This is a genomic window from Nocardioides sp. Soil774, assembly GCF_001428125.1.
Lineage (GTDB): Bacteria > Actinomycetota > Actinomycetes > Propionibacteriales > Nocardioidaceae > Nocardioides.
Window position 1 is genome coordinate 1 of the sequence record NZ_LMSM01000012.1, and the last position, 112124, is coordinate 112124.

Here is a 112124-nt window from a genome sequence, read left to right on the forward strand (position 1 = left end):
ATGCCGCCCAAGCCACCCCAAGAGTCACCGAAGTCCTGAGACACCAACTGTTACCGATGTCCTGATGCAGAACTGTCACCGATGTCCTGAGACATCACAGGCGAGGCCCGTTGTCGGTGGGTACAACTAGAATCAAACGCATGATCGATGACCTGTCGGACCTCGATGCAGCCGGGCTCCTGGCCCGCGCGTCCGAGTCTGTGCGGGCACGCCGGCTGGCGGAGATCGACGACCTCGAGGTCCTCGCGCAGTGGGCCGCGGTGCACTTCGCCGATCCGACCGAGGGCCCCGACGGAGCCGCGGCACGCCGGCTCGGCAACGTGCTGGTCCAGGTCGGCGGCGACGGCACCCCGGGCGTGCAGGACTTCTGCCTCGGCGAGATCGCCCTGGCCCGCGGCACCGGCGTGATGGCCTCGCGCCACGCGCTCGCCGACGTGCTCGACCTGCAGCACCGGCTCCCGCTGACCTGGGCGGTGTGCCGGCGCGGCGAGTGCGAGGTCTGGCTCGCGCGCCGCGTCGCGAAGCTTTCGCGCCACCTGGGCGCCGACCGTGTCGGGCTGGTCGACTCCGCGATCTCGCGGATGATCGTCAGCGAGGGTGCCGGACGGGTGCTGGAGGTCGCCGAGGCCAAGATCATCGAGGCCGACCCCGCCCTGCACGAGGACACGTGCGAGGCCGAGCGCCGGAGCAGGTTTGCCCGGCTGGGTCGCACCGACGAGCACGGCCTGCGGATGCTCTTCGCCCGCCTCGACGCCGGCGACGCGGTCGCCGTGGACGCGACGGTGTCCCGGGTCGCGGAGATCATCGCGCCCCGCCATGCCGACGCCACCACCCCCGACGAGCTCCGCGCCCTGGCCTTCGCGTGGCTGGCCCGGCCGGCCGAGCTGTTCACCCTGCTGCTCGAGCACACCACCCCCGAGCCGGAGCGGGAGCCCGACCTCGACCTCGACCTCGACCCGGAGGAGCCGGACCAGTCCGGACCGACGCGTGCGCTGGCCTTCCCCGCCGACCTCCTCGACGCCCTGCGCGACGTCGACCTCGCTCCGCTCGCGCCGCGCGGAGTGCTGCACGTCCACCTCCACGAAGCGGCGCTCCACGGCACCGACGGGGTGGCTCGCGTCGAGGGGTTCGGGCCGGTCACGCTGGGCCGGCTGGCCGAACTGTTGGCGCGGGTCGACCTCAAGATCCAGCCCGTCAAGGACCTCTCCGACCGCGTCCGCCACACCGCCTACGAACACCCCGAGTCACTGCGCGACCAGGTCCACCTCATCACCGGCGGCGACTACTGGCCCTACGCCACCTCCACCAGCCGCCACGTCGACCTCGACCACCCGGTCCCCTACGACCACGGCGACGACGGTCGAGAACCCCCGCCGGACCAGACCGGCTCCCACAACTCCGGCCCCCTCGGCCGACGACACCACCGCTGGAAGACCCACGCGGGCTACCAGTCACGCCAGTGCGGCGAACCGGACCAGACCGGCTCCCACAACTCCGGCCCCCTCGGCCGACGACACCACCGCTGGAAGACCCACGCGGGCTACCAGTCACGCCAGTGCGGCGAAGGCCGCTACGTCTGGCTCACACCCCACGGCCTGGGCTTCCTCGTCGACCACACCGGCACCCACCGCATCCACCCCGAGAAGGCACGGATGATCCTCGAAGCCCCGGCCGGGGTGGACATCTACCCGAGCTGAGCAGGCGACGTGCCGCTGAGGCTCCGCGCGGCACGCGCAGTTGCGGCAGCATGGGCGCCTTCGTGCGGCGGATGCGGACGACTACGCGGGATCTTGTAAGCAGGGGTGTGTCGGCGCGCTCCGCGTCACTCCATACTGAGCCCGTGAGTGAGGCGACCCAGCGGCTGAGCGAGTTCGAACAGCTTGCTCGAGCGTTTCGGTGGGCAACGGACGAGGACGCACGTCTCCAGATCGCGGTGGACGCGGCAGTGAGGCTCGTCGCTAGGTGTGCCCATGCCGGCATCACGATCAATGAGAAGGGCGGCCTCCTCACGCGGGTGAGCAGCGACGACTTCGTCCGGCGCGCCAACGAGCTGCAGTACGAGCTGGGCGAAGGACCGTGCCTCAGCGTGCGCAAGGACCAGGACACGATGATCGTCCACGACCTCGAGACCGAGGAACGGTGGCCGGTGTGGGCGCCGAAGGTCCACCATGAGTTCGGCGCCAGTTCCATGATGTCGCTGCTCGTGTTCACCAACGACGACTGCTACGGCGCGCTGAGTCTGTATGCCGTGGACGGCCAGCACTTCGACGTCGACGACGTCGCCGTCGCCCAGGCCCTCGCGGGACACCTGGCCCTCTCGATGTCTGCCGAGCGGGAGATCGACCAGCTGGGGATGGCGATCATCAGCCGCTTGGTCATCGGGCGGGCAGAGGGGATCTTGATGGAGCGGCTCGACCTCAGTGCCGATCAGGCCTTCGACTATCTGCGTCGGATCTCAAGCACCACGAACCGCAAGCTGGTGGCCATCGCGAGCGACATCGCGCGCACCCGCACGCTCCCTGGCGACGACTGAGTCCGCAGCCCCGGAGGGGGCCCGGGTGCCCACTGTCTTGAGCACCCGGCCCTGGCCGCACAACAACCATGGCTGCGGCAGCGACTTGGACTCTCCGTACCCCGCATCAAGCGACGGATTCGCCGTGTGCGGGTTGTCACCGCTTCTTGAGAGTTGTCCAACGTGTGGCTGACGTTGGTGAAGACGGACGGCCCAGGGATCAGGACGATCCGGCTGGGGGTAGGAGGTGAATTTCCACCGGCCCCGGGGTGCCGGATCCGTAGCGGGAGGTGTGAGTGGTTTGCTGCGGGCGTGACCTTCGGCGGGGTGGATGACGGAAACGTAGGCCGGCGCTCGGCGTCAGGGGAGAACAGGCTTCCGCCGGCTGCCGGGGTGGTTCTTGCCATCGCGGTCTATGCGCTTCTTCCGAGCTCGTTGCTGTTCACCAACCGGTTGATCACACCGATGGTGGAAGTGCTCCTGCTGGTGGCGTTGGTGGTGACCAATCCTCGGCGAATGACCCGAGAGACGCGTTGGTCGCGATGGGCCTCGATCGGATTGGCGAGCATCATGATCCTCTCCAACTTGGGCTCCCTCGGGCTGCTCGTGTCCACTCTGTCCGGCAACGTCGCGAGCGGAGGCCACCTGCTCGTTGGCGCGATGCAGATCTGGGTCACGAACGTCATCGGCTTCGGTCTGCTCTTCTGGGAACTCGACCGAGGTGGACCAGTGTGTCGGCGACGTGAGGAACGCTCGAACCTGCCGTCCGCGGACTGGCGCTTCTCCCAAGATGAGAACGACGACGCCGTGATCGAGGTGAGCCGCACATCCAGCGAGTCTGGAGGATGGATTCCAAACTATGTCGACTACCTGTATCTGTCCTTGACCAACTCCTCCGCCTTCAGCCCGACCGACACCATGCCCCTGACCAGCCGAGCGAAAATTCTGATGGGCATCGAGGCCACCGCTGCACTGCTCGTCTCACTGATCGTGGTGTCGTTCGCGGTCGGTGTTCTCGGCCAGTAGAGACAAGGTGAACAGGCAAGTCCAACGTAGTTCTCAGCCGCGCTCCTCGTCCCTCGTCAGCGCATGGGGTCCGGCGCTCTGTATGTGATTCCGCCAACGCACATGGGGGCGCGGTGGGCTACTCCGCGGTGGCGCAGTCGCGGCAGTGCCTGTGACCCGAGGGTGCCTGACCAGCCATTCAGGGCCGGCGGGATTGCCGGGCGGTCGCGTAGGAGGGCTCTCTGAGCCGGCGGACCCAGTCGTAGGGCTCGAGGCCGGGCAGTACGTTTCTGACGGGGTCGAATGACACGGGCATGTCTGCATGGTCGGACGGGCCCGTAGGGAGCGACAGGTCGGCAAATGTGTGCCACCCGCCTGAGGGGGTGGCCCAGGCCAGCTCGACCCTACTCTCGTCTCGGAACACCGCGGAGAGAAGCACCGCTCCGACGGGTGCGCGATATGGCAACAACGTGGTCATCGATCTCCTGTACGGCGACCGGGCAGCGGTGAGCGTGAAGCGGGTGAGCCGTCCGAGCCCCGTGGAAGCGAACAACAAGTCGCCGTGCTGGCCCCCCTCGGTCGGCACGCGGATGGCGAGGCCATGGATGTCCGGGACGGGCGGCGGTAGTCCGATTGCTCGGGACTGCCGGACCAGCACGAGGTCCTCGCCCGCGTGGTCCAGCCAGCCTGCGCCGGTCAGGCCCTGTGTACCGACCCGGTGCAGGGTGCCCTGAACGACAGAGCCCCGCGGGTGCAGTGGCTTGGTAGCCGGCCGGGCGGCGATCGTCCGAGTTGCAACGCCGAGCATCTGACCACCGATGTACGAGGCGGCGCGGGCCGCCGAATCAAGAGCGCTCATGTGGCATCGGTACCCGCTCACGGCTGGGCGCACACGCGACGAGACCCCCACGCCACATGTGAGGCTGCGCTGCGCAAGGTCGGTCACTCGGCGAACTGCCCTACCTCCGCCTCTCGATCGTGGTCACCACGCTCGTCACCGACGGCCGCCGCGGCGTTGAGGAGAACCCGAACCGGCACGGCGGATCCACCGGCGCCAGCGCAGCCAGGTCGCTCCCCCGCCACTGACCGGACAGAGCGGCAACAGCAGACACCGACGTCGCGCCGTACCACTCCCGGCGGTCGTTGCCGGCGGTCCCGCGCGTCCGCACGCCCCGCATCACCACCCGCGCCACTGGGTCGACGAGAGAGCACCAGGCAGGTGACGTCGCGACACGGGCGGGCACGAGACCGAGGGCGGCACCCAGCGGCGTACGACCGCCCACCACGAGTCGCAGCATCAGCGACGGTGTCGACACCTGCCAGCCGTCGGCGGTGTCCGTGACCTCCACCGGCTCGAGGACGTGCTCGTCGAAGGAGTAGGTCGCGGCGACGAAGTCGCGCACCCGCTCGTCGGGGGCCAGGAGCACGCGGTGTCCGACCGCGTCCTCGACCATCACGTCGGCAAAGGCTCCCCACGGCGACGCGTCCCACCGTCCGACGACGACGCGGGTGCCGCTCGTGCTGCCGACGCCGGCGATCCGTCCGGTGAAGCGCTCGCGCACCCGGCTCACGGAGCGACCAGGCCGGACGGGTCGGCCCCGTCAGCGGCCAGGCCTGCGGCGACGCCGGCACGGTCCTCGTCGGACCGGTTCTGGCTGAGCTTGGCCTTGGCCTCCACCGACTCCACGAGCACCTCGACGCCGACGATCGGACGGAGGTTCTTCTCGACGTAGTCCTCGGGCGCGTCCGAGACCGCCCACGGCTCCTCGCGCTGCTGCTCGTGCCGGTCGGTGAGGCGCGTGACCAGCGCGCGCACCCACTGCGGGTCGTCGTGGACGACCACGCGGCCGCGGAGGTGCACGACGGAGTAGTTCCACGTCGGCACGACCTTGCCGTGCTCGGCCTTCGAGGCATACCAGGACGGGCTCACGTAGGTGTCCGGCCCCGTCACGACCGCCAGCGCCGGCGAGCCGTCGACGATGCGGCGCCAGTGCCCGTTGGCGCGTGCGAGGTGGCCGACGAGCCGGTCGCCCTCCCACAGCACGGGCAGGAAGGTCGCGTCGGGCATCCCGTCGTCACCCACGGTCACCAGCTGCGCGGTGGCGACCGCGTCGACGAAGGGACGTACGTCGTCGGCGTCCATCGCGTTGAAGCGCGGGACGTAGAGGTGGGACTCGGGCACGGGCCCATCCTGCCTCTTCGGGTGGCCTCGCTGTCGGTGGCGCCCGGCAGGATGGACGCATGCTGCTCGCCGAGCTCGTCTCCACCTCCGCCGAGGTCGCCGCGACCCGCTCGCGCAAGGCCAAGGTGGCCACGCTCGCCTCGACGTTGGCGCGTGTGGAGCCCGGGGAGCTCGAGGTCGTCGTGTCCTACCTCGGCGGCGCCCTGCGGCAGCGGCGTACGGGGTTGGGATGGCGCGGCGTCAGCGACCTCCCGCCGCCCGCAGCCGAGCCGTCGCTGACGGTGCTGGAGGTGCACGAGGCCTTCGAGGCCATGTCGGCCCTGTCCGGGGCGGGCTCCCAGCTCGCCCGCAAGGCGGCGGTCGACACGCTCTTCGGGCGCGCGACCGCCGACGAGCAGGCGTGGCTGCGCGCGATCGTGACGGGCAACCTCCGCCAGGGTGCGCTCGACGCCGTCACCCAGGAGGCGGTCGCGCAGGTGGCAGGCGTCCCCCTCGCCGCCGTACGCCGTGCCGCGATGCTCGCCGGCTCGACCGTCGCCGCTGCGGGCGCGGCCTTCGAGGGCGAGGAGGCGCTCGCCGCGATCGGCCTCGAGGTCGGTCGCCCGGTCCTGCCGATGCTGGCCTCCAGCGCGCCCGACGTGGCCGCCGCGATGGCCGGGCTGTCCGACGGCGGTGCGACCGAGGTCGCGATCGACGCCAAGCTCGACGGCATCCGGATCCAGGTGCACCGCGACGGCGACGACGTCCTCGTCGTGACGCGCAGCCTCGACGACATCACCGGGCGGCTGCCCGAGGTGGTCGAGGTGGCCCGCTCCCTGCGGGCCGAGCGGTTCGTGCTCGACGGCGAGGCGCTCGCGCTCACCGACGACGGACGTCCGATGGCGTTCCAGGACACCGCCAGCCGGACCGCGCAGGACACCGCCAGAGATGGGCAGAGCGCGGTGACGCCGCACTTCTTCGACCTGCTCCACCTCGACGGGCACGACCTGCTCGACTCCCCCGGTCACGAGCGGCTCGCCGCCCTCGACGCGCTGGTGCCCGAGCGCCACCGCGTGCGGCGCCTCGTCACCGCCGATCCCGGTGCGGCCGACGCCTTCGCGAGGGAGACCGTGTCGGCCGGGCACGAGGGCGTCGTGCTCAAGGACCTCTCCGCGCCCTACGCGGCCGGTCGTCGGGGCGCGGCCTGGGTGAAGGTGAAGCCGGTCCACACCCTCGACCTCGTCGTGCTCGCGGTCGAGTGGGGCTCGGGCCGGCGCCAGGGATGGCTCTCCAACATCCACCTCGGCGCCCGCGACGAGTCCTCGGAGAGCGGCTTCGTCATGCTCGGCAAGACGTTCAAGGGCATGACCGACGAGATGCTCGCCTGGCAGACCGAGCGGTTCCTCGCGCTCGAGACCGGCCGCGAGGGCCACGTCGTGCACGTGCGCCCCGAGCAGGTCGTCGAGATCGCCTTCGACGGCCTCCAGCGCTCCACCCGCTACCCCGGCGGCGTCGCGCTGCGCTTCGCCCGGGTCATCCGCTACCGCGACGACAAGGCGCCCGGCGAGGCCGACACCGTCGAGCAGGTGCGCACCCACCTCCCGGCGTGACGACATCCCTAGACTGAGCCCCATGAGTGCCGAGCCCTCCACCCCGGCCGCCGGGCGCGGCGGCACCGCGGCCGCACGGCGACGGGTCCGCGAGGCGGAGATCATCTCGGCGACGCGACGGCTCTTCGACGAGCGCGGCGTGCGCGACGCCCAGATCGAGGACATCGCCAAGGCCGTCGGCATCAACCGGGCGATCATCTACCGCCACTTCACCGGCAAGGAGGAGCTCTTCAGCCTCACGCTGGTGGAGTACCTCGACGAGCTGCGTCAGTCACTCGACGAGGCCGCCGGGTCCGCGACCGAGCCGCGCGACCAGCTCGTCGCCCTGGTGGAGGCCTTCGTGGCCTACGGCCTGGCCCACCCGGCGTTCATCGACTGCGCCCAGGCGATCATGCGACGCCCGGGCGGTGACCTGCTCGAAGAGGTCAGCGAGAGCGCGATGTTCCGCCTCGGCCAGGCGATCAACGGGTGCCTGTCCGTGCTGACCCGCACGATCGAGGCCGGTGCTGCGAGCGGGGAGTTCCGCGTGCAGGACCCGCGGCTGCTCGCCAACATGCTCTACGCCAGCGGCCTCGGCACGCTCCAGCTCGGCCGGGTGGCGATGCTCGTCTCCGAGGACGCGCCGGGCGTGCCCCGCATCAGTCGTGTCACTCCCCAGCAGGTCCGCGACCACATGGTCGCCACCGCGCTCGCCGTCGCCGCGGGTCCGCCCGCCTGAGCGAGCGGCACCCCGAGCCGGTCGTCAGCGCGAGAGGTGCTTGGCGCGCGCGAAGCAGAACAGGCCGTACGCCGCGATGCCGAGCGCGATCGCGGTCAGCAGCACCTGGCCGAAGGGCTGCTCGCGCAAGGTCTCGAGCGCCTGGTCGAGGCCACCGGACTTCTTGGCGTTGTGGGTGATCGCGGCGTAGCCGAAGAGGCCGCCGACGAGCGCGATGGCGACACCCTTGGCGATGTAGCCCACCTTGCCGAGCATGACGTAGGCCGAGCCGTCCTCGCCCGACTGCCCCTGGGCGTCGAGGTTCTCGCGGAACTTCTCGGTCCAGCCGCGCACGACGAGCGAGATGCCGTAGCCGATGATCGCCAGACCGACCAGGCCCACGATCAGCTGGCCACCGGGCAGCTGCATGATCTTCGCCGTCGTGGTGTCGGTGCCGCCCTTGCTGCCGCCGCCGGAACCGGTCGCGGTCTTGAAGGCGCTCCAGGCGAGCGCGCCGTAGATGATCGCCTTGCCCAGGGAGGTCGCGCGCTTGCGCCACCGCTTGGCGTCGTCGGACTCCTCGGGATAGCCGAAGGCGAACTCCAGCAGGCGCCAGATCACGAGCAGCGTCATCCCGATCGCGATCATCCACACCAGCACACCGCCCATCGGCTGCTGGGCGAGGTAGTGCATGGCGCCCTGGTTGGAGGCCTTGTCCTCCTTCTCGCCGAAGGCGAGCTGGAGGGCCAGCCACCCGACGAGCAGGTGGACGATGCCGTAGGCGATGAGGCCGACGCGGATCGCGTGGTCGAGCCACTTGCTGCGGTGGACGGATTCTGCGGTCTCCACGGGGGCGTTCATGGGGTCAACCTAGGACCTCCGGGCCCCCGTGCGCGAGTGCGTCCGACCCCTCCGGGTGAACCGGCTCAGACCAGGGTGGCGCGGTCGCGCTGGATCGATCCCAGGAGACCGTTGACGAAGGCCGGCGAGTCGTCGGTCGAGAGGTCCTGCACCAGGCGCAGGGCCTCGCTCACCGCGACCGTGTCGGGCACGTCGGAGTCACCCCAGAGCAGCTCGTAGACACCGATGCGCAGCACGTTGCGGTCCACTGCCGGCATCCGGCCGAGCGTCCAGCCCTTGCTGTAGGTCGTGAGCACCTCGTCGATGCGCTCGAGGTGCTCGACCACGCCGCGCACCAGGGTCGCGGTGTAGTCGTTGGTCGGGCCCTCGCCGTCGGCGATCGCGCGGTCGAGGGCCACGACGGGGTCCTCCGAGCGCAGCTCGGAGGCGAACAGGATGTCCAGCGCGCGCTTGCGCGCCTTCGAACGGGCAGCCACGTGGTGTCAGGCCTTGACGCGGCCGAGGTAGGACGAGTCGCGCGTGTCGACCTTGACCTTCTCGCCCGTGGTGATGAAGAGCGGCACCGCGATGGTGTGGCCGGTCTCGAGGGTCGCGGGCTTGGTGCCGCCGGTGGAGCGGTCGCCCTGCAGGCCCGGCTCGGTCTCGGCGATCAGCAGCTCGACGGAGGCGGGCAGCTCGATGAAGAGCACGCGGCCGTCGTTGGTGGCGACGATCGCCTCCTGGTTCTCCAGCATGAAGTTCTTCGCGTCGCCCACGACCTCGGGGGCCACCTCGAGCTGCTCGTAGGTGCTGGTGTCCATGAAGACGTAGGACGAGCCGTCGTTGTAGAGGTACTGCATGGTGCGCTTGTCGACGTTGGCCGTCTCGACCTTGGTGCCGGCGTTGAAGGTCTTGTCGACGTTCTTGCCCGACTCGACGTTGCGGAGCTTGGTGCGCACGAAGGCCGGGCCCTTGCCGGGCTTGACGTGCTGGAACTCGACGACGGCCCAGAGCTGCCCCTCGATCCGGAGGACCATGCCGTTCTTGAGGTCGTTGGTGGTTGCCATGTGCTCTCTGTCCGCCTTCGTCGCTGTGTCTGATGTCAAGGAGTGTCAAGGATGAGCGGACGCCGCCCTACGGAGCCTGCGCCGACAGGCGAGTCTAGTCGCGGGCCACGAGAGCCATGAAATGCTCGCCGGACAGCGCCACGGCGAGGCCCTCACCGTAGCCGCGCTAGCGTCGCCGGCATGCGCACCACCATCTTCGGCGGACACGGCAAGATCGCCCTCCTCCTCGCTCCCCTGCTCGTCGAGGCGGGTCACGAGGTCACCTCGGTCATCCGCAACCCCGACCACGTCCGGGACGTGGAGGCGACCGGGGCCACGGCCCTCGTCTCCTCGCTCGAGGACGCCGACACCGCGGCGCTGACCGAGCTGCTCTCCGGCCAGGACGCCGTGGTCTGGTCGGCCGGGGCCGGCGGCGGCGACCCCGCGCGCACCGACGCCGTGGACCGCGACGCGGCGATCCGCTCGATGGACGCGGCCGTGGCCGCGGGCGTCCAGCGCTACGTGATGGTGTCGTTCGCCGGTGCGTCCGCGGACCACCTCGTGCCCGAGGACGACCCGTTCCGTCGCTACCAGGACGCCAAGATCGCCGCCGACGAGCACCTGCGCGGCACCAGCCTCGGCTGGACGATCCTCGGGCCCGGTGCACTGACCACCGATCCCTCCCACGGCACGGTCAACCCCGCCGCCACCTCCCGCGACGGCGACGAGTCACCGCGCGAGCTCGTGGCGCAGGTCGCCGCGGCCGTGCTCGCCGACGACCGGGCGGTGCGTCGCACGCTGGTCTTCGGCAAGGGTGACGTCGCGATCGACGACTGGCTGTCGCGGCTCCCCGACTAGGACGCGAGCCCGCGCAGCACCGCCGGCACCTCCGGCGCGAGCTCGCGGGCGAGGTAGCCGACAGGCCCGACGCGCCCGGCGAGCCGGTCCCCCGCCACTGCGTGGACGTAGGCGCCCCAGACGGCAGCCTGCGCGGGCTCGGCACCGCGACCGAGCAGCCCGCTGACGATGCCCGCCTGCACGTCACCCGACCCGGCCGTGCCCAGACCCGGGTTGCCGGCCTCGACGCGCCACAGGTCGCCGGGGTGGGCGACGTACTTGGTGGGACCACCGCACACCACGGTCGCCCCCGTGCGGTGGGCCAGCGCCGCCGTGTGCCGCGCGAGGTCGGAGGCCACCTCGTCCTCGTCCAGGTGCAGGCAGTGGGCCAGCTCAGTGGGGTTGACCGTGAGCAGCACCGTCGCGGCCAGGTCGGCGATCCGCTCGGGGTCCTCGGTGACGTACGCCGTGCCGAGCGCGTCGAGCACGACCGTCCCCGACACCCGGTCGAGCACCTCCCCCACGAGCGCGGCGGCGGCCTCGGGATCGGTGAACCCGGGCCCCAGCAGCACCACGTCGACACCCTCGGCGAGCTCCACGACGCGGTCGGCGTCGCGGACCTCCGTCACCATCAGCTCCGGGACCGCCACGGCGAGTGCGGACACGCACGCCCCGGCGGTCGCGAGCTGCACCTTGCCGGCTCCGGTGCGCAGGGCGGCCTCGGCCGCGAGGAGCCCCGCGCCGGGAGTCTCGTCGGTCCCGGCGACGACGAGCAACCGCCCCCGCGCCTCCTTGTCCGAGCCGGGCTCGGGCAGCGGCCACCCACGCAGGAGCTCCTCGTCGACGAGCCTGCCCTCAGGCACCGGGAGCCTTCTCGGTCCGGTCCGGCTCCTCGGTCGGTCGCGCGGGGCCCGACGCCAGGTGGCTGTCGTCGGCGAACTCCTCGAGCGCGAGGCCGTCATCGGTCCTGGTGTAGCGCGTGACGGAGGCGTTGGAGATGCGGGTGGTGCGGTCGATCTCGAGTAGGTCGACCTCGTCGAGGCCCTCGAGGGCGTAGCGGAACGACATGATCACGGCCTGGTGCGTGAACAGCCACACCCGGGCGCCGTCGTAGCCCTCGCGCAGGTCCGCGAGCAGGCTCCGCACCCGCAGCACCACGTCGGCCCAGCTCTCGCCGGACGGCGGTTGGTAGTAGAACTTCCCCACGTGCGAACGCCGCTCGGCCTCCTCGGGCCAGCGCGACCGGATGCCCTTGCCGGTGAAGCCGTCGAAGAGCCCGAGGTCCCGCTCGCGCAGCCGCTCGTCGAGCACCACCTCGAGACCGAGCTCCTGCGCGGCGACCCGAGCCGTGTCGGCCGCGCGCCGGTAGGGCGAGGCGAGGACGAGATCGGGCCTTCGGTCGTCAGGCAGCCCGCTGGCCCACCGGCCGAGGGTCCGCGCCTGCTCCTCGCCGCTGGGCGAGAGCTCGACGTCGGCGTCGCGGGCGGAGAGGTCCAGGTGTTCGGCATCGGCATCGCGCGCCTCGGTGTCGGCCAGGTTGCCGACGCTCTCACCGTGGCGCACCAGCACCAGGTCCTGCGGCCCGCGACGCGCGTGCAGCACGCTCGTCAGGCCCACGTCAGGGACGGTAGGGCTGGTCGTCGTGGCGCGGGTCCAGCCGGGGGTAGCCCGCCTTCGGGACGACGCCCTCGGGCGACGGCTCCTCCCCGCCGGGGCTCTGCTCCGGCGGTGCGTCCGCGGGGGCGTCGGTCTCCGAGGTGTCACGGAGTCCGTCCGTGCCCACCTGTCCCGGGCCGACGTGGCCCACGCGCTCGCTGCTCGAGCCCATGCCCCCTGCCGCGGCGTCGGGTCCCGACGCGTTCGGCGTGGACTCACGCTCCTCGTCCGCGATGGCCCGTGTGGTGTCGTCGTGGTCGGTCATGAGATCTGCGTACCCCGCCCGGGGGGCGGCCATGTGCCCAGCGCTGGGATCGGGCTCTAGAGGTCGACCTCGCCCACGATGCGCGTCACCGCGTCGCCGGAGACCCACACGTGATCGCCGTCCGCCTCGATGCGCACCCGTCCCTCCCTGCCGATCACGCTGCCCTGGCGCGAGGTGTACGCCAACGGCAGGGCGCCCGTGCCGATGAGCCACTGCCCCAGGCCGGCGTTGGCACTGCCGGTCACGGGGTCCTCGGCGAACTCGCGGCCGTCGGCGAAGAACGCCCGGACCTCCACGTCGGCCCCGTGCTCCGCGGCGCTCACCTCGTCCCAGCGGCCCAGGACGGTGACCTTGAGGTCGGTGAAGGCGGCCACGTCGGGCACCACGGCAAGCACGGCGTCGGCGGTCCCGAGGTCGACGCCGACCCAGCCCGGGCCGTTGTCGATCCACGCCATGTCCTCGACGGCGGCGTCGGCGACGCCGAGCGCACGCACGATCCGGGCGCGGAGGTCGGCCTCGACCGGACCGGAGCGCTGCAGGGGCGGCGCCGCGAAGCCGAGCCGCGGCTCACGGCGTACGTCGACGAGGCCGGCGCCGCACTCCTGCACGACCGTGTCGCCCTGCGGCGCTCCCCCGGCCTCCAGCCAGGCGTGCGCGCTGCCGATGGTCGGGTGGCCCGCGAAGGGCAGCTCGCCGCTCGTGGTCCAGATGCGCACGCGGTAGTCGGCCCGCGGGTCGGTCGGCGCGCACAGGAAGGTGGTCTCGGACAGGTTGGTCCACCGCGCGAAGCGGGCCATCTGCGCGTCGCTGAGGTCGTCGGCGTCGTGCACGACGGCGAGCGGGTTGCCGAGCCACGGCTCGGCACTGAAGACGTCGACCTGGCGGAAGGGCAGCATCCGCCGATCCAATCAGAGGTGATGGGCGAGGTGCTCCAGCGCCTGCCGGTATCCGTCGATGCCCTGGCCGGCGACCGTCAGCGCCGCGTGCGGCTCGACGACGGAGGTGTGCCGGAACTCCTCAGCGCGCTGCTTGGGGTCGGAGATGTGCACCTCGACCAGCGGTGCGGTCAGCTGCGCGCAGGCGTCCCACAGCGCGAGCGAGTAGTGGGTCCAGGCGCCGGCGTTGAGCACGACCGGCGTGCCGTCGTCGGCGGCGGTGTTGAGCCAGTCGAGCAGCTCACCCTCGTGGTTGGTCTGACGGACCTCGACGTCGAGCCCGAGGTCTGCGCCCCACTCCACGCACTGGTGCGCGAGCTCGGCGTGGGTGGTCGAGCCGTAGATCTCCGGCTGCCGGCGACCGAGGCGGCCGAGGTTGGGACCGTTGAGGACGAGGACCTTCGTCATGACGGCAGCGTAGTGGCGCGCGCGGCCCGGACCTCGTCGCTGTCCGGCAGCGCAGGCACGGTCCAGTCGGCCGGCGGCTGCCACGTGGCCCACTCGTCGTCGAGCGGCCAGTCACGCCCCTCGATCAGCTCAGCGCGCGCCCACTCGGCCGCGGCGTGGATCTCGGCCGCGAGCTCGGCCGAGCCGTGGCCGGCCGCGACGGCGGCCTCGAGCTCGTCGGCGTCCTTGAGCCACAGCTCGCCGGAGGCCTCGAGCCAGAGGTCGAGCACCAGGTCACGCGTCGCGCTCTGGGTCGCGCGACGCCGGTGCGGCAGCTCGAGGTTGACGTAGTGGCCGGCGAGGCTGCCGTCGTCCTCGCGGAACACCCACACGGACCACGGGCGGCCGGTCGGCGCGATCCGGAGCACCCCGCTGCCCTGCCAGCGGCGTACGACCGCGACCCGCTCGTGCCCGAAGCGTTCGTCGAGCGGAACCTCGCGCAGCGAGCGGCCGTCGACGGCCGCCGTCCCCACCACCTCGGTGTCCTCCGCCAGCCAGGCGACCAGGCCTCGCTCGTCGTCGCGCACGACGCGCATCGGGTCGATGCCGAGCCCGTAGCGCCACAGCACGGTCGCTCCGGGCGCGAGGAACGGCCGGCTCCCGGCAGTCGTCCAGCCGGGCTCCGTGCCCAGCAGGCGATGGGGCTCGAGCAGCGCCAGGTCGACGTCGCGAGGCGACGCGGTCCCTGACATCCGCTGCATGGTCCCGCCGGACTCGCTGACCGTCGTGTCGTCCCCCGAGGTGTCGTTCACCCGGCGGAGGCTACCGCGGCGTACGCCGCCCGCAGGTCGTCCTCGCTCGGCCCGGCGAGGATCCGCGGCGAGGCGAGGTCGTCGAGCACGACGAAGCGCAGCTGCGAGCCGCGGGCTTTCTTGTCGACCTTCATCGCTGCGTGCAGTTCGTCGAAGGAGGCGTCGCCCATCGACGCCGGGTCGTACGCCGTCGGCAGCCCGACGCGCGACAGCACGGTGCGGTGCCGGTCGACGACCGCGGGATCGAGCGTGCCCGCGCGTGCGGCGAGCTCGGCGACGAAGACGCACCCGATGGCGACGGCCTCGCCGTGACGGACCGAGTAGTCGCTGGTGCGCTCGATGGCGTGCGCGAGCGTGTGGCCGTAGTTGAGGACCTCGCGGCCGGGGTGGCCGTCGGCGCCGCCGGTCTCCCTGAGGTCGTCGACCACGACGTCGACCTTGACCCGGATCGCGCGCTCGACCAGTTCGCGCAGCTCGGCGGAGCCGGCGGTGAGTGCGGCGGGATCGGTGCGCTCGACGAGCTCGAGGATGGCCGGGTCGGCGATGAAGCCGCACTTGACGACCTCGCCCAGCCCGGCGACGAGCTCCTCGCGCGGGAGCGTGGCCAGCAGGGACAGGTCGCACAGGACGCCCGCCGGCTCGTGGAAGGCGCCGACCAGGTTCTTGCCGGCCCCGGTGTTGATGCCGGTCTTGCCGCCGACCGCGGCGTCGACCATGGCGAGCAGCGTGGTCGGCACGTGGACGACCCGCACGCCGCGCAGCCACGACGCGGCGACGAAGCCACCGAGGTCGGTGGTCGCGCCCCCGCCGATGGTCACCACGGCGTCGGAGCGGGTGAAGCCTGCCTCGCCCAGCGCCTCCCAGCAGTCAGAAGCGACCGGCGCGGTCTTGGCCCGCTCCCCGTCGGGCAGGCCCAGCGCGAGCACGTCGTAGTGCTCGACGAGGGCGTCGACGACCGGGTCGGCCAGCGCCCCGAGCGAGCCGGCATAGAGCACCGCGACCCGCTCGACGGAGTCGCCCAGCATCCCCGGCAGCCGGCCGGCGAGGCCGTGGCCCACGACGACGTCGTAGGGCGAGGCGCCCCCGACGTGGATGACGGTGTCGTCGCTCACGGGAGCAGCCCCCGGATCTCGTCGGCCACCTCTTCGGGCGTCCGGTCGTCGGTCTCCACCACGTGCGTAGCCACGGACTCGTAGACCGGCGTGCGCTCGTCGAGGAGCGCCTTGATGCGCGAGCGCACGTTGCCGAGCAGCAACGGGCGTCCGACCCCCAGGCCGACGCGCTTGACGGCGTCGGAGAGCCCGACGCGCAAGAACACCACCGGCACGTCCGCGAGCAGCGCGCGGGTCTCGGGCCGGAGCACGGCACCGCCGCCAAGCGCCAGCACGCCGTCGTGCTCGGCGAGCGCGGTCGCGACCGCAGCGACCTCCAGCTCGCGGAACACGTCCTCGCCGGACTCGACGAAGATGTCGGAGATCTCGCGACCGGTGGTCGTCTCGATGTCGGCGTCGGTGTCGCGCACCGCGACGCCCCACGCCTGCGCGAGCAGCCCGGCCACGGTCGTCTTGCCGGCGCCCATCGGGCCGACCAGCACCACGCGCGGGGCCATCAGCGGGCCCTCATCGGAACCGGAGCGTGTCGAGGTAGGACTCGACGTTGCGGCGCGTCTCCTGCACCGAGTCGCCGCCGAACTTCTCCACGACCGCGTCGGCGAGCACGAGCGCGACCATGGCCTCCGCGACGATGCCCGCGGCAGGCACGGCGCAGACGTCGGAGCGCTGGTGGTGCGCGACCGTCGCCTCGCCGGTGGCCACGTCGACGGTGCGCAGCGCCTTCGGCACCGTCGCGATGGGCTTCATCGCCGCACGCACGCGCAGCACCTCGCCGGTCGACATGCCGCCCTCGGTGCCGCCGGAACGACCCGACGTACGCCGCAGGCCGTCGTCGGTCGGCACGATCTCGTCGTGCGCGAGCGAGCCGGGGGTGTCGGCGAGCTCGAAGCCGTCGCCGACCTCGACGCCCTTGATCGCCTGGATGCCCATGAGGGCGCCAGCCAGCTTCGAGTCGAGGCGACGGTCCCAGTGCACGTGCGAGCCGAGGCCCGGCGGCAGTCCGTGGACGACGACCTCGACGACGCCGCCGAGGGTGTCGCCGTCCTTGTGGGCCTGGTCGATGCGCGCCACCATCGCCGCGCTGGCCTCGGCGTCGAGGCAGCGGACCTCGTCGGCGTCGAGGCGCGCGACGTCGTCGGGAGCAGGTACGACGCCGGCGGGCGCCTTGACGCCGCCGAGCGAGACGACGTGCGACACGATGCGCGCGCCCGTGGCCTGCTCGAGGAAGTTGGACGCCACCCGGCCGAGCGCGACACGCGCCGCGGTCTCACGGGCGGACGCCCGCTCGAGGATCGGGCGCGCCTCGTCGAAGGCGTACTTCTGCATGCCGACGAGGTCGGCGTGGCCGGGGCGCGGGCGGGTGAGCGGGGCGTTGCGGGCGAGTGCCTCGAGCTCCACGGGGTCGACCGGGTCGGCCGACATGACCTTCTCCCACTTGGGCCACTCGGTGTTGCCGACCTCGATGGCGACCGGGCCACCCTGGGTCTCGCCGTGCCGGACGCCGCCCAGCACGCGGATGGCGTCCTGCTCGAACTTCATCCTGGCGCCGCGGCCGTAGCCGAGGCGCCGGCGGGCGAGCGAGTCGGCGAGGTCGTCGGTCGTGACGCGGACGTGGGCGGGCAGCCCCTCGAGGATCGCCACCAGAGAGGGACCGTGGGACTCGCCTGCTGTGAGCCATCGGAGCATGGCCGAAGTCTCTCAGCCCCAGATGCGACCTGCGACCGCAGTCCCCCAGACGAGACCTACGAGCGCACCGATCACCATGAACGGGCCGAACGGGAACGACTTCTTGAGCATCGCGCGGTCGCGACGCACCACCACCAGGACGAGCGCGGGCAGGGCGAAGACGATGAAGGCGGCCCAGACGCCGATCGCCACGGCACCCCAGCCGGCCCAGCCGAGCACGAGCCCCACGGGGGCAGCCAGCCGGACGTCGCCGAAGCCCATCCCGGCCGAGCGCACGAACCACAGCACCCAGAAGAACGACCGGACCGCGACCATCGCCACCAACGCGCGCACGAGCGCCTCGCGCTGGTCGGTCGCGAGGCCCACGGCCGTCACGACGAGGATCGCGGCCAGGGTCGCCGGCAGCACGACGACCCGCGGCAGCAGCTTGGTGTGCCAGTCGACGACCGACAGCGCGACGCCGACCGGGACCAGCGGCACCAGCCACAGCAGCGGCCAGTCGATCCCCGTGGCCGCACCGAGGAGACCTCCGGCGACCGCCGAGACCACGGCGCTGCGCCGCGCCAGGCCGGGCCGTGCGGCGATGTCGGCATAGCGCAGCTTCGGGGGCTCGTCCTCGGCCTCCTTCGGCGCCGGCTCCGGCACCCGCGCGATCAGCCTCGGCACGAGCAGACCGCCGAGCCCGGCGACCAGGGCGGCCACGAGGGCAGCCAGCACGGTGGTGTTCACGCCGAGCATTCAACCGGTACGACGCGCCGCGAGGGCGCGTTCGCCGGCATCCCGCATGACCGCGAGCGGTGCCGGCATCCCGGTGAACAGCTCGAGCTGGAGCGCAGCCTGGTGGACGAGCAGGTCGAGCCCGCCGACGAGGGTCCGGCCTGACTCGAGGGCCGAGGCCGCCAGCGGCGTCGGCCACGGGTCGTAGAGCACCTCGAAGACGACCGGCGCCGCAGCGCAGCTCGCGACCAAGTCGGAGGTCTGCGCCGAGGCCGGGATGGTCGAGACGACGACGTCGACGGTGGCGCGCTCGGCCCCTAGGTCGGGCCCGAGGCTCCACTGTCGCCCGGCCAGGTCGGTCACCGTCACCCGCGGCGCGGCGGGGTGCGCCCGCAGCGCCGCCAGGGTCTCCGCCGCCCTCGCCTCCTCACGCACCGCGAGGAAGATCGACGTCACGCCGAGGTCGGCCAGCGCCAGCCCGACGGACGTGGCCGTCGCCCCGCCGCCGAGGACCACCGCGGACGCCAGCGGCGTCGTCGTACGCTCGCGGATCGCCGCGGCGGCTCCGGGCAGGTCGGTGTTGTCACCGGTCCGGGTGCCGTCGTCCTCGAGGACCAGGGTGTTGACAGCCCCGGCCAGCCGGGCGCGGTCGGTGAGCCGGTCCACCAGCGGCAGCGCCTCGCGCTTGAGGGGCATCGTCAGCGACAGCCCGCGCCACTCGGGTCCGAGCCCGGCGACGTACGACGCGAGCCCGCCCGCCGGCACCCGGTGGGCGTCGTAGGACCAGTCAAGCCCGAGCACGGCGTACGCCGCCCGGTGCAGCACCGGCGACAGCGAGTGGGCGACCGGGTCGCCCAGCACGCCGCAGCGCCGGGTCAGCAACGGTCCGAGGTCTCGCAGTAGGCCTTGTACTCGTCGCGACCCTCGAGGAAGCCGTCGTAGTCCTCGTAGAACTTCGTCTCGCCGGTCGAGAGGTCGACGGTGACGTAGTAGTACCAGTCGCCGTCCTCGGGGTTGGCCGCCGCGGCGATGGCGTCGTCGCCCGGTGCCTCGATCGGCGTCGGCGGGAGGCCGGCGTTGAGGCGCGTGTTGTAGGGCGTGTCCTCGGCCAGCTGGTCCGGCGTGAGCTCGGTCGAGCCGGGCGAGAGCCCGAGCCCGTAGGCGATGGCGGCGTCGATGCCGAGCGTGCCGTTGGTGCCGCCCTTGTCCCCCGGACCGTCGAGTCGGTTGTAGATGACCCGCGAGATCTTCGGCATGTCGGAGCCTCGACCCTCGGCCTGGACGAGGGAGGCGATGATCATCAGCTCGGCCGGCGTGTGGCCGAGCTCGGCTGCCTTGTCCTCAAGGCCGGCGGCGTCCGCGGCCTCGCGCCAGCGGTCGACCATCATCGCCAGGACCTTGACCGGCTTCATGCCCGGCTTGATCTCGTAGGTCGCCGGGAAGAGGTAGCCCTCGGCGTTGCCCTCGGCATAGTCGGGCAGGCCGATCTTCCCGGACTCGAGCGCCTTGTTCCACGCGGCCTCGGGGAAGTCGGTGTTCTTGGCGAGCGTCGACACGATCTCGGTCAGGCGCAGGCCCTCGGGGATGGTGACCGTCGGGAAGCCGATCAGGTTGCCCGGGTCGACGAGCACCTCCTTGGCGTCGGCGGCCTTCATCTCCTTCTGGAGCTCGTAGTCGCCGACCTGGATGCCGCTGCACTCGTCCTGGCAGGCGTCGAGGAACGCCTGGACCGACGCCGTGACGCCGGCCGCCTTGAGGTTGCGGCCGATCTCGGCGGTCAGGTCACCCTCGTTGACGGTGAACTCGACCTTGCCGGTGCCGGGGCCGGGGTAGTCCTCCGGGCCCTGGAACTGGTCGGCCACCCAGCCGACGCCCTTGGTGAGCCCGAAGTAGAAACCGCCGGCCAGCACCGCGAGTGCCAGGAGCACCGCGATGCAGCCCTTCGCGCCGCGGCCCTTGCGCCGCCGACCGCCCGGGACGTAGTCGTAGTCGTCCTCGCGCGCGTCGTCCGCGTGCTCACTCATCTGCCACCTCGACGATCTCTCCCGGCGCCTGCCCGCTCGCGCGCTCGGTGTCGAGCGCGGTCTGCAGGATCAGCACCGCGGCTGTCTGGTCCACCACGGCACGTCGCTTGGCGCCACGCCGGCCCTGCTCGCGCAGGATCGACTCGGCGGAGACCGTGGTCAAGCGCTCATCACACAGCCTCACAGGAACGGGTGCAACTCGGCGCGCCAGCCGGCCGGCCAGCGTCCGCGCCTTCGCGGCCGCCGGGCCCTCCGAGCCGTCGAGCGACCTCGGCAGGCCCACGACGACCTCGACCGCCTCGAGCTCGGCGACCAGCTGCGCGATGCGGCGTACGTCGCCCCCGCCCGCGCGCACCGTCTCGACGGGTGTCGCGAGGAAGCCGGAGGGGTCGCTGGTGGCCACCCCGATCCGGGCGTCGCCCGGGTCGATGCCCACCCGCACGCCGAACCGCATGCTCAGCCCTGCGCCCGCGCCGCGACCTCGCGGGAGACCAGCTCCAGCGCCTCGTCGATGCGCGAGGCATCGGTGCCTCCGCCCTGGGCCACGTCGTCCTTGCCGCCGCCCTTGCCGCCGAGCAACGGACCCACGGCCCGCACGAGCTCACCGGCGGAGAGGCCGCGCGAACGCGCCTCGTCGTTGGTCGCGGCCACGACCGAGACCTTGCCGTCGGCCTGCCCGATGACCACGACGACGCCCGGCTCGCCCTGCGGGAGCCGGCCGCGCACGTCCATCGCGAGGTTGCGGACGTCGCCGCCGGACGCGCCGTCGGCGCGGTGGGCCACGAGCTTGACGGGGCCGACCTGCGCGGCACCGGCCGCGAGCTCGGCACTGGCGCCGAGGAGCTGGGCCAGGCGCGCCTTCTCCAGCTCCTTCTCGGCCGCCTTGAGGCGCTCGGTGAGGCCCTGGACGCGGCTCACCAGGTCGTCGGGCTGGGTCTTGAGCAGGCCGGTGAGCTGCGCGACGACGTCACGCTCGCGGGCGAGGTAGCCGAAGCCCTCGACACCGGTGAGCGCCTCGATGCGCCGGTTGCCCGAGCCCACGCTGGTCTCGCCGGTCACCACGACGGTGCCGATCTGGGAGGAGTGGTCGACGTGCGTGCCACCGCAGAGCTCACGCGACCAGGGGCCGCCGATCTCGACGACGCGGACCTTGGTGTTGTCGTAGGTCTCGCCGAAGAGCGCGATCGCGCCCCACTCCTTGGCCTGGTCGAGCGTCATGTAGTCCCACGCGACGGCGAGGTCGGCGCGCAGCGCCTGCTGCGAGACCAGCTCCACGTCGCGCACCTGCTCGGGCGTGAGGGCCTGCGTCCAGCCGAAGTCGAGGCGGAGGTAGCCGGGCCGGTTGTAGGACCCGGACTGCAGCGCGGTGGGTCCGAGCACCTCGCGCAGGGCGGCGTGCACGACGTGGGTGCCGGAGTGGGCCTGTCGTGCACCCGTGCGCCACTCGGGATCGACGCGCGCGTGCACCTCGCGGGCGGCGTCGAGCTCGCCCTCGACCACCCGCACCTGGTGCACGACCAGGCCCTTGATCGGGCGCTGCACGTCGAGCACCTCGAGCCGACCGCCGTCGAAGAGGATCGTGCCGGCGTCGGCCGCCTGGCCGCCCGACTCGGCGTAGAAGGGCGTCCGGTCGAGCACCAGCTCGCCGATCTCGCCCTCGGCCAGGCGCGGCACGGGCGACCCGCCGCTGAGCAGCGCCAGCGGGCGCGACTCGGTCTCGAGGGTCTCGTAGGCCAGCCACTCGGTGGGGCCGTGCTCGTCGAAGACGCTGCGGTAGACGCCGGTGTCACCGTGCGCGCCCTTCTTGGCGCGCGCGTCGGCCTTCGCCCGCTCGCGCTGCTCGGCCATGAGTCCGCGGAAGCCCTGCTCGTCGACCTGCAGGCCCTGCTCGGCCGCCATCTCCAGCGTGAGGTCGATCGGGAAGCCGTAGGTGTCGTGCAGCGCGAAGGCGCGCTCGCCCGACAGGGTCGTGCCGCCGGAGCCCTTCACGTCGCCGGCCGCGAGGTCGAAGATCTGGGTGCCCGCCTGCAGCGTCTTGCGGAAGGCGTCCTCCTCGGCGAAGGCCACCTGGGAGATGCGCGGCCAGTCGGAGACGAGGTTGTCGTAGGTCAGCCCCATGCGGTCGCGCGAGACGGGCATGAGCTCGGGCAGCACCCGGTCCTCGCAGCCGAGCAGGCGCATCGAGCGCACGGCGCGGCGCAGCAGGCGGCGCAGGACGTAGCCGCGACCGTCGTTGCCGGGCGTGACGCCGTCGCCGATGAGCATCATCGAGGAGCGGACGTGGTCGGCGACGACCCGCAGGCGTACGTCGTCCTCGCGCGAGGCGCCGTACTTCTTGCCGGTGAGCTCCTCGGCCCGCTCGATCACGGGGTACATCACGTCGATCTCGTACATGTTCTGCTTGCCCTGCAGCAGGAACGCGACGCGGTCCAGGCCCATGCCGGTGTCGATGTTGCGCTTCGGCAGCGAGCCGGAGATGTCGAAGTCGGACTTGGAGCGCACGGCGCTGAGCTCGTCCTGCATGAAGACCAGGTTCCAGAACTCCAGCAGCCGGTCCTCGAGCTCGACCGGCATGTCGGGACCGAGCGTCGCCGGGTCGAAGTCCGGGCCCCACTCCGGCCCGCGGTCGTAGAGGATCTCCGAGCACGGCCCGCCCGGTCCGGGCACGCCCATGGACCAGTAGTTCTCCTTCGGGCCGAGCTGGACGATGCGCTCGCGCGGCAGGCCGGTGGCCTTCATCCAGAGGCCGATGGCCTCCTCGTCGCCCACCAGGACCGAGGGGTAGAGCCGCGCCTCGTCCAGGCCGAAGCCGCCGTCGGCGACCGGCTTGGTGATCAGCTCCCACGCCAGGTCGATGGCGCCTTCCTTGAAGTAGTCGCCGAAGGAGAAGTTGCCGCACATCTCGAAGAAGGTGCCGTGGCGCGTGGTCTTGCCGACGTCCTCGATGTCGGGGGTGCGCACGCACTTCTGGATGCTCGTGGCGCGCGCCCACGGCGGCGTCTCCTGGCCGAGGAAGTAGGGCTTGAACGGCACCATGCCAGCGTTGACGAACATCAGGTTGGGGTCGTCGACCAGCAGCGAGGCGGAGGGCACCACGGCGTGTCCGGCGGCCTCGAAGTGCGCGAGGAAGCGGCGGCGGATCTCGGCGGTCTCCATCAGTGGGGGCCCTTCGTGTCGATGCTTCGGGGGGTGCTGCGCGTGGTGCTCGTGGTCAGCCCCGGGGGGCCAGTGGGCCTGAGACCGAGCTGCTCGCGCAACTCGGTCTCGCGCTCGACCCGGCCCTGGTGGACCTCGTCGGCGAACAGGCGGGCGCCGACCTGCAGGCCGCGCACCCGGTCGCGCAGGCCGTCGGCGGTGAGGGACTCCGCGACCCGACGGGCGCGGGCAGCGGCGTAGACACCGACCCCCGCCCCGGCGACGAACCAGAGTGGACGACCCATCAGGCGACGTCCTCCCCGACCGCGTCGGCAACGTGGGCGGCGCGCTCACGCGCGCGGAACTCGCGCAGCGCCTGCTTGGCCTCGGCGCGGCGGTCGCGGCCCACGCGCCTGGTCTCGCGGCGCACCTCGAAGCGGATCCGGTTGCGGCTCTCTGCCGACAGGGCGCGACGCAGGCCGTGGGTCCACGACGCCGCCTTGACGACGCTCTCGCGCGCCACGATGTCGGCGAAGAGCCGGCCGTCGATCGGCCGGGCGACAGGCACGGCGACCTCGTCCTGCGGAGTGCCTGCTGCGTGCATCCCGGTGATGACGTAGGTGCCCACGGTCTCGTCCTCGACCACCGGACGGGGCGCCGCGACGGCGGGCGACTCGAGCGTGTCGACGCGAACGGCCAGCGCCGCGAGTCGCGACTCGGCGCGCCGGGCGCGGCGCAGGGCGAGCAGCGCCAGCGTCAGGGCCACCAGCACAGCAAGGACGAGGAGGCCCAGCACCACGGCTGCGCCCGTCCACACCTGCTCCGTCGTCACCGGGACACCCTATAAGCCGCCCCGAGCCGTGCGTGTCACCGCACGACGTAGAGGTCCTTGTAGTCGGGCGTGCCCGTCGAGCCGTCACCCGCGGGGTTGCCGACGTGGTCGCCGAAGACGAACAGGCGGTTGACGTAGCCGGTGGGGATGATCGGGAACCAGGTCTTCATGATCCTCTCGTCGAGCTCGCCCCACGCGCCGGGCTGCTCCTTCGCCGGGAGCGTGGCGATGCGCTCCATCTCCTCGGTCACCGCCGGCTCGTCGAAGTGGGCGGTGTTGTAGGCCGCGCCCGGCTTGAGCAGCGGCGGCAGCATCGCCGCGCCGGTGGGCCAGGGCGGGCACCAGTTGGAGCCGCGGATGTCGAGCGTCTGGTTGACCTCGTCGTCGGGGTCGAGCCACACGTCGTAGGGCGACTCCTGGAGCGGGATCGCCTTCACGCTGAACCCGCCGGCCTCGAAGCCCGTGGTGATCTGGTCCTGCGCGTCCCGGGCCCGCTGGTCGAGGTCGTAGTAGGCCATCGTGATCGGGTAGGGCTCGTCACCGTGGCCCGCCTCGGCGAGGAGGGCGCGCGACCTCGCCGGGTCGTAGGTGATCTGCTCACCGTCGACCTGGTAGTCCCGACGCCCGGCCACCCCGGGTGGCAGGAGGGAGCTGGCGGGCACGCGGGTCACGTCCGGGACGTCGCCGCCGGCGAGCCACGCGTCCTCGTAGGGGTAGGCGTAGGCGAGGGCCTTGCGGACCCGGATGTCGGTGATCCTGGTGTAGTCGGGGGCGATGGAGGCCACGCACGGCGACGACTGCTGCACCAAGCGCTCGCCGAGCCGGCTGCTCGCGTCGGTGAAGCGACCTGCGCCCAGCGAGGTCGACACGGCCCTCCGGCCGGCGGTGCTGCCCGAGAGCATGATCTCGTCGACCACGTCCTGGTCCTGGTTGAACTTGAACACCCACTCGTCGGCGTACTGGTGGCGCGCGGGGTCGGAGCTCGCCGACCACTCCTCGTTGCGCACCAGCACGAGCTGCTCGCCGGGCGACCACCTCTTCACTTCGTAGGGCCCGCTGGCGAGCGGCGCGTGGCCGTACGCCGACGGGTCGGACGCCTCGCCAAGCGGCGCCGGCCCCATCGCCATGGACGCGCCCCAGAAGTCCATGTCGGGGAACGGCCTGGACATGGAGATCGTGATGTCCTGGCCGTGGACCTCGATGCCGGACCAGTCGTCGCAGCCGGGGTCGTCGTCCGTGTAGGGGCCGAGGTAGTCCTCGGATCCAGCGAAGTAGGTCCGGGAGTACTCCGCGCCGGGGCCGCCCGGGAAGGCCTCGGCGTCGAGCGAGCGGCAGATGCCGAACGCGACCTCCTCGGCGGTGACCGGGCTCCCGTCCTCCCAGGTGGCGTCGGTGCGGATGGTGAACGTCCACCGGGTGAAGTCGTCGTTGTGATGTCCGAGGTCGGTCGCGAGGTCGGGGACGAGCACGGGCTGGCCGTCCTCGCCGCGGGCGTACTGGGTCAGCGACCGGCTCACGAGGCCCTGGAGGATCGCGTTGCCCGTGACCGACCACCCGCCGGTCGGGTCGAGCGTGTCGGGGCCGGGCGCACCGGGGAGGTAGACAGTGATCGTGCCGCCGGGGGTCGCGCCCTCGACCTGCGGGGCCGGGCCGTCCCGTCCGGGGTCCTTGGTGACCACGGGCTGAGGGACAAAGCTGCCGGTGAGGTCCTGGTGCTTCACGATGCCGTCATCGGGCGGCCTGCCGTCGCAGGCGGCGAGCAGGAGGAGCACTGCGCCGGCCGCGAGGGCTCGGACGTGTCGGCGCGCCACTAGCGGCCCCGGACGATGCGACGTACGCGCTCCCACCGCTCCTTGACGCCGGCCTCGGCGCCCAGGGAGGTGGGGCGGTAGTAGGCCGCATCGACCAGCTGGTCGGGGAGGTACTGCTGCTCGGCGACCCCGTAGGGCTCGTCGTGGGGGTAGGCGTAGCCCTTGCCGTGCCCCAGGTCCTTCGCGCCGCCGTAGTGCGCGTCTCGCAGGTGCGGCGGCACCTGGCCGATCTTGCCCGCCTTCACGTCGGCGATCGCGCCGTCGATCGCGGCGATCACGGCGTTGGACTTCGGTGCCACCGCGAGGTGGATGGTCGCCTGCGCGAGGTTGATGCGTGCCTCGGGCATGCCGATCAGCTGCACCGCCTGCGCAGCCGCCACCGCGGCCTGCAACGCGGTCGGGTCGGCGAGACCGATGTCCTCGCTCGCGTGCACCACGAGGCGGCGGGCGATGAAGCGCGGGTCCTCCCCCGCCTCGATCATCCGCGCCAGGTAGTGCAGGGCCGCGTCGGGGTCCGAGCCGCGGATCGACTTGATGAAGGCCGAGACGACGTCGTAGTGCTGGTCGCCCTGGCGGTCGTAGCGCACCGCGGCCTGGTCGACGGCGGTCTCGGCGGTCGCGAGGTCGATGACCTCCAGCCCGTTGCTCGTCGCCGCACCGGCGGCGGCCTCGAGGTAGGTCAGCGCGCGACGCGCGTCACCCCCGGCGAGGCGTACGAGGTGGTCGCGGGCGTCCTCGTCGAGCGAGGTGGCCCCGGCCAGGCCACGCTCGTCGGCGAGCGCCAGGTCGATCACCTCCGCCACGTCGTCGTCCGTCAACGACTGCAGCCGCAGCAGCAGGCTGCGCGAGAGCAGCGGCGAGATGACGGAGAAGAAGGGGTTCTCGGTGGTGGCCGCGATCAGCGTCACCCACCGGTTCTCCACCCCGGGGAGCAGGGCGTCCTGCTGGGCCTTGGTGAAGCGGTGCACCTCGTCGACGAAGAGCACCGTCTCCTGCCCGCCACGAGCAAGCTCGGCGCGGGCGCCGTCGATGGCGGCGCGGACCTCCTTGACCCCGGCGGCGACCGCGGACACCTCCACGAAGCGTCGCCGCGTCTGCTGGCTGACGATCGCCGCGATGGTCGTCTTGCCCGTGCCGGGCGGGCCCCACAGGAGCAGCGACATCGACTGGTCGCCCTCGACCAGCCGGCGCAGCGGGGAGCCCGCGGCCCGCAGCTGCTGCTGCCCGACGAGCTCGTCGATGGTGCGCGGACGCATCCGCACCGCCAGCGGCGCCGAGGCGTGGGTGTTGGTGCCGAGCGACCCGGCCCCGGGCGCGGACGTGCTTCCGGGCGCGGGTTGCCCCGCGCCCGGAATCTCGAACAGGCTGTCCACGTCGGTGAGTATCCCCCGCGCCACCGACGGCGCGGGCACCGGGCTCAGACGCCGGTCGTCTGCTTGGTGCCGAGGTCGTACCACGTCTTCTCGTAGCCGGGGATCGTCAGCTGCGTGTTGGTGGGCGTGGCACCCGGGACCGTGCTGCCCTGGTCGTCGACGCCGAGCAGCTCGGTCGTGACGGGGGTGGCCGGGTGGGCACCGAGCTCGCCGGCGAAGTGGCAGGCGACCTTGTGGCGCTTGCCGATCTGCAGCAGCGGCGGCTCGACCTTCGCGCAGATCTCCTGCGCGAACTGGCACCGCGTGCGGAAGCGGCAGCCGGACGGCGGGTTGATCGGGCTCGGGACGTCGCCCTCGAGGCGGATGCGCTCGCGACGACCACCGATCGCCGCCTGCTTCACGTCGGGCACCGCGGAGAGCAGCGCCTGCGTGTAGGGGTGGTGAGGCCGGCCGTAGATCGTCTCGCGGTCACCGATCTCCACGATCTTGCCGAGGTACATCACGGCGATCTCGGGGCAGAAGTGACGCACGATGGCGAGGTCGTGGGCGATGAAGAGGAACGCCACGTCGAACTCGCGCTGGATGTCCTGGAGCAGGTTGACGACCTGCGCCTGGATGGACACGTCGAGCGCGGACACCGGCTCGTCGGCCACGAGCATCTTGGGGTTGAGCGTCAGCGCCCGGGCGATGCCGATGCGCTGGCGCTGGCCGCCTGAGAACTCGTTGGGGTAGCGGTTGTAGTGCTCGGGGTTGAGGCCCACGACCTCGAGGAGCTCCTGGACACGCGGGAGCACCTTGTTCTTCGGCACGATGTTGTGCACCTCGAGCGGCGCACCCACGATCGTGCCCACCGTGTGGCGGGGGTTGAGCGAGGTGTAGGGGTCCTGGAAGATCATCTGCACGTCGCGGCGCAGCGGCTTCATCTCCCGGTTGGACAGCTTCGCCAGGTCGTGGCCCTCGAACATCATCGAGCCGCCGGTGGGCTTGTAGAGCCGGGTGATCAGGCGACCGGTCGTCGACTTGCCGCAGCCGGACTCGCCGACCAGGCCGATCGAGCCGCCCTGGGGCACCTCGAACGAGATCCCGTCCACGGCCTGCACGTGGCCGATGGTGCGGCGCACGAGGCCCGAGGACTTCACCGGGAAGTACATCTTCAGGTTGTCGACCGTCAGCACGGCCGGCGCGTCGGGGTCGAGCTCTGACGCCGTGTGGCCGAGGTCGGCCAGGCTCGAGAAGTCGAGGCCGTCGACACCACGCTCGTGCGAGCCGTAGGCGTCGCTGACGTCGGAGTCGAGCTGCCGCTCGCCGCTCTCGGCGGCGTTGGCGCCGACCTCGGTCGGCTCGATCTGGGCCTCGGCGTTGGGGTCCTGGGTCATCGGGTCTCCTCGACCAGGTCGGGGGCGATCTCGGGCAGCACCTCGTTCTGGTAGACCCCGACGGGGTCGGCCAGGTGGCAGCGCTTGAGATGGGCCGTACCGGTGCTGGCCGGCAGCAGCGCGGGAAGCTCGGTCCGGCACAGGTCGCCGCGGACCTTGTCAGAGTGCAGGCACCGGGGGTGGAAGGAACATCCCGACGGGGGCCGCAGCAGGCTGGGCGGGTTGCCGGGGATGGGGATCAGCCGTGCATCGGTGGATGCCGTGACGTCGGGCACGCTGGACAGCAGGCCCCACGTGTAGGGCATCTCGGGCGCGACGAGGATCTGCTTCGCCGTGCCGTACTCCACGCAGCGACCGGCGTACATCACGAGGACGTCGTCGGCCATCTCGGCGATGACGCCGAGGTCGTGGGTGATGATGATGACGGCCGAGTTGAACTCGCGCTGCAGGTCCTGGAGCAGGTCGAGGATCTGGGCCTGCACGGTCACGTCGAGGGCCGTGGTGGGCTCGTCGGCGATCAGCAGCGAGGGGTCGTTGATCAGGCCCATCGCGATCATTGCGCGCTGGCGCATGCCGCCGGAGAACTGGTGGGGGTAGTCGTCCACGCGCCGGTCGGGCTGCGGGATGCCGACGCGGTCGAGCATCTCGATCGCCTTGCGACGCGCGTCGCGCTTGGAGGCGCTCGAGTGGTGGACCAGGTAGGCCTCCTCGAGCTGCTTGCCGATCTTGTAGAACGGGTGCAGCGCGGCGAGGGCGTCCTGGAAGATCATCGCCATCGAGTTGCCGCGCAGGGCCCGCATGCGCGACTCGCCGAGGCCGACGACCTCGGTGCCACCGACACGGATCGAACCCGAGATCTTGGCGGACTTGGCGTCGTGCAGGCCCATCACGGCCATGCTCGAGACCGACTTGCCCGATCCGGACTCGCCGACGATGCCCAGGGTCTTGCCCCGCTCGACGGAGTAGGTCAGACCGCTCACCGCGGTCACCGGTCCGTCCTCCGTCGGGAAGGTGACCGTGAGGTCCTCGACCTCCAGGAAGGGACCCTCGCTGGACGTCCGTTCGGACGCGGACGACTGGGTCATGGGAACGCTGGTCACGAAAGCCTCACCCTCGGGTCGAGCACGCTGTAGACGATGTCCACGAGCAGGTTGGAGATGATCAGCACCACGGCGCTGAAGAGCGCGGTTGCCTGGACGACCGGCAGGTCACGGCCCTGGACGGCCTGGAGGCTCCACCACCCGATGCCCTGGATCTCGAAGATCCGCTCGGTGAAGATGGTGCCGGCGAGCAGGGTGCCGAAGTCGATGCCGAAGATCGTCACGACCGGCACCAGGGCGGCGCGCAGTCCGTGCTTGTAGACGATGGTCCGTGTCGGGAGTCCCTTGGACTTCGCCGTGCGGATGTAGTCCTCGCTCAGCGCCTCGACCATCGCGCCGCGGGTGAATCGCGTGTACTGCGTGCACCCGAAGATGCCGAGCGCGACCCACGCGAGGAACAGCCCGCTGAACCAGGCCCACGGCCCGTCCTTGATCGGTGAGAAGTACCCGGTCTCGCTGAAGAGCGGTATCTCGAACGTGATCGTGAGGTAGAGCCAGGTCAGCAGGGCGAAGAGGTAGTAGGGGATCGAGCTGATGAACAAGAAGCTCGAGACCAGTGCCTTGTCGGTGATGCTGCCGCGCCGGCGTGCTGCCGCGACGCCGATCGGCACACCGAAGAGCAGGTAGAGGAACGCACCGCCGATGGCCACGGAGAAGGTCGCCGGGATGCGCTTGACCAGCTCCTCCTTGACCGGCTGCTTCGTGCGGTAGCTCACGCCCAGGCACGGGGCGGAGCACTCGTAGTCGTTCGAGGCGATGGTCAGCGTGCGCCCGACGAAGACGCCCTTGACGTACTTGCCGTACTCCTCGTAGACGGGGTTGTCGTAACCGAGCGTCTTCTCGTAGAGCTCGATCTTGTTGCCGCAGCGGTTGCTGGTCTCACGGTCACAGATCGGTTGGGCCGGACTCGAGGGTCCGTACCAGAACAGCAGGAAGATCGCCATCGAGACCAACGTCACGACGAGGACTCCCGAGATCAGCCGCTTCACGACATACGCGAACATCGCAGGTCACTCTCCGGGGATGGTGGATGAGTCGGACCCCCGAGGCAGGACAGCCTACCGGGTCCGGGCTGGCGAGTGGGGGCTCCCGGTCCGGGAGCCCCCACCCGTCAGTGGTTGCTACATGGTGCTGGTTGGTGCTGGGTGGCGCTCTCAGGTGAGGACGAGAGCACCAGGATCACTGCATGACGTACAGGTCCTTGTAGTTCGGCGCACCGATCGAGCCATCGCCCGTCGGGTTGCCGATCTTCGAGCCGAACACGAACAGGTCGTTGCGGAACGCGGTCGGGATGATCGGGAAGTAGTCCGTCATGATCTTCTCGTCGAGGTCACCCCAGGCGCCGGCCTGGTCCTCGAGCGGGAGGGTCGCGATGTTGTCCATCTCGTCGTCCACGGAGGACTCGGAGAAGAACGCGGTGTTGTAGACAGCGTCGGTCTTCAGCAGCGGCGGGAGCATGGTCGAACCGGCGGGCCAGTCCGAGCACCAGTTGACGCCACGGAGGTTCAGCTTCTTGTTGACCTTGTTGTCGGGGTCGAGCCAGATGTTGTAGGGCGACTCCTGGACCGGGATGGCCTTGACGGAGAAGCCACCGGCCTCGAAGCCCTTGGTGATCTGGTCCTGTGCGTCCTTGGCCAGCGGGTCGACCTCGTAGTAGACCATGGTGATCGGGTACGGCTTGTCACCGTAGCCGGCCTCCGCCAGGAGCTCCTTGGACTTCTCGGGGTCGTACTTGATCTGCTCGCCGTCGACGAAGAAGTCCTTCTTGCCCGCCATGCCGGGAGGCATGATCGAGTTGGCGTAGTCGCGGGTCACGCCCGGGACCTCGCCGCCGGAGATCCACACGTCCTCGTAGGGGTACGCGTAGGCGAGCGCCTTGCGGACGTTGATGTCGGTGATCTTGGTGTAGTCCGGGGTCAGCGTGGACACGCACTGCGACGTCTGCTGCACCAGGCGGTCGCCCAGCTGCGCGTTGGCGTCGTTGTAGTTGCCCGAACCGAGGCCGGTGGAGACGGCGGTCTGGCTGTCGGAGTTGTCCGAGAGCATGATCTCGTCGACCTTGGCCTGGTCCTGGTTGAACTTGAACACGAACTCGTCGGCGTACTGGTGACGGGCCGGGTCGGAGTCAGCGGACCACTGGTCGTTCTTGACGAGGACGAGCTCCTCGTTGGGCTTGTAGCTGTCGACCTTGTAGGGGCCGTTGGAGAGCGGCTTGGTGCCGTAGTTCGGCGGCTTGGAGGCGTTGCCGAGCGGGGCCGGGCCCATCGCCATGAAGGCGCCCCAGTAGTCCATGTCCGGGAAGGGCTTCTCCATCTTGATGGTGATGTCCTGGCCGTCGACGGAGATGCCGTCGTACTTCTCGCAGTTGGGGTCCTTGCCGGTGTAGGGACCCTTGTAGTCAGCGGCGCCGGCGAAGTACGTCTTGGAGTACTCGGTGCCGGGGCCCGACGGGAACGCCTCCGAGTCCAGCGAGCGGCAGATGCCGAACGCGACCTCTTCGGCGGTGACGGGCTTGCCGTCCTCCCACGTGGCGTCGTCACGGATGGTGAAGGTCCACTCCGTGTAGTCGTCGTTCGGGGTGCCCAGGTCGGTGGCGAGGTCGGGAACCAGCACGGGCTGGCCGTTCTCGTCACGCGAGTACTGGGTCAGCGAACGGCTCGTGAGGGCCTGCTGGATGGAGTTGCCGGTGACCGACCAGCCACCGGTCGGGTCGAGCGAGTCGGGACCCGGGTCGCCGGGGAGGTACACCGTGATGGTGCCACCGGCGGCCGCGCCGTCGACCTCAGGAGCGGGGCCCTGACGCTCCGCGTCCTTGGACCCTCCTTCCTGCGCGCCGATCTTCCTGTCCGTGCCTCCATCGCCGTTGCCGTTGTCCGACGAACCGCCACCACAGGCAGCGAGGGTCAGAAGAGCGGCGCCAGCGACGAGCGCGAGCGGCTTGTTCCGCTTCATGCTGTCCAGCCTTTCCTTTTTGTTCTCACCGAGGACGGCGTCTCCGGCGACGTGCAGTGACCTTGGCCGAGCTGGGCTCAGCGGCGGGTCTTGGGGTCGAGGGCGTCGCGGATCGCGTCACCCAGGAGGTTGAGGGACAGCACCAGGGCGACCACGCCGACCATCGGCTGCCACAGGTACTGCGGGTAGTCCCGGAAGTAGACCGGGGTGGCGGCGTCGAGGATCATCTGGCCCCACGACACGCCGTCGGTGACGCCGATGCCGAGGAACGCCAGTCCGGCCTCGAGGGCCACGAAGGCGGGCAGCATCAGCGAGATGCTGATGATGATGGGCGCCGCCAGGTTGGGCAGCAGCTCCTTGAACAGGATGCGCGAGGTGGGCATGCCCATCACCCGGGCCGCCTGGACGAACTCGCGCTCGCGCAGCGAGAGCACCTCACCGCGGATCAGGCGCGCGGTGCCCATCCACCCGAAGACCGCCAGCACGCAGATGAGGCTGATCTTCTGGATCGTGGAGTAGTTGTCGGAGGTGTTGAAGCGCTCGTTGAGGATCGGCGCCAGCGTCAGCGCGGCGAGCAGGAACGGGATGGTGAGGAACATGTCGATGAAGAACGACAGCACCTTGTCGACCGCTCCGCCGAGGAAGCCGCTCACCAGGCCGATGACGACGCCGACGGTGGAGGCGAAGATGGCGGCCGAGGTCGCGATCGTCAGCGAGACCCGGCAGCCGTAGAGCCAGTAGGCCAGGTTGTCCTGGCCGGTGCGCGGCGCCACGCCCATCGGGTGGTCCCACGTGAACGGGCCGTTGGGCGGGCCCATCTCCGGCTTGGGCAGGCCGTTGTTGAGACCGTCGACGTACTCGCTGGCCAGGCCCGTGTCGAGCGAGACCCCGAAGAGCTTGCTGATGGGGCCGGCGAAGACGGCGCAGATGATGAAGAAGAGGACGACGAGTGCACACAGCACCGCGACCTTGTCGCGGGCCAGTCGACCCAGCGCGATCCGCAGCGGTGACTTGCCGGAGATCTCCTTCGCCTGCTGGCTGTTGGGATCCTGGTGCTCGGGCTCGTTGCTCAACGAGCCCAGCGTCTCCGGTCCTGCGGTCTCTGCCGACATGCTCTCCCCATCTGGTTCGGGAACTGTCACGACGCGCTCCGGGGGTCCCCCGGGGCCTGCGCCGAGACGGGACTCTATGTGACCCGCGCCGCACGAACGATCACTGACGCGTAACGATCCCGTTACGACGAGTCGGCCGGGCGGTCACGGCAAACGTCCGCGGGATCGGCCCACGGACGCAACTTCCTTCGACCTCGAGCGCGCACGGGCGCCGGTCCTCCACGAGGACCGGCGCCCGGCGAGTCGGCCCGATCAGGCCTTCTGCTCGTCCTTCTGATCGTCCTTCTGCGCGTCCTTCTCGGGCGTGGCGTCCACGCCCGCCTCCTTGCGCTGCTCGGGCGTGATCGGCGCCGGCGCCGCCGTGAGCGGGTCGTAGCCGCCGCCGGACTTCGGGAAGGCGATCACGTCGCGGATCGAGTCGGTGCCCGCGAGGAGCGCGACGATGCGGTCCATGCCCACGGCGATGCCGCCGTGCGGGGGGGCGCCGAACTTGAAGGCGTCGAGGAGGAAGCCGAACTTCTCCTGCGCCTCCTCCTCCCCCAGCCCCATCACGGAGAAGACACGCTTCTGGATGTCGCCGCGGTGGATACGGATGGACCCCCCGCCCAGCTCGTTGCCGTTGCAGACGATGTCGTAGGCGTAGGCCAGCGCGCTGCCGGGGTCGGTGTCGAAGGTGTCGACGAACTCGGGCTTGGGGCTGGTGAACGCGTGGTGCACCGCGGTCCAGGCACCCGCGCCCACAGCGACGTCGCCACTGGCGACCGCGTCGGAGCTCGGCTCGAAGAGCGGGGCGTCGACGACCCACGTGAAGGCGAACGTCGAGTCGTCGAGCATGTCGCCGCGACGGCCGATCTCCAGGCGCGCGGCTCCCAGCAGCGCGCGGCTGCTCTTCGCCGGGCCGGCGGCGAAGAAGATGCAGTCACCGGGCTGGGCGCCGACGTGGGCAGCGAGGCCCGCGCGCTCGGAGTCGCTGAGGTTCTTGGCCACGGGGCCACCGAGCTCACCGTCCTCGGCGATGGTGACGTAGGCCAGGCCCTTGGCGCCGCGCTGCTTGGCCCAGTCCTGCCAGGCGTCGAACTGCCGGCGCGGCTGGCTGCCGCCGCCGGGCATGACGACGGCGCCGACGTAGTCGGCCTGGAAGACGCGGAAGGTGGTGTCCGCGAAGTAGTCGGTGCACTCGACGAGCTCGAGGCCCATGCGGAGGTCGGGCTTGTCGGAGCCGTACTTCGCCATCGCCTCGGCGTACGTCATCCGCGGCAGCGGCCGCTGGATGGTGTGGCCGGCCTGGGCCCACATCGCCTCGAGGACGTCCTCCATCAGCTCGATGACGTCCTCCTGGTCCACGAAGCTCATCTCGATGTCGAGCTGGGTGAACTCGGGCTGGCGGTCGGCGCGGAAGTCCTCGTCGCGGTAGCACCGCGCGATCTGGTAGTAGCGCTCCATGCCACCGACCATGAGCAGCTGCTTGAACAGCTGCGGGCTCTGCGGCAGGGCGTACCAGCTGCCCGGCGCGAGGCGCGCCGGCACCAGGAAGTCGCGGGCGCCCTCGGGCGTGGACCGGGTGAGCGTGGGGGTCTCCACCTCGACGAAGTCGCGGGCGTCGAGCACGTCGCGCGCGGCCTTGTTGATCTTCGAGCGCAGGCGCAGCGCGGCGTTGGGGCCGGATCGGCGCAGGTCGAGGTAGCGGTGCTTGAGGCGCGCCTCCTCGCCGACCTCACCGCCCTTGTGGCCGGACGCGTCGTCGATGGGGAACGGCAGGGGGTCGGAGGCGGAGAGCACCTCGACCTCGCTGGCCACGACCTCGATGTCGCCGGTGGCCAGGTTGGGGTTCTCATTTCCGGCCTTGCGGGCGACGACCTCGCCGGTGACCTTGAGGCAGAACTCGCTGCGCAGGGTGTGGGCGACGGCCTCGTCGCGCACGACGACCTGGACGACGCCGCTGGCCTCGCGCAGGTCCAGGAACGCCACGCCGCCGTGATCGCGTCGCCGCGCCACCCACCCGGCGAGCGTGACGGTCTGGCCGACGTCCTCGGCGCGCAGGGCGCCGGCGTCATGGGTGCGGATCACTGGTTCTCCTCTGGATGACTGGTGGTGCTGGCTGTGCTGATGATGGTGGGCCTCAGATCGGCCTCGGGCGGGGTCCAGGTGGCGGGGTCCGCGTCGACCTGCTCGCCGGTGCGGATGTCCTTGACCTGGTGGGTGGAGTCGTCCTGGACGAACCAGACGAAGGGGATGCCCCGCCGCTCGGCGAGGCGGATCTGCTTGCCGAACTTCGCTGGTGCCGGTGCCACTTCGCAAGCGATTTCGCGCGATCGGAGGGCGGCGGCGACCCGGGTGCTCGCCTCACGGTCGTCCTCGGTGTTGAGGGCGACGAGCACGGCGCTCGGCACGGCGCGGCTGCCGGCGAGGACGCCGTCGGCGATCAGCGGGACGATCGTGCGCGAGACCCCGAAGGACACCCCGACGCCGGGGTAGGTCGTACGACCGTCGCTGGCGAGCGCGTCGTAGCGCCCTCCACCGCCGACCGACTTGAGGCGCTCATAGCCCTCCATGAAGATCTCGACGACGGTCCCGGTGTAGTAGTCCAGGCCGCGCGCGATGCGGAGGTTGGCCTCGACCCCGACCCGGTCGCCGGCGACGGCACGGCAGCCCTCGACGACGGCGGCGAGCTCCTCGAGTCCCTGGTCGAGCAGCTCGTCGGTGACCCCGAGGGCGCGGACCTGCTCCACGAAGGAGGCGTCCTCGACGCGGATGGTGGCCAGCTCGAGGCACCGCTGCGCCTGCTCGGACGTGGCGCCGACCCGCTCGACGAGCATCCGCGCGACCTCGTCGGCAGGCAGCTTGTCGAGCTTGTCGATCACCCGGATGGCCTCGGTGACGTCGGCGATGCCCAGGCCGCGGTAGAAGCCCTGGATGAGCTTGCGGTTGTTGAACTGGAACGACACCCGCGGGATGGGCAGCCGCGCGAGGGCGTCGACCATCACCGACATCACCTCGACGTCGTGGTGGAACGGCAGCTCGTCGCGACCCACGACGTCGACATCGGCCTGCGTGAACTGGCGGTAACGGCCCTCTTGGGGCCTCTCACCGCGCCACGCGGGCTGCACCTGGAAGCGGCGGAACGGGAACTCGAGGTGGCCGGCGTGCTCGAGGACGTAGCGCGCGAACGGCACGGTGAGGTCGAAGTGCAGCCCAAGCTCGGCCTTCGCATCTGCGTCGGCGGCGATGCGCTGGAGGACGTAGATCTCCTTGTCGATCTCGCCCCCCTTGGCCAGGCGCTCGATCGGCTCCACGACGCGGGTCTCGATGTTGGCGAAGCCGTGCAGCTCGAAGGTGCGTGACAGCGACGCGATGACCTCGCGCTCGACCGCGCGCTGGGCAGGCAGCAGCTCGGGGAACCCGCTGAGCGGGCGGATCTTGCTCATGACAGGTCCTGGAGATAGGGGTTGGTGGCGCGCTCGCGGCCGATGGAGGTCTGCTCGCCGTGGCCCGGCAGCACGACGACGTCGTCGGCCAGGGGCAGCACCTTCTCGGCGAGGCTGCGCAGCATCTTCGCGTGGTCGCCGCCCGGCAGGTCGGTGCGACCGATGGAGCCGGCGAAGAGCAGGTCGCCGGAGAACATCAGCTCGGAGACCTCGTGCTCGGCGTACGGCGTGCGGAAGGTGACCGAGCCCTCGGTGTGCCCGGGTGCGTGGTCGACGACGAACCGCAGCCCCGCCAGCTCGAGCTCGGCGAGGTCGGTCAGCTCGCGCACGTCGTCGGGCTCGGCCCAGGAGTGGTCGCCGCCGAGCAGCATCCGGGTCGTCTCCGGGCTCATGCCGGCCATCGGGTCGGCGAGCAGGTGCCGGTCGGCAGGGTGGATCCACGCCGTGGCGTCGTAGGTGCCCGCGACCGGGGCGACGCACCACATGTGGTCGACGTGGCCGTGGGTGACCAGCACGCTCACGGGCTTGAGCTTGTGCTCGCGGACGACCTGGGCGACGCCTTCGGCGGCGTCCTTGCCGGGGTCGATGACGACGCACTCGGTCCCGGGACCGGTCGCCACGACGTAGCAGTTGGTGCCCCAGGGCCCGGCGGGGAAGCCGGCGATGAACACGGGCGTCAGTCCTTGCTTGTCTGGTGGGGAGGTCGGGCTCAGGTGGGAAGCCTACCGAGGGCGCTCCGGGCCATGACTACGATGGGCGACCATGAGCGCCGACAAGCAGTCCGCAGACGACTCGGCCCGGGCAGCGATGCCGTGGGGCCGGGTGGCCGAGGACGGCACCGTCTACGTCCGCACCGCCGATGGGGAGCGATCCGTCGGGTCCTACGAGGCCGGCACGCCGGCCGAGGCCCTGGAGTTCTTCACCAAACGGTTCGAGGAGCTGGAGGGCAAGGTTCGCCTGCTCGAGCAGCGCGTCGCCTCGGGCCGGCTGGCCCCTGAGGAGGCGGCCTCGTCGAGCAAGGCGCTGCGTGAGCAGGTCGTCGACGCGCACGCCGTCGGTGACCTGGTGTCCCTCGCCGCGCGCCTCGACGCGCTGGCCCCGGTGATCGCCACCCAGCGCGCGGCCCGCCGCGAGGAGCGCGCCCAGAAGAGCGCCGAGACGAAGGCGGAGAAGGAGAAGCTGGTCGTCGAGGCCGAGCGCCTCGCCGCCGGCACCGACTGGCGCAACGGTGCCAACCGGCTGCGCGACCTGCTCGCGGCGTGGAAGGAGCTGCCGCGGCTCGACCGCGCCACCGACGACTCCCTGTGGCGCCGCTTCTCCACCGCGCGCACGACGTACACCCGCCACCGCAAGGCGCACTTCGCCGAGGAGCACGAGCGCCGCGACTCCGCGCGCGTCATCAAGGAGCGCCTGGTCAAGGAGGCCGAGGCGCTCTCGTCCTCCACCGAGTGGGGTCCCACCGCCGGCAAGTACCGCGACCTGATGCGCGAGTGGAAGGCCGCCGGCCCCGCTCCCCGCGACGTCGACGACCAGCTGTGGCAGCAGTTCCGTGGCGCCCAGGACACGTTCTTCGGCGCCCGCGACGCCACCAACGCGGCGCTCGACCAGGAGTTCGCCGCCAACGCCGAGGTCAAGGAGCAGATCCTGCTCGAGGCCGAGAAGCTGGTGCCGGTCCAGGACCTCGAGGCCACCAAGAAGACCTTCCGCGACCTCGCCGACCGCTGGGACGCGGCCGGCAAGGTGCCGCGCGACCGCATGAAGGACCTCGAGGGCCGCATGCGCAAGGTGGAGCAGGCCATCCGCGCCGTCGAGGACGAGCAGTGGAGCCGCAGCGACCCCGAGAAGTCCGCTCGCGCCGACGACATGATCGGCAAGCTCGAGGCCGGCATCGCCGAGACGCAGGCCAAGCTCGACAAGGCGTCCGCCGCGGGAGACGACCGCAAGGTCAAGGACCTCGAGTCCGAGCTCGCCAACAAGCAGGCCTTCCTCGACATGGCCCGCAAGGCCGCGGCCGACTTCGGCTGATCGCCCTGCCGCGTCCCGCCCGGATCAGGCGGTGACGCGGTAGGCGTCGAAGACGCCCGGCACCGCGCGCACGGCGCGCAGCACGCCGTCGAGGTGGGCCGCGTCGGCCATCTCGAAGGAGAACCGGCTCTTGGCCACGCGGTCGCGCGTGGTGGAGAGCGTCGCGCTGAGGATGTTCACGTGGGCGTCCGAGAGCGCCATCGTGATGTCGGAGAGCAGTCGCGCACGGTCGAGCGCCTCCACCTGGATGTTGACCAGGAAGGTCGACTGCGACGTCGGCGCCCACTCGACCTCGAGCACGCGCTCGGGCTGGCCGAGCAGGCTGGAGGCGTTGGTGCAGTCGCGGCGGTGCACCGAGACTCCGCCGCCCTTGGTGACGAAGCCCAGGATCGGGTCGGGGGGCACGGGCGTGCAGCACTTGGCGAGCTTGACCCACAGGTCGTCGACGCCCGGCACGATGACGCCCGAGTCGGTCGGTGAGGCGCGCTTGGCGCGCGAGCGCCCGGTGATGGTGACGGCCTCGGACATGTCCTCGGCTGCGCCGTCGTTGCCGCCGTGCAGGTCGATGACACGGCGTACGACGGCCTGGGCGCTGAGGTTGCCCTCGCCGACGGCTGCGTAGAGCGCGGACACGTCGGCGTGGTGGAAGTGCTCGGCGACCAGCGACAGCACGTCGTGGGTCATCAGGCGGGTGAGGGGAAGGCCCTCCTTGCGCATGAGCTTGGCGATCTGGTCCTTGCCGTGCTCGATCGCCTCCTCGCGCCGCTCCTTGGTGAACCACTGGCGGATCTTGGAACGGGCGCGTGGCGACTGGACGAAGTTGAGCCAGTCGCGTGAGGGGCCGGCCGTGGGCGCCTTGGAGGTGAAGACCTCCACCACGTCGCCGTTGTCGAGGGTGGACTCCAGCGGCACGAGGCGGCCGTTGACCCGCGAGCCGATCGTGTGGTGGCCCACCTCGGTGTGGACGGCGTAGGCGAAGTCGACCGGTGTCGCGCCCGACGGCAGCGGGATGACGTCGCCACGCGGGGTGAAGACGTAGACCTGCGCCTGGTTCATCTCGAAGCGCAGGGACTCCAGGAACTCCCCCGGGTCCTCGACCTCGCTCTGCCAGTCGAGCAGCTGGCGCAGCCAGGTGAGGTCGTCCTTGTCGCCGAGGCGGTCGGTGTCCACGCCGGCCTTGGAGTTCTCCTTGTACTTCCAGTGCGCCGCGACGCCGTACTCCGCGCGCCGGTGCTGGGCGAAGGTGCGGATCTGCACCTCGACCGGCTTGCCCTGCGGCCCGATGACGGTGGTGTGGAGCGACTGGTACATGTTGAACTTCGGCATCGCGACGTAGTCCTTGAACCGCCCCAGCACCGGGTTCCACCGCGAGTGGATGACGCCGAGCGCGCTGTAGCAGTCACGGTCCTCGTCGACGAGGATCCGGATCCCGACCAGGTCGTAGATGTCGGAGAAGTCGCGACCGCCCACGATCATCTTCTGGTAGATCGAGTAGTAGTGCTTCGGGCGACCGGTGACCTTGGCGTTGATCCGCGCGGACTTGAGGTCCTCCTCGATGTCCTGGACGACCTCGGCGAGGAACTGGTCGCGCGAAGGGGCGCGCTCGGCGACCATCCGCACGATCTCGTCGTAGATCTTGGGGTGCAGCGTGGCGAACGCGAGGTCCTCCAGCTCCCACTTCAGCGTGTTCATGCCGAGCCGGTGCGCCAGCGGTGCGTAGATGTCGAGGGTCTCGCGCGAGGAGCGCTCCTGCGAGGCGGCCGGGACGTAGCGCAGGGTGCGCATGTTGTGCAGCCGGTCGGCGAGCTTGATGACCAGCACCCGGATGTCGCGCGACATCGCCACGATCATCTTGCGGATGGTCTCGGCCTGCGCCGAGGCGCCGTACTGCACCTTGTCGAGCTTGGTGACGCCGTCGACGAGGAGCGCGACCTCGTCACCGAAGTCGGCGCGCAGCGCCTCCAGCGTGTAGGGCGTGTCCTCGACCGTGTCGTGCAGCAGCGCCGCGACGAGCGTGGGCTCGGTCATGCCGATGTCGGCGAGGATCGTGGTGACCGCGAGCGGGTGGGTGATGTAGGGGTCGCCGCTCTTGCGCATCTGGCCGGTGTGCCACTTGTCGGCGACGGCGTAGGCCCGCTCGAGCAGGGCCAGGTCGGCCTTGGGGTGGTTGGCGCGCACCGCGCGGAAGAGCGGCTCCAGGACCGGGTTGGACGACGGCGGCCGGGTGCCGACGCGGGCGAGCCGAGCACGCATGCCGCGCGCGGTCAGGGGCGCCTTGGCCTCCTGCGCGGGCACCGTGTCCTCTGCCATTGGCTCAGTCTAGTGACGCACCGTCTGGTGGCCCGCCTCGCGGGGTCACGGAATGGGGTGGGCTCAGATGGTGAGCAGGGTGGCGACGGGGAGGTCGCCGGTGAGCGATCGCGGGTCGAGGAAGCCGAGCTCCATCAGCACCGAGACGCCCGAGGCGATCCCGCCGCAGGCCTCGACGAGCTGGCGCGTGGCGGCGACGGTCCCGCCGGTGGCGAGCACGTCGTCGACCAGGAGCACGCGCTCCCCCGCGCCGATCGCGTCGCGGTGCACCTCGAGCGTGGCCTCGCCGTACTCCAGGCTGTAGCTGACCGCGTGGGCCTCGCGCGGCAGCTTGCCGGCCTTGCGCACCGGGACGAAGCCGATGCCGAGGGCGAGCGCGACCGGCGCGGCCAGGATGAAGCCGCGCGCCTCCATGCCGACGACCTTGTCGACCACGACGTTGCCGTGGTCGTCGCGGCCGGCCGCCGCGAGGGCGGTGATGATCGCCGAGAACGCGTGGTGGTCGGCCAGGACGGGCGTGATGTCCTTGAAGGTCACGCCCGCCTGGGGCCAGTCCGGCACGTCGATGGTGAGGCGCTCCAGCGCCTCCTGGGCCGTACGCCGGTCAGGCACCGTCGACCGGCCCGTCGGCCACGCCGTCAGCCTGGTCGTGCATCGGGGAGTCGACCTTGGCGATCGCGGCGCGGGCGATCTCGATGACGGTGCCGGGCGCGACCTCGAGGTGCGCGGTGTCGTCAGTGATCGAGGTGACGGTGCCGTAGATGCCCGACGACATCATCACGCGCTGGCCGACCTGGATGCTGTTCTGCAGCGCGGAGACCTCGCGCTGGCGGCGCTGCTGCGGGCGGATCACCATGAACCAGAACAGGGCCAGGATGGCCACCAGGGGCAGGAGTGCTGCGAGGTCGTTCACGGCCGGGTTGCTCCTCGGAGAGGTGGGGGTCTGAGCGCGTGGAGTCTACGCGTCGGACTCCCAGCCCTCACATCTCGTCGAAGAGGCTGGAGTCGGCCGTCGGGAGCGCGGGCGGCGTCAGGCCGAGGTGGTGCCACGCGGCGGGCGTCGCGACGCGCCCCCGGGGCGTACGGGCGAGCAGGCCGGAGCGGACCAGGAAGGGCTCGGCGACCTCCTCGACGGTCTCGCGCTCCTCCCCGACCGCGACGGCCAGCGTCGAGATGCCCACCGGGCCCCCGCCGAAGCGGCGGCACAGCACGTCGAGCACGGCGCGGTCGAGGCGGTCGAGCCCGGACTCGTCGACCTCGAAGAGCTCGAGCGCCGCCTGGGCCACGGTCAGGCTCAGCACCCCGTCGGCGCGCACCTGCGCGTAGTCGCGCACCCGGCGCAGCAGCCGGTTGGCGATGCGGGGCGTGCCGCGCGAACGCGACGCGATCTCGCCGGAGCCCTCGGTGGTGAGGTGCACGCCGAGCAGCCCGGCGGAGCGGTGCACGATCTGGTCGAGCTCGTGGGGCTCGTAGAACTCGAGGTGGGCCGTGAAGCCGAACCGGTCGCGCAGGGGCCCGGGCAGCAGGCCGGCGCGCGTGGTGGCGCCCACGAGGGTGAAGGGCGGGATCTCGAGCGGGATCGCAGTGGCGCCGGGCCCCTTGCCGATGATCACGTCGACCCGGAAGTCCTCCATGGCCATGTAGAGCATCTCCTCGGCCGGGCGCGACATCCGGTGGATCTCGTCGACGAAGAGCACGTCGCCCTCGTTGAGCCCCGAGAGGATGGCGGCCAGGTCGCCGGCGTGGGTGATGGCCGGGCCGCTGGTCAGGCGCAGCGGGGTGCTCATCTCGGCGGCGATGATCATCGCCAGCGTCGTCTTGCCGAGCCCGGGCGGACCGGAGAGCAGCACGTGGTCGGGCGCGCGCCCGCGCCGGCGGGCGGCCTCGAGCACCAGTCCGAGCTGGTCGCGCACGCGGGCCTGCCCGACGACCTCGTCGAGGGTCTTGGGGCGCAGCGCCGCCTCGACGGCACGCTCGTCGCCGTCGGCCTCGGCGTCGGTGAGCCGCTGCAGGTGGCCGAGCTCGGCCGCGGTGAGCTCGACGTCGTCGTAGGCGTCGACGTCGGTGTCGTCGTCCCAGTTCACGCGCTCACGCCCTGCTCAGCGTGCGGAGCGCGGCACGCAGCAACGCCCCGACGTCGGGCACGTCACCGGCCTCGGGCGCCACGGCCTCGACCGCCTTCTCCGACTCCTTCGCCGACCAGCCCAGGCCGATGAGACCCTGCTGCACCTGGTCGCGCCACGGCGCACCGGTGGGCTGCGCGGCGGTGCCGGGGTGGGTGCCGACCGGGGGGCCGATGCGGTCCTTGAGCTCGAGGATGATGCGCTGGGCGCCCTTCTGGCCGATGCCCGGCACGCGGGTCAGCGCCTTGACGTCCTCGGTGGTGATGGCCCTGCGCACGTCGTCGGGGCTCATCACCGCGACGATCGCCTGGGCGACCTTGGGGCCGACGCCCGAGGCGGTCTGCACGATCTCGAAGACCTGCTTCTCGTCCTCGTCGAGGAAGCCGAAGACGGTGAGGCTGTCCTCGCGGACCACCATGCTGGTGGGGAGCATCGCCTGACGGCCGACGCGCAGCGTGGCGAGGGTGCCGGGGGTGCACATCAGCTCGAGGCCGACCCCGCCGACCTCGAGGACGGCGCTGGTCAGGGTGACGGCGGCGACCTCGCCGCGGACGAAGGCGATCATCGGGTCCTCACGTAGGTGGTGCGTCGGGGGCCGGCCTGGGCGACGGCGGCGTCGAGGCGTGACTGCGCGGACCCTCGCCACACGTGGGTGATGGCCAGGGCGAGCGCGTCGGCGGCGTCAGCGGGCTTGGGCAGCTCCGGGAGGCGCAGGATGCGCACGACCATCGCTCCGACCTGCGCCTTGTCGGCGCGGCCGTTGCCGGAGACCGCCGCTTTGACCTCGCTCGGGGTGTGCATGGCGATGGGCAGCCCCCGGCGTGCGGCGACGACGAGCGCGATGCCGCTGGCCTGGGCGGTGCCCATGATCGTGCTCACGTCGGAGCGGGCGAAGACCCGCTCGACGGCGACCGCGTCGGGCCGGTGCTCCTCGATCCAGGCCTCGAGGCCCTTCTCGATGGTGACCAGCCGCTCGGCGACCGGCAGCGACGAGCTGGTGCGCACCACGCCGACGTCGACCATGGTCAGCGGGCGTCCGACGCTGCCGTCGACGACGCCCACGCCACAGCGCGTCAGGCCGGGGTCGATGCCGAGCACCCGCACGCACGCACCTCCCAGCAGACCGGATCCGTCCGAACACATGTTCGTGCGGACACGCTAACCCGCGGCGGGTGCGCGACGGCGTACGACACGCGGCGCGGCGCCGCTTCCGGGCGCGCCCGCTGTAACGCCGGGTTGGTGCTTGTAGGCACCCCTCCAGAGCACTAGTAGAACAAGCGTCAACCCGGCGTTACAACCGGGCGTCGCGACCGAGCTCGGGCACCGGCCGGGGCGTGCCGGGCCACGAGGCCTGCACAGGCAGCGGGAGTCGGCCGTTGCCCACAGGCGCTCGGCGGACTGGTGGCCGTGTGCACGACATCCGGACGAGCCTCGGACGCATGTACCTCCCCGCCTTCGCCCTCCTCCGGCGCCAGCACGGTCTGATCACCCATGCGCAGGCGCTGGAGCTGGTGTCGCACCGGGGCGACGTATGCCGCCTCGTCCGCGCCGGGAGGCTGGTGCCGGTGCGCCGCGGGGTGCTCGCCGACGCCGACGTGTGGGACGCCGCGGAGCCCTACCGGGAGAAGCCCCTCCTGCGCATCCGCGCTGCCACCCTCAGCCTGCAGGCGACGTCGTACGCGTTCAGCCACGACTCCTCCTCCATCGCGCTCGAGATGGGCGCCCCCTCGCCGGAGTCGGCGCTGGTCCACATCAGCCGCGCCAAGGTGCACGGCGACGCGGTACGGGCCGGCATCAAGCACCACCGAGCGCCGTACGTCCGCGCCGAGGTGGTCGAGGTCGGCGGCCTGCGCGTGCTCGACCCCGCGCGGACCGCCCTCGACATGGCGCGCGAGCACGGGCGGGCCGCCGGCCTCGCAGCGTGCGACGCCGCGCTCCGGCTCGGCGTGACACGGGATGAGCTCGCGGACGCGTTCGCACGCATGCACTGCTGGCCGGGAAGCACCGTGATGCGCTGGTGCATCGAGCACGCCGACGCGGGCGCCGAGAGCTACCTCGAGTCCGTGGGTCGCGAGCTCGTGCTCGAGCTGGGTGTCGGCGTGCCGCACACCCAGTTCGGCATCTCGGACGGGCGCCGCGAGGCCTGGTGCGACATCCGCGTGGGCAGGCACGTCTTCGAGGTCGACGGCTTGCTGAAGTACCCCGACGACCCAGCTGCGGCCCGGCAGGTGCTGCGCAAGGAGAAGGAGCGGCAGGACTTCCTGGGCGGATTCAAGCTCGGCGTCTCCCGCATCACCGCGTACGACTGCGGAGCGGGTCGGCAGGCGGCACTGGCGCGGCTGCACCGCGAGCAGTCCGACACCTGCCGCCGGTTCGGGACGTCGATCGACGACCTGGCGCCGTACGTCCTCCCCGCCTCGCGGCGGCGCCGGAGCGGCTGAGCCGTGGGAAGGCTGGCCTCCGGCGACTCCCGATGTAACGCCGGGTTGATGCTTGTAGGCCACCCCGTAGAACATGGGTAGAACAAGCATCAACCCGGCGTTACAGCGGCTGGCGGATCAGCTGGCCGACCCGGCTCAGGCGTCGGCGGCCTCGAGCTCGGCGAGGACGTCGGCGGGGATGTCCACGTTGGTGAAGACGTCCTGCACGTCGTCGAGGTCCTCGAGGACGTCGACGAGGTGCATCACCTTGCCGGCGCCGTCGGCGTCGACCGGGATCTCGAGGCTGGCGACGAACTCCACGTCGGCGGAGTCGTAGTCGATGCCCGCGTCCTGGAGCGCCGTGCGGACGGCGACCACGTCGGTGGCCTCGCTCTGCACCTGGAAGGCCTCGTCGAGGTCGTTGACCTCCTCGGCGCCGGCGTCGAGGGTCGCCTCGAGCACGTCGTCCTCGGTGACCTCACGGTCCTCCTGGACCTTGGGCACCATGACGACGCCCTTGCGGGCGAACAGGCGCGAGACCGAGCCGGGGTCGGCCATGGTGCCGCCGTTGCGGGTGACGGCGGTGCGGACCTCCATCGCGGCACGGTTGGTGTTGTCGGTGAGGCACTCGACGAGGATCGCGACGCCCTGGGGGCCGTAGACCTCGTAGGAGATCGACTTGTAGTCGACCCCACCCGACTCGGCGCCGGAGCCGCGCTTGAGCGCGGAGTCGATGTTCTTGTTGGGGACCGAGCTCTTCTTGGCCTTCTGGATCGCGTCGTAGAGCGTGGGGTTGCCGGCGGGGTCGCCGCCACCCTGCTTGGCCGCCACCTCGATGTTCTTGATGAGCTTCGCGAAGAGCTTGCCGCGCTTGGCGTCGATCGCGGCCTTCTTGTGCTTGGTCGTTGCCCACTTGGAGTGGCCTGACATGAGTCCCTCTATCTGTCGCGTGGATCTGTCGCGGGTGGTGTCGGTGCGTCAGCGGGCCGAGCGGACCAGGTCCACGAACATGCCGTGGACGCGGTCGTCGCTGCCGACCTCGGGATGGAACGAGGTCGCCATCAGGGGGCCTTGACGGACCGCCACGATCCTACCCGTGGCCGGACCGGTCTCCACGCGCGCGAGCACCTCGACGTCGTCGTCCACGGCCTCCACCCACGGCGCCCGGATGAAGACCGCGCGCACCGGGTCGACCAGCCCGTCGAGGTGGAGGTCCTCCTCGAAGGAGTCGACCTGGCGGCCGAACGCGTTGCGCCGCACGGTGATGTGCAGGCCGCCGATCGTCTCCTGGCCGGCGGCGCCGTCCTCGATCCGGTCGGCCAGCAGGATCATCCCGGCGCAGGTGCCGAAGGCCGGCAGGCCGTCGCGCACGGCCTCGCGCAGCGGCTCGAGCAGGTCGAAGATGCGGGCCAGCTTGACCATGGTGGTGGACTCCCCGCCCGGGAGGACCAGGCCGTCGCACGCGGCGAGCTCGGCGGGGCGACGTACGGGGACGGGGTCGGCGCCCAGCGACCGCAGGGCTGCGAGGTGCTCGCGGACGTCTCCCTGGAGGGCGAGGACGCCGATGACGGGCTGGGCGGCAGGCACACAGGGAGGGTAGGACCGCCGGGTCGCCGCACGTCAGGCGGGTCGCGGCAGCCCTATCCTCGACCCATGCGCACCCGCCGCCTCGCAGCCCTGCTGGCGCTGGCCGCCGTCCTCGCCTCGACGGCGTACGCCACCCCGGCCGCGCCGGCGTCCTACGCCTCGTCGCCAGCGCCGGCCCGGGTCGACGGCTGGCCCACCGCCTCCCCCTCCTCGCTCGGCCTGCGAGGCAGCGCCCTGCGTGAGGGCGCAGCCGAGGCCAGGCGCCTGGGGTCGACCTGCTTCGCGGTGCTGCGCCGCGGCCGGCTGGCGCGCGACTGGAACTTCGGCACCGGCCGCGACGTGCCGCGCGAGGTCTTCTCGATCACCAAGTCCGTCACCAGCACCTTGGTGGGCATCGCGGTGCGCGACGGCGACCTGCGTCTCGACGACCGGGTCTCGCGCTACGTCCCGCAGTGGCGCGGCACCGCCTCGGAGACGGTGACGGTGCGCAACCTGCTGTCCAACGACAGCGGCCGGTTCTGGTCGCTGGAGACCGACTACGGCGGGCTGCTGCGCGCGCGGAGCCGGACGAGGTACGCCGTCGGCCTCCCCCAGCAGTACGCCCCCGGCAGCGCCTGGGCGTACAACAACGCCGCCATCCAGGTGCTCGAGCCGGTGCTCGAGGAGGCGACCGGGATGCCGGTCGAGAGGTTCGCCCGCGAGCGCCTCTTCGAGCCGCTCGGGATGAGGCACTCGACCTTCATCACCGACCGCGCCGACGACGCCGCGGTCTTCTACGGCCTGCACACCACGTGCCTCGACCTGGCGCGGCTGGGCTCGCTCTACCTCGGGCGCGGCGAGGTGGGTGGCGCCCGCCTGCTGGACAAGGGCTACGTCGAGCGGGCCGTCGGTCGCTCCTCCACCGTGCACAACGCCGCCTACGGCTACCTGTGGTGGCTCAACCGGCCCGGGCCGATCCGCGGGGCGACCGACCCGGTGGACGCGCAGGGCCAACCCCTGCGCCCGGTCACGGGGCAGCTCGCGGACTTCGCACCGGACGACCTCTACGCAGCGCTGGGCTTCGGCGGCCAGGTGCTGCTGGTGGACCCGTCGACACGGACCATGGTGATACGCCTCGGCCTCCCCGCCCAGCCGGGCGAGGAGGCCTACGGGTTCACCCACGCCGCCGGTGTGCTGACCGACGCCGTGCGATGAGGACTACCAGCCGCGCTCGGCGAGGCGGTGCGGCTGCGGGATCTCGTCGACGTTGATGCCGACCATGGCCTCGCCGAGGCCGCGCGACACCTTGGCGACCACGTCGGGGTCGTCGAAGAACGTCGTGGCCTTGACGATCGCCTCGGCACGCTCGGCCGGGTTGCCGGACTTGAAGATGCCCGAGCCGACGAAGACGCCCTCGGCGCCGAGCTGCATCATCATCGCCGCGTCGGCGGGGGTGGCGATGCCGCCCGCGGTGAAGAGCACGACCGGGAGCTTGCCCGCGGCGGCGACCTCCTTGACCAGCTCGTAGGGGGCCTGCAGCTCCTTGGCCGCGACGTAGAGCTCGTCCTCGCTCATGCCGTGCAGGCGGCGCAGCTCGCCGCCGATCGTGCGCATGTGCATGACGGCGTTGGACACGTCGCCGGTGCCTGCCTCGCCCTTGGAGCGGATCATCGCCGCGCCCTCGGTGATGCGGCGCAGCGCCTCGCCGAGGTTGGTCGCACCGCACACGAACGGGACGGTAAACTTCCACTTGTCGATGTGGTTGGCGTAGTCGGCCGGGGTCAGCACCTCGGACTCGTCGATGTAGTCGACGCCGAGGGACTGCAGGACCTGCGCCTCGGCGAAGTGGCCGATGCGGGCCTTGGCCATCACCGGGATCGACACGGCCTCGATGATCGAGTCGATCATGTCCGGGTCGCTCATGCGCGACACGCCGCCCTGGGCGCGGATGTCGGCGGGGACACGCTCCAGCGCCATCACGGCGACGGCGCCGGCGTCCTCGGCGATCTTGGCCTGCTCGGCGGTGACGACGTCCATGATGACGCCGCCCTTGAGCATCTCGGCCATGCCGCGCTTGACGCGGCTCGTGCCGTGCTCGACGGGGGTCTCGGGAGACGTCTGGGAGGGCGTCTGGGGGGTGTGCTCAGCCATGGCCCAATCGTAGTGCGGGCTCATCCCAAAGGATGCACCGGGCCGGGCCCTCGACCAGGCCCTCGATCAGGCCACCGCTCAGGCCTGCGCGGCCGCCCGCGCGAGCGCCTGACGGCGTACGACCCAGACGCGCTGCACGACCGTCACGGTGGCGGCCACGGCCAGCGCCCACAGCGCGACGTCGAGCAGGATCCAGAGGTCGAGCACGTCGGCGAAGAAGGCCGGGACGAGCATGCCGACGAGGCGGTCTGGCCGCTCGGCGATGCCGACCTTGGCGTCGTAGTGGAGGTGGTCGGCCTTGGCGCGGGCGTACGACGTCACCGCGCCCATGACCAGGATGACCAGGCACAGCACGAGGTAGAGGTGGCTCTCGCGCTGCCAGGCGAAGAAGAGCGCCAGGCCGGCGAACAGCGCGCCGTCGGCGATGCGGTCGAGCGTGGAGTCGAGGAAGGCGCCGAAGTCGTCGGTGCGACCGGTCTTGCGGGCCATGGCGCCGTCGATGAGGTCGCTGAAGACGAACGCGGTGATGAACAGCACGCCCTCCCACACCATCCCGCGCGGGAAGAAGAACAGCGCCCCGAAGCTCACCCCGAGGGTGCCGACCAGCGTCACCACGTCGGGACTGATGCCCAGTCGGACGAAGAGGTTGACGAAGGGGGCGAGCATGACGCCCTGCCAGAACTGCTTGAACCTGTCGAGCACGGCCGCAGGCTACCGGTCGCGCTGCTCGACCGGACGCGCACGGAAGGCGAAGGCCATGTAGGACAGGTCGCCGATGACCCGCGCCACGACCCGGGAGGTGCGGGGGAACCGGGCGTTGCCCATCGCCACGACGGGCACGAAGGTGTCGACCTCGTAGCCCGCGGAGGCGAAGAGGTCGTGCGCGCTGGAGCGCGTGAAGAACCGCAGGTGGGTGCGGTCGAGGAGCCCGGAGTCGACGTAGTCGAAGCGCCCGCGCAGGGCGAGGTCGACGAGGAACGGCAGGTGCCGGACGTTGGGCAGCTCGCCCACGATGACGCCACCCGGGGCGAGGCGCTCCCGCGTGACCCGCAGCGCCTGCCACGGGTCGACCATGTGCTCGAGGACGTGGTTGAAGCTGACGCAGTCGAACGTGCCCGGCACGTCGTCCAGCGCGTCGGGGTAGAAGCCCTGCGCGACGCCGGTCAGCCGGGTCGCCGCGGTCTGGGCGTCGAGGTCGTGCGGCTCGACCCCCCAGACCTCGCGACCCTCGCGCCGGGCCATCAGGGCCGCCCCGAAGGAGCCGTCGTTGCAGCCCACGTCGAGGACGCGCGCGGCAGTGGGCGGGACGAGGTCGGCGACGTGGGTGCGCGACTCGGACCAGTACGGCGAGTCCACGCCCTGGAAGGCCTCGGTCACCGGCCGGTCGGGATCGGGACGGGCCGCTCGATCGGTCATGGCCCGAACCCTAGTGTGCCGGCGGCCGGGTCCCGAGCAGCGCTGCCCGGACGTCGTCGACCGCCTCGGCCGCACCCGTGACGGTCCAGTCGACGCCGGCCGCGCGGACGACGACCGAGTGGCCCCCCGCGCCCCGGACGATCGCCGCGCCCGGGAGCCGGTCCCAGTCGGCGACCGAGTGCTGGAACAGCACGTCCCACTGACCCGACGCGATCGCCATGCAGTCCATCGTCCCCGAGCCGAGCATCCGCAGCGTGCCGACCTCACCGAGGGCGCGCGCGAACGCCTCGCCCACCTCGCTGGCGTAGAACGGCGGGTGCAGGTAGGTCACGGCGCAACGTGCCTCGCGAGGGGTCGCGGGCAGGGGCGCGAGCGGCGTACGGTCGCAGGTGCTGGGCAGGTCGGGGCCACCCACCCACGTGCGCAGGGACGCGGGGTGGTGCACCGCGCCGAGCAGCACGTCGGCCTCGTCGTGGAGCGCGATCGCGCTGCACCACCAGTCGCTGCCGCGGGAGAAGTTGTAGGTGCCGTCGACGGGGTCGATCACCCAGGTGCGACCCGAGGTGCCGGGTCGCGAGGTGCCCTCCTCCCCCACGATCGCGTCGTCGGGACGCTCCGCGGCGAGCTGCTGGACGATGAGCCGCTCGGCCGCGGTGTCGGCCTGGGTGACGATGTCTGAGGCGCTGGTCTTCTGCTCGATGTCCAGGCCCTCGGCGCGGATGCGCGCCGCGAGGAGACCGGCCTCGCGCACCAGGTCGGCTGCGAGGGCGGCGTCGGCGGCCAGGCGGGCGTCATCCATGCCCGCCACGGTAGTGCGCAGGCGTAGTGTGGCAAGACGGAGCCAACCAGGCTTCCGATGCAGGGAGCGCCCGATGAGCGACAAGTCGCCACGGCAGGGAATGTCCAAGAAGTCAGGCAAGTCGATCAAGGAGAAGCGTGCCGACAAGCACGCGAAGGCCGACGCAGCCAAGCAGGTGGTCCCGGAAGCGCACCCGCAGCGCAAGAAGTGAGTCTCAGGCGTCGGCCCAGGCCGCCGCGATCAGCGCGCGGGTGTCCTCCAGGAGCTGGGGCAGCATCTTGGTGCCGCCGACGACGGTGATGAAGTTGGCGTCGCCGGTCCACCGCGGCACCACGTGCTGGTGCAGGTGCTCGGACAGCGAGCCGCCCGCCGACCGACCGAGGTTGAGCCCGACGTTGAAGGAGTGCGGCCGGCTCACGGCGCGGATGGCGCGCAGCGCGTGCTGGGTCATCGTCATCACCTCCGACGCCTCCGCCTCGGTCAGGTCGGTGAGGTCGGCGACGTGGCGGTAGGGCAGCACCATGAGGTGTCCGGGGTTGTAGGGGTGGAGGTTGAGCACGACGTAGGTCGACTCGCCCCGTGCCACGACCAGCGACTCCTCGTCCGGGTGGTGCGGGATCGCGCAGAAGGGGCAGCCCTCGTCGTCGACCGCAGTGCGGACGTAGGCCATCCGGTGGGGGGTCCAGATCCGCTCGAGGCCGTCGTCACTCATGCCAGCGATCCTAGGGTGGCCCCATGACCTCGATCCGACCGGCCACGGACGCCGACATGGGCCCCGTCGCCGACCTGTGGCACCAGGGCTGGCACGACGGCCACGCCGGACACGTGCCGGAGGGCCTGACCGCGGCGCGGACGCTGACGGCGTTCCACGAGCGCACGCCGTCGAGGGTGGCCGACACGAGCGTCGCGGTGGACGACGCGGGCGAGCTGCTGGGCTTCGTGATGGTCGTGGGCGACGAGGTGGAGCAGGTCTTCGTCACGCCGGGCGCCAGGGGCACCGCGACCGCGGCCGACCTGCTGGCCGAGGCGGAGCGCCAGGTGTTCGCGGCGGGTCACGAGGAGGCGTGGCTCGCGGTCGTCGCCGGCAACGCCCGGGCGCGCCGGTTCTACGACAAGCACGGCTGGCGCGACACCGGCGACCTCCCCTACGAGGTCGTGGCGGGCGGGGCGACGTACGTGTCGCCGTGCCGGAGGTACGTCAAGCGGCGGGCGGCGTCGTGACCGGGATCGTCGAGCACGTCCGGCCCGCGTCTCGAGTCGTCGCGGGGGCGGTGTCTGCATCCCTGCTCCTCGTGCTCGCCGGGTGCTCCAGCGCAGACCCCCTCGCCGGCCCGGACTGCGTGAGCCCGTTCCACTTCGACGGTCGCGAGTACCGCATCGGGCCCGGCCCTCCGGACGTCGACCGCGTGAAGCCGGGCGCGCGGCTGGGCGAGGGCGCGAGCGAGTCGTGCGACCAGTACTTGCCGGGAGTCCGCAGTGGTGGCGACGAGCTGACCGAGAGCGTGCCGGTCTTCCGCTTCCCTCGCGTGCCGCCCGAGCAGGCGATCGTGCTGAAGCGCATCCACGGCCCGGCCGCGGTCCTGCTCGCGTGGGAGAAGCCGGCCGGTGGGTGGGACCCGCACCTGAGGGCGTGGCTGGGCAAGGGCCGGCGCTAGCGTCCCCTCGACGGCCGCGAGACCTTGTGCGGTGTCCTTGGTGCGGCAGCCGCACCGCCATCACCGCACTGTGGTTGCGATCCCCGGATATCCGGGGATCGCGACGAGGCGGACCCTCAGGTCCAGGCGTGCGCGAGGCGTCGTACGGCCTCGGTCAGCCGCTCGGGAGACGTGGCGATGTTGAGCCGGACGTGGCCGGTGGTGCCGGGGGCGTAGGACTCCCCCGGGCTGACCATGACCCGCCCGCGCTGGAGCGCGACGCCGGCGGCGTCGTCGTGGCCGTAGGCCGAGGCGTCGAGCCAGGCGAGGTAGGTCGCCTCGAGGGGGCGCATGCGCACCTCGGGCAGTTGGGCGGCGAGCAGGTCGGTGAGCAGGGCGCGCTGCTGGTCGAGGCGCTCGACGAGGGAGGCGAGCCAGCCGTCGCCCCGGTCGTACGCCGCCCGCGCGGCGACCATGCCCAGGGGCGAGTAGGAGTCGTTGCGCGACATGGGCTGGTCGACCAGGCGCAGCTGGTCGGCCGGGTCGGGGACGACCACCTGCGCGCAGCGCAGCCCGGCCGTGTTGAAGGCCTTGGACGCCGCGACCACCGCCACGGCGTGGTCGTGGGTGCCCTCGATGGCGAGGTAGGAGACGTGCTCTGCACCGGGGAGCACGAGGGGCGCGTGGATCTCGTCGCTGACCACCCGCGCGCCGTGGCGCAGCACCACGTCGCGGATGCCCTCGAGCTCGGCGCGCGTGAACACCCGGCCCCACGGGTTGTGCGGCTGGGTCAGCAGCAGCGTCTGCGCGCCCTCGGCGAAGAGCCGGTCGAGGCGGTCGAGGTCGATCTCCGCGCGCTCGGCCGACGCTGGCACCTCGAGGAGGTGCTCGGCGCGACCGGTGACGCGGGCCAGGCCGTGCTGGGCGTTGTAGCCCGGCGTCGGGAAGACCACGCCGCCCGGGCCGCTGAACACGTCGATCGCGAGGCGTACGCCGGCGGTGACGTCGACCACCGGGTGCACCGCGCGGGGGTCGGGCGCCCACCCGAAGTGCCGCGCCGACCACGCGGCGTAGGACTCCGCGAGGCCCGCGTCCCAGCCGAACGGCGGGTAGCCGGTGATGCCGTCGGCCAGGACCTGCTGCACCGCACCGAGGACCTCGGGGTCGACGGCGTAGTCCATCTCGGCCACCCACGCCGGCAGCACGCCCTCGGGCACGCCCCACTTCAGGGGCAGCTTGAGGCGTGCCTCCTCGTCGGTGAGGTCGACGATCGGTCGGCGGTCGGCGTCCACCTGCAGGTCAGACCTGCTCGCGCGAGGCCACCGCACGCGTGACGCGCTCGATCGCCTCGTCGAGGGGCACGCCGTTGTCCTGGCGCCCGTCGCGGTAGCGGAAGGAGACCGCGCCGGCCTCGATGTCGTCGTTGCCGGCGATCATCATGAACGGCACCTTCTGCAGCTGCGCGTTGCGGATCTTCTTCTGCATCCGGTCGTCGGAGTCGTCCACCTCCACGCGCAGGCCCTGCGCCTTCATCCGGCGCGCGACGTCGTGGAGGTAGTCGGCCGCGAAGTCGGCGACCGGGATCGCCTGCACCTGGACCGGGGCGAGCCAGGGCGGGAAGGCGCCGGCGTAGTGCTCGACCAGGACCCCGAGGAAGCGCTCGATCGACCCGAACTTGGCCGAGTGGATCATCACCGGCTGCTTCCGGGTGCCGTCGGCGGCCTGGTAGGTCAGGTCGAAGCCCTGCGGCTGGTTGAAGTCGTACTGGATGGTCGACATCTGCCAGGTGCGCCCGATCGCGTCCTTGGCCTGCACCGAGACCTTGGGGCCGTAGAACGCGGCGCCGCCCGGGTCGGGCACGAGCTCGAGGCCGGACTCCTCGCAGGCGACCCGCAGCACCTCGGTCGCGGTGTCCCACTGCTCCTGCGAGCCGACGAACTTGTCGGGCTTGGAGTCGTCGCGCGTCGACAGCTCGAGGTAGAAGTCGTCGAGGCCGAAGTCGCGCAGCAGCCCCAGCACGAAGTCGAGCAGGTGCTTGATCTCGCCGGGCGCCTGCTCCTCGGTGACGTAGGAGTGGGAGTCGTCCTGGGCGAAGCCGCGCACGCGGGTCAGGCCGTGGATCACGCCGGACTTCTCGTAGCGGTAGACGTGCCCGAACTCGAAGAGCCGCAGCGGCAGCTCGCGGTAGGACCTGCCGCGCGAGCGGTAGATCAGGTTGTGCATCGGGCAGTTCATGGCCTTGAGGTAGTAGTCCGCGCCCTCGAACTCCATCGGCGGGAACATCGTGTCCTTGTAGTAGGGCAGGTGTCCCGAGAGGTGGAAGGTCCCCTCCTTGGAGATGTGGGGGGTGCCGACGTAGTCGAAGCCCTCCTCGATGTGCCGGCGGCGGACGTAGTCCTCCATCTCGCGCTTGATGACGCCACCCTTGGGGTGGAAGACCGGCAGGCCGGAGCCGATCTCGTCGGGGAAGGAGAACAGGTCGAGGTCGCGCCCGAGCTTGCGGTGGTCACGCTTCTCGGCCTCGGCGATCCGCTCGAGGTGGGCCTCGAGCGCCTCCTTGGACTCCCACGCGGTGCCGTAGATGCGCTGGAGCTGCTTGTTCTTCTCGTCGCCGCGCCAGTAGGCCGCGGCGCTGCGCATAAGCTTGAAGGCCGGGATGCGCTTGGTCGTGGGCAGGTGGGGACCGCGGCACAGGTCGGACCACTTGGCCTCGCCGCTGCGGCCGATGTTGTCGTAGATCGTCAGCTCGCCGGCACCGACCTCGACGCTCGCGCCCTCGGTGTCGGCCGCGCCCGAGCCGCCCTTGAGGCCGATCAGCTCGATCTTGTAGGGCTCGTCCTTGAGCTCGTCGAGCGCGTCGGCGTCGGTGGTGACGCGGCGCTCGAACCGCTGGTTCTCCTTGATGATCTTGCGCATCGCGGACTCGATCTTGACCAGGTCCTCCGGCACGAACGGGGTCTCCACGTCGAAGTCGTAGTAGAACCCGTTGTCGATCGGGGGTCCGATGCCGAGCTTGGCCTCGGGCCAGATCTGCTGCACCGCCTGCGCCATCACGTGGGCGGTCGAGTGCCGCAGGATGTCGCGGCCGTCGGCGCTGTCGATGGCCACGGCCTCGACCTCGTCGCCGTCGGCGAGCTCGTAGGCGAGGTCCTTGAGCTGGCCGGCGACGCGCGCTGCCACCACGTCGGTGTCGTCGCGGAAGAGCTCCCACGCCTTGGTGCCCGTCGTGACCGTGGTCTCCGCACGCTGACCGGCGTGGATGCGGACGACCTGGATGTCGGGCACGGGAGTCTCCTTCAGGAGGTGGGGAACGGTGCGACGGATGTCCCCGCGATGCTATCGGCCGCCAGACTGGTCCCTCACCCCGGTTTCGCTCGAGGACCCCGGCGACAGATGAGGACTCAGAGGGCTTCGACCAGGGTGACGAGCTCGGAGAGCCGCCCGCCCTTCTGGACGTAGTGGTCGGCACCCGCCCGCATCGCGTCCTCGGCCATGGTGGAGTCGCCGAAACCGGACAGGATGACGACGCGAGCTCCGGGTGAGGCTTCGCGAATCAGCGGCAGGGCCTGCAGCCCGTCCATCCGGGGCATGGCGATGTCAAGGATCACGACGTCGGGCTGCAGGTCGCGGGCCTTCTCCACCCCGTCCAGGCCGTCGACGGCCTCGCCCACGACCTCCAGGCCTTCGGCTCGTTCCATGAAGAGCGTGAGCACTTCCCGCAGCTCTTCCGCGTCGTCGACGATCAGCACGCGACGGGTGCTCGTGTCCCTCACTGTCACCGGATCGCCTTCGCGTCGGGCGGTGGGGCGACGTCGGAGGACAGGCCAGCAGGTGAGCTCCGGACCAGGTCGCCCGGCCTCAGCGGGCCCCCACCGATCGGTTGCAGCAGGTCACCCATCATGTCTCGCGCCGCAGCCATGGTGCGCGCGAGGTGGCTGGCAGCGCGCTCGACGTCGCCCAGCTCCAACGCGTACGTCGCCGCCGCGAGCCCCTGCACGACACTGTCGTTCAGCTCGAGGGCCTGCCTCCGGTTCATCCGGGTCTCGACCATCTGCGTGGCGAGTCGCTCCCGCTCGTCCTCGGCACGCACCCTCTCGGTGATGTCGATGCACGTCCCGCGAAGACGGAGGGGTGTCCCCGACGCGTCCATGAGGACCTGGCCGTTGGAGGCGAGATGGCGGATCTCGCCGTCGGGTCGGACGATCCGTTCGACCATCTGGTAGGGCTCACCCGTGCGGTAGGCCTCTTGGTGGACCGCCATGATCCGCTCCCGGTCGTCGGGGTGCACCATCTCGAGAAAGCGCTCGTAGCTGGCGTTGAACGACTGCGGCTCGTATCCGTAGATCCGGTAGAGCTGGTCGGACCAGCGGTTGGTGTTGCTCGCGATGTGCCAGTCGTAGTCCCCCATGTCGGCAAGGTGTTGGGCGTTGCCCACGCGCGCCACCAGGTCGTCGTAGGCCTCCTGGACCTGGTGGCGCACCAGGGCGATGTCCAGGGCGGCGAGCGCCGGCTCGAGCGCGTCACTGCTCACCGGCCCGTCATCCCAGGCGAAGACCAGCGTTCCGGCGTCCCCTGGGAGATCGTGGTGGGTGACCCACTCGCGACGGTGGTCATGCCACGAGGCTGGGAGCGTCAGGCTGCCGTCCTGCTGGCGTGGCAGCAGCGCCACCTCTGCAGCACTGCCGAAGGCACGCAGCGCGGCGTCGAGGACCTCGCCCTGATCCGCTGCACGCCAGAAGTCGGCGATGATGCGGGCCAAGTCGTTCACATCGTTCGGCGGCATGCTGGAACTTTCTCGGAGGTCCTTCCACACCGTCGCACAGCCAAAGGCCGTGCGCCGGTGGCCCCCACTTCCGGCGACAAGGTCTCATGCCCGAGCCCCCGCGGTCCAGCACCTCCAGACCACGCTGCGCCACGGCTCCCACACCCGGCAGGGTGGGGGGCGCGGTGCTCCGCACGTCTTCGGGGTACTGCGCGCGCATGACGCTTGCCCAACGTCGGCACTCGCCGACCTCCGCCGCACCGCTCACCATCGCGTCGGTGCCCTCCGGTCACGTCTACGTACGCCACCTCGCGCCCCTCGTCGGCACCGGCTCGCGACGCCTGCCCGACCCGCAGCCGGGCCGCCCCGACCGCCCCGCCGGCGCCACCTGGTGGCCCCCGGTCATGCTCGACCCCGACTGGGCGCGCGAGGCGGACTTCGACGTGTTCCACCTGCACTTCGGCTTCGACGCGTGCCCGCCCGAGCAGCTCGACCTGCTCACCCGCGTGCTGCGCGGACGGGGCAAGCCGTTCGTGTTCACCGTGCACGACCTGCGCAACCCCCACCACCGCGACCGCAGCCTGCACGACGCGCAGCTCGAGGTGCTGGTGGGCGCCGCCGACGCCGTGCTCACGCTGACGCCCGGTGCGGCGCGCGAGATCGACGAGCGTTGGGGCCGCACCGCGACCGTCGTCCCGCACCCGCACGTCGTGGACTTCGCGACGATGACCCGTGCGCTCGAGGTGCGCCCGCTGTGGCGCAACCGGCCGTTCCGGGTCGGCCTGCACCTCAAGAGCCTGCGCGCCAACATGGACCCGATGCGGATCCTGCCCACCTTGGTGGACACCGTCGCGGGGCTCGACGAGGCGGTGCTGCAGGTCAACTGCCACCGCGACATCCTCGACACCGACGGTGCCAAGCACGACGCGGAGCTGTCCGCCTGGTTGCGCGGCCAGGCAGACGCCGGCCGCCTCGAGCTCGAGGTGCACGACTACTTCTCCGACGACGACCTCTGGGCCTACCTGGCCTCGCTGGACCTCTCCGTGCTGCCCTACACCTTCGGCACGCACTCGGGCTGGCTGGAGGCGTGCCGCGACCTGCAGACGACGGTGCTGGCGCCCACCTGCGGCTTCTACGCCGAGCAGGGGCCGATCCTGAGCTACACCAACGACGGCGACACCTTCGACGCCGACTCGCTGCGCGACGCGGTCGTGCGCGCGCACACCGAGCGCCCCCGCTGGGGCGCGAGCATCGACGAGCGCACCGAGCAGCGGCGCGAGGTGGCCCGGCAGCACGAGGAGCTCTACGCGGGGCTGTCCAGGTGAGAGCCGAGCAGGTGACGCCCGGCCACGCCCGCGACGCACTGCGGATCTGCCTGGTCGCCAACAGCCGCTTCCCGATCGTCGAGCCCTTCACCGGCGGCCTGGAGTCGATGACCTGGCACCTGGCTCGCGAGCTGACCCGCCGTGGCCACGAGGTCGCCGTCTTCGCCGCCCCCGGCTCCGACCCGGCGCTCGGCGTCGTGGAGCTGGAGGTCGACGCGCTGCCGGAGCACCCGGGTCGCCGCGACGTCGACGCGCCGCCGTCCGTCGAGCTGGCCGAGCACCACGCCTACCTCTCCCTCATGCTCGACCTCGCCGGTCGACCGGGCGAGCGGTTCGACGTGCTGCACAACAACAGCCTCCACTACCTCCCCGTCGCGATGGCGCGCGCGCTGCCGATGCCGGTGCTCACCACGCTGCACACGCCGCCCCTGTGGTGGCTGGAGTCCGCGGTGCGCCTCGACCGCGGCTCGAGCTCTTTCGCTGCGGTGTCGCAGCACACCGCCGAGGCGTGGTCGCCGATCACCCGCAGCACCTGCGTGCTCAACGGCATCGACGTCGGCCGGTGGCCCGCGGGCCCCGGCGGCAGCGCCGCGGTGTGGTCGGGCCGGATGGTCGCGGAGAAGGCGCCGCACCACGCGGTGCTGGCCGCGCGCCGTGCCGGCATCCCGATCGTGCTGGCCGGGCCGGTCCTCGACACGGACTACTTCCGCGCGGAGGTCGAGCCGCTGCTCGGCCACGGAGCGACGTACGCCGGCCACCTCGGGCAGGCCGACCTGGCCGCGCTGGTCGGCGGCTCGGCGGTCGCCGTGGTGACCCCCGCCTGGGACGAGCCCTACGGCCTGGTCGCCGCCGAGGCGCTCGCGTGCGGCACGCCGGTGGCCGCCTACGCACGCGGCGGCCTCCCGGAGGTGCTGTCGCGCGACACCGGCCGGCTCGCACCCGGCGGGGACCTCGACGCGCTCGCCCGCGCGATCGGCGAGGCCGCCACCCTCGACCGCGGTCGCTGCCGCGCCCGCGCCGTGGAGGCGCTGTCGCTCACACGCATGGTCGACGACTACGAGGACGCCTACGTCCGGCTGCTGGGGCGCAGGCTCGCGGCGTGATCGGCCACTACGTCCACCACCACGGCAGCGGGCACCTGCAGCGCGCCAGGACCCTCGCGCCACACCTGCCCGGACCGGTCACCGGCCTGTCCTCGCTGCCACGCCCCGACGGCTGGCAGGGGCCCTGGGTGCAGCTGCCGCGTGACGACTCCGCGCCGTCCTACGCCGGCGCCGACACCACCGCCGGGGGCCTCCTGCACTGGGTGCCGCGCGGCGACCGCGGACTGCGCGACCGGATGGCCGTGGTGGCGGCGTGGATCCGCGAGCACGAGCCGGCCGCCCTCGTGGTCGACCAGTCGGTGGAGGTGGGCGTGCTCGCCCGGCTGCACGGAGTGCCGGTGGTCGCGTTCACCGCACCGGGACGGCGTACGGACCCGCCCCACCTGCTCGGCTTCGGCGCCGCGGAGGCCGTGGTCGGCGCGTGGCCGCAGGGATGGACGCCGCGGCTGCTGCCCGGCGACCCGGTGCCCGCTGACCGGGTGCACGCCGTGGGCGCCGTGTCGCGGCTCCCGGTCGCGTCCGGGACCGCTCCGCGCCCGGCCGCAGGGCGGCGCCGGCACGCCGTGCTGCTCGCCGGGACCGGTGGCGACGGCTTCACGCCCGCCTCCGTGGCCCTGGCACAGGAACAGACGCCTGACTGGGAGTGGACGGTGCTGAGCCGCACCCTCGGCACCTGGCACCCCGACCCCGCCGCCGTCATCGCCTCGGCCGACGTCGTGGTGCTCCACCCCGGCCAGAACGCCCTCGCCGAGGTCGCCGCGCTGCGTCGCCCCGCAGTCGTCGTGCCGGCGCCGCGACCCTTCGACGAGCAGCACGTCACCGCCGCCGCCCTCTCCGACGGCTGGCCCGCGGTCGTGGCCGAGCCGGTCCCCGAGCGCGGCTGGGCAGGCGTCCTCGACGAGGCCGCCCGCCTCGACGGCCGTGAGTGGGCCCGCTGGTGCGACGGCGGTGCGCCCCAGCGCGTGGCCGAGGTCGTCGCGTCGGTCGTCGGGCGGGACCGGGCGGCATGACCGCGCGCCCCGGCACCGCTGTCGTGACCGTCGCCCACGGGCGGCACGACCACCTCGACCGCCAGCGCGAGTCGCTCGCTGCGTCGACCACCCGCTTCGACCACGTCGTCGTCGCGATGGACGACCTCGTGCTCGCGGCTGCCGAGTGGTGCAGCGCGGCCCTGCCCGCCACTCCGCTCGGGCTGCCGCTGGCAGCGGCGCGCAACCGCGGCGCCGAGGTCGCGCTCGCCCGGGGCGCGACGACGCTCGTGTTCCTCGACGTGGACTGCCTCGTCTCCCCCACCCTGCTCGAGGGCTACGCCGCCGCGGTCGCCGACGAGCCCGCGACCGTCTGGTCCGGGCCGGTCACCTACCTCGACCCGCCCCCGGCCGAGGGCTACGACCTCACCGACCTGCCGCGGCTCGACGACCCACACCCCGCACGCCCGGCTCCGGAGCCCGGCGTCCGCGTGCACGACGCCGACCCCGACCTGTTCTGGTCGCTGTCGTTCGCGTGCTCGGCCGACGCGTGGCGGCGCACGGGTGGCTTCTGCGAGGACTACGTCGGCTACGGGGGCGAGGACACCGACTTCGCGCGGGTCGTCGTCGGTGCCGGCCTCGACCTGGGATGGGTCGGTGCGGCGCGCGCCTTCCACCAGTGGCACCCGGTCTCACGGCCGCCGGTCGAGCACGTCGCCGACATCGTGCGCAACGCCGAGGTGTTCCGCGGTCGCTGGGGAGCCACCCCGATGCTCGGCTGGCTGCAGGCGTTCGAGGAGCGCGGGCTGGTGCGCCGCGAGGGCGGGCGCTGGGTCGTCGCCTGAGCGGTGCGGCTCAGCCGCGCCGCCGCCTCAGCACCTCGGCGACGTTGGCGCGCATCGCCCCCACCGGGTTGCGGTGCCCGCCTCGCAGCCGGTTGTGCTCCTGGCGCGACGCCAGCACGTTGCCGGGCCCGCGGACCACCGGGGCCACGAGGTCCTGCGCCACGACCTGGAACAGCGGCCCCACGAGCCGGTCGTAGACCCAGGGCAGGGCGGTGAAGCCGAAGCGGATCACGTCGTTGGACAGGCCCACCTGGCCGCCGCGCCACGGGCGGTCGGCGACGGTCAGCACCCGCCTCGCCACCCGCTCGGGGCCGTCGACCGGGATCGGCGGCATGCCCACCGAGTCGCCGTACGTCGCTGCCTGCCGGTAGATCGGGGTGTCCACGCCGCCGGGGGCGACGTAGCCGAAGCGCACGCCGGGGCGGTCGCGGTTGTCGACGCGCAGCTGGCGCACCAGCGCGCGCACGCCCCACTTGCTCAGCACGTACGCCGCCATGTCCGGCACGCTGATGTGGCCGATCAGCGACCCGACGAGCACCAGGGCGCCGTCGTCCTGGTCGCGCAGGACGGGCAGCACGTGGCGGGCCAGGTTGACCGACCCGAGCAGGTTGGTCGCGACCACCTGGTCGAAGACGTCGACCGGGACCTCGTCGATGCGACCGTAGGCCACCACCCCGGCTGAGCCGACGACCACGTCGAGCCTTCCCAGCGCGGCCAGCGCGGCGGCCACGGCGGCCGCGACCTGGTCGTCGTCGCTCATGTCGGCGGGGGCGACGAGGGTGGACCCGGCGCCGGCCCGTTCACAGTCGGCGGCGACCCGCTCGAGGGCCTCCCGGCCGCGCGCGACCAGCACGACGTGGTCGCCGCGCGCTGCGGCCTGCAGCGCGACGGCCTCGCCGATGCCGCTGGAGGCGCCGGTCACCAGGACGACGCGGGGGCCTGCGCTCACCGGGCGTCCCTGTCGTCGTCGTGGTGGTCGAGGGAGCCGTCGGTGTCGCTGTCCGCACCCGCGGTCTCGCGCAGGCGCCGTCCGCGCAGCACGTCGGCGCGGTCCTTCTTCGCTGCCTTGTCGATGGTGCGGGTGTCGCGCGGCGGGAGCTGGATCTCCTCCTCGGCCGGCATCCCGGCCTGCAGCTCGCGGCCACGCTCCAGCTCGGCGTCGAGCTCGGCGCCGAAGAGCAGCGCGAGGTTGGTGATCCAGAGCCACAGCAGGAAGACGACGACGCCGGCCAGCGAGCCGTAGGTCTTGTCGTAGGAGCTGAAGTTGGCCACGTAGAGGCCGAAGGCCGCCGAGGCGGCGATCCACACCACGATGGCGACGCCGGCGCCGACGCTGATCCAGCGGAACTTCGGCTGCTTGACGTTGGGCGTGGCGTAGTAGAGCAGGGCCACGATGAAGACCACCACGAGCAGCATCACGGGCCACTTGGCGATGTTCCACACGGTGACGACGCTCGAGCCGAGCCCGATGGCGTTGCCGACCGCGTCCGCGGCCGGCCCGGTGACGACGAGTCCGAGCGCCACCACGGCGACCAGCACGACCGTCACCAGCGTGATGAGCAGCATCAGCGGGCGCAGCTTCCAGAAGGGGCGGCCCTCGTCGATCTCGTAGACCCGGTTCATGCCGCGACCGAAGGCGCCGACGTAGCCGGACGCGGACCACAGCGCGGCGGCCAGCCCCAGCACGAGCCCGAGGCCGGCGCCCTGGCTGGCGCTCAGCTGGAGCAGGGTCGGCTCGAGGGTGTTGGCGGCGCTGCCCGCGCCGATGTCGCGCAGGATGCCGAGCAGGGTGGTGACGGTCTGGCGGCCGTCGCCGACCAGCCCGATGATCGACAGCATCGCCAGGGCGGCGGGGAACATCGCCAGGACGGCGTAGTAGGTCAGCGCGGCGGCCAGGTCGGTGCACTGGTCGTCGGAGAACTCGCGCACCGTCTTGCGCAGGACGTAGGTCCAGGACGGCTTGGTGAGGTCCTTCGGCGAGTCGGGCTTGTCGGCGCGTTCATGGGTCGTGGTCGAGGCTCGGTCCATGCGCCCCCGTACCCACCCGCGCGCGGTTCACCGGCGTGACGGGACCTTGGACCCCCGGACTGGGTGGCCATCGCCCCATCCGGTGCCCCTGCGCGCGTCCATAGCCTCTGGAGCGAGGCGGGAGACGACCCAGACTCCCCCAGACGGAAGGCACATCATGCGCGTGGTACTCGACAAGCTGATCTCCTGGACGGGGCTGGCGCTCGCCGTCGTGCTCCTCATCGCAGGCGGGCTCCTCACCTGGGCCAACGTCTTCATCGGTGACCAGGTCAAGGACCAGCTCACGATGCAGGACATCACGATGCCCGAGGGTGACGCCCTCGGCAGCGTCCCGAAGGCGGATGCCAGCGCCCTGGAGAAGTACGCCGGCAGCGCGCTCGACACCGGCCCCGAGGCCCGCGCCTACGCCGACCACTACATCCTCGCCCACATGAACGCCGCCAGCGACGGTCGCACCTACGAGGAGGTCAGCGGCGAGTTCCTCGCGCTGGACGACCAGGCCAAGGCGAGCGAGGAGGGCCAGGCCCTGGCCGGCCTGCGCCAGACGCTCTTCATGGGCAACACGCTGCGTGGCCTGCTGCTCTACGGGTACGCCTTCGCCACCGTCGGCACGATCGCCGGCTACGCCGCCCTCGCCGCCTTCATCGGCGGCCTGGTCCTGCTGGCCCTGGTGCAGCTCGGCCTCCGGCACGCACGCCGGGTCGAGAAGACCCCCGCCCTGCAGGCCCAGGCGGTCCCCGCCTGAGGCGAGGACACACTGCAGGCGGGGCGGGCCCGGCCGGTCACTGACCGGCCGAGGAGGCCGCGGGCGCGGCAGCCAGGTCGGCCGGCAGCTGCGCGACCTGCTCGCGGCACCACACCGACACCTCGCGCGTGCCCGAGAGGACGTCGCCGCGGAACGCCGCCCACGGCTCCCACCGCACCTCGGCCACCTCGTCGGGGTGCGGCGCGACGTCGCCGTCCACCGAGCCGACGTACACCGGGCACATCTCGTTCTCCACGACCCCGTCCTGCTCGGCGCGGTAGCGGAAGCGCGGCAGCACCAGGCGCAGGTCGACGACCTCGGCGCCGAGCTCGTGCGCCACGCGACGGCGTACGGCGTCGTCGAGGGGCTCGTCCGGGGCCGGGTGGCCGCAGCAGCTGTTGGTCCACACGCCCGGGAAGGTGCGCTTGTGCAGGGCGCGCCGGGTGACGAGCACCGCGCCGTCTGCGTCGAGGAGGTAGCAGGAGAACGCGAGGTGGAGCGGGGTGTCGCCGTGGTGCACCTCCGCCTTGTCGGCGGTGCCGATCGCGCGGCCCGCCTCGTCGAGCAGCACCACGGACTCCGCCGGCGTCATGCGGGCACCTCGATCGGCCGGGCGAGCTGGTTGACCGCAGTGGAGAACACCCACGGCAGCCGCTCGGCGGCGGGCACCAGCAGGCGGCGCACCACCGGACGGCCCGTGGCCGCGAGCAGGGCGTGGGTCAGGGCCTCCTGGCGCCGGCCGATCCGGCGGGCCTGCTGCTCGTAGTGGTCGGGCCTGCCCGCGGCCAGGCACGCCACGGCGGCACGCGCCTGCGCGAGCCCGAGGGCGATGCCCTCCCCCGTCAGCGCGTCGACGTAGCCCGCGGCGTCGCCCACCAGCAGCACCCGGCCGCTCGCGCGGGCGCGCACGCGCTGGCGCAGCGGCCCCGCGCCGCGGACCCGCGTGCGCTCGCCCACCAGGCGCTCGCGCAGCACCGGGAAGCCGGCCAGGGCGTCGTCGAAGTCCTGGCCTGCGTCGGTGAGGATCGCGACGCCGACGAGGTCGTCGTCGACGGGTGTCACGTAGGCCTCGGCGTGCGCCGACCAGTGCACCTCGACGAACGGCGACCACGGCTGCTGCCGCACGTGGCACCGCAGCCCGAAGCGGCGACGGCCACCACGGGCGTCGTCGTCGAGCCCGAGCAGGCGACGCGTGGGCGAGTGGAGGCCGTCGGCGGCCACGAGGTAGCGGGCCCGCTCGCCGTCGACCTCGACGTGGTCGGCGCGCGGGCGGACGTCGCGGACCGGCCGGGCCTCCACGGGGACGCCGGCCGCGGCCAGCTGATCGGCGAGCGCGGCGTGCAGCACGGTGCGTCGTACGCCGCGCCCGGGGCCGGCGTCGAAGCGGGCCGACACACCGGGGCCGGCACCGTCGGCGCTGAGGTAGCGGATCCCGGCGATGTCGTGCCCGCGCGGTGCCACCCCCAGTGCCGCGAGCTCGGCCACGGCGCCGGGCATCAGGCCCTCGCCGCACGCCTTGTCGATGGGGCCCGGCCGGGGCTCGCGCACCACCACGTCGAGCCCGGCCCGGTGCGCGTGCAGGGCCGCGGCCATCCCGACGGGGCCGCCGCCGGCCACCACGAGGTCACGCACGCGCGGCCTCCGTGGTCGGGGGCAGCGTGGCCAGGGCGGCGTCCTCGGCGCGGATCCGCACCGCCAGCAGGCCGGCGTTGAGGACGGTGAAGACCGCTGCGGTGATCCAGCCGGCGTGCACGAGCGGCAGGGCGCAGCCCTCGACGACGACCGCGACGTAGTTGGGGTGCTTGAACAGCGCGTAGGGGCCGCTGGCGACCGGGGCCAGGCCGGGCACGACGATCACGCGGGTGTTCCAGCGCGGGCCGAGCGTCGTGATGCACCACCAGCGCAGCGCCTGCGAGGCCACGACCAGGGCGAGCATCGACCACGCCAGCAGCGACGGCACGTCGGGCCGGCGCAGCCACGCCTCGGCCAGAGCTCCGGCGAGCAGGCCGGTGTGCAGGACGACCATGAAGGGGTAGTGGCCGCGGCCGGACTCCACTCCGCCGCGCTCCATGCTCCAGTCCGCGTTGCGCTTCGACACGACCAGCTCGGCGAGGCGCTCCAGCCCGACCAGGGCCACCAGCACCGTGAAGGCGACCAGCGTCGTCACGACGCGGCCTTCAGCAGCACCAGCTCGGAGCAGAAGCCGGGACCCATCGCCAGGAGCATGCCGTAGGAGCCGGGCGTCGGCGGACGCTCAGCCAGGGTCTTCTCGAGCACGTGGAGCACCGAGACCGACGAGAGGTTGCCGACGTCCGCCAGCGACTCCCACGTGAGGGCGACCGCGTCGCGGGGCACCTCGAGCGCCGCCTCCAGGGCCTCGATGACCTTGGGACCGCCCGGGTGGCACACCCACCACCCGATGTCGTCGCGGGTGAGGTCGTGGTCGGCGAGGAAGACGTCGACGTCGGCGCGCAGGTAGCGCTCGACCAGGCTCGGCACGGCCGCGTCCAGCACGATCCGCAGGCCGGTCGCGGCGACGTCGAAGCCCATCGTGCGCTCGCTGTCGGGGTAGAGCCGGCTGCGCGAGTCGAGCACGTGCACGGCGCCGTCCGGGCCACCTTGCTGGGCCTGACCCACCGCCACGACGGCCGCGGCACCGTCGCCGAACAGGCCGCTCGCGACGAGGTTGGGCACCGACACGTCGTCGCGCTGGAGCGTGAGAGAGCACAGCTCGGCGGCCACGAGGACCGCGGTCTGGCCGGGGCGCCCCAGCAGGTAGTCGTGGACGCGCGCGATGCCCGCCGCCCCCGCGACGCAGCCGAGACCGACGAGCGGGACGCGTCGCACGTCCTCGCGCAGGCCCACCACCCCGGCGATGCGGGCGTCGAGCGACGGCACGGCCAGACCGGTGACCGTGGCGGTGACGATGAGGTCGACGTCCGACGGCGTCATGTCGGCGGCCTTCAGCGCGTCGACCAGCGCGCGCGAGCCGAGCTCGACGGCGTGCTCGATGAACAGGTCGTTGGTCTGCCCGAAGTCGCGCAGGTCGGCGTAGTCCTCGAGCGGCAGCACGGTGTGGCGGCGCTCGACGCCGGCGTTGCGGTGGAACCGCCTCAGCAGGGCGTGGTCGACGCTGCGCTGGGAGATGACCTCGGAGAACGCCTCGGTGATCTCGTGCTGGGGGTGGGAGTGGGTCGGCAGCGCGCTGCGGACGGTGCGGATCTTCATGGTGTCTCCATCATGGGCGGATCGAGGGTGGCCGGGCCACGTCGGTGCCGCGGACCAGGCTGCGCGCCAGGCCCGTCGCGAGGCGGGTGTCGATGCGGCCGTCCCCCAGGCCGAGCTCGACGAGGGTGTCGAAGACCCGCTGGTCGCGGGCGGCCGCGCGGATGCCCGCGTCGACGACGGCAGGTGAGCGGGACAGCCGGGAGGCGGTCCAGGTGTGCTTGAGGTGCGTGCCGAGCACGCGTCGTACGCCGCGGCGGTGCAGGTCGCCGGCCGCCTCGGGGCGGCCCTCGGCCAGGCAGCGTGCCGCCGTGCGGCCGGCCGCGATGCCGGTGGCGACGGCGTAGTAGATGCCCTCGCCGGTCAGCGGGTTGACCAGCCCGGCGGCGTCGCCGACCAGCAGCACCCGGCCCGACGGCTGGTGCCAGCGCCAGCCGCTGAGCGGGAGGTGGTGGCCGAGCCAGCCGGTGCCGCCTGTCGCGGCGCCGGGGATGAGGGCCTCGAGCTGGTCGAGGAGGAGCTGCCGGCTCGGCGCCCCGCCCCGGCCGGGACCCGGCAGCAGCTCGCCGTAGCCCACGTTGGCGTAGCCGTCGCCGCGGTCGAAGGCCCAGGCGTACGACGGCTGGCTCCGCTCGCCGTAGCGGATCACCTGGCGACCGCGCAGCTCCGGCGGGGTGGGGGCGTAGCCGCGCAGCGCGATGGCGCGATCCTGGCGGCGCCGACCGAGCAGGGCGGCGCGCACGAGCGAGTGGGCGCCGTCGGCACCGACGACGACGTGCCCGGCGATCGTGCCCGACACCAGGGCCGGCGTGCCGGGCGGGCCGTCGCCGGTGACGGACGTCGCGCGGTGGCGGCGCAGGACTGCGCCCGCGGCGACGGCGCGCTCGACGAGGCGCGCGTCGAAGACCTGGCGCGGCACGACCCGCACGTCACGGCGCATGGTGCCCTCGACGCGGGCGTCGCCGCGGGCGAGCTCGAGGCGGCGCAGCGGCGCCCAGTCGTCGACCACGTCGCCGGCCCCCACCTCGGCGAGCGCGTCCAGCACGTGGGGAGCGATCCCGTCGCCGCACGACTTGTCACGGGGGAAGTCGCGCCGGTCGAGCAGGAGCACGCGCAGGGCCGGGTCCGCGGTGAGCGCGCCCAGCGCAGCGGCCGACCCGGCCGGACCGGCGCCGACGACCACGAGGTCCCACTGCTCCGGCGTCGTCACCGGACCGCCACCAGCACCGTCGCGTCGACCAGCGCGATCGCGACGGCCGCAACGAACGGCACGCGGCCGCGGGCGGCGACCACGAGGACGACCAGCACCGTGACGAGCACCGCGACGCCGACGGCAGTCGCGCCGGACGCGGACGACCCGACCAGCGCGACCGCCGAGGCGAGCGCCAGCACGACGCCGGCGACAGGCGCGATCCGGCGCGGCCCGAGCCGGTGCGGCAGGCCCCGCACGCCGGTGGCGAGGTCGTCGTCGACGTCGGGCAGCACGTTGACGAGGTGGGCACCGACGCCCAGCAGCGCGGCCCCCACCGGCCACCACCACGGCGGCAACGCTCCGTCGGCCAGGGCGACGAACACGGTGAGGCCGCCGAACGCGCCGGCGTAGGGCACCCACGACCACAGGGTCGACTTCAGGCCGAGGTTGTAGGCCCACCCGCAGGCCACGCAGCCCAGGTGCACGAGACCGGCGAGGAGGCCGACCGCGAGGGAGAGCACCACGGCGAGGAGCACCGCGAGGCCGCAGGCCACCTTCACGGCCCCCACCGGGGCGGCGTCCGCGGCCAGGGGCTTGTCGACCCGCGCGCTGGCGCGGTCGCGGTCCCGGTCGACGAGGTCGTTGCTCCACCCGATCGAGAGCTGTCCGGCGAGGACGGCCAGCACGACGTGCGTCGCGCGGCCGGGGGCCAGGCCCTGCGCCCCGGCCAGCAGCGCGGCCAGCACGGTCACCGCCACGGTCGGCCCGAGGTGCGCGGCGCCCAGGAGGTCACCCACCGCACCGCGCGCGACGGCACGCCGCGCCGCCAGTCCTGTGGTCATACCGATCCCTTCGTCCCGAGCGCACCTGCCGCGACGCTACCCCCGGGCTGGTACCCACCCACGGCCCGAGCCGCGTGCTGGTCCAGCCCCCCGCGGATTTCACCTCCGGCCTGCCCGCACCTGTGACAGGCTGCGCCCTGTGCCTCGAGACGGTCGGGCACACCCGCCTGCGGAGGACGTACTGGTGCACGACGACGCCCTGCAGGTCGAGATGCCGGTCCCCCGACATCGCGCGCCGATGGACGCCGAGACCGACCGCGTCGCGTGGCGTCTGGCGGTCGACGCAGCCGGGGTCGGCGCCTTCGTGTGGGACCTCGTCAGCGGCTCGCTGCGCTGGGACGGGCGCCTGCTCGAGCTCTTCGGCCTCGACGAGACCACCTTCGGGGGCACCATCGAGGCGTTCAACCGGTCCGTGCACCCTGACGACCTCGCTCGCGTGACCCACGCGCTCGAGCACGCGATCTCGACCTGCGGCGACTTCGAGGTCGAGTACCGGATGGTCCTCCCCGGCGGCGCCCTGCGCTGGATCGAGGCGCGCGGGCGGGCCCTCGCCGACCGGCCCGGAGGCCGGGCGGTGCGCATCGTCGGCGCCGCGCACGACACGACGACGGCCCGCGAGGGCGACGCGCGCATCGGCCGCGTGCTGGAGTCGATGTCGTCGGCCTTCTTCCAGCTCGACGACGAGTGGCGCTTCACCTACGTCAACTCCGAGGCCGAGCGGCTGCTCGGGCAGGTGCGTGCCCGACTGTTCGGGCAGAGCATCTGGGACGCCTTCCCCGCAGCCGTGGGCAGCACCTTCGAGACGCACTACCGCGAGGCCGCGTCCACCGGGAGGCCGGTGTCGTTCGAGGCGCACTACCCCGCGCCCCTCGACGCGTGGTACGAGGTCCGCGCCTGGCCCTCCCCCGAGGGCCTGGCGGTCTACTTCGTCGACATCACGGCCCGCCGGGCCGCCCAGGACGCCCTGGACCGCTCGGCGCACCGCCTGGCGTTGCTCGCCCGGGTCTCCGAGGTGCTCACCGACACGCTCGACCCCGCCGAAGGGGTCAGCCGGCTCGCGACCCTCCTGGTCCCCGAGCTCGGCGACTGGTGCCTGGTCACCCTGGCGGAGGACCCGCAGGCCTCGAGCTGGCGCCGCGGGCTGCGCGACGTCGCGTGGGCGCACGCCGACGAGGCGATGTCCGAGGTGCTCCACGACTACGCCACGCACCGCCTCGGTGCCATGACGGACACCTCCTACCTGGCCCGCGCCGTCGGCGAGATGACCTCGGTCCGCGTGGAGTCCGGCGCGACGGAGAAGGTCGCCGCGGTGCTGGAGCCGGGCATCGCGCGCGACCGGCTGCACGACCTCGCCCCGGTCTCCGCGATGGCCGTCCCGCTGCGAGCGCGGGGGCGCATCGTCGGGGTCGTCAGCATCTTCAGCGCCGACGGCCGACGGCCCTTCTCCGACGCCGACCAGTCGCTGCTCGAGGACATCGGGGCCCGGGCGGCGCTCGCCCTCGACAACGCCCGCCTCTACGCCGCCCAGCGCGACGTGTCCGAGGCCCTGCAGCGCAGCATGCTGACCGCCCCGCCCCCCTCGGAGCACCTCGAGATCGTCACCCGCTACTCCCCCGCGGGCGACGCCGCCCGCGTCGGCGGCGACTGGTACGACGCGTTCCTCCAGGAGGGTCGCGGGCCCGGCGGGCACGACATGGTGGTCGTCGTGGGTGACGTGGTCGGCCACGACGTGGAGGCGGCGGCCGCGATGGGGCAGGTGCGCGGGCTGCTGCGCGGACTCGCGGTGCACAGCGGATACGCGCCGGGGGCGATCCTGTCGGGCGTGGACGCGGTGATGGAGTCGCTGCAGCTCGAGACCACCGCCACCGCCGTGGTCGCGCGCATCGAGCGGCACCCGCGCCCGGGAGCCGGTGCCGGCGAGGAGGTGGTGCTGCGCTGGGCGCACGCCGGGCACCCACCCGCGCTGCTGCTGCGCCCCGACGGCACCGTTACCCGGCTCGCCGACGTCGAGGACAACGACCTGCTGCTCGGCCTGGACCCGCACACGCCCCGCGCCGAACGCGTCGCGTTCCTCGAGCCCGGATCCGTGCTGCTGCTCTACACCGACGGTCTCGTCGAGCGGCGCGACCGCGACGTCGACGACGGCGTCGAGGCCCTCGCCGGGCTGTTGCACGACCTGGCACCCGGGACGCCGGACCTGCACGACCTCTCCGACCGGCTCGTCGAGGGCATGACCGGCCAGCGGCCCGAGGACGACGTCGCCCTCCTCCTCGTCCGCCTCAGCTGAGCGCGGCGAGCTCGTACGCCGTTCAGCCGGCGTGGGCGGCTCCCTCAGGTCCCGCGAGCAGCTGTGCGCGCAGCGCGACCAGCTCGGACACGGCGGCCAGGAAGCGCGTCGTGCTCTCGCCCACGTGCAGTTCGTCGAAGTAGTGGTGCCGCATCGCCATCCGGGCCAGCTGGTGCTCGTCGCGCTCCAGGCGCAGCCGAAGCAGGTCAGTGAGCCCGCCGATGCCCGTGTGGTCGACGACGTCGGCGCAGCGGCTGATCGGGATCTGCTCGCGCAGGGCGTCGAGGTCGCCGTGGCGGTCGGTGAGGAAGACCGGCCGGTCGGTGTGGAGGTAGAGCCAGTCGAGACCGACCGACGAGACGTCGGTGATGATCGCATCGCAGGCGGGCATGACGGCGAGGATGTCGCCCTCGAGGACGGCCACGTGACCGGCCCCGGGGTCGGCCTGCGCAGCCTCCTCCAGCAGCCGGAGGACGTCCTGGTGCCCGGCCGACACCACCGGCGTACGACTGGTGGTGACCTTGGGGTGCGGCTTGTAGACGAGACGGACGTCGGGCAGGGCGAGCACGGCCTCGACGATCGACGCGCCGAGCGTGTCCACGGAGGTGTAGTCGTTGTAGTCGGCGTCGCCCTCCCAGGTCGGCGCGTAGAGCACCGTGCGCCGCGGGCTGGGCTCGACGAGGGGCGTGCGGCTCAGGTCGAGCTGCGGGCGGCCGACGCGCACCAGCCGCCTCGCGTCGAACTCCAGCAGGCCGGTGACGTAGCGCTGGACGGCAGCCTCGCCCGCCACGAAGACCCGGTCGTAGGCCTTGGCGTTGTTGCTCGCCATCGACTGCTTGTCGCTCTCGCCGTGGTTGACGTGCACGTGCAGGCGCCGGCCGTCGAGCAGGGAGTCGAAGTTCTGCGGTGAGTTGTTGCAGTAGAGCACGACCTGGGGGTCGAGCCCGGCGTAGAGCTCGGTGAGCGCCGGCAGGGTCTCGGCGACGTGCACGGGCAGGTGGGTGCGTGCGGCCACCACCGGTGCCGGGGTGGGGTCGCGCAGCACGATGCAGACCGGGTGGACCTCGTCGAGGACGTGGAGGACCTCCAGCCACTGCACGAGCTGGTAGGTCCTGCTGGGGTCGCCCGCGAAGTAGGCGGCGACGGCGGGCGTGTTCACCACCGAAGTCTAGTGCGACTCAGCCGTCGCGCAGCGAGTGGTGACGCAGCGGGTGGCGGGCCAGCGGCGCCTCGTAGGTGCGGCGCGACGGGTCGGCCGCCTCCAGGACCAGGCGCCACTCCGCCTCGGCGATCGTGGCGCGCACCGCGTCGACCGCGTCGGGGTTGACCGAGATCGACGTGATGCCCCGGCGCACCAGGTGCTCGGCGAAGGCCGGACGGTTCGAGGGCGCCTGCCCGCACAGCGAGGAGGTGATGCCTGAGGCGTGGCTCGCCGCGACGATGCGGTCGATGGCGTCGAGCACGGCCGGGTCGGCCTCGTCGAACACCTCCGCGCACACCTCGGAGTCGCGGTCGACGCCGAGCACGAGCTGGGTGAGGTCGTTGCTGCCGATCGACACGCCCTCGATGCCCATGCGGGCATAGGTGGGGATCCAGAACGCCACCGACGGCACCTCGGCCATCACCCACGTCGGCAGGCCGGCAGCCGTGGGGTGCTCTGCCACGACGTCCAGGCAGGCCTCGAGCTCCCACGCGGTGCGCACGAACGGCAGCATCAGGCGCAGGTGCGGCGCCTCGGCGCGCACCCGCCCCAGCACGTCGAGCTCGAGTCCGAACAGGTCGGGCTCGTGGACGTAGCGGTAGCAGCCCCGGTAGCCGATCATCGGGTTCTCCTCGCGGGGCTCGAACTCCTCACCGCCCTCGAGGTTGCGGAACTCGTTGGTGCGGAAGTCGATGCTGCGGTAGACGACCGGGCGCGGCGCGAACGCGCGGGTGATCACGAGCAGCGACTCGGTCATCGCGTCGACGAAGCGTTGCTGCTGGCCGCGCTGCAGGAGCAGCCGCGGGTGCACACCGTCCAGCGCGTCGGCCACCATGAGCTCCGCCCGCAGCAGGCCGACTCCGTCGACGGGCATCGCGGCCACCTCGGCGGCGTGCTCGGGCAGCGCGAGGTTGACGTAGAGGCGCGTCGCGGTCGGGGGCGGTGCCGCGACGACCCCGGCCGCGCCCGCCGCGGTGGCTCCGGACGGCGTACGGCTCCCGGCGGCGACCGCCGTGGTGTCCGCGCCCTCGAGCACCAGGCCCAGCGCGCCGTCGACGGTGACGACCTCCCCGTCGCGCAGGCGGGTCGTGGCGTCCCGGGTGCCGACCACGCAGGGCACGCCGACCTCGCGCGCGACGATCGCGGCGTGGCAGGTCATGCCGCCACCGTCGGTGACCAGGCCGGAGGCGCGGCGGATGGCCGACATCCAGTCGGGGCTGGTCATCGGGGCGACCAGCACCTCGCCGGGCAGCAGCAGGTCACGCTGGGACGGGTCTGTCAGCACCCGTACGACGCCCACCGCGCGCCCGCTCGACGCGGCCAGGCCCCGCACGAGCACGCGCTGCTCCCCCGCCGGCTCCTCCGCACCACCTGACCGCCGGCCCGCCAGCGTCGTGATGGGGCGGGACTGCACCAGCCAGGTGCGCCCACCCGCGATCGCCCACTCGACGTCCTGGGGAGCGCCGTAGTGGTCCTCGACGGCCAGGGCGAGCGTGGCGATCTCGAGCACCCGGTCGTCGTCGAGGATCCGCGCCCCGCCCTCCTCGGCCGACAGCTCGACCACCTCGTCGGCGCCGTCGGACCCCCGGACGACCTTGCGGTCCTGGTGTCCCAGCCGCACGCTCGCGATCCGCGGGCCGCTGCGCTGCACGACGTAGGTGTCGGGCTCGACCATGCCGCTGACGATGGCCTCGCCCTGGCCGAGCACCGCCTCGACGACCAGACGGTCGGCGCCGGGGTTGGTGGGGTCGGTGGTGAAGACGACGCCGGAGACCTCCGAGGCGACCATCACCTGCACGACCACCGCGATCGCGGGCTCGTCGGTGAGGTGGCCGTTGGCGCGGTAGGCCACGACCCGCTCGCCGTAGAGCGAGACCCAGCAGTCGCGCACGCGCTCGACCAGGGCGGCCGCGCCGACGACGTTGGTGAAGGTGGCGTTCATCCCGGCGAACGACGTGTCGCCGGCGTCCTCGGAGGTGCCCGACGAGCGCACCGCGACGCTGACCTCGTCGCCCAGGAGGAGGTAGGCCTCCACGAGGGCGCCCTCGACCTCCGGCGGGACGGCGCTCGCGCGGACCAGGTCCTGCGCGTGGGCCGCGGCGCCGGCCAACGCGACCGGGTCGCCGGGCGCGACGCCGGACATGAGGTCCACGAGCTGTCGGCGCGCACCGGACTCCTCGACAGCCGACAGGTAGGCCGAGCTCGTCACCACGAACCCACGCGGCACGGGGAAGCCGGCCCGGGTCAGCTCGCCCAGGTTGGCGCCCTTCCCCCCGGCGGCGTCGACGTCGGCGAGGGACAGGTCCTCGAACCAGCGGATGGTGTCCATCTGCGCTCCTGGCGGTCAGTGTGCGGGCACGTGCCCCGTGCCTCCCACGCTCGTCGCCGCGACGGGCGCGGCACAGGGCCGAAGGTCATCGGCGACCCGCGACCCGTCCCGCCCGGGACGTTCGACCCTGCCGGTCGGCGACACCTTGGGTGAGCGTGGTGCGGTGGACGACCGCGGGCTGACCGGCGAGGAGGCCGCACGGCGGCTGTCGCGCGACGGTCCCAACGTGCTGCCCGCCGCCACCCGCCCGAGGCCGTGGCTCGAGCTGGCACGCCAGCTCACGCACCTGCTGGCCCTGTTGCTCTGGGTGGCGGCCGGGCTGGCGCTGCTCGCCAGGATGCCGTCGCTGGCGGCCGCGATCGTGGTCATCGTGGTGCTGAACGGAGTGTTCGCGTTCTGGCAGGAGCACCGGGCGGACCGCTCCACCGAGCGCCTCAAGGACCTGCTGCCGGCAGGCACCCGGGTGGTCCGTGACGGAGCGGCCGTCGTCGTCGACGTCGCGGACCTGGTCGTCGGCGACCTCGTGGTCCTGCGGGCCGGTGACCGGATCGGGGCGGACGCCCGGCTCGTCGACGCGCACCACCTCACGCAGGACGAGTCGATGGTCACGGGCGAGAGCCGGGCGGTGCCGCACGAGGCCGGCGACCTGCTGGCAGCCGGGACGTTCGTCATCAGCGGCGAGGGCAGGGCCGTCGTGGAGGCGACCGGCGCCCGGACCAGCCTCGCCGGCATCTCCCGGCTGGCCGAGTCCGCGACCCGGCCGCGGAGCCCGCTCACCGCCCAGCTCGACCGGGTGGTGCGCATCGTCGCCGTGATCGCGGCCCTCACCGGCGTGGGGCTGGGAGGGATCGCGCTGGCCCTGGGCTTCGACCTCACCCAGGCGTTCCTGTTCGGGGTCGGCGTGTCGGTCGCCCTCGTGCCCGAGGGGCTGCTCCCCACCGTGACCCTCTCGCTCGCACGCGGGGCGCAGACGATGGCCGACCAGCACGCGTTGGTCCGGCGGCTCGACGCGGTGGAGACCCTCGGGTCGACCACCTTCATCTGCACCGACAAGACCGGGACGCTCACCCAGAACCGCATGAACGCCGTCGACGTGGTGACGACGGCGGGCACGGTGGTGGTCGAGGGTGACGGCTACGAGCCCGTGGCGCGCCTGAGCGGCGACGACCGGGCGCTGGCCCTGGTCGCGGCGATCGCCCGCGCCGCCACCGCGTGCGTCGCCGGCCGCGTGGTGGACCGCGACGGTCGATGGCGCGCGGACGGTGACCCGATGGAGGCCGCGCTGCACTGCCTGTCGCTCAGGTCGGGCCTCGACCCGGGTGCGGGCGACCCGGCTCGCCGCCACCCCTACGACAGCGAGCGGATGATGAGCTCGGCGGTGCTCGGCGACGAGCTCGCGGTCCTGGGGGCGCCGGAGTCGGTGTTCGGCGTCTGCACGTCGGTCCCCGAGACCGTGTCCGCGGAGCTCACCCGGCTCACCGGCGTGGGTCGCCGGGTCCTCGCCGTCGCCCAGAGTCGGTGCACCGATGAGGCCGACGAGGTGCCGCACGACCTCGAGCTGCTCGGCCTCGTGGGGCTCGAGGACCCACCTCGTGTCGACGTCGGCCAGGCCCTGCAGGCCTGCCGCGACGCGGGCATCCGGGTGGCGATGGTCACCGGGGACCACCCCGCGACCGCAGCCGCGATCGCCCGCGAGGTGGGGCTGCTGCGCGACGGCGGCGCGGTCGTCGACGGCAGCCGGCTCCCGGAGGACGACGCCGAGCTCGCCGAGCTCCTCGACACCGCCGGCGGTGCGGTGGTCGCCCGGGTCACGCCCGCGGGCAAGCTGCGCATCGCCTCCGCGCTGCGCGGACGCGGACACGTGGTCGCCATGACCGGTGATGGTGTCAACGACGCCCCGGCGCTGCGCGAGGCCGACGTCGGTGTCGCGATGGGCGCGAGCGGCAGCGACGTGGCGCGCGAGAGCGCGGACCTGATCCTGCTGGACGACCACTTCGGGACGATCGTCCGTGCGATCGAGCTCGGGCGGGCGACCTTCGCCAACGTCAGGCGGTTCCTCACCTACCACCTCACCGACAACGTGGCCGAGCTGAGTCCCTTCGCGCTGTGGGCCATCAGCGGCGGGCACTTCCCCCTCGCGATCACGGTGCTCCAGGTGCTGGCCCTGGACATCGGGACCGACATGCTCCCGGCGCTCGCGCTCGGAGCCGAGCCGCCGCGTCGCGGCATCATGACGGGCCGGGCGGCACGCACGATCGTGGACCGCGGCCTCCTGCTCCGCGCCTTCGCGGTGCTGGGACCGGTCGAGGCGGTCATGTCCATGGGCGCCTTCACGTGGGTCCTCGTGGACGCCGGCTGGTCCTGGGGGGAGACGCCGTCGGCGGGCCTGCTGGCCATCGCCTCGGGGACGGCCTTCGCCTCCATCGCCCTCGGCCAGATGGCCAACGCGTTCGCCTGCCGCAGCACGGCCACGCCGGTGTGGCGGAGGAATCCCGCCGGCAACCGCCTCGTGCTGGCGGCCGTGGCCTTCGAGATGCTGCTCCTCGCAGCCTTCCTCGGCATTCCCCCACTCGCCGACCTGCTGGGTGGGTCGTGGCCGACGCCCGTCGGCTGGCTGGCCGCGGCGGCGGGCCCGGCCGGCGTGGTGGCGGTCGACGGACTGGTCAAGACGGTGCGCGGCCGCGCCCGCCCGTCGGGACCAAGTGCCCCTGACGTCGGGTCGCGGGTCCCTGCCCGTACGCCGCCCGAGGCGGCACGGTGGACCACGACGGACGCGCCGGGAGGAGTGGGATGACCGCAGGCACGCAGGTGGCGACGAGCCCGCACCACGACGTACGCACCTGCCTGGTCGCGGTCGACGGCACCGACGCCAGCGTGGACGCGCTGGTGTGGGGCCTGAGGCATGCGGCCGCGCACCACATGGACGTGGAGGTGCTGACCGTGTGGCCGCCCCAGCACGCGCCCCTGGTCCACGAGGTGCCGGGACACTTCTGCGCGCCGCGCTGGAGCGCCCGGGCCGCGCAGGCCGAGGCCGTGCGCCGTGCCGTCGACTCCGTGCCCGACGCCCCGCGCGTCGCGACCACCCTGGAGAACGCCGACGCCGCGGCTGCGATCGTGCGCGCATCGGCCCACCACGACCTCGTGGTCCTCGGCGCCGGCGCGCCGGGTGGGCGCCGCCGCCTCATCGACCGGGTGCTCGCCGACGCGGCGTGCGACGTGGTCGTGGTGGACCCGGACGCAGGTCCGGACATGGAAAGAGGCCCTCGCAAGGGCCTCTGACCGGTCGGGGTGGTGGGCGATACTGGGTTCGAACCAGTGACCTCTTCGGTGTGAACGAAGCGCGCTACCACTGCGCCAATCGCCCGCGACGCCAGAACGTTATCCCATGGACCGAGCCGTCCTGCAATCGGGTCAGTCCTTGCTGCTGAGCTCGTCGACCCTCTCCTTGAGGGCGCGGACCTCCTCGTCGTTGCCGTGGTAGCGCCGGTAGCTGTAGGCGATGAACCCGAGCGCGAAGATCGCCGACGCGACCTGGGTGATCCCGGTCCAGATGCCACCGGGCAGCCACAGCAGGTCGGGCAACGGCCACCACGACGGCTGCTCCGGGCCGAGGATCCACAGCACGCCGCACGCGGCCAGCACGAGGGCGGCCAGGACGGACAGGAGGATCTTGGGCCAGCTCTCCACTCCCTGGGCCGCCCCGAGCAGCGCCTTCATCTTCACCGGCTCGACGCGCTTGTCGGCCCACTCGTACTGCTGGCTCAGCAGGTAGAGGCCGGCGAACACCCCGAGCAGGCCGGGGCCCGGCAGCGGGATGGCGGCGATGCCGAGGAGGAGGAGTCCCCAACCGGCCACCTCGAGACCGATGCGCTTGGCTGCCGCTGTCATGGAAGCAACCTACCGGGCTCGTCCACACCTCTACACGCGAGCCAAATCGCATGTACCGTCAAGTTCGTCATGAGCCACAGTCAAGATCTGGTCTGGACCGGAGCGGGTCATATTTTGCCGTTTCGCATCACGCGCGGCGCCGGATGCCGTCTCATGAACAACGCAACCCGGGGGATCTCGTGCCGGGCCACCTTGAAGGAGCCACGATGAACACGTCCGGTAGCGGGCACATCCTGTCCGATGTCGCGTTGGACATCACCGTCGAGTGCAAGGACGACCGCGGCCTGCGCCACGAGATCGACACCGTCCTCGCCTATCGCAGCTCCGACCCGTTCGCGGTCGCGATGACCTTCATCACCTCCGACGGCGACCTGGTGTGGACCTTCGGCCGCGACCTGCTGATGCGCGGCACCGAGTGCCCGGTCGGCGAGGGCGACGTGCACATCTCCCCCGCCGTGGGCCTGGGCGGCCGCGCCATGGTCAGCATCGAGCTCAGCTCCCCCGACGGCCACCTGGTGCTCATGGCCCGGGCCGCCGACATCCACGACTTCATCTCCCGCAGCGTCGCCGTGGTGCCCGCCGGCACCGAGTCGGACTTCTTCGACGCCGACCTGCTCATCAGCCAGGTCCTGGCTTCCTGAGACCGGCCCCCTGGTCCCTCGCTCAGGCGTGGGAGTGCTGGGCGGTCCAGCTCGCGTGCAGCCCTGAGTAGACGCTGCCGGCCTGGGTGACCAGCTCGGCGTGCGGGCCGCGCTGCACGACCCGGCCCTTGTCGACCACGATCACCTCGTCGGCGCTCTCCGCCGTCGAGAGCCGGTGCGCGATCGTCACCGACGTGCGCGACTGCATGAGCCGCTCGAGCGCCCGGCCGATCTGCATCTCCAGGGCCGGGTCGACCGCGCTGGTGGCCTCGTCGAGGACCAGCAGGTCGGGGTCGGCGAGGTGCGCGCGCAGCAGCGCGACGAGCTGGCGCTCACCGGCCGAGAGCGACTCCCCGCGCTGGCCGACCGGCGTGTGCAGGCCGCGCGGCAGGCCGGAGAGCCAGTCGTCGATGCCGAGCTCGAGCGCCGAGGCGCGGATCTCGTCCTCGCTGGCCCCGAGCCGGCCGTAGCGCACGTTGGCGGCGATGGTGTCGTCGAAGAGGAAGCCCTCCTGCGGCACCAGCACGACGCTGCGGCGCAGTGAGCGCGCGTCGATGCGGCGTACGTCGATGCCGTCGAGCAGCACCGACCCCTCGGTCGGGTCCATCAGGCGGGTGAGGAGCTTGGCGAAGGTCGACTTGCCCGAGCCGGTCTCCCCCACGATCGCGACGCGGGTGCCGGCCTCGATGGTGAGGTCGATGTCGCGCAGGACCGGCGGACCGGCGGGGTAGGCGAAGCCGACGTGGTCGAAACGCACGTCGATCGGGCCGCGCGGCAGCGTCTCGCCGTCGGCGCCCGGGTCGACGAGGTCGGCGGGGGTCTCCAGGATGCCGAGCACGCGGCGCCAGCTGGCGATGGCGTTCTGGGCGTCGGTGAGGATCTGGGTGCCCATCTGCACCGGGCCGACGAAGAGGGTGACGAGGAAGGCGAAGGCCAGCACGCGGCCGGGCGTCATGTCGGAGGTGAAGCCGAGCAGGATGCCGACGATGATCACGCCGGCGTTGGCCAGGCCCGCGGACAGGCCGCCGAGGGAGAACGAGGTGACGGTGTAGGTCTGGGCGTGGGTGTAGGCGTCCTGCCAGTCCTGGATCGCGGTGTCGATCCGGCGCTGCGTGCGGTCCTCGACGCCGTAGGTGCGGACCACGGCCGCGCCGACGACGGGCTCGGAGATGGCGCCGAGGAGGACGCCGACCTGCTGGCGCACCACGGTGTAGGCGGCCGAGAGCTTCTTCTGGAACCAGCGGATCGAGAGGAACAGGGGCGCGAAGCACAGCCAGACGACCGCGGCGAGCTCCCAGCTGTAGACGAGCATCAGCACGGTCGCGACCAGCATCTGGCCGATGCTCACGATGAAGATCAGGCCGCCGAAGACCAGGAACTGGCTGACCTGGTCGACGTCGGAGGTGACGCGCGAGACGAGGGCACCGCGACGCTCGGTGTTCTGGGTGAGCAGGGGAAGGTCGTGCACGTGGCGGAAGGCCTTGGTGCGCAGCGTGGCCAGGCCGTGCTCGGAGGTGGTGAAGAGCCGGCTCGTCATCGCGTAGGACGCGACGCTGGTGACGACGATGGCGAAGGCGGCGAGCACGCCCATCCAGGCGACGTAGTCGAAGCGCGGGCCGCCGGGGCCGTCGAGCCCCTTGTCGAGGGTCTGCTGCACCGCGATCGGCACGACGATCTGACCGCAGGAGGCGATGACCGCGAGGACCAGGGTCCAGCCGAGGCCCTCGCGCAGCTCGGGCGAGTACAACATGCCGAGGCGGATGGTGGCCAGGGCGCCGATCTCCTCGCCCGAGTCCATCTTGGTGCCCGAGGTGGGCTCCGACGTGGTCGCGCTCATTCCGGGGTCCCTACGGCGTTGTCGGACGGAGGAGCGAAGCGGAGGAGGACGAGAACGTCGTGGGGTGGGTTCATCGCGTCGTCCCCTCTGCGTCGACTCCGGTGGACGAGGCGAGCGGCGTGCCGTCGACCTCGTAGGCGTTGACGAGCTGTGCGTAGGCCGGGCTGCTCGCGAGCAGCTCGGCGTGGGTGCCGCGTCCCACGACCCGCCCCTCGTCGAGGTGGACGACCTCGTCGGCCAGCGAGATCGTGGCCTTGCGGTAGGCCACCACGACCAGCGAGGCCGCCGAACCGTCGACGTCGTCGCGCAGCGAGGCCAGGATGCGGGCCTCGACCTCGGGGTCGACCGCGGACGTGGCGTCGTCGAGGATGAGGAGCCGGGGCCGGCGCACCAGCGCGCGGGCCAGGGAGAGCCGCTGTCGCTGCCCGCCCGACAGCGAGGTGCCGCGCTCGCCGAGCAGCGAGTCGAGGCCGCCCGGGAGTGCGGCGACGAAGCCGTCGGCCTGCGCGGTGCGCAGCGCGGCCCACACCTCGTCGTCGGTCACGTCGGCGCCGAGGGTGACGTTGTCACGCACGGTGTCGTCGAACATGAAGGCGGTCTGCGGGACCAGCGACACACTCTCGGAGAGCTGGCCCTTGCGCAGCTCGGTGACGTCGCGACCGTCGACGCGGACCGTGCCGGAGTCGGGGTCGACCAGGCGCGTCATGAGGCTGGTGAGCGTGCTCTTGCCCGACGCGGTCGGCCCGACGAGCGCGACGGTGCGCCCGGGGCGTACGTCGAAATCCACCCCGCGCAGCAGCGGCGAGTCGGCGTCGTAGGAGTAGTGGAGGTCCTCGAGCTGGAGCAGCGCGCCCTGCTCGGTGCGTGGCAGCTCGGCGTCGCCCCACTCCATCGAGCCGCGCGCGTCGAGCACGGCCTTGGCCCGGCGGTAGCCCACGACGGACCGCGGGAACTCGCCCAGCAGCCAGCCGATGGCGCGGATCGGGAAGGAGACGATGGTGAGCAGGTAGGCGACGGTCACGACGTCGCCTGCCTCGGTCGCACCGCTCGTGACGCGGGCGACGCCGACGGCCAGCACGACCAGCACGCCCAGGCCGGGGAGGCTGGCCAGCGCCGGGTCGAAGACCGCGCGGATCCGGCCGGCGCGGATGTTGACGTCGCGCAGCTCGCGCGCCTTGGCGCCGAACCGGTCGGTCTCCTCGGTCTCGCGGCCGAGCGTCTTGACGACCATCGCCCCGTCGAAGGACTCGTGGGCGATCTCGCTGACCTCGGCGCGCAGGCCCTGGGCGCGGGTCATCAGCGGCGAGGAGTAGTGCTGGTAGAGCAGGTTGGCCGCGACGACCGCCGGGAAGACGAGCAGGCCGACGAAGGCCAGGACCGTGTCGGCGAGGAACATCTGCACGACGGCGATGGCCATCATCACGACCGTGCCGAGCGCCATCGGCAGCGGCATGATCGGCGACCACGCGGCCTCGACGTCGGAGTAGGCGTTGGACAGCAGCTGGCCGGTGGGGTGGCGCTGGTGCCACTCCATCGGCAGCGCGAGGTATTGCCGGGTGACGGCGCGACGGGTGTGCGACTGCATCCGGTAGTACATGATCCCGCCGCCGAGGCGCCGGGCGACGATGCCGGCCGCGCGCAGGATGGCGACGGCCATGAAGAGCGCGAAGACCCACACCAGCATGTCGGTGCCGATCTCGCCGTTGTCGAACGCCGGGATCAGCACGTGCTGGGTCGACCAGCCGAGCACCCACGCGTCGGCCACGGTGAGGACGCCGAACAGCACGGCGCCGAGCGTGGCGACGGTGAACACCTTGGGCTCACGGCGTACGCCGACCCACAGGACCCGGAAGCCGTCGAGTGTCGTGGTGCCCCTCAGCTCCGCGTCCTTGCCCACCGGTGTCGCCCGCCCCCTCGAAGTCTCGTGCCTGTCCCGAACCATCCGTGCCCATCGGTTGCCGAGCGCAACCAACGAGCCGGTTCAGGCTATTCCTCGACACCAACACCCGACTAATCGCGTCGGGCCGGGCGGCCGGCTCAGGCGCGGATGCGGGACAGGAAGCCGCGGGTGCGCTCGCGCTGCGGGTCGCCCAGCACCTGCTCGGGAGTGCCCTGCTCGTGGATCTCGCCGTCGTGGAGGAAGCAGACCTGGTCGGCCACCTCGCGGGCGAAGCCCATCTCGTGGGTGTTGAGCACCATCGTGACGCCCTCGTCCTTGAGCTCGCCGAGCAGGTCGAGGACCTCGCCCACGAGCTCGGGGTCGAGGGCGCTGGTGACCTCGTCGAGGAGCATCAGGCGGGGGTTGGCGACGAGCGCGCGGGCGATGGCCACCCGCTGCTGCTGGCCGCCGGAGAGGTCGTCGGGACGCGCGGTGGACTTGTCGGCGAGGCCGACCCGCTCGAGCATCGCCAGCCCGCGCGAGCGCGCCTCGTCGGCACCGACGTGGTGCACGAGCCGCAGCGCGAGGGTGACGTTGCCGATCACGTCGAGGTGCGGGAACAGGTTGTAGGCCTGGAAGACCAGCCCCATCCGCGAGCGCACCTCGTCGCCGTCGACGCGGGGGTCGGTGATGTCGCGGCCCTCGAAGGTGATGACGCCGTCGTCGACGACCTCGATCAGGTTGACGCAGCGCAGCAGGGTCGACTTGCCCGAGCCCGACGCGCCGATGAGCACGACGCACTGGCCGGGCTCGACGGTGAGGTCGACGTCGCGCAGGACGACGTTGTCGCCGAACGACTTGCGCACGCCCTCGAGACGCAGGAGCTCAGAGTTCTCGGGGTCCCCGCGGCGTTGTTCGGGGGAGCGCAGCGGAGGAGAAGAACGTCGTGGGGTGAGCCTCATAGATGTCCTCCGGCTCCGTGGTAGCCCTTCCTCCGGGCGTAGCGGTCGGTCAGGCGCGCCATCGGGATGGTGAGGCAGCAGAAGAGCACCCCGGCCACGACGTAGGGCGTGTAGTTGAAGTCGAGCGACGTCTCGATCTGCGCCCTGCGGATCGCGTCGTAGACACCGAGGACCGCGATCAGGCCGGAGTCCTTCTGGAGCGAGACGAGGTCGTTCATCAGGGCCGGGATCACCCGCCGCCACGCCTGCGGCAGCACGACGTGGCGCAACGTCTGGCCGTAGGACAGGCCGAGCGAGCGACCGGCGAGCCGCTGGCTGGGGTGCACCGACTCGATGCCGGCGCGGAAGACCTCCGCGACGTAGGCGGAGTAGGACAGCACGAGTGCCGCGCCGCCCCAGAACAGTGGTGAGGTCGGCAACCCCTGCAGACGCAGCGCCGGGCCGCCGAAGCCGAGCAGGAAGATCACCAGCAGCAGCGGCAGGCCGCGGAACACGTCGACGTACGCCGTCCCGAGCAGGCGCAGTGGGAACGCCACCGGGCCGCGCAGCGTCCGCACGACCGCGACGGTGAGGCTGAGCACGAGGATCAGCACCCAGCAGATGGCCATCACGCGGATGTTGAGCCAGAGCCCGTCGAGCACCGCCGGGAACGACGAGACCGCCTTGTCCCAGTCGAAGTAGGTCTCGCGCACGCGCTGCCAGCCCGGCGAGCTGACGACGGCGCCCCCGACCGCGCCGAGCAGCAGTACCGTGCTGACCGCCGCGACCACCGCGCTGCGCAGCGTGCGGCGACGTCGCCACTCGTCACGCTCGCGCTGGACCTGCGAGGGACGCCAGTCCGCCGCCGGGTCGGCGACAGGATCGACCATCAGGAGAGCTCGGGCGCGCCCTGCTGGGCCAGCCACTCCTGGCTGATCTGGTCGAGGATGCCGTCCTCGCGCAGCGCGTCGACCGCGTCGGACACGCAGTCGGTCAGCGGGCTGCCCTTGTCGAGCACGGCGCCGAACTGCTCGGGCTCGCCCTCGGGGAGCGGCAGCTGGCCGACGATCGTGCCGTCGTCGAGCTGAACCGCGGTCATGAAGTAGGCGGTGGGCAGGTCGACGACGATGCCGTCGATCTGGCCGTTGTTGAGCGCCTGCACGGCCTGGTCGTTGGTGTCGAAGACGGCCGGGTCCTCGGACGGCTGGATCTGGTCGGTGATCGCGGTGTAGCTGGTGGTGCCGACCTGCGCGCCGAGCTTGGCGTCGGCGAGGTCGGCGATGCTCGTGGCGCCGTCGATCGCGCTGCCCTTGTTGGTGATGACGGTCTGCACGACGTCGTAGTAGCCGGAGGAGAAGTCGACGGCCTTGCGACGGGCCTCGGTGATCGAGACCTGGTTGACGTCGAAGTCGAAGTCCTTCGGGCCCGGCTGGACGACCTTGTTGAAGGGGACCGTCACCCAGGTGACCTGCTCGGCGGTGTAGCCGAGCTGCTCGGCGATCGCGTAGGCGACCGCGGACTCGTAGCCCTTGCCGTTGGTGGGGTCGTTGTCGACGAACCACGGCTCGTAGGCCGGGTCGTCGGTGGCGATGGTCAGCGTGCCGCCGGTGACGGTGTCCATCGCGTCGGGGGTGCACTCGTCGGCGGCAGGCGCCTCGGACGTCGAAGCGTCGGAGCCGGAGCCGGAGCCGGTGTCGGCCTCGTCGGTCGGCGCGCACGCGGTGAGGGCCAGGGTGGTGGTCGCGAGGGCCGCGAGGGCGAGGTGCCGCAGCGAGCGCGGCCGGACGGTCGTCAGCATGGGGGCGATCCTACGGCGCGTGCCCGGCCCAGCGGACCGGGTGGCCGGCGCTGGACAGACCAGCCTTGACGTCGGAGATCCGCAGGGTGCCGAAGTGGAACACCGTCGCGGCCAGCACCGCGTCGGCGCCCGCGTCGACCGCCGGCGCGAAGTGCTCGACCGCGCCCGCTCCCCCGCTGGCGATGACCGGGACGCTCACCTCGCGGCGTACGGACCGGATGAGCTCGAGGTCGAAGCCCGCCGTCGTGCCGTCGGCATCCATCGCGTTGAGCAGGATCTCGCCGGCGCCGAGCTCGGCGGCACGCACTGCCCACCCGATCGCGTCGAGGCCGGCGCTCTTCCGGCCGCCGTGGGTGGTGACCTCGAAGCCGCTCTCCGTCCCCTCTGCCCTGCGGGCGTCGACGCTCAGCACGAGCACCTGGCTGCCGAAGCGGTCCGCGATCTCGGCGACCAGCTCGGGACGGTGGATGGCCGCGGTGTTGACCGCGACCTTGTCGGCGCCGGCGCGCAGCAACCGGTCGACGTCGGCCACGCTGCTCACCCCGCCGCCGACGGTGAGCGGGATGAAGACCTCCTCGGCACACCGGCTGACCACCTCCATGGTGGTGGCACGGCCCTCGTGGGAGGCGGAGATGTCGAGGAAGGTCAGCTCGTCGGCGCCCTCGGCGTCGTAGAGCCGGGCCAGCTCGACGGGGTCGCCGGCGTCACGGAGCTCGGTGAAGTTGACGCCCTTGACGACGCGTCCGCCGTCGACGTCGAGGCAGGGGATGACGCGGATCGCGAGGCTCATGCCGAGGCCTCCCCGGCCCGGTGCGCGGCGAGCGCGACGTCGACGATGTCGGCGCGCGACGGCTGCGCCAGCACGTCGTCGAGCGGCATCCACTCGGCGTAGTCGGTCGAGCCGCCGACCTCGACGGTGCCGAGCTCGCCGCCGGTGATCGTCGCGTGGAACACCGCGCGCTGGGACCGGAACGGCTTCTGCTCGGGCCGGCGACGGGTGAAGAAGTGGTCGACGATGAAGTCGCCGACCTCGACGACGTAGCCGGTCTCCTCGTGCACCTCGCGCACGAGGCCCTCGCGCAGCGACTCCTCGAACTCGATGCCGCCACCCGGCAGCGACCACCCGGGCTCGAAGCGGCCCTCGCCGTTCCACCAGGTCAGCAGCACGCGGTCACGGTCGTCGACGATCCAGGCGTACGCCGCGATGCGGGTGTCGTACTCGGTGAAGTGCAGCCCCACGGCTGTCACCGTCCCCGGGTCAGCTCGAGCGCGTCCTCGAGGCTGAAGCGGCCCTCGTAGAGCGCGGTCCCGGCGATGGCCCCCTCGACCCCCTCGCCGACGAGCGTCATGAGCGCGCGGATGTCGTCGAGGGTGGTCACTCCCCCGCTGGCCACGACCGGCTTGTCGGTCGCCGCGCACACGTCGCGCAGGAGCTGGAGGTTGGGGCCCTGGAGCATGCCGTCCTTGTTGACGTCGGTGACGACGTAGCGCGCGCAGCCCTCGGAGTCGAGGCGGGCGAGGGTCTCGTAGAGGTCGCCGCCCTCGCGCGTCCAGCCGCGGGCCGCGAGGGTCGTGCCCCGCACGTCCAGGCCGACGGCCACGCGGTCGCCGTACTGAGCGATGGCGCGCGCGCACCACTCCGGCTGCTCCAGCGCGGCGGTGCCGATGTTGACCCGGCGACAGCCCGTGGCCATCGCTGCCTCGAGCGACTCGTCGTCGCGGATGCCGCCGCTCATCTCGACCTGGATGTCGAGGGCGCCGACGATGCGGGCCTGCAGCTCGCGGTTGTGCCCGTGCCCGAAGGCGGCGTCGAGGTCGACGAGGTGGATCCACTCGGCGCCGGCCTCCTGCCAGCGCAGTGCCGCCTCGACCGGGTCGCCGAAGCGCTTCTCCGACCCGTCCACGCCCTGCACCAGCTGGACGGCCTGGCCGCCCTTGATGTCGACGGCGGGCAGGAGCTCGAGGTAGGGCTGCTCGGGGGTGCTGGGCATGGGTCGATCCTAGGAGCGTGCCCGTGGGGGCCGCCCGGGTGGGCGCGGCGGCGAGACGGCCGACGGACGCAGAAGACCCCCCACGCAGGGCGTGGGGGGTCTTGTTGCTGGACGGATCAGGCGGGAGCCGTGGTCGGGGTCTCCGTCGGGGTCTCCGTGGGGGTCTCCGTCGGCGTCTCCGTGGGCACGGCGGCCTCGCACGTGGCGAGACGCTCCTGGGCCTTGGCCAGGCGCTGCTGCTGCGCGCGCTTGGTCACCTTGGTCTCGTCACGGTCCTGCTTGGCGTCGGCCAGCGCCTTGCGGGCAGCGGCCTTCGCGCGGCCGGCCTCGGCCTGGGCGACGACCTTCTTGGCCTTCACGACACGGGTCTGCTGGCGGGCGAAGACGGCGGTGACGCGCTCGAGAGCGGCCTCGGCCTTGTCCACCTTGGCCTGCTGGTCGGCGCACGGCACGGGCGCGGGCGCCTCGTCCGCGTTGGCCGTGGGGACGAACATCGCTCCACCGGCGACGAGCGCGGCAGTGGCGGCGAGGCCGCCGAGGCGGGTCGAGACAGACATCCAGAACTCCTTCTCGTGTCGGCGCGGCTCTTCTCCGCCGCGCCTCTCACCCCCTTCAGCGCCGAGGAGGTCCCAACTGTTACGCAGATGTTGACGAGCCGTGGACGTGGTCGCGCACACAAACCCGGTGCGCCGCCGCGGCTCCCCCCTGTTCAATGTCGCGCGTGACGATAGCCCTGCAGCAGCCCAGCCCCGACGACATGGACGAGGTGCTCGACATCCTCAGGGGATGGCAGCAGGACGAGGCGCACGTGCTGCTTCATCCAGGGGACCTGGGTTGGTTCTGGCGGCTGGGTGGCGCTGCAGCAGCCAGTGCGACCCGAACGTGGCGTCGTGACGAGCGTGTCGTGGCCATCGGGTTGCTGGACGAGCCCTTCTGGCTGCGGGTTGCGATCGCACCTGACCTGCGACAGGACGAGCCGCTGGCGCGGCAGATCGCCGTCGACGTCTCGGACCCGGACAGGGGCGTCCTGCCGATGGAGAACGTCTGGTTCGACGTGCCCCGCGGCGCGTTGCTCCGCGACCTGATGCTGTCCTCGGGATGGGAGGCGACCGAGGCCTGGACGCCCCTCAGCCGCGACCTCACCGACCCCGTCGAGGAGCCGGGTGTCCGGGTCGAGACCGGGACGCCGGCTCGTATGGCCGAGCGCATCGCCGTGCAGCGTGCGTCGTTCGAGGGCTCGACGTTCACCAACGAACGTTGGCACGCGATGACGGGTGGACCGGCGTACGCAGATGCGCGATGCCTGCTTGCCTACGACGAAGATGGCGCTGCGGTCGCCACCGTGACGGTGTGGTCGGCCGGACCCGGACGCCCGGGACTGTTGGAGCCGATGGGCGTGCACCACGAGCACCGAGGCCGCGGCTACGGCCGGGCCATCAGCCTGGCGGCAGCCGCTGCCCTGCGGGAGATGGGCTCGTCGTCCGCGATCGTGTGCACCCCCTCCTCCTACGAAGGGGCGATCGCGACCTACGAGGCTGCGGGTTTCCGGAGACTGCCGCAACGGTGGGACCTGCACCGCGAAGTGACCCCGGACCCGGCCTGAACGGAGCCCGAACAAGGGTCACCGCCCGCTACGGCGTTCCCTCCACCAGCGCAACGCCACCCCGTGCAGCACCAGGTTGAGCATCGCTCCACCGGCGGCTACCGCGACGAAGACGGCGGAGCCAACGCTCACGCGGTCCGACAGGAGAAGGGGAAGACTCCACGGCACACCCATGACGCTGAGGGCCAGCACCCCCAGAGCCAACCCGAGGTTGGCATCAGGCGTGCTGTCGAGGATGCTGAGGCCGATGTACGCCACGATGAGGGCCAGCACAGGCGCATGGGTCAACCACGACAGGTACCGGGTGATCCGCCGCGTGTTCACGAGCGTGCAGCTCGTTGCGTCTCAGTGATGTGACCCATGTGTGGAGTGTGGGCCACACGCCGGAGGTGTCGCCTGAGTAGCGGAGCCCACCTGTCCACCCCCAGCGGTACAAGTGGTCTCGTAGGTGTCAGCGATGACACCTGCACATCGGACGATCGGGACGCCTGGGCGTCGATGCCCTGCGGGTCCCGGACGCGCCTGTTGCCCCGCCACCTGTCGGTGGCAGGGTGTGGGGCGGGGTCATGGTCGACGCTGGCGCGGAATCCGGGGTGGGCCGGCTTCAGGGGGGTCGAGGGCGATCGTCCCGTGCCGGTCGCGGCGGTAGCGGTGCCCGTGCGGGCTGGTCCACTCGAAGATCCCGGGCGCGATCACGTCGTAGCGCCAGGCGGAGTGGGTCTTGAGGCGGTGGTGGGAGCGGCAGAGGGCAGCGACGTTCGAGGTCGTCGTCGGGCCGGGCTGTTCGCGTCCCTCTGCGTCAGCGTCGTGGTCGAACTCGACGACGTGGTCGATGTCGCAGGCCCGCGCGTTGCGCCCGCACCAGGGGAACACGCACGTGCGGTCCCGGAGAACGACTTGCTCACGGATCCGGTCGGGGACCTCGTACGCCGGGGTGGACAACGCGGAGTCCAGGTCGATGACCGGCTTGATCGTGATCTTCGTGCGCGATTCGCCGCACCACGACCTCAGCTGGTCGAGGAGGAGAAGTCGCTGGCGCTCCTCGAGACGGCCCGTGGACCCGAACACGGTCGAGCCGTCGGGTGCAGGAGTTGCGTCGAAGTGGGCGTGGAGCACGACCTCCCGTGCCACCGGGAGGCCGTACCCGTCGCTGCTCGGGTCGGCGCTGCCCTGGCTGAACAGGTCGAGCGCGGTCTGCGTCCGAGCGAGCTCGCCCAGTGCCTGCGCCCGCCGGGCGTCGAGCGAGTCGGTGGACCCGAGGGCCCTCTGCGCAGCCGCGCCGTGGGCGACGGCGTTCTCCAGGTCGATCGCGTCGGCGAGCCCGAGCTCGGCCTCGATCCGGACGGTGCCGGCGAAGTGCACGTCCTCGTCGTGGATGGTCACGTGGCGGGGGTCGACGAACAGGTAGCCGTCCTCCGGATCGGAGGTGGGGTCGGCGGCGGCGAGGTCGAACCGCTTGATCGTCTCCGCCACCAGGCGGTCGAGCTGCGCGGTGCCGATCTTCCCAGCCACGGCGGCGACCTGCGCGTCGACGAAACGGGCCGCGTCAGGGGTGAGCGCAGGTGACGAGTGGATGGTGGTATCCGCGACCAACCGGGCGCGCCAGGCCGGAACCCGCCCCGACTGGACCTGTGCCCACAACCGCGGCAGGCGGTGGCGCAGCTCGAGCGCGTGCCCGATGAGCTTCTTCGCCGCGGTGGTCGAGATGCCGAGGACGGTGCCGAGCTCGGCGATGCAGAACTCCGCGACCAGCGGGCAGCCGTCGCCGGCGATGGGCTCCTCGTGCTCGCTGCCGGGCACGGTGAACGCGGCCGCGGAGTGGATCGACTCGGGCGGGTGCAGGTCGGCCCAGCGGGCGGCGAGGTCGAGCTGATCAGCCGCCGCACGGTCCTCAGCGTCCTTTCGCGAACGGATCAACGCGAGCAGGCCGGCCGGGCTGAGGGCGTCTGCCTCAGCCTGTGCGAGTCCTGCCAGCGTGCCGATCATGCGTTTGATTCTAGTGACCGCCACCGACAGCGGACCTGCGCGGAGCGAACTGGGGACAAGCCGACCACGCCGGCGCGGAGGCCTCGAAGCTCAATGATGCTCGATCCCCGAGGGCGGTATGGCGGCCCGGAAGTGACCTTCCACCTGCTCGCGGGTGTACGGCGCCTCGGGCGGTGGAGCGGGCGCATCGAGGCCGAACAGCTCGCGGAATGCCTGACGGTCGTTGACGAAGGGGACCGGGCGGTCGGGGACGGGTAGTTTCAGGAAGGCGCAGAGGGGATCCCAGCCCTGCGCGATGTCGTACTCGAGGAGCCGGCCGGGGGGCACGCCCGCCCGCACCTCGGCGTTGTGACGTTCGTACGCCGCCACGAGGTCGGTGGGCGTCTGGTCGGCGTAGGGGGCGCCGAAGGAGCGCTGGGTCAGGACGTGGCCGAACCGCGAGAGCTCGGCCAGCTCCGGCCCCACCTCGGCCCGGTCGAGGACCGGCTGCAGCATCAGCTGGTGGATCGTGTCGGCGTAGGAGCTCCACCAGCTGCCTGCCGATCGCACGGTCAGGAGCACCTTGGCGTCGGGATAGAGGGTCATGAGCTCGCGCCACAAGGAGCAGCCGGGCCAGTCGACCGTTGCCCCATATCCATCGAGGACGTCGGGCAGTCCCGTCGTGTCGCCCGTGGCCGCAGCCAGCCAGGCGGGGTGGTGGTCGAGGTGCGCCAGAGCCGTCGACGTGACGGGTCATGCCACCACGCCTGCGATGCTGGGTCCGTGACCCGACGCCGACCTCGCCCGAGAGCAACCCCATGATCGGCGATCGGTGGGGTGTCACGGACGACGAGGTGCAGCGGCACTACGGGTGCGACGCGTTCGTGCCCGAGCCGACACTCGAGGCCTGGCGCGGGGTGACGGTGCACGCGGGGCCTGAGGCGGTGTGGGCGCGGTTGCGGCAGGTGCGGATCGCGCCGTACTCCTACGACCTGATCGACAACCTCGGCCGTCGCTCGCCGCGCGAGCTGCGCGACGTGCCCGAGCCACGACCCGGTGACCCGTTCACCCGCGCGTTCGGGCTCGACCAGGGCCGGGTGCTCGCGGTCGACGCCGGCCGCGAGCTCACCGCGCGGATCATGGGTGCGCACATGTCGTACGTCGTCGCCCCGCAGGAGGCGACCACACGCCTGCTGCTCAAGGTCAGCGCCCGGACCAGCAGGGTGGTCGCACCCGTGCTGTCGGTGGGCGACCTCGTCATGGCGCGCAAGCAGCTGCTCACCCTGAAGGCACTCGCGGAGGCCGACGAGCGGGGCCGGTCGACGGTCTAGAGACCGAGGCTCCGCGCCACGGCGGTGACGGCCTCGGCCGACGCGGTGAGCGCCGCCCGCTCCTCGTCGCTCAGCGGCGTGGCCAGCACGCTCTCGACGCCGCTCCGCCCGACCCCCGACGGCATCGAGAGGCAGACATCGGAGATGCCGTGCACGTCGTCGAGCAGCGAGGTCACCGGCAGCACGCGGTGCTCGTCGTGCAGCACCGCCTCGAGGATCCGCGAGACGGCGAGCCCGATCGCGAGGCTTGTCGCGCCCTTGCCGGCGATGATCTCGTAGGCCGAGGACACCACCTGCTGGTGGATGCGGGCACGCGCCTCCTCGTCGAGGACGCGCGCGCCGTTGCCGGTCCAGTCCTTCACCGGGACGCCGCCGATGGTCGCGGTCGACCACAGCGGCACCTCGGAGTCGCCGTGCTCACCGGCGATGTAGGCGTGCACATTCTGCACGGCCACGCGGGTGTGCTCGGCGATCAGGAACCGCAGGCGCGAGGAGTCGAGCACGGTGCCCGAGCCGAAGACCCGGTGCGCCGGCAGGCCGGAGAACTTCTGGGCGGCGTAGGTGACCACGTCGACCGGGTTGGTCACGACCAGCAGGAGCGCGTCGGGCGCGAGCTGCACCAGCGACGGCACCAGGTCGCGGCACATCGCGACGTTGGCGGCGGCGAGGTCGAGCCGGGTCTGGCCGGGGTCCTGCTTGGCGCCCGCGGTGATCACCACGACGTCGGCACCGGCACAGACCTCGAGGTCGTCGCTGCCGGTGATGCCCGCCATCGGCGTGAACTGCAGACCGTGGTTGAGGTCCAGCACCTCGGCACGCACCTTGCCGGCGTTGAGGTCGAACAGCGCCAGCTCGCGGCACGTGCCGCGGATCTGGGCGGCGTACGCGATGGCGGTGCCGACCGCCCCTGCTCCGACGACTGCGACCTTGGACATGGACGACACCCTGCCACGTCAGCGCCAGGCGGGCGCCACCTCGCGTCGGTAGCGACGGGCCAGGAGCAGGGTCAGCAGGCTGACGACCGGACCGGGGACGTGGGAGCGCAGCGACGACCGCTCCCGCTCCCCCGCACCGTCCTGCATCCACGCCAGGGAGTTGGCGGCGTCGACGATGCTGGCAGGGCGGAGCTTCTTCGCCATCTCCTTCCACTCGGGGTCGTCCTCCAGCGCGGCGGCGATCGGCTCGAGGTCGCGCTCCTCGTGGACGAGGTGGCTCTCGACCACCTCCGAGCAGGCGGCCACGGCCTGCGCGGCGGTGGCGGCCTGTGCGGCCGACGGGGTCGCGACGACCGAGTCGATCGCCGAGGAGGCGGCGGCCAGCGCGTGCTTCATCGCTGCGTGCTCGGCCTCCATGTCGGCGAGCATGGCGTGGTCGTAGCCACGACGCTCGAGGAACGGCCAGATGTTGGCGTCCTCGGCCTCGTGGTGGTGGGTCAGCTCACGGACCAGGTTGCGCCACGCCCCGCGGACCTGCTCGGCCCGGGCGCGGTCACCGTCGGCCATCGTGCGCAGCGCCTGCTCGGTGCGCATGACGTCGCGGCGAACGGCGGAGTGGATGATCCGGTTCATGCTCAACGGCTCGGTCATGACCGGACGCTAGTCCTCACGCGCGCAGCGATGCGACCCAGTTCTTGAGTAGTTCTGCACCAGCATCACCGGACTTCTCCGGGTGGAACTGCGTCGCCGAGAGCGGTCCGTTCTCGACCGCGGCGACGAAGCGGTCGCCGCCGTGCTCGGCCCACGTCACCAGCGGTGCCGCCGTGCGGTCGTTGGTCACCAGCTCCCACGAGCGGGCGGCGTAGGAGTGCACGAAGTAGAAGCGCTCGTCCTCGATGCCGCTGAACAGGCGCGACCCGGCGGGAACCTCGACGGTGTTCCAGCCCATGTGCGGGACCACGTCGGCCTCGAGGCGGGTCACCAGTCCGGGCCACTCGTCGCAGCCGTCGGTCTCCACGCCGTGCTCGACGCCACCGGCGAAGAGCACCTGCATGCCCACGCAGATCCCGAGCACCGGGCGACCGCCGGCGAGGCGCCGCCCGATGATCCGCTCGCCCTTGATCGCGCGCAGCCCCGCCATGCAGGCGGCGTACGCCCCGACGCCGGGCACCACGAGCCCGTCGGCGGCCAGCGCGGTCTCGAAGTCACCGGTGAGGGTGACGGCGGCACCGGCCCGCTCGACGGCGCGGACGACCGAGCGCAGGTTGCCCGAGCCGTAGTCGAGGACGACGACGTCTGGGGTCACAGGCTGCCCTTGGTCGACGGCACCCCGGTCTCGCGCGGGTCGATCGCCACGGCATCGCGGAAGGCGCGGGCGAAGGCCTTGAACTGCGCCTCGACCAAGTGGTGCGGGTCGCGACCGGCCAGCACCCGCACGTGCAGCGCGAGGTGGGCGTGGAAGGAGATCGTCTCGAAGACGTGGCGCGTGAGGGAGCCCTGGTACGCCGCGCCGGTGCCGCCGATGGCGACGTAGACCTGGCCCTCGGGCTCACCGGTGTGGACGCAGTAGGGGCGGCCGGACACGTCGACGACGGCCTGCACGAGCGCCTCGTCGAGCGGGACGGTCGCGTCGCCGAAGCGGCGGATGCCGACCTTGTCGCCCAGCGCCTCGCGCAGCGCCTGGCCGAGCACGATCGCGGTGTCCTCCACGGAGTGGTGGCCGTCGATGTGCGTGTCACCCTCGGTGCGCACGACGAGGTCGGTCAGCGAGTGGCGCGCGAAGGCGTCGAGCATGTGGTCGTAGAAGCCCACGCCCGTGGACACCTCGGAGCGACCGGTGCCGTCGAGGTCCACCTCGACGGTGACCGTGGACTCCTTGGTCGTGCGCTCGATGCGCGCCGTGCGGCTCATGCGGGGGCCTCCATCTGCTGGGTCTCCATTGTCTCCACCAGCGCGTGGCGGAACACTGCCATCTCATCGGCGGTGCCGACCGACACGCGCAGCCAGCCGTCGGGGCCGGTCTCGCGGATCAGCACACCTCGATCGACCAGGCCCTGCCAGAGTGCGTGGCGGTCGGCGAAGCGGCCGAAGAGCACGAAGTTGGCGTCGGAGTCGGCGACCACGAGGCCCTGCTCGCGCAGCCACACCACGGTCGCGTCCCGCTCGGCACGCAGGTCGTCGACCTTGCCGAGGAGCTCGGGCGCGTGGCGCAGCGCTGCCAGCGCCGTCGCCTGCGTGACAGCGGAGAGGTGGTAGGGCAGGCGCACCACCCGGATCGCGTCGCAGATCGCCGGGTCGGCGGCCAGGTAGCCGAGGCGGGCGCCCGCCAGCGCGAACGCCTTGCTCATCGTGCGGGTCACCACGAGGTTGCGGTGGCGGGGCAGGAGCTCCAGCGCGCTCGGCGTGCCGGCGCGACGGAACTCGCCGTAGGCCTCGTCGACCACGACCAGCCCACCGGGCTCGTAGGACGCCGCGGCCTCGCACAGCATCGACACCGCCTCGGGCGGCAGGGCCGTGCCGGTCGGGTTGTTGGGGCTGGGCAGCAGCACGACCGACGGCCGCCGCTCCTCCACCAGCTGCCGGGCGGCGTCGAGGTCGAGGGAGAAGTCCTCGGCGCGGTGGCCGGCGACCCACTCGGTCATGGTGTCGCGGGCGTACTCGGGATACATTGAGTACGTCGGTGCGAACGACAGCGCGACCCGACCGGGCCCGCCGAAGGCCTGCAGCAGCTGCAGCATCACCTCGTTGGAACCGTTGGCCGCCCACACCATCGCCGGCGTGATGTCGCAGCCGCCGGAGGTGTTGAGGTAGCCCGCCAGCGCCTCGCGCAATGCGACGAACTCGCGGTCGGGGTAGCGGTTCAGCGACACCGCCGCCTCACCGACCGCGCGTGCGATGTCGGCCGCGGCGACGGGCGAGGGGCCGTAGGGGTTCTCGTTGACGTTGAGCTGCACCGGCACCTGCTCCAGCGACATCTGGGGCGCGCCGTAGGGCTCGATCCCCTGCAGCTCCTCGCGCAGGGGTGGGAAGGACGCGCTCATCGCTCGGGCGCGTCCGACTCGAACCGCACGCTGACGGCCTGCCCGTGACCGGGCAGGTCCTCCGCACCGGCCAGCGTCACGACGTGGTCGGCCACCTCGGCGAGCGCGGCGCGCGAGTAGTCGATGACGTGCACCGACTTGGTGAACGCGCGCACCGAGAGCCCGCTGGAGTGGCACGCACAGCCCGCGGTGGGCAGCACGTGGTTGGAGCCGGCGCAGTAGTCACCGAGGGAGACCGGCGACCACGGACCTACGAAGATCGCGCCGGCGTTGTTGACCCGGGCGGCGTGACCCGCCGAGTCGCGGGTCTGGATCTCGAGGTGCTCGGCGGCGTAGGCGTCGACCACGTCGACGCCCTGGTCCATGTCGGAGACCAGGACGATGCCCGACTGGCGCCCGCCCAGCGCGGTGCGGATCCGCTCGGTGTGGCGGGTGGCGAAGACCTGCTTGTCGAGCTCGGCCTCCACCGCGTCGGCCAGGGCGAGGGAGTCGGTGACCAGCACCGAGGCGGCCATCGGGTCGTGCTCGGCCTGGCTCACCATGTCGGCGGCGACGCAGGCGGGGTCGGCGCTGTCGTCGGCGAGGATCGCGATCTCGGTGGGCCCGGCCTCGGAGTCGATGCCGACCACCCCACGGAGCAGGCGCTTGGCCGCCGCGACGTAGATGTTGCCCGGGCCGGTCACCAGGTTGACCGGCGCGCACGGGCCGGCGCCGTAGGCAAACATGGCGATCGCCTGGGCGCCGCCGACGGCGTAGACCTCGTCCACGCCGAGCAGGGCGCACGCGGCCAGGATCGTCGGCTCGGGCAGGCCGCCGCTGTTCTTCTGCGGCGGGCTCGCGAGCGCGATCGAGCGCACCCCGGCCACCTGGGCCGGGACGACGTTCATCACGACGCTGCTCACCAGCGGCGCGAGACCGCCGGGAACGTAGAGCCCGACCCGGTCGATCGCGACCTTGCGGTGGGTGACGACGGCGCCGGGCGCGACCTCGCTGGTCACGTCGGCCTCGAGCTCGGCCTCGCACGTCATCCGCAGCCGGCGGATCGACTCCTCCAGCCCCGCGCGCACAGCCGGGTCGAGGTCGTCGAGCGCCGCCTGGATGGCCTCGCGCGACACCGTGATGTCGTCGCTGTCGACGCCGTCGAACTGCGCGGAGAACTCCGCGATCGCCTCGACGCCTCGGGCACGGACGGCGTCGATGATCGGCTGCACCTGATGCGTGGCGGCCTCGACGTCGAACTCGGCGCGCGGCACGCTGGCGCGGTAGTCGACGGACGCCCGGTCGGCGTCCCGCAGGTCGATGCGACGGATCAGGGACATGGCCCCGAGTCTAGGTTCCCCGGCGGGTCGGGCCGAAGTCGCGGGCCCACGCTGGACGGTGGCGGCTAGTCTCGCCACGTGAGCGCCGAGCTGCCGATGTTCCCGCTGAACACCGTCGTGTTCCCCGGGATGAGCCTGCCGCTCCACGTCTTCGAGGACCGCTACCGGATGCTGGTGCGCCACCTGCTCACCGTCGAGGACCCGGCCGAGCGCATCTTCGGCACGGTCGCGATCCGCGAGGGCTACGAGGTCGGCGACCACGGGGCCCAGTCGGTCTACCGCGTCGGCTGCGTCCTCCAGCTCACCGAGGTCGAGCGCCGCGACGACGGCACGTTCGACATCGTCGCGGTGGCGCGCGAGCGGTTGATGCTGGAGGAGATGCAGCGCGGGGAGGAGTTCCCCCACGGCGTCGTCGACGTCATGGACGAGCCCGAGGTGGAGGTGCCTGCCGAGGTGCTCGACCGCGCCCGGTCGACCTTCACCGCGTTCCGCGCCGCGATGACCGAGCTCCAGGGCGACCCCTTCAGCGGCACGCTCCCCCGCGACCCCGACTACCTCGCGTGGACGCTGTCCGCGCTCACGCCGCTCCCGATGGCCGAGCGGCAGTCGCTGCTCGAGGCCAACGACGCGACCGAGCGGCTCGAGCTCGTGACGCGGCTGCTCACCGAGGAGCTCCGCGCGATCAACGTCATCCCCTCGCTGCCCGCCACCCAGGTCGCCCGCACGGCCTGGTCGCCCAACTGATCGCCTCGCCGGTGGCGAAGAAGTCGCGAGCCGGAGGGGGTACGCCGGCCACGGTGGCGCTGAGCGCCGCGGGCGTGGCCTTCGACGTGCGGCCCTACGACCACGACTCCTCGTTGACCGATCGGTCCCTGAGGAGGGCCTCCAGCGCCCGTCACGAAGGGTACGGCGCGGAGGCGGCAGAGGCGCTGGGCGTCGACCCGGCCCGGGTCTTCAAGACCCTCCTGGCCTCGCTCGACTCACGCCTCGTCGTCGGCATCGTGCCGGTCACCGGCCACCTCGACCTGAAGGCGCTCGCCCGCGCCCTGGGCGGCAGCAAGGCGGTGATGGCCGAGGTGGCGGTGGCCGAGCGGTCGACCGGCTACGTCGCGGGCGGGATCTCGCCGTTCGGCCAGAAGCGGTCGCTGCCGACGGTGCTCGACGCCTCGGCGCTGGACCACGCGACGATCTTCGTCTCCGGCGGGCGTCGCGGTCTCGACCTCGAGCTGGCACCGCGCGACGTGGTGGCGGTCACCGGAGCGGTGACCGCCACCATCGCGCGGTGAGCCGTCCCGACGTCAGTCGGTGGTGAGCTTGAGCTGCGCGTGGACGACGTCCCCGTCGACCCAGCCGCTGACGCCGAAGGACGACAGCGGCTCGAGGTTCTCGCTGACCTCGGGCGAGTCCTCGGTCATCCGGACCAGCCAGTTGTCGTCGGCGTCGAAGTCGACGAACAGCACGGTCTGCGCGTCGCCGCCCTCGACGACCTTCTCGTAGTCGTCGCTGCTGCCGAGGTCGCCACCGGACTCCAGCGCGGAGCGGTAGTCGTCCTGGAGGGCCAGGACGGCGTAGCCGTCACCCTCGGTCACGGTCATGAACTCGGCCATCTCCGGCGGCACCTGGTCGCGGACCTTGTCGAGCACCGCCTGGATCTCGTCGGCGTCGCCCTTGATCGTGAGACCGAGCGGCACCTCTCCCGGGCCGCCGTTGGCGATCGCGTCGGGGTCGATGCCGCTGCCGAGCGAGATGGTGACGCCCTCACCGAGCAGCGTCTCGATGTCCTCGGGGAAGTCGAGGCCGGTCTCGCTCTCCATCTGTGCGATGCCGTCGTCGATCGAGGACTCGTCCTCGGGCAGCGTGGTCTTGACGTAGTCGACGAGCGCCTGTGCCCAGCCGTCCTGGAGCGCGAACCCCATCGCGGCGACGGTGTCGTCGGGGAGGTCGCCGACCATGGAGACACCCTCGTCGCCGTCGATGTACTTCGTCATGTCGGGGCTGTAGTTGGACACGGCGTACTCGACCTCGACCGCACCGTCGTCGAAGCGGACCGTCGCGGCCCCTCCGTCGAACTCGTCGATCATCTGCTGGAGCTCCGGCGGCACCTCGTCGCTGCTGGTCATGTCGTCGGCGGAACCGGCGTACGCGCCTGCCAGGGCGCCCATGCCGCCGAGCTGGTCGGCGTACTGTGCGGCAGCCTTGGCGACGTAGACCGACATGAAGCCGTCGTCGCCGGCCTCGCCGGTCCACTTGCCGTAGGCCTCGTCGTCGGCCAGTGTGCCGCTGTCGCGGGCGTCGACGACCTGCTGCGCGATCTCCTTGGTCTCGGCGACGACCATCCAGTCGCCCTCGACGACCCAGCCACCCACGTCGCCCTCCTCACCGGAGCCACAGGTGTCGACGAGCTTGGCCACGCCGTCCTCGGCCTTGCCGGCGTCGCTCACCTGCACGACCCCGACAGCCGCGGGCGCGTCCTCGCCGAGGTCCACCGCGGCGATCGCCGCGCGCGAGCCCAGCCACGGCTCGACGTCCTTGGCGTAGTCGAGGCCCTCGCACTCGCCGGAGGACGTGACCTCCTCGAAGAAGCGCTCACGCAGGTCGTCGTCGGCCTTCAGGTCGATCTCGTCGGTGAACGCCGGGAACTTGCGCAGCGTCTTGATCGCCTCGATCTTCTGCCCGCCGCTCGGGTCGAGGTCGACGCTGAAGTAGGCGACGGTCGAGTCGGGCAGCGCCTCCGCGGGCTGCTCGCCCTGGGCGAAGAAGCTCGTGGCCGCCCACGCGCCGCCTGCCACGACCGCACCGCCGGCGACGATGGCGCCGAGCGCGATCAGGCGCTTGCGGTGGTCGTTGGCGGTGTCGTCGGCCGCGGCCGTCGCCGGGCTCGATCCGTCGAGGTACTCCGGTCCACCCGGTGTCATGCTCATGTGTTGTCCTGCTCCCCCGTTGCATGCGTCCCGAGCTCCTCGGGACTGCCAGTCCTGGTCGCGAGCAGCCTACCCACGAGAGCGCCTCGCCAACCCCCGACTTCCCAGGAGGTAGGTGCCGACCAGGCCGGCCATCGCGCCCGCCGGGAGCGCGACCAGGGCGGTGGAGCGCCACGGCGCGAGCCCCGGGTCGGGAGCGGTGAGGGCGAGGTCCGAGGAGAGCGGCGTGTAGTCGGGCTGACCGGCGGCCAGGACCTGCGGGTCGGCCGGGCCCAGGCCGGCGCCGACGGCGTACATCACGACCGCAGCCGCGGCGCCCGCCAGGAGCACGACGACCACCGTCGACACCTCCCGCCCGCGCGCGAGGCCGGTCAGCGCGCCGAGGACCAGCCCGAGGGGGAAGGCGATCAGCACGAAGAGCGCGACGCCCTGGAAGGACACGTCGGGACCGGCGGGCTCGAGGTACCACTTGCCCTGGTAGGTCAGGCCGGACGGGGCGTCCCACAGCCACTCCCAGAGCACCCCGGCCAGCGCGCCGGCGAGCACGAACGCGACGACGACCACGCCCCAGCGGGCGAGCCTGCTCATCCGGTCAGGCACCCCGGGCCGAGGAGCTGCTTGAGGTCGGCGAAGAGCGCAGGGCTCGGGCTCACCCGCAGGTTGTCGTCGAGCCGGAGGAGCTTGGTCGAGCTGCGGGTCAGCAGGCGCAGCTGCACCTCGGTCATGCCGGGGTGGGTGCCGAGCACGTCGCGCAGCTGGGCGACCACCGGCGGCGTGCAGCGCGTCGACGGCAGGCTGATGACCACCGGACCTGCAGGCCCCTGGGTCAGGTCGGGGGCCGTGACCTCCTGCGCGCGCAGCTCGGGCTGGTCCTTGTCGCGCGAGAGCTGGCCCTTGATCCGCACGATCTGGTCCTCGACCAGCAACGTCGAGGCCAGCGTGTAGGAGCTCGGGAAGAGCAGCACGTCGATCGCGCCGTCGAGGTCCTCGAGGGTGATGGTGGCCCACGGGTCGCCGCGCTTGGTGATCTTGCGCGACACCGAGGTGATCAGGCCGCTGACGGTGAGGGTCGAGCCGTGGGGGCGGTCCTCGTCGAGCATCAGCTGGCCGATGGTGCAGTCGGTGCCCTGCGACAGCACGTGCTCGAGGCCCAGGAGGGGGTGGTCGGAGACGTAGAGCCCCAGCATCTCCCGCTCGTGGCCGAGCAGGGTCATCTTGTCCCAGTCGTCGATGTCGGGGATCGTCACGCTGACGCCGAAGCCGGCATCGTCCTCGCTCAGGCCGCCGAACAGCGAGTCCTGCCCGATCGCCTCGTTCTTCTTGAGGTCGACGAACTGGTCGACCGCCGTCTCGTGCACCGCCACCAGCGCGCGCCGCCGGTGCTTCATGTCGTCGAAGGCCCCCGCCTTGATCAGCGACTCCACCACGCGCTTGTTGCACACCAGCGCCGGGACCTTCTCCATGAAGTCGTTGAAGTCGGTGTAGCGGCCCTTCTCCTGGCGCGCGGCGGCGATGCCGTCCACGACGTTGCTGCCGACGTTGCGCACGGCGGTGAGGCCGAATCGGATGTCGGTGCCGACCGGCGTGAAGTTGGCGTGCGACTCGTTGACGTCGGGCGGCAGCACCTGGATCTTCATCCGGCGGCACTCGTTGAGGTAGATGGCCATCTTGTCCTTGTCGTCCTTGACGGACGTGAGGAGCGCGGCCATGTACTCGGTCGGGTAGTTGGCCTTGAGGTAGGCCGTCCAGTAGGTGATGACGCCGTAGGCCGCGGAGTGCGACTTGTTGAAGGCGTAGTCGGAGAACGGGAGCAGGATCTCCCACAGCTTGTCGATCGCGGTCTGCGGGAAGCTGCGCTCGAGCATGCCGGCCTGGAAGCCGGCGTACTGCTTGTCGAGCTCCTCCTTCTTCTTCTTGCCCATCGCGCGGCGCAGGTTGTCGGCGGCCCCCAGGGTGAAGCCGGCGAGCACCTGCGCGATCGCCATGACCTGCTCCTGGTAGACGATCAGGCCGTAGGTCTCGCCCAGCACCGGCTCGAGCGCCTCGGCGAGCGCCGGGTGGATCGGCTCGATCGGCTCGCGACCGTTCTTGCGGCGGGCGTACTTGTTGTGCGAGTCGGCGCCCATCGGGCCGGGCCGGTAGAGCGCGCTCACGGCCGTGATGTCGGCGAACTGGTCGGGCTGCATCGAGCGCAGCAGGGCACGCATGCCCGAGCCGTCGAGCTGGAAGACGCCGAGCGTGTCGCCGCGGCCCATCAGCTCGTAGGTCGCGCGGTCGTCGAAGGGCAGCTCCTCCAGCACGACAGTCTCGTCGCGGTTGACCTTGATGTTGACCAGCGCGTCCTCGAGGATGCGGAGGTTGGACAGGCCGAGGAAGTCCATCTTGACCAGGCCGAGCGACTCGCACATCGGGTAGTCGAACTGGGTGATGACCGCGCCGTCCTGCGGGCGCGACATGATCGGCACGATGTCGATCAGCGGCTCGCTCGACATGATCACGCCGGCGGCGTGCACGCCCCAGTTGCGGATCTGGCCCTCGAGGCCGACCGCGGTCTCGTAGATCGTGCGGACGTCGGCGTCCTGGTCGTAGAGGGCGCGGAACTCGCCGCCGTCGTTGTAGCGCTTGTGCTCGGGGTTGAAGATGTCCTTGAGGGCGACGCCCTTGCCCATCACGTCGGCCGGCATCGCCTTGGTGATGCGGTCGGAGATCGCGAAGCCGTGGTCGAGCACACGGGCGGCGTCCTTGATCGCGGCCTTCGACTTCAGCCGGCCGAAGGTGGCGATCTGGGCGACGCGCTCGGCGCCGTACTTCTGCGAGACGTAGGTGATGACCTCGCCGCGGCGGGCGTCGTCGAAGTCGATGTCGAAGTCGGGCATCGAGGGTCGCTCGGGGTTGAGGAACCGCTCGAAGAACAGCCCGTGCTCCAGCGGGCACAGGTCGGTGATGCGCAGGGCGTACGCCGCGATGGAGCCGGCACCGGAGCCGCGGCCGGGACCGACGCGGATGCCGTTGTCCTTGGCCCAGTTGATGAAGTCGGCGACCACGAGGTAGTAGCCGCAGTAGCCCTTCTGGGAGATGATCGCCAGCTCCATCTCGACCCGGTCGCGCACGCCCTGGTCGAGCCGGTCGCCGGGGTAGCGCGCCTCGATGCCGCGCCAGACCTCCTTGCGGAACCAGGAGTCCTCGGTCTCGCCGTCGGGCACGTCGGCGCGCGCCATGTAGCCACCGGTCGACTCGGTGAACTCGACCTCGCAGCGCTCGGCGATGGCGAGGGTGTTGTCGCACGCCTCCGGCATGCCGAACCTGTCGGCCCACAGCTCGCGCATCTCGGCGGCGGACTTGATGTAGTAGCCGCCGCCGTCGAACTTGAGGCGGTTGGTGTCGGCCAGCCGCTTGCCCGAGGCCACGCAGATGAGGGCGTCGTGGGCGGCGGCGTCCTCGGGGTTGTTGTAGTGGGAGTCGTTGGTGGCGATGGGCGCGATGCCCATCTCCTTGCCCAGGCGCAGCAGGTCGTCGCGGACCCGCTTCTCGATGTCGATGCCGTGGTCCATGAGCTCGAGGAACACGCTGTCGCGCCCGAAGATGTCCTGCAGCTCGCCGGCCTCGCGCACCGCCTCGTCGTACTGGCCCAGGCGCAGGCGGGTCTGGATCGCACCGCTGGGGCAGCCCGTGCTGACGATGAGGCCCTTGCTGTGCTCGGCGAGGATCTCCTTGTCCATGCGGGGCTTGAAGTAGTAGCCCTCGAGGCTGGAGCGCGAGGACAACCGGAACAGGTTGTGCATGCCCTCGGTGCTCTCGGCCCACATCGTCATGTGGGTGTACGCCCCGCCGCCCGCGACGTCGTTGCCGCCCTCCTCGGCCAGGTCTCCCTGGCCCCACCGCACCCGGCGGCGCTCGCCGCGCTGGGTGCCGGGGGTGACGTAGGCCTCGATGCCGATGATCGGCTTGATGCCATGGCGCTTGGCCTTGCTGTAGAAGTCGTAGGCGCCGTGGAGGTTACCGTGGTCGGTCATCGCGATCGCCGGCATCCCGAGCTCGCTGGTGCGGCTGAAGAGCCCGTCCAGCAGCGAGGCCCCGTCGAGCATGGAGTACTCGGTGTGGACGTGCAGGTGCACGAAGTTGTCAGTGGAGGCGGCCGACATGGAGGAGGCTTCCGCACCTTTCGTGGGGTCGCTGACGGTGCCATTGCTGGCGGGACTGCTGAGTGCTCAGCGGAGAGGGGGAAGAGCAGCCAGCCTACGTCAGTGTGCACCGCGCCACCGACAGGACACCCGGCCGTGACGGCGCGTCAGCGCCGGGTCGGGAACGGACCGAGCGGGCCGATGCCGGAGTTGCCCAGCCGGATGCCGGAGAACTCCAGGCCTCGCGCGCGGACGTCGGAGAAGTGGGTCTCGAGGTCGGGCAGCACCAACAGCTCGATGCCGTGCCGCTCGTGCATCCCGACGAGGTCGTCGACCGCGACGGGCGGCCCCAGCGGCACGACCGGCCGCGTCGCGACGTGGGCGTGGGGACGCTCACCGAAGGGCTCGAAGTCGACCGCGTCGAAGCGGTAGACGTGGAGCCGGGTGGTCTGCACAGCCTCCAGCCAGCGGGCCTCGATCGCGTGGACGCGGGGCGCGCCCTCGCCCCAGGCGCACACCCGCGGGCACTGCCGCGGGAACCAGTAGCAGGGCGCGTTGAGGGCGTCGACGGCCCAGACGTAGGCCTCCGGCTGCTGCGCGGTGGCGGCCACGTGCGGCTCGAACCGCACGATGTGCGGGTCCTCGCTGAAGTGGAGGACCTCCCCCGGCGCCGGCAGCACGGCTCAGCCTGCGGCGTCGAGCGACTCGCGGATGATCACGTCGACGATGCGTGCGACGCGCTCCTCCCCCAGCTCCGGGACGACCGCAGCGACCCGGCGCGCGATCTCGGCCTCGCGGCGCGGGTCGCGCTCACCCGACGGCTTCACCGACTGCACCGCCCGGGTCAGGGCCGTGCGCCGTGCGAGCACGTCGCCGAGCACGAGGTCCGCCTCGTCGATGAGCCGCCGCAGGAAGGCCAGCGGGTCGGGCCCCGGCCAGGCGACCCGGATGTCGGGGGCGCCCTCCTCGTTGGCCGAGCCGTCGGTGCGCTCGAGCTCGAGGCAGCCGTGGCGGCGGTAGAAGGCGCGTGCCGGCTCGTTGGACTCGAACACCCAGAGGCAGAAGCCCTGCGGGCGACGCGCCGCGACCGTCTCGAACAGCGCGGAGCCGACCCCGGCTCCCTGGTGGTCGGGATGGACGTAGAGGTCGTCGAGCCAGGTCGGCGTGGCGCGCGCGTAGCCCGCGACGTGCCCCTCGCGGTCGGCCAGCCACACGTCGTACGCCGTCAGGTCCCAGCCGCCGACCCAGGCGCGGGCCTCGTCGTCGGTGTGGACGCTCGCCGGGAAGGCGGTGCCAGCGGCACGCCGCGAGGCCAGGTGGACCTCCGCCAGCGCCGGGAGGTCGGCGGGCGTGGCTGGACGCAGCGTCAGCTCAGTGCTCGCCCTTCGAGACACTCGCTTCGCTCGTTCCTCAGGACAAGTCACGGATGATCTCGAGCGCGTGCGCGAGGTCGTCGGGGTAGGTGGACTCGTAGGTGACGTGGTCACCGGTCTCGGGGTGCTCGAAGCCCAGCCGCATGGCGTGCAGCCACTGGCGCTCGAGCCCGACCCGCTTGGCCAGCGTCGGGTCGGCGCCGTAGGTCAGGTCACCGACGCAGGGGTGCTTGAGCGCGCTCATGTGCACCCGGATCTGGTGCGTGCGACCGGTCTCGAGGTGCACCTCGAGCAGGCTGGCGAACCGGTGCGCCTCGAGCGTCTCGTAGTGGGTGATGCTGTGGCGGCCGTCGGCCATGACCGCGAACTTGTAGTCGTGGTGCGGGTGGCGGCTGATGGGGGCGTCGACCGTGCCGGCCAGCGGGTCGGGGTGGCCCTGGACGAGCGCGTGGTAGGTCTTGTCGACCGTGCGGTGGCGGAAGGCGTTCTTGAGCACCGAGTAGGCGTGCTCGGACTTCGCGATGACCATCACGCCGGAGGTGCCCACGTCGAGGCGCTGGACGATGCCCTCGCGCTCCTTGGCCCCGCTGGTGGAGATCCGGAAGCCCGCCCCGGCGAGGTGCCCGACGACGGTGGGTCCGCGCCAGCCGGGCGAGGGGTGCACGGCGACGCCGACCGGCTTGTCGATCACGACGATCGCGTCGTCGTCGTGGATGATCTTGATCCCCTCGACGACCTCCGCCTTCACCTCGAGAGGGTCGCGCTCGGCCGGGATGGTGACGTCGAGCATCGAGCCGGCGTGCACGCGGTCGCTCTTGCCGACGCCCGCACCGTCGACGAGCACGTGCCCCTGGGCGATCAGGTCGGCCGCGCGGGTGCGGGAGAAGCCGAACATCCGTGCCATCGCGGCGTCGACGCGCTCGCCGGCGAGGCCGTCCGGGACGAAGACGGTGCGCTGATCGGTGTGGGTGCTCATCGCTCGCCGGACTCGCGCGATCCGTCGAGCCGGATGCCGCGGAAGGTCTGCAGGATGATCAGGGCCGCGGCGACGTTGATGCACATGTCGGCGACGTTGAAGACCGGCCAGTTGGGCAGCATCAGGAAGTCGACGACGTGACCGTGCAGCGGCTCCGGGTCGCGCACCAACCGGTCGGTGAGGTTGCCGCTCACACCGCCGAGCAGGAAGCCGAGGGCCAGGGCCCAGCCGGTGCTGGCGACGCGCCGGCTCAGCCACAGCACGACGCACACGGCGACCATGGCCAGGACCGTGAAGACGATCGTGAAGCCGGTGCCGGTGCTGAAGGCCGCGCCGGGGTTGAAGGTCAGGTGCAGGGTGAACCAGTCACCGAGGACCGCGATGTCGCCGTCGGCGAGCGCGGAGAGCGCCCACTGCTTCGACCCGAGGTCGAGGGCGTACGCCGCGACGGCCACGCCGGCGAACAGCAGCCGGGCGTCGAGACGTCGGCGGCCGGGGACGTGATCGGGGTCGTGGTCGACCGTGTCGCTGGGATTCAGCGACGCTCCTCGCGCTGCTTGCATGACATGCACAGTGTGGCATGCGGCACCGCCATCAACCGATTCTTGCCGATGGGGTTGCCGCAGGACTCGCACACGCCGTAGGTGCCGTCGTCGATGCGGGCCAGCGCTCGGTCGAGCTGGCCGAGCGTCTCGCGCTCCTTGGCCAGGACGGTGAGCTCGTGGTCGCGCTCGAAGCTCGTCGCGCCGACGTCGGCCTGGTCGTGACCGGCGCCGTCGCCGGCGTCACGCATGAGGCGCGCGAGCTCCTCCTCGGCGTGGTCCACCGACTCGGCGAGGCGCTCGCGGTGCTCACGCAGGTCCTTGACGACCTCCTTGAGCTCGGCACTGGTCCAGGCGTCCTCGCCGTCGAGCACGACGAGGGTGGAGGGCGTGGCCTTGCGGGCCTTCTTGGCGGGCGCAGCCTTCTCGGCGGACGCGGGAACAGCCTTGGTCACAGGAGCAGCCTTCTTGGTGGAGGTGGAGCGTGGTGCGGCCTTCTGGGCGGGGGCCGCCTTCTTCGCGGGAGCGGCCTTCTTCGCCGGCGCGGTCTTCTTGGCCGGCGCGGTCTTCTTCGCCGGCGCGGTCTTCTTCGCCGGCGCGGTCTTCTTCGCCGGCGCGGTCTTCTTCGCCGGCGCGGTCTTCTTCGCCGGCGCGGCCTTCTTCGCCGGCGCGGCCTTCTTGGCCGGCGCGGCCTTCTTGGCCGGCGCGGTCTTCTTCGCCGGCGCGGTCTTCTTCGCCGGCGCGGTCTTCTTCGCCGGCGCCGCCTTCTTCGCCGGCGCGGCCTTCTTCGCCGGCGCGGCCTTCTTCGCCGGCGCGGCCTTCTTCGCCGGCGCCGCCTTCTTCGCCGGCGCCGCTTTCTTGGCGGGCGCCGTCTTCTTCGCTGGGGCCTCGGCGGCCGGGGCGGCCTTGCGTCCGATCACTCGCTTGGCGGCAGCAGCCGCCTGACCTGCGAGGGACTTGCGTGTGCCAGCCATTTCCGAGGGCCTCCAGCCATGCATCGGGTGTGGCGGGAACCACAACTGGCAGGGAGGTTAGCCGCTGCTGGCGGGGGTTCCAACCTCGGCTCGCCGAAATGCGAGAACGGCCACCCTCTCGGGTGGCCGTCCTCGTTTCACAGGCGTGTTCGAAGCCTCAGCTCTCCTCGTCGCCCAGCACCGAGCGCAGGCGCTTGGGCGCGCTCGGGTTGTCGACGGGAGCCTGGCTCTCGGCGCCGTTGGAGAGCGACTCGAGCTGCTGGGTGAAGTAGGTCTTCAACCGCGAGCGGTACTCGCGCTCGAACTGGCGCAGGGTCTCGACGTCGCTGTTGAGCTTGTCGCGCTCCTTCTCCAGGTCACCGAACATCTGCTGGCGGCGCTCGGCGGTCTCGGAGTCGAGCATCTGCGAACGCTGGCGGGCGTCGGCCTCCATGCGGTCGGCCTTGGTCTTCGACTCGGCCTCGAGGCGCTCGGCCTTGGTGCGCGCGGCCCCGACGATGCGGTCGGCCTCGTTCTTGGCGTCCTCGACGAGCTCGTCGGCGTTGCGCGTGGCGATCTCGAGCAGGCGGGCCGCAGCGTTGGACGCGTCGGCGATGTTGCTGACGCGGGCCGTCTGGACCGGCGGGGTCGGCGCCGCCATCGGGGCGACGCGCTCCGGCTCGGGCTCCGGCTCCGGCTCGGGCTCCGGCTCGGGAGCGGCGGGGGCGAACGACGCAGTGGCCGGCGCCGCAGCGGGCGCGCCGGACTGGGCGGCGGTGAGCTTCGACCGCAGGTCGTCGTTCTCCTTGGTGAGCCGCGCGAGCTCGGCCTCGACCTCGTCGAGGAACTGGTCCACCTCGCCCATGTCGTAGCCCTCACGGAGACGGACAGGCGTAAAGCGCTTGTTGCTCACGTCCTCAGGCGTCAGCGGCATGACCTCACCCAAACTTTCACTCTTCGACATTCACGGTGGCTCTGCTGTCAGGAGACAATAGCGCCCGGCGGTGCACACGGCACAGTGGCCCGTGTGACGGGTGGTTCTGGTGCTGGACAGTGGTGCAGGAGCATCACGCCAAGAAGATGGTGCGCACCACGCTGAGCAGGAGCCAGGCGGTCACCATCACGAGCAGGAAGCTCAGGTCGAGGGCGACCGAGCCGATCCGCAGCGGCGGGATCACCTTGCGCAGCGCGACGATCGGCGGGTCCGTGGCGGAGTAGACGCCCTCGAGCGCGACGAGCAGGGGACCACGTGGCTCCCACTGGCGCGCGAAGACCTGCACCCAGTCCACGATGAAGCGGATCCAGAGCATGGCGATGAAGAAGTAGAGGACGTAGTAGAGCGTGTAGCCGATGAT

Annotated in this window: 112 protein-coding genes and 1 tRNA gene (1 of these 113 running past the window's edge); 24 read left to right on the forward strand and 89 right to left on the reverse strand. The window is 72.0% G+C overall.

What is annotated here, in order from left to right:
- Positions 1–140 precede the first annotated feature (140 nt).
- The 3 genes from ASG76_RS17830 (at position 141) to ASG76_RS17840 (ending at position 3538) form a co-directional block, all read left to right on the forward strand.
- The gene (locus ASG76_RS17830) at positions 141–1697 is read left to right on the forward strand and encodes a hypothetical protein (RefSeq protein WP_056606719.1); all 1557 of its coding nucleotides are present in this window, start codon (positions 141–143) and stop codon (positions 1695–1697) included.
- Positions 1698–1840: 143 nt separating this feature from the next.
- On the forward strand, positions 1841–2533 hold the full coding sequence (locus tag ASG76_RS17835) for a GAF and ANTAR domain-containing protein (RefSeq protein ID WP_162254135.1): 693 nt from the start codon (positions 1841–1843) through the stop codon (positions 2531–2533).
- Positions 2534–2824: 291 nt separating this feature from the next.
- A complete protein-coding gene (locus tag ASG76_RS17840; protein WP_056606724.1) occupies positions 2825–3538 on the forward strand; it encodes a hypothetical protein in 714 nt (237 codons plus the stop codon).
- Positions 3539–3716: 178 nt separating this feature from the next.
- Here ASG76_RS17840 and ASG76_RS19315 read toward each other — a convergent pair whose 3' ends face one another.
- From ASG76_RS19315 to ASG76_RS17855, 3 genes are all read right to left on the reverse strand, one after another.
- Entirely contained in the window at positions 3717–4376 is a 660-nt protein-coding gene (locus ASG76_RS19315) for a hypothetical protein (RefSeq protein WP_056606728.1), read from the reverse strand.
- A 100-nt stretch (positions 4377–4476) separates the two neighbouring features.
- Positions 4477–5088, reverse strand: coding sequence for a hypothetical protein (locus tag ASG76_RS17850; RefSeq protein WP_056606731.1), 612 nt, complete (start codon positions 5086–5088; stop codon positions 4477–4479).
- A complete protein-coding gene (locus tag ASG76_RS17855) occupies positions 5085–5699 on the reverse strand; it encodes an FMN-binding negative transcriptional regulator (RefSeq protein ID WP_235529732.1) in 615 nt (204 codons plus the stop codon). Before ASG76_RS17855 ends, ASG76_RS17850 begins: the two co-directional genes overlap by 4 nt.
- 59 nt (positions 5700–5758) lie before the next feature.
- On the opposite strand from ASG76_RS17855, the gene ASG76_RS17860 reads away from it, so the two are divergent.
- Entirely contained in the window at positions 5759–7288 is a 1530-nt protein-coding gene (locus tag ASG76_RS17860) for an ATP-dependent DNA ligase (protein WP_056606734.1), read from the forward strand.
- Positions 7289–7310: 22 nt separating this feature from the next.
- A complete protein-coding gene (locus ASG76_RS17865; protein ID WP_056606737.1) occupies positions 7311–8006 on the forward strand; it encodes a TetR/AcrR family transcriptional regulator in 696 nt (231 codons plus the stop codon).
- A 24-nt stretch (positions 8007–8030) separates the two neighbouring features.
- Here the strand turns inward: ASG76_RS17865 and ASG76_RS17870 are convergent, their stop codons facing one another.
- The 3 genes from ASG76_RS17870 to efp form a co-directional block, all read right to left on the reverse strand.
- Entirely contained in the window at positions 8031–8846 is an 816-nt protein-coding gene (locus ASG76_RS17870; RefSeq protein ID WP_056606740.1) for a DUF1206 domain-containing protein, read from the reverse strand.
- A 65-nt stretch (positions 8847–8911) separates the two neighbouring features.
- A complete protein-coding gene (nusB, locus tag ASG76_RS17875) occupies positions 8912–9322 on the reverse strand; it encodes a transcription antitermination factor NusB (protein ID WP_056606744.1) in 411 nt (136 codons plus the stop codon).
- Between the two features lie 6 nt (positions 9323–9328).
- Positions 9329–9892 (reverse strand): elongation factor P, encoded by a 564-nt coding sequence (gene efp, locus ASG76_RS17880; protein ID WP_056606747.1) that lies wholly within the window; start codon positions 9890–9892, stop codon positions 9329–9331.
- Positions 9893–10072: 180 nt separating this feature from the next.
- On the opposite strand from efp, the gene ASG76_RS17885 reads away from it, so the two are divergent.
- Positions 10073–10729 (forward strand): NAD(P)H-binding protein, encoded by a 657-nt coding sequence (locus ASG76_RS17885; protein WP_056606750.1) that lies wholly within the window; start codon positions 10073–10075, stop codon positions 10727–10729.
- Here ASG76_RS17885 and ASG76_RS17890 read toward each other — a convergent pair.
- From ASG76_RS17890 to ASG76_RS18015, 26 genes are all read right to left on the reverse strand, one after another.
- On the reverse strand, positions 10726–11571 hold the full coding sequence (locus ASG76_RS17890) for an NAD(P)H-hydrate dehydratase (protein WP_056606753.1): 846 nt from the start codon (positions 11569–11571) through the stop codon (positions 10726–10728). The two genes, ASG76_RS17885 and ASG76_RS17890, sit on opposite strands and share 4 nt — an antisense overlap.
- Positions 11564–12325 (reverse strand): histidine phosphatase family protein, encoded by a 762-nt coding sequence (locus ASG76_RS17895; RefSeq protein WP_200948240.1) that lies wholly within the window; start codon positions 12323–12325, stop codon positions 11564–11566. The genes ASG76_RS17890 and ASG76_RS17895 overlap by 8 nt, the downstream gene beginning before the upstream one ends.
- 1 nt (position 12326) lies before the next feature.
- Positions 12327–12629: a hypothetical protein gene (locus ASG76_RS17900; RefSeq protein ID WP_056606756.1), complete on the reverse strand. Its 303-nt coding sequence runs from the start codon at positions 12627–12629 to the stop codon at positions 12327–12329.
- A gap of 56 nt (positions 12630–12685) precedes the next feature.
- Positions 12686–13525 (reverse strand): PhzF family phenazine biosynthesis protein, encoded by an 840-nt coding sequence (locus tag ASG76_RS17905; protein WP_056606758.1) that lies wholly within the window; start codon positions 13523–13525, stop codon positions 12686–12688.
- Positions 13526–13537: 12 nt separating this feature from the next.
- Positions 13538–13972, reverse strand: coding sequence for a type II 3-dehydroquinate dehydratase (locus tag ASG76_RS17910; RefSeq protein WP_056606761.1), 435 nt, complete (start codon positions 13970–13972; stop codon positions 13538–13540).
- Positions 13969–14763, reverse strand: coding sequence for a DUF402 domain-containing protein (locus ASG76_RS17915; protein ID WP_056606764.1), 795 nt, complete (start codon positions 14761–14763; stop codon positions 13969–13971). The genes ASG76_RS17910 and ASG76_RS17915 overlap by 4 nt, the downstream gene beginning before the upstream one ends.
- On the reverse strand, positions 14760–15875 hold the full coding sequence (gene aroB / locus ASG76_RS17920; RefSeq protein WP_056606767.1) for a 3-dehydroquinate synthase: 1116 nt from the start codon (positions 15873–15875) through the stop codon (positions 14760–14762). Before aroB ends, ASG76_RS17915 begins: the two co-directional genes overlap by 4 nt.
- Positions 15872–16372 (reverse strand): shikimate kinase, encoded by a 501-nt coding sequence (locus ASG76_RS17925; protein WP_056606770.1) that lies wholly within the window; start codon positions 16370–16372, stop codon positions 15872–15874. The genes aroB and ASG76_RS17925 overlap by 4 nt, the downstream gene beginning before the upstream one ends.
- A 10-nt stretch (positions 16373–16382) precedes the next feature.
- Positions 16383–17561, reverse strand: coding sequence for a chorismate synthase (gene aroC / locus ASG76_RS17930; protein WP_082587662.1), 1179 nt, complete (start codon positions 17559–17561; stop codon positions 16383–16385).
- 12 nt (positions 17562–17573) lie between these two features.
- Positions 17574–18290 carry a prepilin peptidase gene (locus ASG76_RS17935; RefSeq protein WP_162254136.1) on the reverse strand — a complete coding sequence of 239 codons (717 nt, stop codon included), beginning with the start codon at positions 18288–18290 and terminating at the stop codon, positions 17574–17576.
- A 9-nt stretch (positions 18291–18299) separates the two neighbouring features.
- On the reverse strand, positions 18300–19160 hold the full coding sequence (locus tag ASG76_RS17940; protein ID WP_056606778.1) for a shikimate dehydrogenase: 861 nt from the start codon (positions 19158–19160) through the stop codon (positions 18300–18302).
- Positions 19154–20302, reverse strand: a complete 1149-nt coding sequence (mltG, locus tag ASG76_RS17945) for an endolytic transglycosylase MltG (RefSeq protein WP_056606781.1) — start codon at positions 20300–20302, stop codon at positions 19154–19156. The genes ASG76_RS17940 and mltG overlap by 7 nt, the downstream gene beginning before the upstream one ends.
- Positions 20295–20756, reverse strand: a complete 462-nt coding sequence (gene ruvX, locus ASG76_RS17950; RefSeq protein WP_056606783.1) for a Holliday junction resolvase RuvX — start codon at positions 20754–20756, stop codon at positions 20295–20297. The genes mltG and ruvX overlap by 8 nt, the downstream gene beginning before the upstream one ends.
- 2 nt (positions 20757–20758) lie before the next feature.
- On the reverse strand, positions 20759–23458 hold the full coding sequence (gene alaS / locus ASG76_RS17955) for an alanine--tRNA ligase (protein ID WP_056606786.1): 2700 nt from the start codon (positions 23456–23458) through the stop codon (positions 20759–20761).
- Positions 23458–23742: a DUF6167 family protein gene (locus tag ASG76_RS17960; protein ID WP_056606788.1), complete on the reverse strand. Its 285-nt coding sequence runs from the start codon at positions 23740–23742 to the stop codon at positions 23458–23460. Before ASG76_RS17960 ends, alaS begins: the two co-directional genes overlap by 1 nt.
- Entirely contained in the window at positions 23742–24269 is a 528-nt protein-coding gene (locus ASG76_RS17965; RefSeq protein ID WP_056606791.1) for a hypothetical protein, read from the reverse strand. Before ASG76_RS17965 ends, ASG76_RS17960 begins: the two co-directional genes overlap by 1 nt.
- 35 nt (positions 24270–24304) lie before the next feature.
- Positions 24305–25990 carry an ABC transporter substrate-binding protein gene (locus tag ASG76_RS17970; protein WP_162254137.1) on the reverse strand — a complete coding sequence of 562 codons (1686 nt, stop codon included), beginning with the start codon at positions 25988–25990 and terminating at the stop codon, positions 24305–24307.
- An 89-nt stretch (positions 25991–26079) separates the two neighbouring features.
- Complete coding sequence (locus tag ASG76_RS17975) at positions 26080–27444, reverse strand: replication-associated recombination protein A (RefSeq protein WP_235529756.1); 1365 nt, start codon at positions 27442–27444, stop codon at positions 26080–26082.
- A gap of 53 nt (positions 27445–27497) precedes the next feature.
- The gene (locus ASG76_RS17980) at positions 27498–28604 is read right to left on the reverse strand and encodes an ABC transporter ATP-binding protein (RefSeq protein WP_235529758.1); all 1107 of its coding nucleotides are present in this window, start codon (positions 28602–28604) and stop codon (positions 27498–27500) included.
- Positions 28605–28825: 221 nt separating this feature from the next.
- Positions 28826–29914: an ABC transporter ATP-binding protein gene (locus ASG76_RS17985; protein ID WP_056606796.1), complete on the reverse strand. Its 1089-nt coding sequence runs from the start codon at positions 29912–29914 to the stop codon at positions 28826–28828.
- An 11-nt stretch (positions 29915–29925) separates the two neighbouring features.
- Positions 29926–30933 (reverse strand): ABC transporter permease, encoded by a 1008-nt coding sequence (locus ASG76_RS17990; RefSeq protein ID WP_056606799.1) that lies wholly within the window; start codon positions 30931–30933, stop codon positions 29926–29928.
- Between the two features lie 175 nt (positions 30934–31108).
- Complete coding sequence (locus ASG76_RS17995) at positions 31109–32881, reverse strand: ABC transporter substrate-binding protein (RefSeq protein WP_056606802.1); 1773 nt, start codon at positions 32879–32881, stop codon at positions 31109–31111.
- A gap of 77 nt (positions 32882–32958) precedes the next feature.
- Positions 32959–33993 (reverse strand): ABC transporter permease, encoded by a 1035-nt coding sequence (locus tag ASG76_RS18000; protein ID WP_056606805.1) that lies wholly within the window; start codon positions 33991–33993, stop codon positions 32959–32961.
- 252 nt (positions 33994–34245) lie between these two features.
- Positions 34246–36060, reverse strand: a complete 1815-nt coding sequence (aspS, locus tag ASG76_RS18005) for an aspartate--tRNA ligase (protein ID WP_056606808.1) — start codon at positions 36058–36060, stop codon at positions 34246–34248.
- Positions 36057–37418 (reverse strand): histidine--tRNA ligase, encoded by a 1362-nt coding sequence (hisS, locus tag ASG76_RS18010; RefSeq protein ID WP_056606811.1) that lies wholly within the window; start codon positions 37416–37418, stop codon positions 36057–36059. The genes aspS and hisS overlap by 4 nt, the downstream gene beginning before the upstream one ends.
- Positions 37415–38089, reverse strand: coding sequence for an MBL fold metallo-hydrolase (locus ASG76_RS18015; RefSeq protein WP_056606814.1), 675 nt, complete (start codon positions 38087–38089; stop codon positions 37415–37417). The genes hisS and ASG76_RS18015 overlap by 4 nt, the downstream gene beginning before the upstream one ends.
- A gap of 91 nt (positions 38090–38180) precedes the next feature.
- Between ASG76_RS18015 and ASG76_RS18020 the strand changes: the two genes are divergently transcribed.
- A complete protein-coding gene (locus tag ASG76_RS18020; RefSeq protein ID WP_056606817.1) occupies positions 38181–39443 on the forward strand; it encodes a DUF349 domain-containing protein in 1263 nt (420 codons plus the stop codon).
- Between the two features lie 24 nt (positions 39444–39467).
- Here the strand turns inward: ASG76_RS18020 and ASG76_RS18025 are convergent, their stop codons facing one another.
- The 6 genes from ASG76_RS18025 to ruvC all read right to left on the reverse strand — a co-directional run bounded on the left by ASG76_RS18025 (position 39468) and on the right by ruvC (position 45019).
- Positions 39468–41753 (reverse strand): RelA/SpoT family protein, encoded by a 2286-nt coding sequence (locus ASG76_RS18025; RefSeq protein WP_235529735.1) that lies wholly within the window; start codon positions 41751–41753, stop codon positions 39468–39470.
- Between the two features lie 63 nt (positions 41754–41816).
- Positions 41817–42365: an adenine phosphoribosyltransferase gene (locus tag ASG76_RS18030; protein ID WP_056606820.1), complete on the reverse strand. Its 549-nt coding sequence runs from the start codon at positions 42363–42365 to the stop codon at positions 41817–41819.
- Positions 42358–42666, reverse strand: coding sequence for a preprotein translocase subunit YajC (gene yajC / locus ASG76_RS18035; protein WP_056606823.1), 309 nt, complete (start codon positions 42664–42666; stop codon positions 42358–42360). Before yajC ends, ASG76_RS18030 begins: the two co-directional genes overlap by 8 nt.
- A 67-nt stretch (positions 42667–42733) precedes the next feature.
- Positions 42734–43765 carry a Holliday junction branch migration DNA helicase RuvB gene (gene ruvB, locus ASG76_RS18040; protein ID WP_200948248.1) on the reverse strand — a complete coding sequence of 344 codons (1032 nt, stop codon included), beginning with the start codon at positions 43763–43765 and terminating at the stop codon, positions 42734–42736.
- Between the two features lie 76 nt (positions 43766–43841).
- Positions 43842–44441, reverse strand: a complete 600-nt coding sequence (ruvA, locus tag ASG76_RS18045) for a Holliday junction branch migration protein RuvA (protein ID WP_056606829.1) — start codon at positions 44439–44441, stop codon at positions 43842–43844.
- On the reverse strand, positions 44438–45019 hold the full coding sequence (gene ruvC / locus ASG76_RS18050) for a crossover junction endodeoxyribonuclease RuvC (protein WP_235529737.1): 582 nt from the start codon (positions 45017–45019) through the stop codon (positions 44438–44440). Before ruvC ends, ruvA begins: the two co-directional genes overlap by 4 nt.
- Positions 45020–45315: 296 nt before the next feature.
- Here ruvC and ASG76_RS18055 point away from each other — a divergent pair, with 296 nt between their 5' ends.
- Positions 45316–46317: a type IV toxin-antitoxin system AbiEi family antitoxin domain-containing protein gene (locus ASG76_RS18055; RefSeq protein WP_157559195.1), complete on the forward strand. Its 1002-nt coding sequence runs from the start codon at positions 45316–45318 to the stop codon at positions 46315–46317.
- 135 nt (positions 46318–46452) lie between these two features.
- Here the strand turns inward: ASG76_RS18055 and ASG76_RS18060 are convergent, their stop codons facing one another.
- Both ASG76_RS18060 and pdxT read right to left on the reverse strand, forming a co-directional pair.
- Positions 46453–47226, reverse strand: a complete 774-nt coding sequence (locus tag ASG76_RS18060) for a YebC/PmpR family DNA-binding transcriptional regulator (RefSeq protein WP_056606874.1) — start codon at positions 47224–47226, stop codon at positions 46453–46455.
- A gap of 48 nt (positions 47227–47274) precedes the next feature.
- A complete protein-coding gene (gene pdxT / locus ASG76_RS18065) occupies positions 47275–47883 on the reverse strand; it encodes a pyridoxal 5'-phosphate synthase glutaminase subunit PdxT (RefSeq protein WP_056606877.1) in 609 nt (202 codons plus the stop codon).
- Positions 47884–47949: 66 nt separating this feature from the next.
- Here pdxT and ASG76_RS18070 point away from each other — a divergent pair, with 66 nt between their 5' ends.
- A complete protein-coding gene (locus tag ASG76_RS18070) occupies positions 47950–49077 on the forward strand; it encodes a serine hydrolase domain-containing protein (RefSeq protein ID WP_056606879.1) in 1128 nt (375 codons plus the stop codon).
- A 3-nt stretch (positions 49078–49080) separates the two neighbouring features.
- On the opposite strand, the gene pdxS is transcribed toward ASG76_RS18070, so the two are convergent.
- From pdxS to ASG76_RS18095, 5 genes are all read right to left on the reverse strand, one after another.
- Complete coding sequence (gene pdxS / locus ASG76_RS18075) at positions 49081–50013, reverse strand: pyridoxal 5'-phosphate synthase lyase subunit PdxS (protein ID WP_056606882.1); 933 nt, start codon at positions 50011–50013, stop codon at positions 49081–49083.
- A 78-nt stretch (positions 50014–50091) separates the two neighbouring features.
- Entirely contained in the window at positions 50092–50715 is a 624-nt protein-coding gene (pgsA, locus tag ASG76_RS18080) for a phosphatidylinositol phosphate synthase (RefSeq protein WP_056606885.1), read from the reverse strand.
- Positions 50716–50724: 9 nt separating this feature from the next.
- Positions 50725–51429, reverse strand: coding sequence for a class I SAM-dependent methyltransferase (locus tag ASG76_RS18085; protein ID WP_082587664.1), 705 nt, complete (start codon positions 51427–51429; stop codon positions 50725–50727).
- Positions 51430–51439: 10 nt separating this feature from the next.
- Entirely contained in the window at positions 51440–52228 is a 789-nt protein-coding gene (locus ASG76_RS18090; RefSeq protein WP_082587665.1) for an inositol monophosphatase family protein, read from the reverse strand.
- 214 nt (positions 52229–52442) lie between these two features.
- Entirely contained in the window at positions 52443–52940 is a 498-nt protein-coding gene (locus ASG76_RS18095; protein WP_056606892.1) for an HIT family protein, read from the reverse strand.
- A gap of 23 nt (positions 52941–52963) precedes the next feature.
- Between ASG76_RS18095 and ASG76_RS18100 the strand changes: the two genes are divergently transcribed.
- Together ASG76_RS18100 and ASG76_RS18105 are read left to right on the forward strand one after the other, a co-directional pair.
- Positions 52964–53449 (forward strand): GNAT family N-acetyltransferase, encoded by a 486-nt coding sequence (locus ASG76_RS18100; protein ID WP_056606895.1) that lies wholly within the window; start codon positions 52964–52966, stop codon positions 53447–53449.
- Positions 53450–53499: 50 nt separating this feature from the next.
- Positions 53500–53883 (forward strand): hypothetical protein, encoded by a 384-nt coding sequence (locus tag ASG76_RS18105; RefSeq protein ID WP_157559196.1) that lies wholly within the window; start codon positions 53500–53502, stop codon positions 53881–53883.
- Positions 53884–53999: 116 nt separating this feature from the next.
- Here the strand turns inward: ASG76_RS18105 and ASG76_RS18110 are convergent, their stop codons facing one another.
- The 4 genes from ASG76_RS18110 to ASG76_RS18125 all read right to left on the reverse strand — a co-directional run bounded on the left by ASG76_RS18110 (position 54000) and on the right by ASG76_RS18125 (position 58675).
- Positions 54000–55154: a MalY/PatB family protein gene (locus tag ASG76_RS18110; protein WP_056606902.1), complete on the reverse strand. Its 1155-nt coding sequence runs from the start codon at positions 55152–55154 to the stop codon at positions 54000–54002.
- Between the two features lie 7 nt (positions 55155–55161).
- On the reverse strand, positions 55162–57147 hold the full coding sequence (gene thrS / locus ASG76_RS18115) for a threonine--tRNA ligase (protein WP_056606906.1): 1986 nt from the start codon (positions 57145–57147) through the stop codon (positions 55162–55164).
- A 116-nt stretch (positions 57148–57263) separates the two neighbouring features.
- Positions 57264–57611, reverse strand: a complete 348-nt coding sequence (locus tag ASG76_RS18120; RefSeq protein WP_162254138.1) for a response regulator transcription factor — start codon at positions 57609–57611, stop codon at positions 57264–57266.
- A gap of 26 nt (positions 57612–57637) precedes the next feature.
- Complete coding sequence (locus tag ASG76_RS18125) at positions 57638–58675, reverse strand: PAS domain-containing protein (protein ID WP_157559197.1); 1038 nt, start codon at positions 58673–58675, stop codon at positions 57638–57640.
- A 167-nt stretch (positions 58676–58842) separates the two neighbouring features.
- Between ASG76_RS18125 and ASG76_RS18130 the strand changes: the two genes are divergently transcribed.
- From ASG76_RS18130 to ASG76_RS18145, 4 genes are read left to right on the forward strand one after another with little or no spacing between them, the layout of a single operon-like run.
- A complete protein-coding gene (locus ASG76_RS18130) occupies positions 58843–59949 on the forward strand; it encodes a glycosyltransferase (RefSeq protein ID WP_056606916.1) in 1107 nt (368 codons plus the stop codon).
- A complete protein-coding gene (locus ASG76_RS18135) occupies positions 59946–61052 on the forward strand; it encodes a glycosyltransferase (protein WP_235529739.1) in 1107 nt (368 codons plus the stop codon). Before ASG76_RS18130 ends, ASG76_RS18135 begins: the two co-directional genes overlap by 4 nt.
- Entirely contained in the window at positions 61049–62062 is a 1014-nt protein-coding gene (locus ASG76_RS18140; RefSeq protein ID WP_056606919.1) for a glycosyltransferase, read from the forward strand. The genes ASG76_RS18135 and ASG76_RS18140 overlap by 4 nt, the downstream gene beginning before the upstream one ends.
- The gene (locus ASG76_RS18145) at positions 62059–62865 is read left to right on the forward strand and encodes a glycosyltransferase family 2 protein (protein ID WP_056606922.1); all 807 of its coding nucleotides are present in this window, start codon (positions 62059–62061) and stop codon (positions 62863–62865) included. The genes ASG76_RS18140 and ASG76_RS18145 overlap by 4 nt, the downstream gene beginning before the upstream one ends.
- 10 nt (positions 62866–62875) lie before the next feature.
- Here ASG76_RS18145 and ASG76_RS18150 read toward each other — a convergent pair whose 3' ends face one another.
- Positions 62876–63814 carry an SDR family NAD(P)-dependent oxidoreductase gene (locus ASG76_RS18150; protein ID WP_056606925.1) on the reverse strand — a complete coding sequence of 313 codons (939 nt, stop codon included), beginning with the start codon at positions 63812–63814 and terminating at the stop codon, positions 62876–62878.
- Positions 63811–64893 (reverse strand): YihY/virulence factor BrkB family protein, encoded by a 1083-nt coding sequence (locus tag ASG76_RS18155; protein ID WP_056606930.1) that lies wholly within the window; start codon positions 64891–64893, stop codon positions 63811–63813. The genes ASG76_RS18150 and ASG76_RS18155 overlap by 4 nt, the downstream gene beginning before the upstream one ends.
- 157 nt (positions 64894–65050) lie before the next feature.
- Here ASG76_RS18155 and ASG76_RS18160 point away from each other — a divergent pair, with 157 nt between their 5' ends.
- Positions 65051–65638: a hypothetical protein gene (locus ASG76_RS18160; protein ID WP_056606933.1), complete on the forward strand. Its 588-nt coding sequence runs from the start codon at positions 65051–65053 to the stop codon at positions 65636–65638.
- A gap of 37 nt (positions 65639–65675) precedes the next feature.
- On the opposite strand, the gene idi is transcribed toward ASG76_RS18160, so the two are convergent.
- From idi to ASG76_RS18190, 6 genes are read right to left on the reverse strand one after another with little or no spacing between them, the layout of a single operon-like run.
- Positions 65676–66230, reverse strand: a complete 555-nt coding sequence (idi, locus tag ASG76_RS18165; RefSeq protein ID WP_056606935.1) for an isopentenyl-diphosphate Delta-isomerase — start codon at positions 66228–66230, stop codon at positions 65676–65678.
- Complete coding sequence (locus ASG76_RS18170; protein WP_056606937.1) at positions 66227–67270, reverse strand: NAD(P)/FAD-dependent oxidoreductase; 1044 nt, start codon at positions 67268–67270, stop codon at positions 66227–66229. The genes idi and ASG76_RS18170 overlap by 4 nt, the downstream gene beginning before the upstream one ends.
- Positions 67263–67805 (reverse strand): isoprenylcysteine carboxyl methyltransferase family protein, encoded by a 543-nt coding sequence (locus ASG76_RS18175; protein WP_157559198.1) that lies wholly within the window; start codon positions 67803–67805, stop codon positions 67263–67265. The genes ASG76_RS18170 and ASG76_RS18175 overlap by 8 nt, the downstream gene beginning before the upstream one ends.
- A complete protein-coding gene (locus ASG76_RS18180) occupies positions 67802–68866 on the reverse strand; it encodes a type III polyketide synthase (protein ID WP_056606940.1) in 1065 nt (354 codons plus the stop codon). The genes ASG76_RS18175 and ASG76_RS18180 overlap by 4 nt, the downstream gene beginning before the upstream one ends.
- A 10-nt stretch (positions 68867–68876) precedes the next feature.
- Positions 68877–70073, reverse strand: coding sequence for an NAD(P)/FAD-dependent oxidoreductase (locus ASG76_RS18185; RefSeq protein WP_056606942.1), 1197 nt, complete (start codon positions 70071–70073; stop codon positions 68877–68879).
- A complete protein-coding gene (locus tag ASG76_RS18190; RefSeq protein ID WP_056606945.1) occupies positions 70070–70897 on the reverse strand; it encodes a UbiA family prenyltransferase in 828 nt (275 codons plus the stop codon). Before ASG76_RS18190 ends, ASG76_RS18185 begins: the two co-directional genes overlap by 4 nt.
- A 184-nt stretch (positions 70898–71081) precedes the next feature.
- Here ASG76_RS18190 and ASG76_RS18195 point away from each other — a divergent pair, with 184 nt between their 5' ends.
- A complete protein-coding gene (locus ASG76_RS18195; protein ID WP_200948241.1) occupies positions 71082–73184 on the forward strand; it encodes a SpoIIE family protein phosphatase in 2103 nt (700 codons plus the stop codon).
- Between the two features lie 22 nt (positions 73185–73206).
- On the opposite strand, the gene ASG76_RS18200 is transcribed toward ASG76_RS18195, so the two are convergent.
- Entirely contained in the window at positions 73207–74343 is a 1137-nt protein-coding gene (locus ASG76_RS18200; protein ID WP_157559199.1) for a CDP-glycerol glycerophosphotransferase family protein, read from the reverse strand.
- A 19-nt stretch (positions 74344–74362) separates the two neighbouring features.
- On the reverse strand, positions 74363–76714 hold the full coding sequence (gene ppsA / locus ASG76_RS18205) for a phosphoenolpyruvate synthase (RefSeq protein ID WP_056606951.1): 2352 nt from the start codon (positions 76712–76714) through the stop codon (positions 74363–74365).
- 163 nt (positions 76715–76877) lie between these two features.
- Here ppsA and ASG76_RS18210 point away from each other — a divergent pair, with 163 nt between their 5' ends.
- Together ASG76_RS18210 and ASG76_RS18215 are read left to right on the forward strand one after the other, a co-directional pair.
- Entirely contained in the window at positions 76878–79508 is a 2631-nt protein-coding gene (locus tag ASG76_RS18210) for a cation-translocating P-type ATPase (protein ID WP_200948242.1), read from the forward strand.
- Complete coding sequence (locus tag ASG76_RS18215; RefSeq protein WP_056606954.1) at positions 79505–79993, forward strand: universal stress protein; 489 nt, start codon at positions 79505–79507, stop codon at positions 79991–79993. The genes ASG76_RS18210 and ASG76_RS18215 overlap by 4 nt, the downstream gene beginning before the upstream one ends.
- Positions 79994–80003: 10 nt before the next feature.
- Here ASG76_RS18215 and ASG76_RS18220 read toward each other — a convergent pair.
- Both ASG76_RS18220 and ASG76_RS18225 read right to left on the reverse strand, forming a co-directional pair.
- A tRNA-Val gene (locus tag ASG76_RS18220) sits at positions 80004–80078 on the reverse strand.
- A 47-nt stretch (positions 80079–80125) separates the two neighbouring features.
- Positions 80126–80602 carry a PGPGW domain-containing protein gene (locus ASG76_RS18225; RefSeq protein ID WP_056606957.1) on the reverse strand — a complete coding sequence of 159 codons (477 nt, stop codon included), beginning with the start codon at positions 80600–80602 and terminating at the stop codon, positions 80126–80128.
- 206 nt (positions 80603–80808) lie between these two features.
- Here ASG76_RS18225 and ASG76_RS18230 point away from each other — a divergent pair, with 206 nt between their 5' ends.
- Positions 80809–81243, forward strand: a complete 435-nt coding sequence (locus tag ASG76_RS18230; protein ID WP_056606960.1) for an SsgA family sporulation/cell division regulator — start codon at positions 80809–80811, stop codon at positions 81241–81243.
- A 22-nt stretch (positions 81244–81265) separates the two neighbouring features.
- Here the strand turns inward: ASG76_RS18230 and ASG76_RS18235 are convergent, their stop codons facing one another.
- From ASG76_RS18235 to ASG76_RS18275, 9 genes are all read right to left on the reverse strand, one after another.
- The gene (locus ASG76_RS18235; RefSeq protein ID WP_056606963.1) at positions 81266–83080 is read right to left on the reverse strand and encodes an ABC transporter ATP-binding protein; all 1815 of its coding nucleotides are present in this window, start codon (positions 83078–83080) and stop codon (positions 81266–81268) included.
- A 70-nt stretch (positions 83081–83150) separates the two neighbouring features.
- A complete protein-coding gene (locus tag ASG76_RS18240) occupies positions 83151–84977 on the reverse strand; it encodes an ABC transporter ATP-binding protein (protein WP_235529742.1) in 1827 nt (608 codons plus the stop codon).
- 140 nt (positions 84978–85117) lie between these two features.
- Positions 85118–85825 carry an amino acid ABC transporter ATP-binding protein gene (locus ASG76_RS18245; protein ID WP_235529744.1) on the reverse strand — a complete coding sequence of 236 codons (708 nt, stop codon included), beginning with the start codon at positions 85823–85825 and terminating at the stop codon, positions 85118–85120.
- A gap of 92 nt (positions 85826–85917) precedes the next feature.
- Positions 85918–86790, reverse strand: a complete 873-nt coding sequence (locus ASG76_RS18250) for an amino acid ABC transporter permease (RefSeq protein ID WP_056606966.1) — start codon at positions 86788–86790, stop codon at positions 85918–85920.
- Positions 86790–87698, reverse strand: a complete 909-nt coding sequence (locus ASG76_RS18255) for an ABC transporter substrate-binding protein (protein WP_056606968.1) — start codon at positions 87696–87698, stop codon at positions 86790–86792. Before ASG76_RS18255 ends, ASG76_RS18250 begins: the two co-directional genes overlap by 1 nt.
- A 10-nt stretch (positions 87699–87708) precedes the next feature.
- Positions 87709–88488, reverse strand: coding sequence for an imidazole glycerol phosphate synthase subunit HisF (hisF, locus tag ASG76_RS18260; RefSeq protein WP_056606970.1), 780 nt, complete (start codon positions 88486–88488; stop codon positions 87709–87711).
- Positions 88485–88937, reverse strand: coding sequence for an NUDIX domain-containing protein (locus ASG76_RS18265; protein ID WP_235529746.1), 453 nt, complete (start codon positions 88935–88937; stop codon positions 88485–88487). The genes hisF and ASG76_RS18265 overlap by 4 nt, the downstream gene beginning before the upstream one ends.
- A 5-nt stretch (positions 88938–88942) precedes the next feature.
- Positions 88943–89689 (reverse strand): bifunctional 1-(5-phosphoribosyl)-5-((5-phosphoribosylamino)methylideneamino)imidazole-4-carboxamide isomerase/phosphoribosylanthranilate isomerase PriA, encoded by a 747-nt coding sequence (gene priA, locus ASG76_RS18270; protein WP_056606974.1) that lies wholly within the window; start codon positions 89687–89689, stop codon positions 88943–88945.
- Positions 89690–89805: 116 nt separating this feature from the next.
- Entirely contained in the window at positions 89806–90246 is a 441-nt protein-coding gene (locus ASG76_RS18275) for a hypothetical protein (protein ID WP_056606977.1), read from the reverse strand.
- 164 nt (positions 90247–90410) lie between these two features.
- Between ASG76_RS18275 and ASG76_RS18280 the strand changes: the two genes are divergently transcribed.
- On the forward strand, positions 90411–91292 hold the full coding sequence (locus tag ASG76_RS18280; protein ID WP_235529748.1) for a GNAT family N-acetyltransferase: 882 nt from the start codon (positions 90411–90413) through the stop codon (positions 91290–91292).
- 18 nt (positions 91293–91310) lie between these two features.
- Here ASG76_RS18280 and ASG76_RS18285 read toward each other — a convergent pair whose 3' ends face one another.
- From ASG76_RS18285 to ASG76_RS18295, 3 genes are all read right to left on the reverse strand, one after another.
- Positions 91311–91616 carry a hypothetical protein gene (locus ASG76_RS18285; RefSeq protein ID WP_056606983.1) on the reverse strand — a complete coding sequence of 102 codons (306 nt, stop codon included), beginning with the start codon at positions 91614–91616 and terminating at the stop codon, positions 91311–91313.
- A 240-nt stretch (positions 91617–91856) separates the two neighbouring features.
- Complete coding sequence (locus tag ASG76_RS18290; protein ID WP_056606986.1) at positions 91857–93278, reverse strand: HNH endonuclease signature motif containing protein; 1422 nt, start codon at positions 93276–93278, stop codon at positions 91857–91859.
- A gap of 90 nt (positions 93279–93368) precedes the next feature.
- Positions 93369–93992, reverse strand: a complete 624-nt coding sequence (locus ASG76_RS18295) for a sulfotransferase family protein (RefSeq protein WP_162254140.1) — start codon at positions 93990–93992, stop codon at positions 93369–93371.
- 83 nt (positions 93993–94075) lie between these two features.
- On the opposite strand from ASG76_RS18295, the gene ASG76_RS18300 reads away from it, so the two are divergent.
- Positions 94076–94588: a hypothetical protein gene (locus ASG76_RS18300; protein WP_056606992.1), complete on the forward strand. Its 513-nt coding sequence runs from the start codon at positions 94076–94078 to the stop codon at positions 94586–94588.
- Here ASG76_RS18300 and ASG76_RS18305 read toward each other — a convergent pair.
- From ASG76_RS18305 to hisD, 6 genes are read right to left on the reverse strand one after another with little or no spacing between them, the layout of a single operon-like run.
- A complete protein-coding gene (locus tag ASG76_RS18305) occupies positions 94585–95523 on the reverse strand; it encodes an L-lactate dehydrogenase (protein WP_056606996.1) in 939 nt (312 codons plus the stop codon). The genes ASG76_RS18300 and ASG76_RS18305 overlap by 4 nt on opposite strands.
- An 18-nt stretch (positions 95524–95541) precedes the next feature.
- The gene (locus ASG76_RS18310) at positions 95542–96174 is read right to left on the reverse strand and encodes a hemerythrin domain-containing protein (protein ID WP_056606999.1); all 633 of its coding nucleotides are present in this window, start codon (positions 96172–96174) and stop codon (positions 95542–95544) included.
- Between the two features lie 16 nt (positions 96175–96190).
- Positions 96191–96829 carry an imidazole glycerol phosphate synthase subunit HisH gene (hisH, locus tag ASG76_RS18315; RefSeq protein WP_056607002.1) on the reverse strand — a complete coding sequence of 213 codons (639 nt, stop codon included), beginning with the start codon at positions 96827–96829 and terminating at the stop codon, positions 96191–96193.
- Positions 96826–97434, reverse strand: coding sequence for an imidazoleglycerol-phosphate dehydratase HisB (gene hisB, locus ASG76_RS18320; RefSeq protein ID WP_056607004.1), 609 nt, complete (start codon positions 97432–97434; stop codon positions 96826–96828). Before hisB ends, hisH begins: the two co-directional genes overlap by 4 nt.
- Positions 97431–98564, reverse strand: coding sequence for a histidinol-phosphate transaminase (locus ASG76_RS18325; RefSeq protein WP_056607007.1), 1134 nt, complete (start codon positions 98562–98564; stop codon positions 97431–97433). The genes hisB and ASG76_RS18325 overlap by 4 nt, the downstream gene beginning before the upstream one ends.
- A complete protein-coding gene (gene hisD, locus ASG76_RS18330) occupies positions 98561–99877 on the reverse strand; it encodes a histidinol dehydrogenase (protein ID WP_056607194.1) in 1317 nt (438 codons plus the stop codon). The genes ASG76_RS18325 and hisD overlap by 4 nt, the downstream gene beginning before the upstream one ends.
- Before the next feature lie 84 nt (positions 99878–99961).
- Here hisD and ASG76_RS18335 point away from each other — a divergent pair, with 84 nt between their 5' ends.
- Positions 99962–100627, forward strand: a complete 666-nt coding sequence (locus ASG76_RS18335) for an LON peptidase substrate-binding domain-containing protein (RefSeq protein WP_056607010.1) — start codon at positions 99962–99964, stop codon at positions 100625–100627.
- Between the two features lie 11 nt (positions 100628–100638).
- Positions 100639–101169 (forward strand): aminoacyl-tRNA deacylase, encoded by a 531-nt coding sequence (locus ASG76_RS18340; RefSeq protein WP_056607013.1) that lies wholly within the window; start codon positions 100639–100641, stop codon positions 101167–101169.
- Between the two features lie 12 nt (positions 101170–101181).
- Here ASG76_RS18340 and ASG76_RS18345 read toward each other — a convergent pair whose 3' ends face one another.
- The 10 genes from ASG76_RS18345 to ASG76_RS18395 form a co-directional block, all read right to left on the reverse strand.
- A complete protein-coding gene (locus ASG76_RS18345; protein ID WP_056607016.1) occupies positions 101182–102804 on the reverse strand; it encodes a DUF3352 domain-containing protein in 1623 nt (540 codons plus the stop codon).
- A gap of 69 nt (positions 102805–102873) precedes the next feature.
- On the reverse strand, positions 102874–103392 hold the full coding sequence (locus ASG76_RS18350) for a hypothetical protein (protein ID WP_056607019.1): 519 nt from the start codon (positions 103390–103392) through the stop codon (positions 102874–102876).
- On the reverse strand, positions 103389–106946 hold the full coding sequence (gene dnaE / locus ASG76_RS18355) for a DNA polymerase III subunit alpha (RefSeq protein ID WP_056607021.1): 3558 nt from the start codon (positions 106944–106946) through the stop codon (positions 103389–103391). The genes ASG76_RS18350 and dnaE overlap by 4 nt, the downstream gene beginning before the upstream one ends.
- A gap of 146 nt (positions 106947–107092) precedes the next feature.
- Entirely contained in the window at positions 107093–107605 is a 513-nt protein-coding gene (locus tag ASG76_RS18360) for a DUF6886 family protein (RefSeq protein ID WP_056607024.1), read from the reverse strand.
- A 3-nt stretch (positions 107606–107608) separates the two neighbouring features.
- A complete protein-coding gene (locus ASG76_RS18365; RefSeq protein ID WP_056607027.1) occupies positions 107609–108319 on the reverse strand; it encodes a GNAT family N-acetyltransferase in 711 nt (236 codons plus the stop codon).
- A 16-nt stretch (positions 108320–108335) separates the two neighbouring features.
- Complete coding sequence (locus ASG76_RS18370) at positions 108336–109274, reverse strand: RluA family pseudouridine synthase (RefSeq protein WP_056607031.1); 939 nt, start codon at positions 109272–109274, stop codon at positions 108336–108338.
- Positions 109271–109837, reverse strand: a complete 567-nt coding sequence (gene lspA, locus ASG76_RS18375; RefSeq protein ID WP_056607034.1) for a signal peptidase II — start codon at positions 109835–109837, stop codon at positions 109271–109273. The genes ASG76_RS18370 and lspA overlap by 4 nt, the downstream gene beginning before the upstream one ends.
- Positions 109810–110790 (reverse strand): TraR/DksA family transcriptional regulator, encoded by a 981-nt coding sequence (locus ASG76_RS19695; protein WP_082587673.1) that lies wholly within the window; start codon positions 110788–110790, stop codon positions 109810–109812. The genes lspA and ASG76_RS19695 overlap by 28 nt, the downstream gene beginning before the upstream one ends.
- A gap of 157 nt (positions 110791–110947) precedes the next feature.
- Positions 110948–111703: a DivIVA domain-containing protein gene (locus tag ASG76_RS18390; protein WP_056607039.1), complete on the reverse strand. Its 756-nt coding sequence runs from the start codon at positions 111701–111703 to the stop codon at positions 110948–110950.
- A 133-nt stretch (positions 111704–111836) separates the two neighbouring features.
- A protein-coding gene (locus ASG76_RS18395) for a YggT family protein (RefSeq protein WP_056607042.1) crosses the window boundary here: on the reverse strand, positions 111837–112124 show its 3' portion. The gene runs 6 nt beyond the window's last position; only the last 288 of its 294 coding nucleotides appear in the window; its start codon lies off the right edge, out of view; the stop codon is at positions 111837–111839.

Bases quoted from the DNA above. Each gene is read 5' to 3' on its own strand.
- ASG76_RS17830 (WP_056606719.1), top strand. From the start codon at position 141: ATGATCGATGACCTGTCGGACCTCGATGCAGCCGGGCTCCTGGCCCGC.
- ASG76_RS19315 (WP_056606728.1), bottom strand. From the start codon at position 4,376: ATGAGCGCTCTTGATTCGGCGGCCCGCGCCGCCTCGTACATCGGTGGT.
- ASG76_RS17860 (WP_056606734.1), top strand. From the start codon at position 5,759: ATGCTGCTCGCCGAGCTCGTCTCCACCTCCGCCGAGGTCGCCGCGACC.
- ASG76_RS17865 (WP_056606737.1), top strand. From the start codon at position 7,311: ATGAGTGCCGAGCCCTCCACCCCGGCCGCCGGGCGCGGCGGCACCGCG.
- ASG76_RS17870 (WP_056606740.1), bottom strand. From the start codon at position 8,846: ATGAACGCCCCCGTGGAGACCGCAGAATCCGTCCACCGCAGCAAGTGG.
- efp (WP_056606747.1), bottom strand. From the start codon at position 9,892: ATGGCAACCACCAACGACCTCAAGAACGGCATGGTCCTCCGGATCGAG.
- ASG76_RS17885 (WP_056606750.1), top strand. From the start codon at position 10,073: ATGCGCACCACCATCTTCGGCGGACACGGCAAGATCGCCCTCCTCCTC.
- ASG76_RS17900 (WP_056606756.1), bottom strand. From the start codon at position 12,629: ATGACCGACCACGACGACACCACACGGGCCATCGCGGACGAGGAGCGT.
- ASG76_RS17905 (WP_056606758.1), bottom strand. From the start codon at position 13,525: ATGCTGCCCTTCCGCCAGGTCGACGTCTTCAGTGCCGAGCCGTGGCTC.
- ASG76_RS17910 (WP_056606761.1), bottom strand. From the start codon at position 13,972: ATGACGAAGGTCCTCGTCCTCAACGGTCCCAACCTCGGCCGCCTCGGT.
- ASG76_RS17925 (WP_056606770.1), bottom strand. From the start codon at position 16,372: ATGGCCCCGCGCGTGGTGCTGGTCGGCCCGATGGGCGCCGGCAAGACG.
- aroC (WP_082587662.1), bottom strand. From the start codon at position 17,561: ATGCTCCGATGGCTCACAGCAGGCGAGTCCCACGGTCCCTCTCTGGTG.
- mltG (WP_056606781.1), bottom strand. From the start codon at position 20,302: ATGAGTGAGCACGCGGACGACGCGCGCGAGGACGACTACGACTACGTC.
- ruvX (WP_056606783.1), bottom strand. From the start codon at position 20,756: ATGCGGTTCGGCGTGCGGGTGGGCATCGACCCGGGCGACGCCCGGATC.
- alaS (WP_056606786.1), bottom strand. From the start codon at position 23,458: ATGGAGACCGCCGAGATCCGCCGCCGCTTCCTCGCGCACTTCGAGGCC.
- ASG76_RS17960 (WP_056606788.1), bottom strand. From the start codon at position 23,742: ATGGGTCGTCCACTCTGGTTCGTCGCCGGGGCGGGGGTCGGTGTCTAC.
- ASG76_RS17980 (WP_235529758.1), bottom strand. From the start codon at position 28,604: ATGTACTTCCCGGTGAAGTCCTCGGGCCTCGTGCGCCGCACCATCGGC.
- ASG76_RS17985 (WP_056606796.1), bottom strand. From the start codon at position 29,914: ATGACCCAGTCGTCCGCGTCCGAACGGACGTCCAGCGAGGGTCCCTTC.
- ASG76_RS17990 (WP_056606799.1), bottom strand. From the start codon at position 30,933: ATGTTCGCGTATGTCGTGAAGCGGCTGATCTCGGGAGTCCTCGTCGTG.
- ASG76_RS17995 (WP_056606802.1), bottom strand. From the start codon at position 32,881: ATGAAGCGGAACAAGCCGCTCGCGCTCGTCGCTGGCGCCGCTCTTCTG.
- ASG76_RS18000 (WP_056606805.1), bottom strand. From the start codon at position 33,993: ATGTCGGCAGAGACCGCAGGACCGGAGACGCTGGGCTCGTTGAGCAAC.
- hisS (WP_056606811.1), bottom strand. From the start codon at position 37,418: ATGAGCAAGATCCGCCCGCTCAGCGGGTTCCCCGAGCTGCTGCCTGCC.
- ASG76_RS18020 (WP_056606817.1), top strand. From the start codon at position 38,181: ATGAGCGCCGACAAGCAGTCCGCAGACGACTCGGCCCGGGCAGCGATG.
- ASG76_RS18025 (WP_235529735.1), bottom strand. From the start codon at position 41,753: ATGGCAGAGGACACGGTGCCCGCGCAGGAGGCCAAGGCGCCCCTGACC.
- ruvA (WP_056606829.1), bottom strand. From the start codon at position 44,441: ATGATCGCCTTCGTCCGCGGCGAGGTCGCCGCCGTCACCCTGACCAGC.
- ruvC (WP_235529737.1), bottom strand. From the start codon at position 45,019: ATGTGTTCGGACGGATCCGGTCTGCTGGGAGGTGCGTGCGTGCGGGTG.
- ASG76_RS18055 (WP_157559195.1), top strand. From the start codon at position 45,316: ATGTACCTCCCCGCCTTCGCCCTCCTCCGGCGCCAGCACGGTCTGATC.
- ASG76_RS18060 (WP_056606874.1), bottom strand. From the start codon at position 47,226: ATGTCAGGCCACTCCAAGTGGGCAACGACCAAGCACAAGAAGGCCGCG.
- ASG76_RS18070 (WP_056606879.1), top strand. From the start codon at position 47,950: ATGCGCACCCGCCGCCTCGCAGCCCTGCTGGCGCTGGCCGCCGTCCTC.
- pdxS (WP_056606882.1), bottom strand. From the start codon at position 50,013: ATGGCTGAGCACACCCCCCAGACGCCCTCCCAGACGTCTCCCGAGACC.
- ASG76_RS18085 (WP_082587664.1), bottom strand. From the start codon at position 51,429: ATGACCGATCGAGCGGCCCGTCCCGATCCCGACCGGCCGGTGACCGAG.
- ASG76_RS18090 (WP_082587665.1), bottom strand. From the start codon at position 52,228: ATGGATGACGCCCGCCTGGCCGCCGACGCCGCCCTCGCAGCCGACCTG.
- ASG76_RS18095 (WP_056606892.1), bottom strand. From the start codon at position 52,940: ATGAGTGACGACGGCCTCGAGCGGATCTGGACCCCCCACCGGATGGCC.
- ASG76_RS18100 (WP_056606895.1), top strand. From the start codon at position 52,964: ATGACCTCGATCCGACCGGCCACGGACGCCGACATGGGCCCCGTCGCC.
- ASG76_RS18130 (WP_056606916.1), top strand. From the start codon at position 58,843: ATGACGCTTGCCCAACGTCGGCACTCGCCGACCTCCGCCGCACCGCTC.
- ASG76_RS18145 (WP_056606922.1), top strand. From the start codon at position 62,059: ATGACCGCGCGCCCCGGCACCGCTGTCGTGACCGTCGCCCACGGGCGG.
- ASG76_RS18155 (WP_056606930.1), bottom strand. From the start codon at position 64,893: ATGGACCGAGCCTCGACCACGACCCATGAACGCGCCGACAAGCCCGAC.
- ASG76_RS18160 (WP_056606933.1), top strand. From the start codon at position 65,051: ATGCGCGTGGTACTCGACAAGCTGATCTCCTGGACGGGGCTGGCGCTC.
- idi (WP_056606935.1), bottom strand. From the start codon at position 66,230: ATGACGCCGGCGGAGTCCGTGGTGCTGCTCGACGAGGCGGGCCGCGCG.
- ASG76_RS18180 (WP_056606940.1), bottom strand. From the start codon at position 68,866: ATGAAGATCCGCACCGTCCGCAGCGCGCTGCCGACCCACTCCCACCCC.
- ASG76_RS18190 (WP_056606945.1), bottom strand. From the start codon at position 70,897: ATGACCACAGGACTGGCGGCGCGGCGTGCCGTCGCGCGCGGTGCGGTG.
- ppsA (WP_056606951.1), bottom strand. From the start codon at position 76,714: ATGGACACCATCCGCTGGTTCGAGGACCTGTCCCTCGCCGACGTCGAC.
- ASG76_RS18215 (WP_056606954.1), top strand. From the start codon at position 79,505: ATGACCGCAGGCACGCAGGTGGCGACGAGCCCGCACCACGACGTACGC.
- ASG76_RS18225 (WP_056606957.1), bottom strand. From the start codon at position 80,602: ATGACAGCGGCAGCCAAGCGCATCGGTCTCGAGGTGGCCGGTTGGGGA.
- ASG76_RS18230 (WP_056606960.1), top strand. From the start codon at position 80,809: ATGAACACGTCCGGTAGCGGGCACATCCTGTCCGATGTCGCGTTGGAC.
- ASG76_RS18235 (WP_056606963.1), bottom strand. From the start codon at position 83,080: ATGAGCGCGACCACGTCGGAGCCCACCTCGGGCACCAAGATGGACTCG.
- ASG76_RS18250 (WP_056606966.1), bottom strand. From the start codon at position 86,790: ATGGTCGATCCTGTCGCCGACCCGGCGGCGGACTGGCGTCCCTCGCAG.
- ASG76_RS18255 (WP_056606968.1), bottom strand. From the start codon at position 87,698: ATGCTGACGACCGTCCGGCCGCGCTCGCTGCGGCACCTCGCCCTCGCG.
- hisF (WP_056606970.1), bottom strand. From the start codon at position 88,488: ATGAGCCTCGCGATCCGCGTCATCCCCTGCCTCGACGTCGACGGCGGA.
- priA (WP_056606974.1), bottom strand. From the start codon at position 89,689: ATGCCCAGCACCCCCGAGCAGCCCTACCTCGAGCTCCTGCCCGCCGTC.
- ASG76_RS18275 (WP_056606977.1), bottom strand. From the start codon at position 90,246: ATGTCTGTCTCGACCCGCCTCGGCGGCCTCGCCGCCACTGCCGCGCTC.
- ASG76_RS18290 (WP_056606986.1), bottom strand. From the start codon at position 93,278: ATGATCGGCACGCTGGCAGGACTCGCACAGGCTGAGGCAGACGCCCTC.
- ASG76_RS18300 (WP_056606992.1), top strand. From the start codon at position 94,076: ATGATCGGCGATCGGTGGGGTGTCACGGACGACGAGGTGCAGCGGCAC.
- ASG76_RS18305 (WP_056606996.1), bottom strand. From the start codon at position 95,523: ATGTCCAAGGTCGCAGTCGTCGGAGCAGGGGCGGTCGGCACCGCCATC.
- ASG76_RS18310 (WP_056606999.1), bottom strand. From the start codon at position 96,174: ATGACCGAGCCGTTGAGCATGAACCGGATCATCCACTCCGCCGTTCGC.
- hisB (WP_056607004.1), bottom strand. From the start codon at position 97,434: ATGAGCCGCACGGCGCGCATCGAGCGCACGACCAAGGAGTCCACGGTC.
- ASG76_RS18325 (WP_056607007.1), bottom strand. From the start codon at position 98,564: ATGAGCGCGTCCTTCCCACCCCTGCGCGAGGAGCTGCAGGGGATCGAG.
- ASG76_RS18345 (WP_056607016.1), bottom strand. From the start codon at position 102,804: ATGAGCATGACACCGGGTGGACCGGAGTACCTCGACGGATCGAGCCCG.
- ASG76_RS18350 (WP_056607019.1), bottom strand. From the start codon at position 103,392: ATGAGCAGGCTCGCCCGCTGGGGCGTGGTCGTCGTCGCGTTCGTGCTC.
- dnaE (WP_056607021.1), bottom strand. From the start codon at position 106,946: ATGTCGGCCGCCTCCACTGACAACTTCGTGCACCTGCACGTCCACACC.
- ASG76_RS18370 (WP_056607031.1), bottom strand. From the start codon at position 109,274: ATGAGCACCCACACCGATCAGCGCACCGTCTTCGTCCCGGACGGCCTC.
- lspA (WP_056607034.1), bottom strand. From the start codon at position 109,837: ATGCAAGCAGCGCGAGGAGCGTCGCTGAATCCCAGCGACACGGTCGAC.
- ASG76_RS19695 (WP_082587673.1), bottom strand. From the start codon at position 110,790: ATGGCTGGCACACGCAAGTCCCTCGCAGGTCAGGCGGCTGCTGCCGCC.
- ASG76_RS18390 (WP_056607039.1), bottom strand. From the start codon at position 111,703: ATGCCGCTGACGCCTGAGGACGTGAGCAACAAGCGCTTTACGCCTGTC.